Here is a 115343-nt window from a genome sequence, read left to right on the forward strand (position 1 = left end):
AATTCATTTTAAGTATAAGTTAAGGTTTGAAATGTAATATAATTACATTAAAATTTTTTTTAGTTTTTTCAAAAAAATTATATTGTTAATTATCAATGAGTTATAAGTTTTATCTGTGTCATAACATGTCTAATTTTGTTATAAATTTTCACCGCAATGATCTAGGTCAAAAATATGATTTGTCACCTTTGGTATTATCTTCTCAGCGAATTTAATCTCACTTCAACTCACTAAAAAGAGCACCTGAGAAAATGGAAAATAATCCTTTCGACTCGTTAATGCCACCAGCTATGGCACATAAAGCTGAAGAAGTCGGTGTTTATAAAGCGACTAAGCACCCACTACAATCTTTCTTCTTAGCGATTACCGCTGGTGTATTCATCTCTATTGCATTTGTGTTCTACACAACTGTTACGACAGGTGCCGGTGATATGCCATGGGGCATGGCAAAATTCGTTGGTGCATTAGCATTTAGTCTTGGTCTTATATTAGTCGTTATTTGCGGCGGCGAGCTTTTCACTTCTTCTGTTCTCACCACTGTTGCTCGCGCAAGTAATCGAATTACGACAGGTCAATTATTACGAAATTGGGTTGTTGTTTATGCTGGTAACTTCATCGGCGCATCATTCTTCGTTATTTGTATTTGGATCGCAAAACAACACCTTGGTGATAATGGCCAATGGGGTATTACGGCGATGAAAATAGCTCAACACAAACTGCACCATACCTTCGGTCAAGCCGTAATACTTGGTATGTTATGTAACTTAATGGTGTGTTTAGCTGTATGGATGACATTCTCTTGCCGAAGCGCAACAGATAAAATCATGGTTATGCTATTACCTGTTGCTATGTTTGTTGCATGTGGTTTTGAGCACAGTATTGCAAATATGTTTATGATCCCGATGGGTATCGTTATTCAAAACTTTGCATCGCCAGAATTTTGGACTATGACGGGTGTTGACCCTTCACAGTTCGCAGATTTAACCGTAAAACACTTTGTTATGAATAACTTAATTCCAGTCACCATAGGTAATATTATTGGTGGTGGTTTCTTAGTTGGTCTAACTTACTGGGTTATTCACCGTCGTTCAGAGCTTAAAGGCAATAAAAAGCACTAAGTTCTAAAGTCGGTAAACACTTATTTTTTTCTACTGAATAGTATAGGTAGGTATACAATGGCAGAGCAATTTGCTGGATGGGAAGGCTTTACAGCTGGTGATTGGCAGAACGAAGTAAACGTTCGTGACTTTATCCAAAAGAACTACACTCCTTACGAGGGTGACGGCTCTTTCCTTGAAACAGAAGCAACTCCAGCTACAGCGAAACTTTGGGACGCTGTAATGGAAGGCATCAAGCAGGAAAACGCGACTCACGCACCTGTTGATTTTGATACAGATGTTGCCTCTACTATCACTGCACATGATGCAGGTTACATTGAGAAAGAACTAGAAACTATCGTTGGTCTTCAAACTGACGCGCCTCTTAAGCGTGCTTTGATCCCTAACGGTGGTATCCGCATGATCGAAAACTCATGCAAAGTATACGGTCGTGAATTAGATCCTATGCTTAAGAAGGTTTACTCTGAACTACGTAAAACACACAACCAAGGTGTTTTCGATGTTTACACTCCTTCAATCCTTAAGTGTCGTAAGTCTGGTGTTCTAACTGGTCTTCCAGATGCATACGGTCGTGGTCGTATCATTGGTGACTACCGCCGCGTAGCACTTTACGGTATTGATTACCTAATGAAGGAAAAACTAGCTCAATTCGCTTCTCTAGAAGAAGACTTTTTGAATGGTGAAGACCTTCAAATGACGATGCAACGTCGTGAAGAAATTTGCGAACAGCACCGTGCACTTGCTCAAATCAAAGAAATGGCAGCTAAGTACGGTTGTGATATCTCACTACCAGCTGTTACTGCACAAGAAGCTATCCAGTGGACTTACTTCGGCTACCTAGCTGCTGTTAAATCACAAAACGGTGCTGCAATGTCTCTAGGTCGTACTTCGACTTTCCTAGACATCTTCATCGAGCGTGATATCGCCGCTGGTAAGATCACTGAAGCACAAGCGCAAGAAATGATCGACCACTTCGTAATGAAGCTACGTATGGTTCGTTTCCTACGTACGCCTGAGTACGATGAGCTATTCTCTGGCGACCCAATCTGGGCAACAGAATCAATGGGTGGTATGGGTCTTGACGGTCGTACACTAGTTACACGTACTAACTTCCGTTTCCTAAACAGCCTATACACTATGGGTCCTTCTCCAGAGCCAAACATCACTGTTCTATGGTCTGAGCAACTACCTGTAGGCTTCAAGAAGTTCTGTGCGAAGGTATCTATCGATACATCTTCTATCCAGTACGAAAATGATGACCTAATGCGTCCAGACATGAACTCTGACGATTACGCAATCGCTTGTTGTGTATCTCCAATGGTTGTTGGTAAGCAAATGCAGTTCTTCGGTGCTCGTGCTAACCTTGCTAAAACTATGCTTTACTCTATCAACGGTGGTGTTGATGAGAAGCTTAAGATTCAAGTTGGTCCAGTAATGGACAAGATCACTGACGAAGTTCTTGACTACGATAAAGTGATGAGCAACCTTGATCACTTCATGGATTGGTTAGCAACAACTTACGTTGCTGCGCTAAACGCTATCCACTGGAGCCACGATAAGTACAGCTACGAAGCATCGCTAATGGCTCTACACGATCGTGACATCAAGCGTACAATGGCTTGTGGTATCGCTGGTCTTTCTGTTGCAGCTGACTCACTTGCTGCTATCAAGTACGCAACAGTTAAACCAATCCGTGATGAAGACGGTATTGCAATCGACTTCGAAATCGAAGGCGACTACCCTAAATTCGGTAACAACGATGCTCGCGTAGATGACATCGCTTGTGACCTAGTTGAGCGCTTCATGAACAAGATCCGTACTCACAAAATGTACCGTGATGCGATCCCAACTCAGTCTATCTTAACTATCACATCTAACGTTGTGTACGGTAAGAAAACTGGTAACACACCAGACGGTCGTCGTGCAGGTGCTCCTTTCGCACCAGGTGCTAACCCAATGCACGGTCGTGATGAGAAAGGTGCTGTAGCATCTCTAACATCTGTAGGTAAACTACCATTTGCTCACGCTAAAGATGGTATTTCTTACACATTCTCTATCGTACCGAATGCACTAGGTAAAGATCTTGATACTCAAGAAACTAACCTAGCAGGCCTAATGGATGGTTACTTCCACCATGAGTCTGGTATTGAGGGTGGTCAACACCTAAACGTGAACGTTCTTAACCGCGAAACTCTTGAAGACGCAGTTAAAAACCCAGAGAAATACCCACAGCTAACAATCCGTGTATCGGGTTACGCAGTGCGTTTTAACTCTCTAACTCCAGAGCAGCAAGCTGACGTTATCTCTCGTACTTTCACTGCTTCTCTATAATTAGAGTGAACAGCTTAGTACGCAGAAAGTAAGCTTTCTGATAAAAACCGGCCTATAAGGCCGGTTTTTTTATATTTACAGTTTTGATAATCAATTCCTCCCCTATCATAAAGCCAGACTTTACAGTAACTCCTATCTGTTTAATCAAGATAAAACGTAATACCCCTCCCCCCAATAAAAACATGAAAACCTGACAAAAATAACACCAAAAACACTCATTTTATTTATGATATTTAGCTACAATAGCAATGAAGTTTGTAATAAAATAACAATTAAATAAACGCAGCATGCGGAGAAGTATTATGTCAGCAACAGGTCGTATTCACTCATTTGAATCTTGCGGAACCGTCGATGGACCGGGTATCCGTTTTATTGTTTTTCTGCAAGGTTGTTTAATGCGCTGTAAGTACTGTCATAACCGTGATACATGGGATACTCATGACGGTCGTGAAGCAACGGTAGAAGAACTTATGCATGAAGCGAAATCATACCGTCACTTTATGAACTCATCAGGCGGTGGTGTTACCGCTTCTGGTGGCGAGGCGATGCTTCAACCTGAATTTGTTCGTGACTTTTTCCGTGCAGCGCAAGCTGAAGGGATCCATACCTGTTTAGATACCAACGGCTATATTCGCAAACATACTGATGTAGTTGATGAAGTGTTGGACGCAACGGATCTTGTGATGCTAGATCTTAAGCAAATGGATGATAATGTTCACCAAGATCTGGTCGGCGTATCCAATAAACGTGTACTCGATTTTGCTCGTTATCTGCACCAACGAGGTCAAAAAACTTGGATCCGCTATGTTGTTGTTCCGGGTTACACCGATGACGAACGCTCTGCACATCAACTTGGTGAGTTCATCAAAGATATGGACAATATCGAGAAGATTGAACTACTTCCTTACCATCAATTAGGTGAGCACAAGTGGGAAGCTATGGGCTTTGAATACCCATTAGCTGGTGTGAAACCACCGAAAAAAGAAACCATGGAAGCGATTAAAGAAATCCTTTCTAGTTATGGTCATAAAGTGATGTACTAATTCACTTTACGAAAATACAAAAAGCGAGCATTAGCTCGCTTTTTAATATACATTTAGCAGTAACTCTCTTAACGAGACAATGGCAAAATAATCGTCAAAAATGTGATGAAAAATAGCATAATGCCAATCGAAAGTGGTGCTGTATGTTTTAATTTAGTCACTGGCTCGTTCATGATAGCTTCCTTTGATATTTTTAATGATTTTGATATACATCAAATTTTAAAGTTTAATGATCAACAAACACACAGCCAATAATGCAACCAGAGTTTGCATTATTAACCGAACACACCTTCTTACTTCTACTCTATATACCGATATACTGCTTCTGCTCTATTGACTAAATAGCTACTTTCTTATTCTTTTATTACCTATCTCTAATACTCATTCACTAAATTTTGTATACGGTACAAAACGCAACCAAAATCAGTAGTAATTAATAGCAACAAAAACAAATTTAACCATGATAAAATGATAATATAAAAGAAAAGCAAACGATTGCGTCACTATAGATACCAATTTCTATAGTATTTAAAACTAATACAACCCATATCACGCAGATACGCATGATTTCCACTGTGAGGATATAGCCTATATGAAAAGCGACATCGATATTTGCCGTGACACCCTACTCTCTCCGATTGAAGACATAGCCAAGCAAGCTGGTGTTCAACCACAAGAACTAACACCGCAAGGTTCATTAAAAGCAAAAATAAAACCTGCCATTTTGAATCGGTTAGCGGATCAAGCAGAAGGGAAACTGGTGGTCGTTACTGCGATTACACCAACCCCACTAGGAGAGGGAAAAACCGTTACAACGATTGGTTTAGCACAAGGGTTAGCAAAAATTGATCGCTCAGTAATGGCTTGTATTCGACAACCTTCAATGGGACCTGTTTTTGGCGTAAAAGGTGGCGCAGCGGGCGGTGGTTATAGCCAAGTCGCACCAATGGATAAGCTGAACCTACACCTTACGGGTGATATTCATGCGGTAACGGCAGCGCATAACCTTGCAGCAGCAGCAATTGATGCTCGCTTATATCATGAATCACGTTTAGGTTATGATCTATTCAGTGAAAAAACGGGATTACCTGCGTTACGTATCGACATTAATAACATCACTTGGAAACGCGTGATGGATCATAATGATCGTGCTTTGAGAATGATCACCATAGGCCAAAATGAACCAGATAAAACCATTAATGGTTTAGAGCGACATGACGGCTTTGATATCACAGCCGCCTCTGAACTCATGGCTATTCTAGCGCTTTCTGATGATCTCCATGATATGCGTAAACGCATTGGCCGTATTGTCGTCGCTTATGATCTTGATGGTAATCCTGTTACTACAGAAGATCTGCAAGTAGCAGGAGCTATGACTGTCACCCTGTGCGATGCCATTGAACCCACCCTTATGCAAACGTTAGAAGGCGTGCCCACTCTTATCCATGCAGGTCCTTTTGCCAATATAGCACACGGAAACTCATCTATTATCGCAGATAAAATCGCACTAAAACTCAGTGATTTCACCATTACTGAAGGTGGGTTTGGCTCTGATATGGGATTTGAAAAAGCCTGCAATATCAAAGCTCAGCAAGCCAAAAGAGGCCCTGATTGTGCCGTTGTCGTGGCAACATTACGTGGTTTAAAAGCCAACTCTGGTCTTTATGATTTACGTCCAGGACAAGCTTTACCTGACGGTATTTTTGCCGAAGATCACGACGCGCTTGTTGCTGGGTTTGAAAACCTAAAATGGCATATCAGTAATGCCGCTCGTTATGGTGTACCCGTTGTTGTCGCAATTAACCGTTTCCCACAAGATACAGATGAGGAATTAGCGCAACTACAAGCCATGATCAAAGCAGAAAGTTTTGAAACTTTTGTAGACGTTGCTATCAGTGAAGCCTTCGGTAAAGGTGGTGACGGTGCGATTAAACTCGCAGAGTGTGTGGTGACAGCCTGCCAACATAAAGCAAACTTCACTCCCTTATATCAACTAAACCAACCATTAGAAGAAAAAATAATGGCTGTGGCTGAAGTAGGATATGGGGCAAGCCATGTAGAGTTATCAGAAGTTGCTCAACAACAATTAGTTAAGTTTAAAGAGCTAGGGTTTGATGAACTGGCTATTTGTATGGCGAAGACACCGTTATCAATTTCAACCGACCCAAGTATTAAAGGGGCACCCAAAGGCTTTACCGTCCCAGTACGGGAGTTAAAACTGTGTGCAGGGGCTGGATTTATTTATGCTTTATGCGGCAATGTAATGACAATGCCAGGGTTATCTGAAAAGCCCGCATTTATGAATCTTGATATCGATGAGAATGGCAATATTATCGGCTTAAGCTAACAACGCCTATAGGTTAACAATAAAAGGTTGTTGTTGCCTACACTTGCAGTAACAACCTGTTAAACGACGATATATGATAGTCGCCCGAACACATAGATACCTATATTGTTTTAACGATATCACACGACAATAACCAAAAATCAAGACCTTAAAATAATTATGGTTTTTCATTTTTAATAACATACTGTAACAAAAAAAGATGCCCATATGGTGTCAGATCAATTTATTTTATACCTAACCTGCTACTCTCAATGGCAGAAAATAAAATATTAATGAGGCCAACTCTAATGGAAATGACCCACGCTCAACGCTTAATTTTATCTAATCAGTACTACTTGATGTCAAAGCTGACACCTGAAAACGCAGCACATTATCGTCGCCTTCAAACCATTGTTGAACGTGGCTATGCATTACAAATGCGTGAACTAGATAAAGACTTTGGTAGTTTACCTGAAGATGATTGTCGTCAAGTTATCGACTTTATGGAGATGTACCACGCCCTCCAAGAGTCATTTAACCTTGAAGATTGTCGTTGCGATGGTGCCAAAGATATTGATCAACGCCGATTACAATTCCTTGGTTTTGATGCTGCCACTGAAGCACAACTCATGCATTACGTGCGTTTCCTCGTTGATGATGAAGGTTTATATCCTCAATTTGAGAAAACAGAACATCGCTTCAATAGCCAAGTTCCGATGCTAGAAAAATACCAACGCATGCTAAAAGTGTGGCGCAACTGTCCACGCCAATACCATTTATCTTGCAACGAAATTCAGCAAATAATCACAGCGTAATTTTTCATTCTTTCCTATAAAACCGAGTCTATGCTCGGTTTTTTTATGGACATGATATATATACCTTCATCCCGATTAATCGCTATAAACGCTCATAACGTACCATATGCACCTCTTTTTTGTGAGCTATACCGTAAATTGCTATTGATATAAGGCATAAATTGTTACTGAATGGTATAGGTACATTCCTAATTATCTAAAAATATAAAAATTTAGTCGAGATACGCTAGGGATTACGGTTTAACATGGTACGCTTCTTTTCCTTCCTCTTTTTTTTCGCCGCGCCAGTACTTGCCCAACCGACTCAGAATTTAATCGTTTTAACGACGTTTTCAGAATCTGTACTAAATCCGATCGTTAAAGAATTTAAACAACAATATCCAAAAAGCGAAGTTAGAGTCATAGTAAGACGTGAAGAATCAGGGCTTCGATTATTACAACAGAACAACCATGATATTGATATTATCATTTCATCATCACCAACCTTCTTCCAACCGCTAATCAACAACCAAAAGTTATTGCCGCTTAATGAAGCTAAAATCAAACAAACGCCTCCTCAACTTTCACGTAATGTTATTTCCTTTGGGCACACAGGATTCGGACTACTGTGGAATAATAACTATTTAAATAAGAATAAGTTACCAATACCTAGCAGCTTAAAAGATTTGATAAAACCTCATTACTACCGCCACATTAGTATTAGCAGCCCTTATCGGTCAGATACCACCCATTTAATGATTGAAAATATATTGCAGCAATATGGTTGGGTTGAAGGTTGGCGATTGCTCTATCAAATAGGAGGAAACCTTGCATCAGTGGAAACCAGTGCATTTTCACTCAGTGAGGCGATCTCTCGTGGTTTAATTGGTATAGGTCCTGTTGTTGATAGATATGCACACACTTATAAAAGACAATTTTCATTTGTTGATTTTAGCTATCAACCACAAAGCCCTTTATTGCCGCATTATGTAGCCATGGTAAAAAACAGTCACCATTCACAATTTACGAGAGATTTTGTGAGTTTATTACTTTCACAAGAATGCCAAACCAAATTAACAATTGACGAGCAACTTGCTAATAATAGCGATATTGACCGAGATGAGTTTATTAAAAATACGTTTAATGTTGAATCGTTAGATTACGAGGTAATTCAGCAACGTTCAGGCTTAGTAAAGCATCTTTTTGAACAAACGATTAGTAGTCAGCTTCCCCAACTAAACCAAGTATGGCAATTGCTGCATTCAATTGAAGCCTCATCAAATAAATTAACAGAACAACAACATGCTGATTTTCTTCATGCGAAACACTTAGCTTCTACCTCACCGATTAGCATAGATGATTTAAAAAATAAGATATATCATGAGTTACCTCTATTTAGAGATAACCCGCAAGTTGATTATTTTAGACAGCAATGGCGGGGGAAAATGGCTGCGCAACTAGAGCAAGCCATCGCATTAAGCCACAAGATTATTAACGGGAATCCGGCATTGCAATGATCCGCTATATAAACAAGAAAACCATTGGTAGTCGCCTTATTATGGCGATCATTTTGATGGCATTTCTCACCATTACAGTCAGCCTTATCGCCGTCATCAATTGGGAAAAACTCAGCGCACAAATTGAAACGATCACTGATAACAATATGCCAACCTTACAGGCCAGTTATCAGCTAGAGCGCAACACCGCTGAGCTACAGGCGGCATTGAATACCTTGGGCCAAAATACCAATCCGCTCAAGCATGAAACCATCAAAAACAAAATCACACATATTCTCGATAATATAAGCTTAGCCATTAATAACATTGCTAATCTACACTATTATCCTGCAATAAAATCAGGTCAACAAACGCTTGTAAAACAAATAGACAATTACACAATACTGTTACAACAGAGAAATAGTGGCTTGTTTGCCTTAAAGCAAACAGAAAACAGCCTAAAATGGATCCATCACGATCTTATTGATGAGCTGACACCACTACGACAAGAAGTTGAGTGGAAACTCAATAACATGAACCGTCACGGAATTAAAAAAGACGCCGTTGAACTTGATGTTGTAAACAATGTTATGAATGAATTCTCATTAATTCAATCGATTACCATCAAAGAAAATGAGCTTCATCAATTAGTAGAAGAGATCGTTCTTCAACGCAAAAATCGAGACATTGAAAACGCCTTTAATTTTATCGGCCATAAAATTACCGAGCTTAATGCTATTAGTAAAAATATTAGTAATTATCCTTCAGCCGTTCCATTTCGCCAATTATTAGAGAGATTTACCACTATCTTAAAACCCGGTGGTCAACTCGAACAGCAACTAAAACTTGATGTCGTTTTAGGGCTGCAAATAGACCGAACTAAATTAGATATTAAACAGCGTCTTTATCAACAAGAAGAAATGATCCAAACATTGGTTGAACATGCGGATAACTCTCTTAAAAATCTAAACGATGAAACACATAGTGCTATTTTCCTGAGTAACACCATGTTATTTGGCGTTGTATTTATCACTATCATACTCACTATTTTTCTCTCGGTTTACCTTGTCGGTAACGGGATTGTGAATCGTTTAAATTTATTGAGTAAAGATTTATACGCGGTTGCAAAAGGCAACCTTAATGCCAAAATTGCAACGACAGGCGAAGATGAGATCGGCATGCTTGGCGATAACTTGCGTGACTTCTGTCAGCAAATGCAAGATATCCAAACTACCAATGCCCTTAACCTAATCAATAACACTCAAGCAAGTATCATCACTTGTAACATGCTAGGTGTGGTTGAATCTGTCAATTTACAGGCCCTGAAGCAATTTAACTTTGATCGTATAAGCCAACATCAAAAGTTATGGGATTTATTTGATAGCTCGATTTCTCATCAACTGATCCAACTCTTTCATCAAAAAAGCCAATTAAGACAATTAGGTGCCTACAAACTCACGGTTACCTTTAGTACAGATCAAAATAGCATCTTCTATCTCAGACTCGATTTTCGCGTATTCAAACAAGGGAATCAGGATAAAGTCATAATCACTATGACTGATATTACAGAACAAGAAAAAACCACCCGTTGGCTTGAAAGTAAAGTCACGGAAAAAACGCAATCATTAATATTAAGAAACCAGCAGCTAAAAGCAGAAATAGAAGATCGAAAACGTATCGAAGGGGATTTAATTGCCACTCAAGATGAGTTAATTCAAGCGGCTAAAATGGTCACGGTTGGACAAACTATGACATCACTCGCTCATGAGTTGAACCAGCCTCTTTCTGCTATTTCGACACGTCTATTTAGTGCGAAACTTGCAATTGATAACCAAAAATATGACAAATTACCGGATAATATCGAAAAGATAGAAGACTTAGTGACGCGTATGAGTAAACTGATCACTAGTTTACGTAATTTCGCAAAAAAACAGTCAGCCACGAATCCGTTAACGCGAGTTGATATTCAAGACTCGATCAAGCAAGCTATCGTCATAGTTGAAAGTCGCGCCAAAGTACAAAAGACAACCATAACAAATACCATTACCACACCGCTTTTTGCACAAGCAGATCAGGTACAACTTGAACAAGTACTCGTCAATCTACTGGTTAATAGCTGTGATGCAGTCGCTAGCTGTGAAGAACGCCAAATAACAATACTTCAGCTAGAAAGCACAAAAAAAACTATAAGGATCGCAGTTTTAGATAGCGGTAATGGCTTTAGTCATGACATTATTGAGAAATTATTCATACCTTTTACGACAACAAAAGATGTTGGTCTTGGTTTAGGATTAAGCATCTGTGGTTCAATTATGACAAGGTTAAAAGGTAACATCTTCCTCGCTTCTGGTCTCACAGGTGGAGCGATGATTGTTTTGGAGTTAAAAAAAGATGATGAGTGATGAAATAAATGTACTGATTGTCGATGACGATCAAGATGTATTAGATGCCTACCAAGAGTTATTAGAGCTGTCAGGCTACAACGTAGCAACTGTCCAAGACTCAACCAAAGTGATTAATATGTTAAATCACAATTGGTCTGGTGTTATTGTGACAGATATGTACATGCCCGGTTTAGATGGCATGGAGCTATTAGAAAAAATTCAAGATTTTGATAACGAAATTCCTGTCATTATCGTAACCGGTCATGGCGATATTCCAATGGCTGTTGACGCACTTAAAAAAGGGGCGATTGATTTTTTACAAAAGCCTTTACAGCCTAAAGAACTGATAAAACTACTAGAAAAGCATCTACCTCAGCGTAAACAAATCATTGAACAACGTAAAACATTGCACAATACAGCAACCGAGCTACTTCTCGGTGAAAGTCCATTGATTGTAAAAATACGCGAACAATTAAAACTGGTTGTTAATTCAACCAAGGATGCCTTAATTGAAGGTGAAAACGGAACGGGGCGTCATACCGTCGCTAAAATCCTGCATAAGAATAGTCCGCTTCATCAAGGCCCGTTTATCGAGATTGACGGCTCCAGTATTACTTGTACACCCGATCTTCAACGTAGCATGATTTCAGCTCGCAGCGGTTGTTTGTGTTTAAGTAATCCACACATTATGCCAATCGAAAGCCAGCAATGGTTATGTCGTTTCTTATTAGAACAAGAACGACAAGGTAAAAAAGAAGTGCGTTTACTTGCTCTATTTACAGGCTCACCCGAGCCATCGGTGGAAAGTGAACAGTTCTTACCTGAGCTATTTTATTTTTTAAGCCAAGTACGTTTTAGTCTGCCGACACTGCGTCAACGTAGTAGCGATATTACCTTTATTTTTAAACACTACTTAAAACAGAGCTGTAAAAAACTTAACAAAGCGTTACCCGCTATTGATAAAGCCTACATCAACACACTCTGTCGCTATGAGTGGCCGGGGAATGTCTTAGAGCTTAAAAACGTTGCAGAGTTATATGCCATTGGCATTGTGAAATTAGCCGGGCAAGAACGTTCTAAACCTCTTGAGCAAATGAGTAGCCCACTGGATGATTTAGTTGATGGCTATGAAAAACAAGTCATTGAAGATGCGCTATACCTGTTTGCTGGACGTATCAATGAAGTATCATCATATTTGCAAATCCCACGTAAAAAGCTTTATCTAAGAATGAAAAAGCATGGGCTTGATAAAGCTGAATATAAAGTAAGACCAAGCCATTAAACAGGTCTGCTCATCAATACTTCTTGAATATGAGCCTTCTCTAATGAAGGCTTTTTACTATCAGAACAAAAATACGTTAGCGACAACCAACAATAAGCATTACACTTAGCGGCTGTTTTTCCGCTTTGGTTTACTCTTATGTCCTATCAATGTCCTCTATGCCATGAGTCGCTCCTTCTTGACGCTCATAGCGAACAACCTAAAACCTACCGTTGTTGTAATAATCACCAATTTGATTTGGCAAAAGAAGGCTATGTGAATCTCATGCCTGCTCACCATAAAAGCTCGAAAAATCCTGGTGACAATAAAGAGATGATGCAAGCTCGTCGCCTATTTCTAAATACAGAGCATTATCAACCACTGCGTGATGCCGTCATTGCACAACTTGCATCACTTCTCCCTGATGGTGCGACTGAGCTGCTTGATATTGGTTGTGGTGAAGGTTACTACACCTCTGAATTTGTAAAACTACGCCAACAATTTCCTGCACTCTCCGTCCATGGTTTAGACATTTCAAAAGTTGCAGTGAAATACGCTGCTAAGCGTTACCCTGAGTGTGATTTCTGTGTTGCATCAAGTCACCGTTTACCCTTTGCCGATCAATTGTTTGATGGTGTAGTACGTATTTATGCGCCATGTAAAGGTGAAGAATTAGAACGCGCCATCAAACCCGGTGGCATTTTAGTGACCGTGACCCCTGCACCACGCCACTTATATCAATTAAAAGAATTGATTTATGATGGTGTACGTCTTCATGATGTACCCGTTGAAACGATTCCTGGCTTTGATCTAGTTGCCGATGAACAACTACATTACGATATGACATTAAGCGGTGAAGAAGCTACGGCATTGATGCAAATGACGCCGTTTGCTTGGAAAACATCAGAGCAAGTATGGCAGCAATTAGCTAACGCCAATAATTTCCATTGTGAGGCAGATTTCGCAATCCGCGTATATCGCCGCCAGTAACACTGCATTAATGCGAGTTATTACCATACGCAATTGATAATAACTCGTATTAACTATATTATTTATTATTGTTGTGAATTTTGCTTATTTTTAATCGATAAGCTCACTTTCAGGGATATCAATAATGAATAAATGGCTCGCTTTGAGTTTTAGCTTTGCCGCACTTTTAACAGGTTGTGCATCTAACACCTCCGATACAACATCTTCACCCTCTGCAAACCTAACCACGCTTTACGACTACAGCATTACATCACCAAATGGAAAGACCTTAACAGTCGATCAATTAGCAACAAAGCTAAAGAATGCTGATATTATTTTAGTTGGTGAATGGCATAGCCATCCTGCAGCCCACCTATTACAAAGCCAATTATTTGCTGCGTTATACCAACAAAATTCACAATTAACCTTATCTATGGAGCAATTCACCCGAGATAAACAAGCTATTGTTGATCAATATCTTGCAGGTAAGATTGGTGAACGAACATTGGTATCGGAAGGCAATGCATGGCCAAACTACGACAGTGATTACCGTCCGTTGGTTGAATTTGCCAAGCAGAACAACTTAGACGTGATTGCCGCTAATGCGCCAAAAAATATTGTTCGCTGTATTAGTAAAAATGGGCCTGAGTACTTAAATAAACTGCCACCATCAGAGCGTTCATGGATTGCACAATCATTGACCCTTGATAAAGATGCGTATCAAACCAAATTTTTAAACTCAATGCATCACGGTAATGAAGAACAAAACCTACGTATGTTTGCCGCACAAACCGCGTGGGACGATACTATGGCAGAAAGTATGGTAGCGTATCTAAACACGCATCCAAACAAACAAATCATTCATGTCGCAGGTCGTTTTCATACCATGGAAGGACTGGGTACGGCATCTCGAATTAAAGCGCGAAACCCCAACTTAAAAGTCGCACTTGTCACTCCAATAACAACCTCAGAAGTACTCTCTGATGGTGCTCTAGATTATAAGGTCACGATGGCACCGCTACCGGTTCGTTACGTACAAAAAGAAAAACAGAATAAAGCAATGATGGGTATGATGAAAAGAAACAAAGACTTGAAGTGTTATGAATAGCTTAAAGTTGTAAATTACCATAGTCCAGATAGAGCAGAACCCCATCGGCGGCCAAGCAGTTGGGGTTCTTAAGGGAGATAACAGCTATATCTCTTAGTAGCCATATTATAGTGCCATAAGTACCTTTCCCGTACCTGAATGGCATACCCATCAATATCTATCAACGATAGATAAAAGGTAGCAACATAGCGTTTCTTAATATCCATAGTGAAAAAACAGTGTAAATATTAATAATTCTCTATGTATTTTATATGACAGCCATGTAGATATTTAGTTGCAATTTATCGTTAGTTTTTTAATAAAAACTTTTTAAGACGACATTTCGCTTTATCTCCCCGAATGAAAAACGCATGAAATCTTATCTCTGCCATCGCTACCCATCCCAAATTAAAGTAAAATAGGAAAAATACAGCTCTCCCAATTTTGAGCCAAAGAAAACTAGGAAAACCATGAAAAAAACATTTGCTTTAACCCACCCTAAAAAAGCTGTTCCTCGCGTTGTTGAAGCAGTGAAATATGAAGTTAAGAAATACCTACGTCGTGAGCGCAACAAAGCACTTCCAGCTGGCGCTGACTTTTGGGATTTTGATTGTAAGTTTGGTCATACCGAGCAAGAAGCAAAAGTTATTCATGTAAAAGAAATCAACAAGTGCATCGATGAAGCTGAAAAGCTAGAACTACCATCGTTATACTTAGAAATCCTGGCAAAGCCTGCAACACGCGCACAGCGTCCAGATTTTGATTTCGACGAAGAATAATCACATAGCGTTTTAGGTTAAATCCTTTACTATAAAAGAGTCACTAAGGTGGCTCTTTTTTATAAAAAGAATAAACCTTTAAATATCATGAAATATAAATAAATTTTTATTTTAAATAGAATTAAAAAACGATAAAAATATCATATAAACCACACATAAAAAAACAAAAAAGCAAATTAAATCAACAAGTTATCAAGCAACACAATTCAAAAAAGATATCTTTTAACGTTATTTTCATCACTATGTGTTAAAGAAAAAACATATCCGTATTTATTATCTACCGCTATAGATACAAAAGAATATACATTGACAGATTGTATAGATATTAGGGATAAATCTCACGCTAAATAATGGCGAAATATATAGAAAACGATCTGTAAAATATTTAACGAACAAAAGCAGCTCATTAAGCTGCTTTTGTTCGTTTAATACCTCTAAATTAGAACCAGCGCTCTAATGCACTACGGTCTAATTGCTTAAATGCGCGGCTGAGTACATCAGCAAGTTCTTGGTAGCGAGGTTGTGATTTTTTTGGTTGCATCGCATAACCTTCACTGACAATTTTCTGGTGGATCTCACTGTACCATTTCGCCAGTGATGGTGGGAGTACGGTTTGGCTCCGTTTTCCTAACCACCATAAACCTTGTAATGGCATCGATAGCGCCAATAACGCAATGGCAACTGCTTGCGGCATACCTGCATAATTATTAAATACCATTTGAGTCAAAATACTAATAGCAGCGACGGCCGGCATCACCTTCGTGGCAAACTTTGTTGCTTTGATATAGCGATGTTCAGGAAAAACAGCAGCCAACTCTTTACGCATTGGCCATGTGCTCATGTAATGCTGACCGTCTTGGAAATACTTCCACTTTGTTTGTTGAGTCATAAAGCACCATCTATCAAAAAAAAATATAATTTTTAAAATTTTTAAGCAATAAACTTGATTAAAATTAAATTTATCTAAAAATGTTTTTGTTATATTGCTTAACAATCGCTATCCTAAGCACGCCTAAAGGTAATTGTTGCTGTTAATGGTATTAACTGCAAGTTAGGCACCCTCAAGGATGAACCAGAATTGCAGGCAACTCAATTCAAATACTCAAGAATGAGCACGAATTTCACCCTGACTAGACCGATAAATATATCATCGTCTATTCTTTGGGTACTTTTTTATTCAAAAATGAATATCAACTTTCAGACAGATTATAGGTAGTCACTCTCATGTCTAAGCTGGTTTTAGTTCTAAACTGCGGTAGTTCATCTCTTAAGTTCGCAATCATCGATCCTGTATCAGGTGACGAACACCTTTCAGGTCTAGCAGAATGTCTAGGTCTTCCTGAAGCACGCATCAAGTGGAAACTTGATGGCAAGCACGAAGCACAACTAGGTGAAGGCGCGGCTCACGAAGAAGCTCTAGCATTCATGGTTGATACTATCCTTGCTTCTAAGCCTGAACTTAAAGAGAACCTAGGCGCTATCGGTCACCGTATCGTACACGGTGGCGAGCAGTTCTCTGCTTCAGCTCTAATCGACGATGTTGTTCTTCAAGGTATCGTAGATGCGTCTGATTTCGCACCACTACACAACCCTGCACACGTTGTTGGTATCGAAGCTGCTAAACACAACTTCGCTGATCTTAAGAACGTAGCTGTATTCGACACTGCTTTCCACCAGACTATGCCTGAAGAAGCATTCCTATACGCTATCCCTTACAACCTATACAAAGAAAACGGTATCCGTCGCTACGGCGCACACGGTACTTCTCACCGTTTCATCGCTCGTGAAACAGCGAAACTTCTAGACAAGCCTCTTGATGAGCTAAACATCATCAACTGTCACCTAGGTAACGGCGCATCTGTATGTGCAATCAAAGGCGGTAAATCTGTAGATATCTCTATGGGTCTAACTCCTCTTGAAGGTCTAGTAATGGGTACACGTTGTGGTGACCTTGACCCAGCAGTTATGTTCCACCTACACGATCGTCTAGGTATGAGCGTTGCTGAAATCAACACTATGTTCACTAAAGAGTCTGGCCTACTAGGTCTAACTGGTGTGACTTCTGACTGTCGTTTCGTTGAAGAAAACTACGGTACTAAAGAAGAAGCAACGCGTGCAATGAACGTATTCTGTCACCGTCTTGCTAAGTACGTAGCTAGCTACGCTGCAAACATGGATGGTCGTCTAGACGCTATCGTATTCACAGGCGGCATCGGTGAGAACTCTGCTCCTATCCGTGAAGAAGTACTTAAGCGTCTATCTATCTTCGGTATCGAAGTAGACAGCGAAGCAAACCTTAAAGCACGCTTCGGTAACGAAGGTGTTATCACTTCTGCAAACAGCCGCATCCCTGCAATGGTTGTTTCTACTAACGAAGAGTTAGTAATCGCAGAAGATACAGCGCTTCTAGCTGAAATCTAATCTAACGATTATCTTAACGGCTGGCTTTAAGTCAGCCGTTTCTTCATGACAACCCGTCATGTTCTCATGTGGTATTGTTCTATAGTTATTCTACTAATTAAAATGAATTGTTATTGAACAGTGCTTTATCATTCAATAGTTTGAGGAATTCATAGTGTCCCGTACTATTATGCTTGTTCCAGTTGGCGCTGGCGTTGGTCTAACAAGTGTTAGCCTTGGTGTACTTCGTGCAATGGAACGCAAAGGCGTTCGCGTTTCTTTCTTTAAGCCTATTGCGCAACCGCGTAAAGGTGGCGATCAGCCAGATCTAACAACAACAATTATTAGTGCTAACAGCGATATGAAAATTGCTGAGTCATTCTCAATGGCAAGCGCTGAAGAATTGATCCGTAACGACAAAACTGATGTTCTTCTAGAAGACATTGTTGCACGCTTTAAAGCGGCAACAGCAGATGCTGACGTAACGCTAATCGAAGGTCTAGTTGCTACTCGTAAGCACCCATTTGCAAACCAAATCAACTTTGAAATTGCAAAAACGCTAGATGCTGAAATCGTGTTCGTTGTATCTCCAGGTACTGATAACCCAGCTCAACTTAAAGAGCGTATCGAAGTAGCATGTTCTAACTTCGGTGGTATCAAGAACAAGCAAATCTCTGGTGTTATCGTTAACAAACTTAACGCACCAGTTGATGCTGAAGGCCGTACGCGTCCAGATCTTTCTGAGATCTTTGATGACGCAGAAGGAACTGTTCCTTCAAATGTTGAAATCATGCAAGTGTTCAACTCAAGCCCAATTCGTGTACTAGGTTGTGCACCTTGGAGCGCAGAACTGATCGCTACACGTGCAACTGATATTGCTCAGCACCTAAATGCTGAAATTATCAATGCAGGTGACATCGAAACTCGTCGTATTAAGAGCATCACTTTCTGTGCACGCTCTATCCCTAATATGGTTGAGCACTTCCGTCCAGGTTCACTACTAGTAACTTCAGCTGACCGTCCAGACGTAATCGTTGCAGCATGTCTTGCAGCAATGAACGGCGTTGAGCTAGGTGCACTACTTCTAACAGGCGGTTACGACCTACCAAAACCTGTTATGGATCTATGTGAGCGCGCATTCGCGACTGGTCTTCCAGTAATGACTGCTCAAGGTAACACTTGGCAGACTTCTCTAAACCTACAGAGCTTCACACTAGAAGTACCTGCAGACGATAAAGAGCGTGTAGAGCTAGTTAACGAGTACATGGCAAGCCACATCGATGGTAACTGGATTGAGTCTCTAACTGAAGGTTCAAACCGTGAGCGTCGCCTAAGCCCACCAGCATTCCGTTACCAGTTAACTGAACTTGCTCGTAAAGCGGCTAAGCGTATCGTTCTTCCTGAAGGTGACGAGCCACGTACAGTTAAAGCTGCTGCTATCTGTGCTGAGCGCGGTATCGCGGAATGTGTGCTTCTAGGTAACCCTGATGAAATCCGTCGCGTTGCTGAGCAACAAGGCGTAGTTCTTGGTACTGGCGTAACTATCATCAACTCTGACGAAGTACGTGAAAACTACGTTGCTCGTTTAGTTGAGCTACGTGGCGCGAAAGGTATGACTGATGTTGTTGCTCGTGAGAAGCTACAAGATTCAGTATTCCTAGGCACAATGATGCTTGAGAACGACGAAGTTGACGGTCTTGTGTCTGGTGCTGTTCACACAACAGCAAACACTATCGTTCCTCCGTTCCAAATCATCAAGACTGCACCAGATGCATCTATCGTATCTTCTGTATTCTTCATGCTACTACCAGACCAAGTATTGGTTTACGGTGACTGTGCGATCAACCCAGATCCAACAGCTGAGCAACTTGCTGAAATCGCTATCCAATCTGCAGATTCTGCAAAAGCATTTGGTATCGACCCACGTGTTGCTATGATCTCTTACTCTACTGGTGAATCTGGTAAGGGTGCAGACGTAGATAAAGTACGTGAAGCAACGAAGATCGCTCAAGAGAAACGTCCAGATCTAGTAATCGATGGTCCTCTTCAGTACGATGCTGCAATCATGGAAAACGTAGCTGCTTCTAAAGCACCTAACTCTCCAGTAGCAGGTAAAGCAACTGTATTTGTATTCCCAGACCTAAACACTGGTAACACAACATACAAAGCGGTACAGCGTTCAGCAGATCTAGTATCTATCGGTCCAATGCTTCAGGGCATGCGTAAGCCAGTTAACGACCTTTCTCGTGGCGCACTAGTAGACGATATCGTTTACACAGTTGCACTAACTGCGATTCAGGCAGAGCAAGCTGCAGCTAAATAAGTTTTAAGGCTTATTTAACCGACAGATAAAACGCTCCAATACATGTCTTCAATTTTTATTGAAATGTGTATTGGGGCGTTTTTTATTACTGGAATAAGGTGTTTTAACCCTTTATGCTGGCAAGCTCATTAACGGTTAAGGACAACCTGTTAGCATGGATTTGCTCAATTCTCTCGGGCTATTTATTGGCTCATTGATCTCCAATACCCTCGCATCACTCTCCGGTGGTGGCGCAGGCTTAATTCAATTTCCTCTACTTATCTTTCTCGGCTTACCCTTTAGCATCGCCCTAGCGACGCACAAAGTGGCAAGTGTGGCATTAGGCGTTGGTGCAGCCATTAAACATTTACGTCAAGGCACACTGTCGTTGAAATTTACGCTCTATGTGATCCTTGCAGGCGCAATAGGTGTGATTATTGGCGCAAACCTGATCCTTTATTTTCCTGAAAACATAGCTGAAGCTGCGCTCGGTATATTAATACTCGGTCTTGGTATTTATTCACTGATGAAAAAAGAGCTCGGACAAAACGAAAACGCTATTCATCGCGACATAATAGGAATGACCATTGGTGGATTAGGCTTAGCCATTATTGGAGTATTAAACGGCTCACTTACCGCAGGAACAGGACTATTTGTTACCCTATTTTTGATCCGTTGGTTTGGTTTTAACTACAAGCAAGCGGTAGCGCTAACCTTAGTGAGTGTTGGACTATTTTGGAATGGTATTGGTGCAGTAGCAATTTACCAAGCTGGCGCGCCGATTTACTGGCCTTGGATCCCTGTGTTATTACTCGGTTCATTACTGGGTGGTTATTTAGGGGCGCACCTTGCTCATCAAAAAAGTAATCAACTCATCAAACGTTGCTTTGAAGCCCTGACCTTTATTATTGGCTTTAAGTTACTTTACTCAGCTTTCTAGTCCACGCTATTTAAGGAGTATTTCATGGATAAAGCGATCATTGACATCTACTACTGCCGTCAATGTAATTGGATGCTACGCTCTACATGGATGACCCAAGAGCTACTCCATACCTTCAGTGAAGAAATCCAAACCATTAGCCTTCACCCTGACACAGGTGGACGTTTTGAAGTTCACTGTAATGGTCAGCTTATTTGGGAACGTAAAGCCGATGGTGGCTTTCCAGATGCGAAACAACTAAAGCAACGTATTCGTGACGTTATCGACCCAGAGCGCGATTTAGGCCACGTAGATCGACATAGTAAGTCATAAACGATAATACCTAGCCCTAAATACAATAACGCCCTGAATGTACTTTCTCTATTAAGTGGCTTTGCGCTTAAAACCAGAGAGATGTATTCAGGGCGTTACTTTTATCTATTAAAAATTAGATCTGGGTTTGAACCAGTACTTCACCATCAAAACTGATCACAGATAGCTGGTTGCCATCTAATAAACCATAACTTGCAGGTAAACCATTACGAGGAATGGCGACAGATCCTGGGTTAAATACAAATAGCTCATCTTTTGCTTCTGCTACAGGAATATGAGTATGACCCGATACAATCACATCACCAGCACGTAAACGAGGATGTTTATTGGCGTTATACAAGTGACCATGAGTTAAAAACAAGCGCTGACCTGTTGGTAATAACACAAGGTTGTAATCAGCCATAATGGGGAACTCAAGCAGCATTTGGTCTACTTCACTGTCGCAGTTACCGCGTACCGCCGTAATACGATCGCCATAGCGATTTAACAGCTCAGATACCTTGATAGGATCGTACCCTTCAGGCAATGGATTACGCGGGCCATGATTTAAAATATCACCCAATAGAATTAAGTGCTCTGCACCACTTTGTTCAAATGCTGCAATCATCTTTTCAGCACTAGCCAAAGAGCCATGAATATCAGAGGCAAAAAAGAGTTTCATTATCAACAACCAGTCATAAATACACGCTCGAAGTCTACTCGTTGTCTCATCAAATTACCATGTTAGCAGTACTGACATCTCACCATCAAATGCAATTCAGTGCTTATATGTACATAATGTCCGTGATAATTATCTTACGTCACAATATTAATAAAATGGTTTTTAAGTAACTCGTTATACTGATAATTTAACTGATATATAATGCTGATATATAATAGAAATAAGCGACACATCAAAACTTAGATGATGACTGATAATGGAATAACGACATGAATATTTTAATGACAGGCGCAACAGGTTTTATCGGACGAGCACTTATTCCCCATTTCAATCATGATCACGTCACCATACTTACACGTAACCCTACTCGTGCTTACAATCAACTCGGTCATCATATCCACGCCGTTGATAACCTAGATAGCTTCGACAATTTCGACCAATTTGACGCCATTATCAACCTTGCAGGTGAACCAATCATCAATAAGCGTTGGAGTGACAAACAAAAAGAGAGAATCTGTCAAAGTCGTTGGGATATCACCCAGCAGCTCGTTGATAAAATTAAAGCCAGTAGTAATCCTCCGCATACTTTTCTTAGTGGCTCAGCGGTAGGCATTTATGGTGATAACCAAGATAAAACCATTGATGAATCCACCTCGCTTGATATTAACGATAACGACTTTGCGCAGAACGTCTGTTACCGCTGGGAGCAAATTGCTCTTGAAGCCCAATCAGAACAAACCCGTGTGTGCTTGATCCGCACAGGTATCGTACTTGGCAAACAAGGCGGTGCATTGGCGCGCATGTTACTGCCTTATCAACTAGGATTAGGCGGAAAGATTGGTGACGGTAAACAATACTTTCCTTGGATCCATATACAAGACATGATCAAAGGCATCATCTTTTTATTAAATCACCCAGAAGCCCATGGCGCATTTAACTTTACAGCGCCAACACCGGTGACGAATAAAGTGTTTAGCCAAACCTTAGCCGCAACTCTAAAGCGTCCACACATTTTATTTACCCCTGCTTGGATTCTAAAACTAGGGCTTGGAGAATCAGCACAGCTATTGCTTGATAGCCAACGTGCGCTACCGAATAAGTTACAGCAAGAAGGGTTTAACTTTAGCTTCCCTTGTATTGAGCAAGCACTAAAGCAAACGTTGTGTGATTAAGAGAAATAAAAATAGGGGCTATTCATAGCCCCTTTTCTTTATAAAACCATCTCAAATTCCTGAGATTTATCCTTCTTCTGATGAAGGCGGTAAGCCACAATATCTTCAATGGTTAAAACTGGCATATTGTGTCGCTTAGCAAAATATACCACTTCATCTGCTTTAGCCATTGTACCGTCAATATTAGTTAACTCACAAAGTAAGCCAGCAGGCTCCAAACCAGCCAATTTCATTAAATCAATTGTGCCTTCAGTGTGACCTCTTCGCCCTAATACCCCTTTCCTATTCGCGCACAAAGGAAATACATGGCCAGGACGAGCTAAGTCTGAAGGTTGTGCATTTAATGCTATTGCTGTTTTTATAGTCGTAACCCGATCTGAAGCAGAAACACCAGTCGTAACGCCTTCTTTTGCCTCAATAGAGACTGTAAATGCCGTTTTATTGGCACTATTATTATTTTCTACCATCGCAGGTAAATCTAATTGTTTGACATGCTTCTCAGTCAAACAAAGACAAACAATACCACTACACTCTCGGATCATAAGTGCCATCTGAGTCGCTGTAATATGTTCAGCAGAGAAAATTAAGTCTCCTTCATTTTCTCGATTTTCATCGTCAAGTAACATGACACCTAACCCACGGCGTAAGGCATTAAGTGCATTTTCTACTCGTGTCGTAGGGGAGCCAAACTCGGCTAATAAGGAAGTCTGATTCATGGTTTCTCCAAAAATATAACCAGAATCAGGGCTAGTTGAGAGTTTCAAATGACAAACAAAAAAATGCCTTTGCATGAGTGTGCAAAAGCATCTGTTGCTCAATTCTCTCTCATCCGGACTATAACCGTCGGCTCTGGCTTCTAACCAGATCTGCTGACCTCGAAAATATCGAGCGCTCGCGGGCTCACTTGAAAAGTATACCGCCGGTGGGGAATTTCGCCCCGCCCTGAGAATTAATATAAGTGAGTAATATTATTACTCGACTCCAATATAACTTATTCACTTACCGAGTAATGTGATAACAGATAGAATAATTAACAAATAAAAAAGAGGGCTATTCCCCTTATTAACGCAACGGCAACAACAGCTTTTTGATCTGCGAACGTGAGACTAAATACACCAACCCAATAGCCAGCACAGGTAAGCCTAACCACATAAATGGATGTAAGCTAAACGGCAGTTCAAAACCTTTCACCACCAGCAAACCAACAACAAATTCAGCGCCTATGGCTGCAATAATACCAGCTAATAACGCGATAATGCCGTATTCAAACCACAAGGTAGCGGCAATACGTTTACGGCTTGCTCCGAGTGTGCGATAAAGCTGAATTTCTGTTTGACGCTCTGAGATACTCAAGCGTAATAAGGTCATAATGAGTAGTAACCCACTCAGTACACCTAAGCCAGCTAATACCGTAAGTGACCAGCTCACTTGGGCTAATAAAGCTTGAATCCGTGTTGCCATCATACGTAAATCAAGCACGCTCACGGTTGGATAATTACTGGCTAAGGTATTAAGTAAATCGCTTTGCTGATCATTAACTCTAAAACTCACTAACCATGTAGCAGGAAACGATTGCAATACATCTGGAGTGAAAATGAAATAGAAATTCGGCTTCATGTTACGCCATTCCACATCACGAATGCTGTTTACAGTGGCGTTAAATTCTAATCCACCAACGGTAAAAGCCAGTTTGTCACCCAATGCAATGTTTAAGCGTTTCGCTACACCTGATTCGACTGAAACACCAGAGCTACTTCCCCAGTTACCCGCAATCACGTCATTGTGAGTCGGCAATGTTTTCGCCCATGTGAAATTTAGCTCTCGACGTAACGACTCATCACGAGAGCGGCTATTTTCAGAATCACTATCTGCTTTTTGTTCCCCACTACTATTTTCTTCATTCGAATAAAAACGTTCTTCGTTAATCGCAACCAATCGTCCGCGCGTCACTGGGTAACCCTCTGAACGCTCCAACTTGTTCTCATCCAAATAAGCTAAATAATCTTGTTGCTGTTCTGGTGCAATATTAAGTGCAAACACGTTAGGCGCATCAGTAGGTAAGGTATTTTTCCAATCTGCGAGTAGCTCATTACGTAATAATCCAATCACAGCTAATAGCATTAACGAACACGTCAATGCCGCCAATTGCGTCGCGGTTTTCGCTTTACTACGATTGACACGACTTAACGCCAAAGCATAAGCAGAGCCAAGCTTAATCTTCTTAAGTAATGCGATAGCAGCAAGGCCAACTAAAGCCAGTAACACTAACAGTGCCACCATGCCCAATAAGGTGAGCCAAACAAATACATTGCTACCAATCCACCATACCGCTGCAAAAACAGGAAAGATCAACAACAACCATATAGCTGAGAAGTTAGATGTTGGAGTCTGGGTTGCTTGTACCGTATTCATTGCAGAAGCATTCACTAAACGAGAAAGTGGAATACCCAATGCTGGTAATGAAATGAAAAGAGCGAGCAGTAAGCTGATTACTAATGGCGCAAACCCAATAGTCGGTAATTCATCAGGTAACAACTGTTGCAGTGGATAGCGCAGTAACCATTCAAGCCCAAAGCCCAATAACAAACCAACAGCAATCGCGACTGAAAACACAACCGCAATTTGTTGTAATAACCATCGCCATAAAAAGCGTCGACTGGCGCCAAGGCTCTTCATCATCGCGACTGACGTGATCCGCGTCGACGCATAGTGCTGACATGTAAGTACTAAGGTTGCTGATGCCATGAGAACCACCAGCACTAGAGTCAGCGATAAGTATTGCCTTGCTCGCTCAATAAAATCGCCACTGCGCCCTGCATCATTTTCAGTTAACCAGCGCTGGCTTGGGGTTAACTTCATCGTTTCACGAATATCAGCAAGATCAGAATCTGAGCCGGAGAAATAGTAGCGATAGCTGATCCTGCTACCTTCTTGAATCCCGCCAATGGCAGCAATGTCTTGATTGTTGATCAATACTGCTGGCATTTGGCTAAAAGGGTTAAAAGACAACTCAGGATCTTCTAAGATTCGTCCACTAATGGTTAGCTCCCCATCACCCAGCATTAGTGTATCGCCCACTTTGACATCAAGTAGCGAAAATAAACGTTCTGATAACCATAACTCACCGGGGTTCACATGATGGTGCATAGACTGATCAGACGCTTGTAATCTTAAATCGCCACGCAATGGAAATTTCGCATCAACAGCTTTAACACTGACTAACTGCATCCCGTTATCGCTAAATGCCATGGTGCCAAAGCGAGTTTGCTGTGAGGTGGTGACCTTATTGTTTGATAACTTTTGTAAATCTACCGCTTGCGATGACTTCAATACCATATCTGCCGCTAACGCAGAGCGACCTTGCGAAACTATGATCCCTTCAACACGGCTTACCAATGCAGATAACGCAAATACGCAGGCTATTATTAAGCTCAGTGCCAAGGTAACTAACCATAACTGACCTTGTCGGATTTCACGCCACGCCCAACGTAAAAAGAACGGACGTTTTTTCATCGAAAGTGAATCACTCTGCATGACGTTTATCCCTCGCGAGTTTGCCGTTATCTAATCGCATAATTCGATCGCAACGAGCCGCTAATGTATCGTCATGGGTGACAAGCACCAGTGTTGTACCACTGTTTTTATTAAGCTCAAACAACAACTCAATGATCATGGCTGCGGTGTGCTGATCGAGGTTTCCTGTTGGCTCATCAGCAAATAAAATTTTCGGTTTGATCATAAAAGCGCGAGCTAACGCGACGCGTTGCTGTTCACCACCGGATAACTGACTCGGTAAGTGGGTTTCTCGCCCTTTCAAACCAACAACCGCAAGCAATTCTTTTGCTCGCTCAACATCCACCTCATTATCTTGGATCAAACACGGTAACGTGACGTTCTCCAGTGCATTTAAAGTCGGTAGTAATAGGAAGTTTTGAAACACGAAACCAATAGATTCACTACGTAATTGAGCGCGTTGTTCATCATTTAACGTAGAAAGGTTATGACCAAGTAGCTCTATTTGACCTTGTGTTGGTACATCGAGCCCTGCCAGTAACGTCATCAGTGTTGATTTACCCGCGCCAGAGACGCCAACAAGAGCAATAGATTCTCCTTGCTCGACCTCAAGCGAAACATCCTGCAAAATAGTCATAGGCGACAAGGTAGTCGTGACTTGTTTTGAAACTGAGTGTGCCTTAATTACGGAGACAGACATGATACGAATCCTTTCATTGTTGATGCTGGTGTTTTCATCCACCGCATTGAGTCAAACACTGTTAGTTCTTGGCGATAGCCTCAGTGCTGGTTATCAGATGCCAGCAGAGAAAAGCTGGCCTGCACTTCTGCCGCCACTGTTAGAACAGCAAAAGCAACCAACAACCATTGTGAATGCGAGTATCTCTGGCGATACCAGTGGTAATGGGTTGGCACGATTACCAGCATTATTAGAACAACATAAGCCTGATTTTGTTTTAATCGAATTAGGTGCGAATGATGGCTTACGTGGGTTTCATCCTAAAATATTACGTAATAACCTTAGCCAAATGATCAATGAGATCCAAAAAGTGGGATCACAGCCACTATTAATGCAAATTGAAGTCCCACCGAATTATGGTAAACGTTATAACGAACTGTTTCGCAATACTTATCCATCATTAAGTAAAGACACCAATGTGCCTTTATTGCCGTTTTTTCTTATCGATATTATTGTACAACCAGAATTGATGATGAAAGATGGCCTTCATCCAAACGCACAAGCACAACCGCTGATCGCTCAATTTATGGCAAAGCATCTTCAACCTTATCTCAACAAGGAAAGCTCACAGTGACACAATCTATTTTAATTACAGGGTGTAGCTCTGGTATTGGCTATTACTGCGCAAAAACACTGACTGAGCAAGGCTTCAACGTCGTTGCTAGCTGTCGAAAATCAGAGGATGTAGAAAGGCTCAATCAAGAAGGTATTCGCTGCGTTCAATTGGATGTTACTTCTGAATCATCCATCACTGAAGGTTTAAACCAAGCACTAGCCATTACGGACGGAAAAATAGATGTGTTATTTAATAATGCCGCTTACGGACAACCCGGCGCATTAGAAGACTTACCGACTTCAGCTCTACGTGAACAATTTGAAGCGAACTTCTTTGGCTGGCACGAACTAACCAAACAAGTCATCCCACTGATGCTTGCCCAAGGTTACGGTAAAATTGTACAAAACAGCTCTGTGCTGGGATTAGTAGCTATGAAATATCGCGGCGCATATAACGCCAGTAAATTTGCAATTGAAGGCTATACCGATACCTTACGTTTAGAGTTAGACAATACGCCGATCAGTATTTCTTTGATCGAGCCGGGGCCAATTGAAAGCCAATTTCGCGCTAATGCAAAACGCATGTTTGAACGTCATATTGATATGAAAAACTCTCGTCATTATGACAACTACCAAGACACCCTCTCTCGCCTTGGTAAAGAAGAGGTAACCAACAAATTCACGTTAAAACCAGATGCTGTATTACGCCCACTATTAGACATCATTAATAGCTCTCGCCCAAAATCACGCTATTACGTGACACAACCGACTTATATTTTTGGTTTTCTACGTCGTATCCTACCAACATCACTTCTTGATAAGTTACTGATAAAAAGCAATTAATAAATAAAAAAAGCTGCTTAAAATCCATAAAATTTAAGCAGCTTTCTCATTTTATAAAAGTGCTGATAAAAACAACATTTATAAAATCAACAATGATTAATACGCTGATTTATAACCAGTAAACATAAAAAAACACTCACTCCAGTTAAGAACCTCACCCAGTATGATATTTTCCACAAAACGTAATATTACTGTCATATAACAAATGTAATGTGATCCCATAACTTAAGCTAATTATCAAACTTAGCTATTTCTTCATTACGTTTAAGGTGTATATATGACATTGCGCCAAATTAACTTACTGTGTGCGTGTATTACGTTAGCGCTTTTGCTGGTATTCGGAAATTAATACTGTTCTTTCTCATTTTTTAAACACTTACTGATTTCTGTTTCATTATCTCAACTTGATCCACATCGATTCATCCCCATATATTTGGTATAGCCTTTCAAATAGTCAACGGATCGAATTACATGTACCAAAATACTGCGCTAGAAATTAATGAACAAAATCTGCAACAGGTTATCGAGCAATCGATGCAAACGCCTGTTGTGATCAGTTTTTGGGCGCCATCGATGCCTGAAACGCTAGAAGTGAATGCAACGCTAGAAAAACTGGCTCGCGAATACCAAGGGCAATTTATTCTTGCTTCACTAAACTGTGAAACCCAACAAATGGTCGCTTCTCAGTTTGGTGTCCGTGGTTTACCAACTGTTGCTCTATTTAAAGATGGTCAACCTGCTGATGGCTCTGCGGGACCACAAACAGAGCAAACATTACGTGAAATGCTTACTCGTCATCTGCCAAGCCAAGAAGAACTCGCATTAAAACAAGCATTAGTATTAGTTGATAATAAAGAGTATGCCCAAGCTCTACCGCTACTTCGCCAACTGTCAGCACAACTTCCGAATGATAGCCTAGTAAAACTCGCTATCGCAGAGTGTCTGATTGAAACCGCTTTGTTTGATGAAGCCGAGCCAATTCTTGCAACAATTCCAATGCAAGATCAAGATGCACAATATAAAGGCTTAGTCGCTAAATTAGAATTACACAAACAAGCGGGTAACTCGCCAGAGATTCAGCAACTAGAACAAAAGCTAGCGGCCGATCCTGACAATGTTGAATTACGTTATGAACTCGCCGTGCAATACAGCCAAGTAAACCGTAATGAAGAAGCGCTAGAGTTATTGATTGCAATTTTACGTAAAGACATGAACTTCTCTGATGGTAATGCAAAGAAAACCATGATGGATATTCTTGCAGCATTAGGTCAAGGCAATCCAATTGCGGCCTCTTACCGCCGTCAGCTTTACTCTTTGATGTATTAATTCGACAAAGTATAAATAGCAAAAAGCCCGATACGCTTTTAACTCTAAGAGTTCACGTATCGGGCTTTTTCGTATTTATTTATCGTAAAATATTACTTCTTACGATCACGCAGTGCAGACGTTAAACGCTTACGCTGACGCTCTTGAGAAACAGTTAGCTTCTGCTTCTTAGTCTCAAATGGGTTTTCGCTATTCTGGAATTGAATACGAATAGGTGTACCCATCATTTCTAATGACTTACGGTAGTAGTTCATTAGGTAACGCTTGTATGAACCAGGAAGATCATTAACTTGGTTACCGTGAACCACGATGATCGGTGGATTATAACCACCTGCGTGCGCATACTTAAGCTTCACACGACGACCACGGATCATTGGTGGCTGGTGATCATCTTGTGCCATTTGCATAATACGCGTTAGTAACGATGTACTAATACGCTTAGTTGCAGACTGGTATGCTTCAATCACTGACTCATACAAGTGACCAACACCGGTACCATGAAGTGCTGAAATAAAGTGAATACGCGCAAAGTCAACGAAGCCTAAACGACGGTCAAGTTCAGACTTAACACGCTCTTTCACTTCGTTATCCAAGCCATCCCACTTGTTCACAGCAATTACCAATGAACGACCTGCATTTAGCGCAAAACCTAATAAGCTTAGATCTTGATCTGAAATGTTTTCACGCGCATCGATCACTAGCAATACAACGTTTGCATCTTCAACCGCTTTTAACGTTTGAATAACCGAGAACTTCTCAACCGCTTGGTGCATGTTCTTACGACGACGGATACCAGCAGTATCAATCAGAACGTACTCTTGACCATCACGTTCCATTGGAATGTAAATAGAGTCACGCGTCGTTCCCGGCATATCGTAAACAACCACACGCTCTTCACCTAAAATACGGTTAGTTAGCGTTGATTTACCAACATTGGGACGACCAATGATTGCAAGCTTAATTGGCTGCTCTTGAAGACGCTTATAGGCAGCTTCAGCATCTGCTTCAGAAAGGTTTGCTTTCTCGATATCTTCAACAGAAGTTAGATCTTCGATAGAAACTTCTTGCTCTTCGCCGTTTTCAGCAAGCTCTGCATTCAGTTTGTCAGAGAACGGTGCTAATGCACGTTCCATTAGAGCCGTTACACCACGGTTTTGGGTTGCTGCAATTTGATACATTGCATCAACACCTAAACGCCAGAATTCAGCACAAGCACTATCTGCATCAATACCATCAACCTTGTTTACCACAAGGAACGTTGGCTTTTCACGGCTACGTAAATGTTTAGCAATTGCTTCGTCTGCTGCCGTTAAGCCAGCACGACCATCTACTAGGAACAGAACAACATCAGCTTCTTCAATCGCTGCTAATGACTGTTCAGCCATTTTTGTTTCAACGCCTTCCTCAGTACCATCAATACCACCGGTATCGATAACAATGAATTCATGCTCTTCTAGCTCTGCTCTACCGTATTTACGATCCCTAGTTAAGCCAGGAAAGTCAGCAACAAGTGCATCCCTTGTGCGAGTAAGACGATTAAATAGCGTCGATTTACCCACGTTCGGGCGCCCGACTAGGGCAACAACAGGAATCATAACTACCTCTTACTTTTCATAGTCTTATTGACATTCTTACCGTTCATTCTTGCCTCCAGTTCACATTTTTGAGAACCTTCATCCGACAATAATATATTCAACGGATATAACAACAACGGCTCCAACTACGTATCGCAGCTGGAGCCGACAAATTAATCTAGCGACATTATACCGTTTTATTGCGGTATTTGCATTTTGTTGATTTCACCATCTCGGGTCACAACAATAAAGCCATTATCGTCTAGTGCAACAGGCGGTACAGCAATACCACTGCCGTCTACTGATTCTTGAGAAACAAACTCGCCACTTTGGGTATCAAGCCAGTGTAAGTAACCTTCAGCATCACCCACAACTAAATAACCATCAATCACAGCAGGTGCACTTAGCTGACGATATTGTAAATCAGTGTTCTGCCATAGCTCTGTACCACTACGCGCATCAACAGCAACAATATGATCTTTCGCTGTAACTAAGAATAGCTCACTACCATCAATCACAAAGTCAGTCGCTGACGAATAGTTACGTTTCCATGCGATCTGACCAGAGCGAAGATCGATCGATACCAAAGACCCATTATAACCAACAGCATATAAACGATCGCCATCAATAACAGGAGAAGCATCAACATCAACTAAACGATCAATTTCTGTTGAACCTTTTGGTGCTGCAATCGATTGTTGCCACAACATACGTCCATCAGACATTAATGCGCCAGCCAAACGCCCATTCGCTAAGCCCCAGAACACACCACCAGAAACAGCAACAGGTGAACTATCACCTCGTAATGTCAAGGTTGGAACTTCATTACTGACTTGCCATTTAGAAGCACCAGTTTCAGAATCAAGTGCTTGCAGCACACCCAAACTAGTATTAACAACAACTAAGCCATCAGAAACAAGTGGTTTTGATAGAACTTCACCTGCAACAGTGGTACGCCATACTTCTTTACCCGTCTCTGCATCAAGTGCAATGACTTTAGCATTGGCTGTACCAACGAAAAGTTTACCATCACCTAAAACAAGTCCACCAGTCAACAACGCGCTGCTGTCTTTTTCTAGATCAGTTTCCCATTCAACTTTACCATTTGCTGGATTAAGTGCTTCGATCAAACCATCACGATCTGCAACGTACACTTTATCTAACCCAACAACGGGGGTAAGTTTTGAGTAATAACCAGAAACACCGTTACCTACGCTACGGCTCCAATCTGTTTTTGGTGTGAAAGTATTATCAACCTTTGGCAATGGTGCCATTTGAATTGAATCGACTTCACTTGCACAACCCGATAGCACGCTTACTGCAACAGCAACGGCCAAAACACGTTTTAACACCTTATGCATCATCATCTGCCTTATTGCGCTAAATCATCAAGCTTCATTTGCAGCGCAGGTGATGAACCTTCTTGCTGAGCTTCTACATATGCTTCACGTGCACCAATGATATCACCTTTTTGTAGCAGGATATCACCACGCAGTTCAGCGACTTTTGACTTCCAGCTTGGTACTGTTACTTTTTTAAGCTCAGCCAATGCTTCATCAAATTTTTGTTGCTCAGCATAAATACGAGCTAAACGTGTTGTTGCTAATGGCAAAATGGCTTCATCTTTGGTGTGATTAATCACCCATTGAAGTTGCTCAACCGCACCATCCAGATCTTTATTATCTACCTGAACTTTCGCTAGCTGTAGTGCTGTCAGTACCGCATATTGACTATCTTTATTAGCATCAATAAACGTTTTTGCTTCAGCGACTGCGTCTTTGCTGTTTTCATCAAGCGCAGAAACAACTTGTGTGTAGCTATCAGATGCAACGTGTTTTGCAGCATGTACTTCAGACTGGTAGTAACGCCAGCCCCAAAGACCACCTAAACCAATCACGGCACCTAGAACAACGGCTTTGCCGTTCTCTTGCCACCACGATTTAATCGCTTCAACCTGTTGTTCTTCTGTGGCGTAGTCGTTCACTTCCTGTCCTCTCTTAAATCAGTGCTGCCAGTTTTGCAGCAACCTCATCCTGTGCCATGGTCGTCTGCTCACCGCCGTGTAAGTCTTTTACTACTACGGTGTTCTCAGCAATTTCATTTTCTCCAAGAACTAATGCAACAGCTGCGCCAACGTTATCAGCGCGCTTAAATTGCTTCTTGAAGTTACCGCCACCAAAGTGCGTCATCACACGTAAACCTGATACTTCTGTACGTAGCTTCTCAGCCAGTGTCATACCTGCAGCCAGTGTACCTTCACCCGCTGTGACCACGTAAACGTCTACTGAGCGACGAACTTCGTCTTGTTCTAGTGCTTCCATTAGTAATACTAGGCGCTCAATACCCATAGCAAAACCAACAGAAGGTGTCGCTTTACCACCCAGTTGTTCAACTAGACCATCGTAACGACCGCCACCACAAACAGTACCTTGTGCGCCAAGGCTCTCTGTGATCCACTCAAATACAGTACGGTTATAGTAGTCTAAACCACGTACAAGACGTTCATTTACTTGGTATTTGATACCAGCAGCGTCTAATAGTTCACATAAACCATCAAAGTGTTCTTTAGATTCTGGATCTAAGTACTCAGAAAGCTTAGGCGCATCAACTAGGATTTCTTGAATTGCGGCATTCTTGGTATCTAGTACACGTAATGGGTTGGTGTACATACGACGTTTTGCATCTTCATCAAGCACATCTAAGTGTTGCTCAAGGAAAGCGATTAATGCTTTACGGTATTCTGCACGTGCTTCTAGTGAACCGATTGAGTTCAACTCTAGACGAACGTGTTCGTGAATACCTAACTCACGCCATAAACGTGCAGTCATCATAATAAGTTCAGCGTCGATATCTGGACCGTTAAGACCAAATACTTCCACACCTACTTGGTGGAACTGACGGTAACGACCTTTCTGTGGGCGCTCATGACGGAACATTGGACCAATGTACCAAAGACGCTGTTCTTGGTTGTATAGCAAACCATTTTGAATGCCAGCACGCACACAGCCCGCAGTCCCTTCAGGACGTAGCGTTAAGCTATCACCGTTACGGTCTTCAAAAGTGTACATTTCTTTTTCAACAACGTCGGTCACTTCACCGATAGCACGTTTAAACAAATGTGTTGATTCAACAATCGGCATACGAACTTCATTGTAACCGTATGCACTAATCACTTGTTTAACTGTACCTTCGACTTTTTGCCAAAGTGGAGATTGTGTAGGAAGGCAATCGTTCATGCCTCGAATTGCTTGAATTTGTTTCGCCACGTTTATTCTCGTTAACCGCTGGGTATTAGAATCGAATATATAATTTCTTTTTGAAATAGTGAACCATGCTCACCGATATGAGCATGGTTTTTTGATTATATATCTTGTTGTTTTACATCAATGCGATTGTTTTTATCTAACATTGATGCCTTTGCTCGAATTTTACTCTCAAGCTGATCGATCACATTGTCGTTATCAAATCGCTCTTTTTGACGAATACCGTCTTCATAAAAAGCACTCTTACGGTTGCCGCCAGCAATGCCTAAGTGAGACACTTCTGCTTCACCAGGACCATTCACCACACAACCAATCACTGAAACATCCATTGGAACAACGATATCTTCTAAGCGTTGTTCTAACTCGTTTACCGTGCCGATAACATCGAACTCTTGGCGTGAACATGTTGGACAAGCAATAAAGTTGATGCCACGAGAACGAATACGTAATGATTTTAAGATATCAAAACCAACTTTGATTTCTTCAACGGGATCGGCTGCAAGCGAGATACGTAAGGTATCACCAATTCCTTCAGACAAAAGCATACCCAAACCAACGGCGGATTTAACCGAACCAGCACGTGCACCACCGGCTTCGGTAATACCAAGGTGAAGTGGTTGAATAATTTGCTTTGCAAGCTGACGATATGACTCAACAGCAAGGAAGACATCGGACGCTTTTACGCTGACTTTAAATTGGTCAAAGTTCAAACGGTCTAATATTTCCACATGACGCATTGCGGACTCGACCAAAGCTTCAGGTGTCGGCTCACCATATTTTTGCTGGATCTCTTTTTCAAGAGAACCACCATTTACGCCAATACGGATAGGAATGTTTTTATCACGAGCACATTCAACCACTGAGCGAATACGATCTTCACGACCAATATTACCAGGGTTAATACGTAAACAATCCACACCGTATTCAGCCACTTTAAGTGCAATGCGGTAATCAAAATGAATATCAGCAACCAGCGGAATATTCACTTGTTGCTTGATCAATTTAAAAGCTTCCGCGGCATCCATCGTCGGTACAGAGACACGTACAATATCAGCACCAACTTTTTCTAATGCCTTGATCTGTGCAACAGTAGCTTCAACATCTGTTGTACGAGTATTGGTCATCGACTGAACGGCGATAGGTGCACCATCGCCAATAGGAACATTACCGACATAAATTCGGCTCGATTGACGGCGTATAATTGGTGATTCGTTATGCATTGCTCTTTCTCTACATTACTGCGGTAGCTTAAGTGTTACTGGCTTAGACACAGGGTAACGACTTAAATCAAAAGGTTGACCTTTAATGTTAATTTTAACGGCACTAGGTGCGCCAAGTCGAACACGAAATGGTGCTTTACCTTCTAAATCTAATACTTGACCAGCTTTCTTGATACCAGACTCTAATCGTTTACCCGTTGCATCACGAACATCTATCCAACAATCAGCTGAAAACTTTAACTGTAACTGTGGTGCTGTTGCATCAACAACAGGTGTTGCAGTAGCTGTTGATACTAATGTTGAGGCTGTTCCAGCATTCTCAGCTGGTGTTGTTGACGCTTCAGTTGTTGTACCCGTTGCAGTCGTCGATGCGGTTGTTGGAGATGAATCTGTCGCAGCATCAGCAGATGTTGTCGATGCTGCGGTATTTTGTTCAGTACTAGTTGGTGCTGAGTGATCAACATCGGTATCAACCGTTGCTGGTTGAGTAGCACTGATTGATGCATCATCACCATTTAAAGTTGTAACTATCGTATCATCAGACCCCTGCTCTTGCTTTTCATGAGCAACGGTTTGATCTGCTGTGGTTGTTGTCGCTACTGGCGCTTGTTCTAAATGAATATTTTGCCACCACCAAACAGCGGTTACACCAACAAAAACAGCAGCAAGAATCCATGTTAATCCCATAATTCGACTATCATGTGCTTCACGTTTAGTTCGACGTGAAAAGCTTTGCATTTCTTGAGCTTTTGGCTTGGTGTGCCCACATTTGTCAAGCAAGTCTAATACAGCTTCTTCTTCCAAGCCGACATATTTTGCATATGAACGCACATAGCCACGCGTAAACGTGGCTAATTGGGCTTGATCAAATCGATTGTTTTCTATGTTATCAATAACAGAAAGTCGCAACCTCAAACGGTTCGCAATGTCCTTTTGTGAATAGCCTAGTTGCTCTCGAGCTTGACGGAGTACGTCACCTGGAAGCTGTGTTCCTTCTGTTATTTTTTGTTCTTCATTATTTTCAGTATTCATTGGCCAAATAATTCTGATATTGCAGAGAATCTGGGTATTTCTCTTTCAGCAAAATAGCGTATTTTTTTGACTGCGTTAAACGTCCAGCTTGTCTTTCCAACTGAATGAGCAACCACAAACTGTCTGCTGTGTACCCATATCTCTTATTAAATTTGAATAACTGTACGCGAGCATCTTTGAAATTGTTAGATTCAATTTCAACTTGCGCCAGTTGCAACATAGATCTCGGTCGGTACGGGTCATGGGAAAGCGCATTTTCAAAATAACCCGTCGCTGCTTCTAAATTACCTTGCTTACGACTACATAAGCCTGCATTTTCATAACTTGCCGAAATCAGATAATAATAAGGTTGTTCAATCGCTTTAACAAAAGCGGCAATGGCTTCATCGTAACGCCCTTCACTACACAAGAATACACCATAGTTATTCAAAACATCGCCATTTTTAGGTGAATGTTTTAATGCTTTTCGGTACATTTTATCTGCAGCGTCTTTTTCGCCAACTTTTTGATAATAATAAGCCATCGAAATTTGTGCACGGTAGTAATCAGGATCATACCTTAATGCTATTTCCAAATTTTCTCGTGCACGCTCCCACTGGCCATCTTTTAAATAGTTTAGCCCTAGGTTCAATCTCGCTTCTGAGGCGGCTTTGGCATCAAATTCTTTACCATTATCTACCACATCAACTGTGGCACAGCCTGTAAATAATAGGCATGACAACAGTGGATATACGCTCCATCGTACCATTTTCGCTCACCTCAACATCCATGTGAAATTGCGCAGTTATTTGTAGTAGCCTGTTTTTAGACCGCTTTTACTGCAATTTGTTCACCCGTATTTAATTTTGCTTGGGTACGCTTAGTACGGTCAATAACATCCCCTACTAACTGACCACAAGCCGCATCAATATCATCACCACGTGTCTTACGAACCGTTACTGTGAAATCGTATTCCATCAGTGTTTTCATAAAACGATCAATACGAGAATTACTTGGCTTTTTATATGGTGAGCCAGGGTACGGGTTAAACGGAATTAAGTTAATTTTTGCTGGCGTATCTTTTAATACTTTAGCTAATTGACGAGCATGCTCCATGTCATCATTAACATGATCTAACAGAACGTATTCTACCGTTACTCGACCACGGTTCGCATTCGTTGAATTCACATAACGGCGAACAACATCCAAAAATGTTTCAATATTCCAACGATCATTGATTGGCATGATCTGAGAACGCAGCTCATCCGTTGGTGCATGCAATGAAATAGCTAAAGCAACATCAATCGTATCAATCATTTGCTCAAGGCCAGATACAACACCCGAGGTTGAAACTGTAACGCGACGCTTAGATAAACCAAAACCTAAATCATCAAGCATAATTTCTAATGCAGGGATAAGGTTTTTCATGTTCAATAATGGCTCACCCATTCCCATCATTACGATGTTGGTGATTGGACGACGACCCGTGTCTTTTTGAATACCAACTTCTTTTGCTGCACGCCATACCTGACCAATAATTTCAGATACACGTAAGTTACGGTTGAAGCCTTGTTGTGCTGTTGAACAGAATTTACATTCTAATGCACAGCCAACTTGTGAAGAAACACATAATGTTGCGCGATCTTCATCAGGAATATAAACAGTTTCAACATCTTGATCGCCAACACGCATGGCCCATTTAATCGTCCCGTCCGTTGAATACTGAGCTTCAGATACATGCGGCGCACGAATTTCAGCTACGCGCTTTAATTTTTCACGTAACTTTTTATTTATATTGGTCATTTGATCGAAGTCATCACAACCGAAATGATAAATCCATTTCATGATCTGATCTGCGCGGAATGGCTTCTCATTAAGTTCTTCGGCAAAGTATTTACGCAGACCTTTGCGATCGAAATCCAGCAGATTGATTTTGACAGTTGTCATCGGTTGGTGCCTCACTAAAAATGACTATTGCTGCGCCTAAATAACCAAGCTCTATCGATGGCTTAGTTATCTCGGGTTTAAGGCGCGAAATTGTACAGCCTTTATGGCATGGTTTCCACACCTAGACTCTAAGGTTATTTTAGTGTTGCCGATTTCAAAACGCCACATACAACAACGGGAAGCCAATGCTTCCCGTTAATAATATGATTAACCTAATTTTTCAATGTGTCGCATTAGTGCCTTTCACTGAATTCTATTAGAGTTAAACCTTTATTCACCTCGTGGGCAAATTTCATCTTCAGCAAAGAAATATGCAATTTCGCGAGCGGCAGATTCTGGACTATCTGAACCATGTACCGAGTTATGACGCATACTTAATGCAAAGTCACTACGAATAGTGCCACAAGCCGCTTCTTCAGGATTAGTTTTACCCATTAGTTCACGATAACGTGTGATAGCATTTTCACCTTCAAGTACCTGAACCATGACAGGACCAGATGTCATAAATGCCACTAAATCATCAAAGAAAGGTTTACCTTCATGCTCAGCATAAAAACCTTGTGCTTTCGCACTGTCTAAATGCAACATTTTAGCCGCAACAATATTCAAACCCGCATTTTCAAAGCGCTGATAGATTGCACCAATCAAATTACGTTTAACCGCATCAGGTTTTACTATTGAGAAAGTTCTTTCGATTGTCATTATTATATTTTCCTTTTGAGTCTTATTGCTTTCTGCGAGCCAAAAACAAATTCATGAATTTAAGTTACAGCAACAAACCTGCAATATTAGCAAGACCTAACCCTGTAGCGCCAGCGGCCCAGCGAGAATCTCCGCCATCTCGGAAACATGCCGCTAAATCAAAATGAATCCAACGACTATTTTCGGTGTCAACAAAACGGGACAAAAACGCTGCTGCATTGGATGCGCCTCCCATACCACCTCCTTTTTGTACACGACTATTCGCAGTGTCAGCATAAGGTGACGGGCAATATTCTTGGTGCCATTTTTCTAACGGTAATGGCCATGCGGGCTCATTGACTAGATCGGATAACTGCTGTGCTTGTTGTAATAATGGCTTATCTAAACCAAAAATTGCATTATAGTCACTACCTACTGCAACCATTGCAGCGCCTGTTAACGTCGCTGCATCAATGATCAGTGGTGCGCCTGTCGCAGAAGCTGCAATTAAACCATCAGCTAACACTAAGCGCCCTTCAGCATCTGTGTTAACTATTTCAACCGTAACACCATTTTTATAACTTAGCACATCACCAAGCTTATAAGCGTTACCTGATACGAGGTTTTCAGCACAGCATAGGATCAACTTCACACGTTGACGTAGTCCTTGCTCTATCGCATAACCTAACGCCGCAGTAACCGTAGCAGCTCCCCCCATATCGCACTTCATCGCAACCATGCCTGCGCTAGGTTTTAAACTGTAACCACCTGAATCAAAGGTGATCCCTTTACCAACTAAACAAGCCGATACTGGCGCTTCAGGATCGCCAGTAGGATTGTAATCCACTTCAAGCATTACTGGAGGTCGCACACTACCGCGTCCAACATTGTATATTCCTACCCAACCATCAGCTAATAGTTCATCGCCAACAATTTGTTGTGCATGAATATTATCACCACCGATTTTTTTTAAAAAACTGGTTGCTTCATAGGCTAGCTTTTCAGGTGACATCTCTTCCGGTGTCGCGTTAACTGTTTTACGTAGCCAGTCAGAGCAATGACGACGAGCATTTAACAGCTCTAGTTCATCTTCATCGATAGAGGCCCATTGAATTTCTACTGCTGTAATAGTTGCAGCAAAACCACAGTAAAACGCCCATTGACGCTCATAATTCCAACCATCACCCACTAAACGTACAGCTTGTGCACCTTGTGATTGAATTTGACGACCAGCCTGCTGAATACGACGTAATGGAAAATCACTACGATAATGAACTGTGGCGCTATCTGACTGATAGCTTAGTAGCGAATTTAATCCCCAAGGACCGTTAGATTCTTCAGTTGATAAATAAACATTGAGCATGATGAAGTCTTCCTTTCTAATTCTGATAATGCAAAAAGCCTTCTTATCATAAGAAGGCTTTTAATTTTGAAACGGAACTTATTTAGTTAGGATGTTTGCAAGTGTTCTTACACCCATGCCGGTTGCACCGGCTGACCACTGATCATTAGCACTTTTACGGAAGGTACCGCTGGCATCAATGTGCATCCAGCCTTTTTTATAATCATCAACGAAGTAAGATAGGAATGCCGCAGCAGTACTTGCGCCAGGCATAAAATCGCCACTTGAGATATTAGCAAGATCGGCATAATTTGATGGCAACATGTTACGATGAAGATCAGCTAGAGGTAATGGCCACATACCTTCATTTTCTTCTGCTGCTGCTGTTAATGCTGTATGAGACAATTCAGCATCAAAGCTTAGTAACGCGTGGTAATCATTACCAAGCGCCATTTTGGCTGCGCCTGTTAATGTTGCACAATCAATCACTAATTCAGGATTTTGGCTGTTCGCGTAAATTAAGCCATCAGCCAAGACTAAACGTCCTTCCGCATCGGTATTTAAAATCTCAACGGTCTTACCGTTTTTATACTTAATAATATCACCAAGTTTTAATGCTCGACCTGAGATCATATTTTCAGCACAACATAACACCAGCTTAATACGCTTATTTAAGCCGCGCGCCATTGCTAATGCTAAACCACCTGTCGCTAATGCTGCACCACCCATATCGGCTTTCATAGCAGTCATACCTGCTGAGGGTTTTATACTGTAGCCACCGGAATCAAATGTGATCCCTTTACCAACTAAACATGCAAAAACGGGCGCATCAGCATCACCTGTTGGATTATAATCTAAACGAAGCATCGCTGGACGATGATCGGAGCCACGACCTACAGCATGAATACCGTTCCAACCTTCATCCAATAAGTCATTACCTTTAATGATCTTATAGGTCACATGTTCTGGTGCTAACGATTTAATAAATTCACCAGCACGTGTCGCTAACTGTGACGGGCGCACAACATCTGCTGGCTGGTTAATAATTTCACGTACCCACTCAGTCGCTTTGATTCGTGCTTGTAATTCCGCTTCATCAGTCTCATTTAACGCCGACCAAACCACACTATTGCCAGGCTTAGATGCACGATGTCCTTGGATAAATGCCCACGTTCGATCTAAATCCCAACCTTCACCTGAGAGTTCTACCTGTTTGATACCCTGCGTATCTAAACGGCGGGCTGCGCGTTGGATATTCGCAAGTTGCTCATTTTCCATTAAATGAATAACAGCACCTTCAGCATTAAAGCTAAGTAAGGCATTCATACCCCATTGTGCATTCGCTGCTTGTTGAGTGAGAGAAACAGCCATGATAGTCGACATTAAAAGCTCCTTGAATGTAGCAACTGCGCAGTGTTAAACAAATACATGCGTTATAGATAAATAGTTATGGGGGTAAAGTACGCTGATTGCAATTAGATTTAAAATATAAATCCACGAATAAAAACAAAAAAAGCACCTAATTCAATTGTTTCTACAATCAATTAGATGCTTACTCTATTACGAAAGTTTATTCTTCCGCTTCTTCAATCCAACACATTTGAATGGCTTCTAACACCCTTTCACTACAGTGAGTAGGATCATCATCAAAATCATCCAACGCCTGCACCCATTCACTAAGATCAGTAAAGCGAATTGTTTTTGGATCAACATCGGGATGCTGTTCACATAACTCAATAGCAATATCGAGCGAATCAATCCATTTTAAGCTCATCAAATTACCTTCTTATATATTGATAGATAAACTAATAATAACGCTGAGATAAAAAAAAAGGCTACCTAATGGTAACCTTTTTTATAATTAGTGCGCTGCCTCAGAGGCAAGATTTAGCGTATAGCGTGGAATTTCAACCACTAAATCTTCATCAGCGACTCGAGCCTGACAACCTAGACGTGACTCAGGCTCTAGCCCCCATGCTTTATCAAGCATATCATCTTCTAGTTCATCACTTTCATTTAATGAATCAAAACCTTCACGAATCACAACGTGACACGTAGTACATGCACAAGACTTTTCACACGCATGTTCAATTCCAATACCATTACGTAGTGCAACATCAAGGACTGTTTCACCTGACTCTGCTTCTAATACTGCACCTTCAGGGCATAGCTCTTCGTGGGGAAGTACAACAATCTTAGGCATGCTTAAACCTCATCAATAGATTGGCCAGCCAATGCTTGACGAATAGACTTATCCATTCGACGAGAAGCAAATTCTTGGCTCGCTTTATCTGTTTTCTTAATTCCAGCTTCAATAGCGCGAGAATCTGATCCCTGACGCAATTGAACTAGTTCCATCATTACTGTTTCTAATTCGGCACGCTCTTGTGTGCTCAATAGGGTATCACCATCAGCGGCAAGTGCTGCGATTAACCCTTCTAAAACACGATCTGCTTCCACTTGCTGTTCAGCCAATGCACGTGCATCTTTATCATCTTGTGCATAGGTCATTGAATCACGAAGCATAGTCGCAATTTCATCTTCAGATAAGCCATAAGAAGGTTTAACTTGGATAGAGGATTGTACGCCACTGCTCTTTTCCATTGCTGTAACTGACAATAAACCATCAGCATCAACTTGGTAAGTAACACGAATATGAGCAGCACCCGCTGCCATTGCAGGAATACCACGTAGGGTAAATCGTGCTAGTGAACGACAATCACTGACCATTTCACGCTCACCTTGTACAACGTGAACAGACATTGCCGTTTGACCATCTTTAAAAGTGGTAAACTCTTGTGCACGAGCAACAGGAATCGTCGTATTACGAGGAATAATTTTCTCAATCATGCCTCCCATCGTTTCAATACCTAGTGAAAGTGGGATCACATCAAGCAATAACATATCGGAATCAGGCTTATTACCCGCCAAAATATCAGCCTGAATCGCAGCACCAATCGCAACAACTTTATCAGGGTCGATAGAGGTCAACGGTGTTTTACCGAAGTAATCACCTACCATATCACGAACTAGTGGTACACGTGTTGAACCACCAACCATTACTGTTTCAATGACTTCATCAGTAGTGATATCTGCGTCTTTTAATGCACGGCGACACGCCATCAGTGTTTTTTTCACTAATGGTTGAATAAGTGCATCGAACTGCTCACGGCTAATCTGACCCTGCCAACCTAAGACATCAAGCTCAATGCTATCAGCATCAGTCAACGCCACTTTTGCCGCTTGTGCCGTGTCTTGTAGCGCACGACGTTGCTGCGCTGTAAGCACCTCAGTGTAACCCGCTTGCTCTAAGATCCACGTTGCTAACAAGTGATCAAAGTCATCACCACCTAATGCCGAATCACCGCCCGTCGCTAATACCTCAAATACACCTTTAGAAAGACGTAAAATAGAAATATCAAACGTACCACCACCTAAATCGTAGACCGCAATCACACCTTCTTGACCTGAATCTAAGCCATAGGCAATGGCGGCAGCTGTTGGTTCATTAAGTAAACGAAGCACATTGAGGTTAGCTAATTTCGCTGCATCTTTTGTACCCGCACGTTGCGCATCATCAAAATAAGCAGGGACCGTAATCACCACACCTTCAAGATCACCACCCAGCGTATCAACCGCACGTTGACTTAATGATTTAAGAATTTCAGCAGAGACCTGAACAGGGTTTACATTGCCACTACGCGTAATAAGCTGAGGTAATCCATTATTCGATGCTTCAAATTGGTATGGTAGTTGCGGGTAACGTTGCTCAATATCAGCCAATGAACGTCCCATTAGACGTTTAACTGATAGAATTGTATTGGTTGGATCTTGTTGAGCGAAAACGCGGGCTGCATCACCGGTTAGGACTTCATTGTCACCGAAATGAACAACAGAAGGTAAAATCGCACGCCCCTCTGCATCATTTAATGTTTCTGCAACGCCACTGCGAACTGCAGCAACAAGTGAATTAGTTGTACCTAGATCTATACCCACCGCCAACTTGTGTTGATGTGGTGCAGCACTTTGACCCGGTTCAGCAATCTGTAACAGTGCCATTGTCATTCCTATCTAAATAACGCATGTGGATGATTAATCGAATAGCGACTCTTCAAGGCGCTCAACTTCATCACGCAATTTTACAATAAATTTTAATTTTCTTACGCCATCAGCCGCTTCGAGCCATTGTTCATTATTCAATAACTCAGCAAGTTGCGCCAATTGTTCTTTATACATCGCAGAAGCTTGCTGTTCAAAATCAAATAATGCACTTTCAGGATCTAATGAGTCAGGAATAGCTTCTAATGCTTCACGCAGTTCCATTTGCTGCATTAAAAAAGCCATATCTTGCAAGGTTTTTTGTTCACCACGAATATCTTCATCACGCTCAGCCAACATGTATTCGGCACGTGATACCGGATTTTTTAGCGTTTGAAATGCATCGTTAATTTGTGCAGCTTTTTGAACTGATAACAAACGGTCACGTTCTGACGCTGTCGCATAATTATCAGGATGAAAGCGACGCTGTAGTTCTCGAAACTGACTGGCAAGAAGGCTGTTATTCAATTCAAACTGGAAAGGTAACCCGAATAATTCGAAATGATTCATATTATGACCATCAATAAAAATTAAACCTGACAACTAACTCGCCAAAGACGATTAGCAGTCAGGTTCAACTGAAACACTAAAAACGCTTATACGTTGAAGCTTTCGCCACAACCACATTCGCTAGACACGTTAGGGTTGTTAAATTGAAAACCTTCATTTAGGCCTTCTTTGGCAAAATCTAATTCAGTTCCATCAAGGTAAACTAAACTTTTTGCATCAACGATAATTTTAACGCCTTTTTCATCGAAGACTTGATCCCCTTCATCGAGTTCATCTACAAACTCAAGGATATAAGCCATTCCAGAACATCCTGAAGTGCGAACACCTAGTCGTAAACCAAGGCCTTTGCCGCGATTGGCTAAAAAAGTCGATACGCGACTTGCTGCCGCTTCAGTGATAGTAATGGCCATACAACAAACCTCAGAAAGTTATTTTTGCTCGTGTTTCTTTTTATAATCGCTAACTGCCGCTTTAATTGCATCTTCTGCAAGGATTGAGCAGTGAACTTTAACCGGTGGCAATTCAAGTTCTTCTGCAATTGCAGAGTTCTTGATTGATGCGGCTTCATCTAATGTTTTACCTTTAACCCACTCAGTAATAAGTGAACTAGAAGCAATTGCAGAACCACAACCGTAGGTTTTGAATTTTGCATCTTCGATAATGCCTTCTTCAGTTACTTTGATCTGAAGTTTCATTACATCGCCACATGCTGGTGCCCCCACCATGCCGCTACCTACATTTTGATCATCTTTGTCAAATGAACCCACGTTACGCGGATTTTCATAATGATCGATGACTTTTTCACTATATGCCATGATAAATTTCCTCGAAAACAGTCTAACCGCAGATTAGTGGTGCGCCCACTCAACTGTGTTTAAATCAATACCTTCTTTATGCATATCCCAAAGTGGTGACATTTCACGTAGTTTATCTACGGCACCTTTAATTTGGGCTGCTGCATAATCAATTTCTTCTTCCGTCGTAAAACGACCAAATGAGAAACGAATAGAACTATGTGCTAGCTCATCATTAAGACCTAATGCACGAAGTACATAAGAAGGCTCTAGACTTGCTGATGTACACGCTGAACCCGATGATACAGCAAGATCTTTCAATGCCATTAACAATGATTCGCCTTCAACGAAAGCAAAACTAATATTTAAGTTATGAGGTACACGTTGCTCTAAATCACCGTTAATAGACATTTCTTCAATGCCTTCTAAACGCATTAATAAACGGTCACGTAATTTAAGCGCGTGTTGATAATCTTGGTCCATTTCTTCTTTCGCAATACGGAATGCTTCACCCATACCTACGATTTGATGCGTTGGTAATGTACCAGAGCGGAAACCACGCTCGTGACCACCACCATGCATTTGAGCTTCTAAACGAATACGTGGTTTACGACGAACATATAGTGCGCCAATACCTTTAGGGCCGTAAATTTTATGCGCTGAGAAAGAGATTAAATCAACCTTCATTGCTTGTACATCAATCGGTAATTTACCTGCTGACTGTGCTGCATCCACATGGAAAACTGTTTTGTTTTCACGGCAAAGCTCACCGATTGCTGCGATATCTTGAACCACACCAATTTCATTGTTCACGTGCATAATTGAAACTAGAACTGTGTCTTCACGCATAGCATCGCGTAGCTTAGCTAAATCAATCAAACCGTTAGATTCAGGCTCAAGGTATGTTACCTCAAAACCTTCACGCTCTAGCTGACGACATGGGTCAAGAACCGCTTTATGTTCTGTTTTACAGGTAATAACGTGCTTACCTTTTTTGCTATAAAAGTGCGCAGCACCTTTAATCGCTAGATTATCAGATTCCGTTGCACCAGAGGTAAATACAATCTCACGTGGATCGGCATTTACTAATTCAGCGATATGTTCACGAGCAGTATCTACTGCTTCTTCTGCCTGCCAACCATAACGGTGAGAGCGTGATGCTGGGTTACCGAAGTTACCTTCCGTAGTTAGGCACTGCATCATTTTCTCGGCAACGCGAGGATCTACAGGGCAAGTAGCTGAGTAATCAAAATATATTGGCAGTTTCATTTTCTTCTCCGAAAACACGAACGTCTGGTCTCTAGGAGCGGACATCGACACCTATTGTGGCGCTGTCGTGTGATTTTTTATGTCCAAAAGATGCTTTGCTATTTCCTTGTAGGATTTCATCCTGACGATCAGAAATGCTTTGTACATCATTATCTTTCATCAACTCACCAAGAGTGATGTTATTTAAAAAGCCGCTAATGCGCTCACTTAGGTCATGCCATAACGTATGAGTTAGACAACGAGCACCACCTTGGCAGTCCCCTTTCCCATGACACTTGGTTGCATCAACTGATTCATCAACTGCTGCGATAACCATACCGACAGCAATATCTGAAGCTTCTTCGCCTAAACGGTAACCACCGCCAGGACCACGTACACTAGTTACTAGCCCTGCTTTGCGAAGACGCGAAAATAATTGTTCTAAGTAAGACAGCGATATTCCTTGGCGCTCTGAAATATCTGCCAATGGAACCGGTCCATTATGCGAGTGTAATGCAACATCTAACATTGCTGTTACCGCGTATCTTCCCTTTGAAGTCAACTTCATAACACTGCTACCTGCTTGAATATTTTAAGCAAGCATCTCATACCATACTAAATTGGTCAAGTATTTACCTGACTGTTCTAGTGGGGTATTAGTCCTTTAGGGTTATGTGGCTATTTTTCGCTCTTTTCCAGCGTTTCTATCGTCTTTTCTACTGACGACAAAATACCGCGTAAAATATTCAGTTCTTGCTGCTCTGGGCGAGCACGAGTGAATAAACGGCGTAATTTAGCCATTACTACACCTGGATGATTTTTATTTATGAAGCGGGTTTGACGAGTGACTTTTTCGAGGTGCTCATAAAACATTTCCAGTTCTTGAGCGCGAGGATATTCTTCAACTTCCGTTTTACCCGTATACTTTTGAGAATCTAAATAAGCCATACGAACTTCATAAGTTATTGTTTGTACAGCCATAGCTAAATTTAATGAGCTATATTGAGGGTTCGCTGGGATATATACATGGCAATGACACTTTTGTAATTCTTCATTAGTTAACCCTGTACGCTCACGACCAAAAAGAATGGCGACCGGATGCTGATTAGATTCAGCAACAACTTTGATACCATTCTCTCGTGGATCTAATTGTGGCCATTCAAGAGTACGAGAGCGTGCACTTGAACCAACAACAAAACCACAATCTGCAACGGCTTCATCTAATGTTTTTACGATTTTTGCGTTTTCGACAACATCAGCAGCACCTGCCGCCAATGCAATAGTGTGGCCGTCAACTTCACAGGCAGGATCAACTAATACCAAGTTCGTCAATCCCATAACTTTCATTGCACGTGCTGCTGAACCGATATTACCTGGATGTGACGTACCTACAAGAACAACGCGAATTTTATCTAACATGATGAAGCTACATTCCAACAATTAATTAAAGCTGAGATATTTTAGCACAGCCATAACAAAAGTGGAGAAAACATGTGTCTTTGATGCTTGTTACCAATCATTTCAGTCATCAATATTTTTTAAACGGTCATTTTAACTTTTTTAGCAATGGCAAGCGCTGAAAAAATAACCACTTCCTTTTTTTTTTAGCTCTGTTATACTCGCCGCCGCTTTTTAGTTCTTTAACATCCGTTGGGAAGATCCTATGCATCCGATGCTTAATATTGCCATTCGCGCTGTGCGAAAGGCTGGTGACCATGTCATTAAATCTCTAGAAAAGCCTCAATCTATTGAGGTTGCTAATAAAGGTAATGATGTTGTTACCAATGTCGATCATGAAGCAGAAGCTATCATCATCGAAACAATCCTTAAGGCTTACCCTGATCACTGCATCGTTGCAGCTGAGTCTGGTAACAAAGAAGGACGTGACAAAGAGTGTCAATGGATTATCGACCCAGTGGATGGCACCATGAACTTCGTTCGCGGTTACCCTCACTTTGCAGTATCAGTTGCACTACGTATGCGTGGTCGTACTGAAGTTGCTGCTGTTTACGATCCTGTACGTAACGAATTATTCACTGCAACTCGCGGTGCAGGCGCTCAGCTTAACAGCCAGCGTGTCCGTTCATCACAACCTCGTGATCTAACAGGAACTGTTTTAGCAACAGGTCTTCCTTTTGCTGCTAAACAGCATGCAGAAAGCTACCTAAAAATCCAAAATGCATTATTTGCAGACTGTGATGACATGCGTCAATCAGGCTCTACTGCATTGGATCTTTGCTACTTAGCGGCTGGCCGTGTTGACGGCGTATTCAAGTTAGGCCAAAAGCCTTGGGAACTTGCTGCTGGCGAATTAATCGCTCGCGAATCTGGTGCTATCTGTGCTGACTTTACTGGTAACACTAACTACCTAACATCTGGCAACATTGTTGCTGGTAATGCGCGTGTAGTTAAGCCAATGCTTGCAAAAATCCGTGAATTCGGTAGTGACGCATTAGCAAAATAATCCACTGATTATCCAGTAAGATTAAAAAACGCCCTGCTGTTATACAGCAGGGCGTTTTTTTATAACAATATTATAATAAAATAATGTCATAATTAAACATTGTGCATTACAATCACTATAAAGCACAATATATACCAAAAAAGAATGAAAAAGACATTATCACTGCATCAACTTTCTAAAACTGTCTATCCTGAGCATCTAAAAGAGAAATATAATCCGTTGTGGCGTTATCGTCTCAAGTTTCTAGCTCGAGGGCTTTTCTACAAGTCTTCATTAACACAGCTTGTTAATGGGATAGATCGAACATTGCTCGAAGTTCTATGTGCGAAGCATAACCGCTTTATTGAAAAACCTTTTCGCCCGTACATAACAAATTCAGCAACGGCCAATCAACGTGTTGACTATATCACTAACCATTATCGTTTCATGACTAAGGTACTTCCTCAAGAAACCTGTAAGCAAATATTATCTAATGATAAAGGGTTACAACTTGCCTCTTTTATTATCGATGAAGAAGAGTATTCATTAAATCTTACCTTTGATGGTCGCTTTCAAAAAGAAGGAGATTTGAGCCTAGTCCTTTTTGATGCTCAAGGGCATAATTTCTATACCGTTACCTTTGTGATACATGATAAAGGGGCTGAACGTCACCTCATTATCGGCGGAATACAAGGGCCTTCGAGCAGTGATGAAAATAACCTAAAAATAAAGAAACTAACAAAAACACTTCATGGTCAACGCCCTAAAGATATGATGATAAAAATCATGACCTTTATCGCTAATTGTTGGCACGTTGACCGTTTACTAGCAATAAAAACAGAATCGCACTCCTATTGCGTGGCGCGTTATAAGTCAAAAAGGTACGGAAGCTCTCGAATAAAAACTGATTATAACCGCCATTGGGAAGCCCTTGGTGGAATAGATTATGATCGTCATTTTTACCAACTTCCTACTGAGGATGTACGTCGAAACCCTGAAGATATCTCACGCCCTAAACGCGCAATGTATCGACGTCGTTATGAATGGCTCGATCAAATAAAAAACACTCTTTCTTATCTTCTTGAATTAAAAAAATAAAAAAAGGACCGCAAGCGGTCCTTTCTCACTTTGAACTTATGCCAACCGGTTATGGTATTGCATCAAGCTCTTCACCTTCTTTTTCTACTGGCGTTGGCATTAGGTGCTCACGGGTAATACCCAATTTAAGCGCTAATGCTGATGCGACGTAAATAGAAGAATAAGTACCAATCGTGATACCAATCAGAAGTGCTAATGCAAATCCATGGATCATTGACCCGCCTTGAGCAAATAGTGCAATAACAACAAACAAGGTTGTACCCGATGTAATTAAGGTACGGCTTAATGTTTGCGAAATTGAACAATTCATTATTTCAGCAGGACTTCCTTTACGCATTTTGCGGAAGTTTTCACGAATACGGTCAAATACAACGATAGTATCGTTAAGTGAGTAACCAACTACTGTTAGCAATGCCGCAACAATCGTTAGATCAACCTCTACTTGTAGCACAGAGAAAATACCAACAGTAATGATGATATCGTGTGCTAACGACAACACAGCACCTGCCGCTAAACGCCACTCAAAACGCAGTGATACATAAAGTAAGATACATAACAAAGCGATTAAAATAGCCATGCCGCCCGCTTCTGCTAGTTCATCACCAACATTAGGACCGACAAACTCAATTCGGCGCATTTCAACCGACTGTGCAGTACCGTCTTTTAGTGCATCAAGGATTTGGTTACCAAGTACTTCACCTTTAACACCTTCTCGAGGCTGCAAACGCACCATCACATCACGCGCAGTACCGAAGTTCTGCACAACGGCATCACCAAATCCCGCTTTCTCTAATGATTCACGTATCAAGGGTAAATTAGCAGGCTCTTTGAAGCTAACTTCGATCAGCGTTCCGCCTGTAAAATCTAAGCCCCAATTTAGACCTTTGGTCGAGATGGTGGCAATCGATCCAATGATCATTATCAATGAAAAGATAAAGGCAAACTTTGACCAACGCATAAAGTCGACGACTTTGTTCGCATTCAATAACTCTCTCATCTCTGCGACTCCTTAAATCGACAACTTATCTACGCGCTTACCGCCATAGATCAAGTTAACAACGGCACGTGTGCCAATAATTGCAGTGAACATCGAAGTTAAAATACCAATCGATAATGTCACGGCAAAACCTTTAATTGCGCCCGTCCCCACAGCAAACAAAATAATTGCTGTAATTAGGGTTGTGATGTTTGCATCTGCAATCGTGCTAAACGCATTTCCGTAACCTTGTTGAATTGCTTGCTGTGGACTACGCCCTTCACGAAGCTCTTCTCGAATACGTTCAAAAATAAGCACGTTGGCATCAACCGCCATACCGACAGTCAGTACGATACCTGCAATACCTGGTAAGGTCATGGTAGCACCCGGGATCATCGACATAATGCCGATAATGAGCACTAAGTTCATTATCAATGCTAAGTTAGCAATCATGCCAAACCCACGGTAGTAAAGGAGCGTAAATAGCATTACCGCAACCATACCCCAGATACATGCTTGTACACCCATATCGATGTTTTGCTGACCCATAGATGGACCAATAGTACGCTCTTCAACTATCGAGATTGGCGCAATCAATGCACCTGCTCGTAATAATAATGATAAGTTGTGCGCTTCAGCTTGAGAGTCGATACCTGTAATACGGAAGCTTCGGCCAAGTGCAGACTGAATCGTTGCTTGGTTTATCACTTCTTCGTGTTTGGTCAGGATAACTTTCCCTTCAGGCGTTCGCTTACCACTGTCTTTATATTCAGTGAAAACCGTTGCCATCAACTTACCGATATTATTTTTCGAGAAAGCCGTCATCTTGCTACCACCTTCGGTATCTAGCGAGATGTTAACTTGTGGACGACCATATTCATCCGCACTCGAACTTGAATCCGTAATATGTGAACCTGCAAGAATGACACGTTTTTTTAGTACCGCAGGACGGCCATCACGGGTCATTTTCACTTCACTGCCAGCAGGAACACGTCCAGCCGCAGCCGCAGCTAAATCAGCCTTACTATCAACTTCGCGGAATTCAAGCGTTGCTGTCGCACCTAAAATTTCTTTTGCACGTGCCGTATCTTGAACACCAGGAAGCTCTACCACTATACGGTTTGCGCCTTGGCGCTGTACTAATGGCTCAGCAACACCGAGTTCATTTACACGGTTACGTAAAATGGTGATGTTTTGATCGACGGCATAATTGCGAATTTCCTGTAAACGTTCTTCAGTAAACTTCGCCGTTAATACATAACGACCATTGATTTTACTGGTTGTGAACAGCATATCAGGATGCAATTTTTCTAACGCGAGTTCAGCTTGTTCCAATTGCGCTTCATCACGAAGACGAACTTGAACACTGTCTTTTGTTTTACTGATTGCACGGTAACGAATTTTTTCTTCACGAAGCTCAGTACGGAATGTTTCTTCTTGTTGACCAAGAAGCTTATCCATAGCTGCATCCATATCCACTTCCATTAAGAAGTGAACACCACCACGTAAATCAAGACCCAATTTCATTGGTGATGCACCAATAGATTCAAGCCAAGAAGGAGTGGAAGCAGCAAGGTTTAGTGCGACAACATAGTCATCACCTAACTCACTATTTAAGATATCGCGAGCACTGATTTGGGTATCAGTATCGTTAAAGCGGACAAGTACAGAGCCTTTTTCAAAAACAGCTGACTTGTATGGGATCTTGTTCTTTTTTAAATCTTCGGTGACAGTATCCAAAGCGCTCATATTAACCGAGGCGCCACGCGCCCCGGTAATTTGAATCGCTGGATCTTCACCGTATACGTTAGGAAGTGCATAAAGCAAACCAATGATTAGTGCGAACAACACCATCAGGTTCTTCCACAGGGGGTATCGGTTAAGCACTGCTATGATCCTTCAAAGCGAATGTTTTTTATATTAAAGCGACTTCATTGTGCCTTTTGGTAAAACAGCTGTAATGAAATCTTTTTTAATTGTTACTTCCGTATTGTCGTTAAGTGCAAGAACGATGTAATCACTTTCAGCAGAAACTTTAGTGATACGGCCTAGTAGACCACCGTTCGTCATTACTTCGTCACCTTTGCCCATCGAGCTCATTAGCGATTTATGCTCTTTCACACGCTTAGCTTGTGGACGATAAATCATGAAGTAAAAAATAACAGCAAATAAACCAAGCATGATGAATAGCTGCATGCTTCCGCCCTGAGGGGCACCTTCTGCTGCTGCGTGTGCTTGTGAGATAAAGAAACTCATTTATAACGTCCTCGTTTTAAACATTTTGTAATGGTGGAACTTCACGGTCGCGACGCGCATAGAATTCTTCTACAAACGCATCGAAACGATCTTCTTCAATTGATTTACGAATACTTGCCATTAGGCGTTGGTAGTAACGTAAATTATGAATTGTATTTAAGCGTGCACCTAAGATTTCATTACATTTATCTAGATGGTACAAATACGCTTTAGAGTAATTTTTACAAGTGTAACAGTCACAATGCGGATCTAAAGGCGTTGTGTCTGTTTTATGTTTCGCATTACGGATCTTGATCACACCGCCAGTCACAAATAGGTGACCATTACGGGCATTACGTGTTGGCATTACGCAATCGAACATATCAATACCGCGACGAACACCTTCTACTAAATCTTCTGGTTTACCTACACCCATAAGGTAGCGTGGCTTATCTTCTGGAAGTTGTGGGCACGTGTGCTCAAGAATACGGTGCATGTCTTCTTTAGGCTCACCTACCGCTAAACCACCTACTGCATAACCGTCAAAACCAATTTTGGTTAGACCTTCAACAGAAACATCACGAAGATCTTCGTATACACCACCTTGAACAATACCAAACAGTGCATTTGGATTTTCTTGCTTATCAAAATGATTACGGCTGCGCTTTGCCCAACGTAGTGACATTTCCATCGACTTTTTCGCTTCATCGTGTGTCGCTGGATATGGTGTACACTCGTCAAAAATCATTACGATATCAGAGCCAAGATCTTTTTGAATTTCCATCGACTTTTCAGCGTCCATGAAAATCTTGTCACCATTAACAGGGTTACGGAAGTGAACCCCCTCTTCAGTGATTTTACGTAAAGAGCCAAGGCTAAATACTTGGAAACCGCCTGAATCGGTAAGAATCGGACCTTGCCATTGCATAAAGTCATGTAAATCACCATGTAACTTCATTACTTCTTGACCAGGACGTAACCATAGGTGGAACGTGTTACCTAGTAAGATTTGAGCACCCGTATCTTTAACTTCTTCAGGTGTCATACCTTTAACAGTACCGTAAGTACCTACCGGCATAAACGCAGGTGTTTCTACCGTACCACGTTCAAACTGCAAACGACCGCGACGAGCACGACCTTGCGTTTTATCTAATTCAAATTTCACAAAACCTCCAAAAGCCAGAGAAACAATCTGACGTATTTCCCATTACAGGACCTAGCCCCACAGGCAAACGCCTGATCAGCCACAAAAAACAATCACAATATAGATATATGATTGCCGACTACGCCTTAACTCATCAAACCATATTGACAATAACAACCTAAAGCGTAGCGGAAGAACGTAACGCTGTGACTGGCTTAATATCATAGAATTTATACTATGCTACAGACACAACAAAGGCTGCAATTGTAACAAAAAGCAGCCTCAATCTTTTCTCGATAAAAAATGTATACTTATTTAAGCCTTATACATCTTTACGAGTGATAAACATTGAATCGCCATAACTAAAGAAGCGGTATTTATTTGCTACAGCTTCATGATAGGCATTCATGGTGTTTTCATAACCAGCAAAAGCACTAACTAACATAATTAATGTTGATTCTGGTAAGTGGAAATTGGTAATTAATACATCCACGAGTTGGAACTGATAACCTGGGTAAATAAAGATCTCGGTATCACCAAAAAACGGCTTAAATTCAGTACCATTTTTTAGGGCATCTTGTGCGGCACTTTCTAATGAACGTACAGATGTCGTCCCCACAGCAATAATTCGTCCGCCATTTGCACGTGTTTCGTTAACAGCAGTAACAACCTCTTCAGGAACTTCAACATATTCAGAATGCATGTGGTGATCATTGATATCATCAACACGCACAGGCTGAAACGTACCAGCACCGACATGCAGTGTAACGAAAGCAAAATTAACACCTTTTGCTTTTAGATCTGCCATTAGCTTATCGTCAAAGTGTAAGCCTGCTGTTGGTGCAGCTACCGCACCAGGCTTGGCATTATATACTGTTTGATAGCGCTCTTTATCAGCATCTTCATCTGGGCGATCAATATAAGGAGGCAACGGCATATGACCCACTGCATCTAAGATCTCCAGCACTGTTTTATCGCTATTAAAACGAATTTCAAATAATGCATCATGACGTGCAACCATTTCAGCTGAGAACTCACCATTTTCACCCAGTAATAATTCATTACCTGGTTTAGGCGGCTTAGAGGCACGAACATGCGCTAAAATAGATTTGTCATCAAGCATACGCTCAACTAAAACTTCAATTTTACCACCTGAAGCTTTATGTCCAAACATACGCGCAGGGATCACACGAGTATTATTAAATACAAGTAAATCGCCAGCTTGTACAAGATCTAGCACATCTTTAAAACCTTTATGTGCCAATTCACCCGTATTGCCCGTCATTTGTAATAAACGACTCGCGGTACGTTCAGGTTGAGGATAACGAGCAATTAGCTCATCTGGTAAGTCAAAATCAAAATCTGAAACTTGCATTGTATTACGCCCTAAATCACAGCAAGCGGGCATTATATACTTAACTTCCCTTAAGATGCGAAACCCAACTGCAATTTAGATCTCGTAATATGAGAATTTCTTTCATATCTTCTGAATCAAACTCTCATCCCACCAAGGAATAAAGACCACAAATATTATATTGAAATATTTGATATTCATCATGCGTTCTAACAACATATTCCGATATATTGAAAAAAGATCAGCGAATAGAACCACAGTTCGCGATTTTTTGCAGTATTGCATGGAGGTTTATATGTTTACCGTTGCCGATATGATGACACCCCAACCGCGTACTTTGTCACGTAATGATACGTTGCTTGATGCGAAAGAAATGATGGATACTTTATCTATTCGCCATATACCGATCACCAACCACAACAATGAACTTATCGGGTTAGTAAGCCAACGCGATATTTTGTCAGCCCAAGATTCCAATTTAAAATCAATAATTGAAAACCCACTGTCTTCGCCACTCGATGTTTTAATTGAACAGGGCATGAAAACAAAAATAATGAGTGTGGATTATCGTGCAGGATTAAAAGAAGCAGCACTTTATATGCAAAAACATAAAATAGGTTGCTTACCTGTACTAAAGAATAAAAAATTAGTGGGTATTATTACAGATAGTGATTTTGTATCAATTGCAATTTCACTGCTAGAAATGCAAGAAGAAGTCGACCCTATTGAGCCTGATTTAGATACTATTGATATTCTTGATTAATAAAAAAGGGGAGCATCATTGCTCCCCGATGATAACGTAATTAACAAGTACTCGTATTATATGCGGATTAATACATGGGTACTGTCGATAACAACACTGCTAGGATAGTCACTACTATAAACACGTTATCTTAAAACTGTTTTTAGGTTTACTTAAACTGCTCTTCTTCTGTTGATCCCGTCAATGCGGTCACTGAAGAATTCCCCCCTTGAATCGTATTGGTCATGGTATCAAAGTACCCTGTTCCCACCTCTTGCTGGTGAGCAACAAAGGTATAACCTTTATCGGCCGCTTCAAATTCAGGACGCTGAACTTTTTCAACGTAATGACGCATTCCTTCACCTTGTGCATAAGCATGAGCTAATTCAAACATGTTGAACCACATATTATGAATACCCGCTAATGTAATGAACTGGTACTTGTAACCCATGTCTGATAGTTCTTGCTGGAATTTAGCAATAGTTTCAGCATCAAGGTTTTTCTCCCAGTTAAAAGAAGGGGAGCAGTTATAAGCCAGTAGTTGATCTGGGTATTGTTCATGAATAGCTTCTGCAAACTTACGCGCTTCTTCTAAACATGGTGTTGCTGTTTCACACCAAATTAAATCAGCGTAAGGTGCATACGCTAAGCCACGGGCAATCGCTTGATCAATCCCAGCACGAACACGATAAAAACCTTCTGAACTTCGCTCTCCAATAATGAAATCTTTATCATACGGATCGCAATCGGATGTTAATAAGTCTGCGGCATTGGCATCAGTACGAGCAATCACTAAAGTCGTAGTTCCCGCCACGTCAGCCGCAAGACGAGCTGCAACTAACTTTTGTACGGCTTCTTGTGTCGGTACTAGTACCTTGCCGCCCATATGACCACATTTTTTCACCGATGCTAATTGGTCTTCAAAGTGAACGCCTGCTGCCCCTGCTTCAATCATGCTACGCATTAATTCATACGCATTTAGTACGCCACCAAATCCAGCTTCTGCGTCAGCAACAATAGGTAAAAAGTAATCAACGCCATCTTCAGGAGTACCACCATTCGCCCACTGAATTTGATCTGCGCGACGAAACGAATTATTGATACGCTTAACAACCGCTGGTACTGAATCGACAGGATAGAGAGATTGATCAGGATACATGGTCGATGCGGTATTATTATCAGCCGCAACCTGCCAACCTGATAAATAAATCGCTTCAATACCAGCTTTTGCTTGTTGTACAGCCTGACCGCCAGTCAAAGCGCCAAGACAATTTACATAGCCTTTTTTGGCATCACCATTCACTAATTGCCATAATTTATCTGCACCACGCTGGGCAATCGTATTTGCAGGTGCAAATGAGCCGCGCAGGTTAATGACTTCTTCCGCAGTGTATGTGCGTTTAACATGTTTCCAACGTGGGTTTTCTGCCCAGTCTTTTTCAATTGCTTCGATTTGCTGTTGGCGTGTTAATGTCATAGTGGTATCCCTCGTCTCTGTCCGCATTAATCCGTTGGTATGATGGTCAATTGATACTACGTTCTAAAGTGGTTCTATTACTGCTTACCCTCAACTACCGCGGATCCTCAGTTTTACTCAAACGCGACTGCGTTTAATTCAAATATTCATAACCATGAAGGGTTAAGAAATTATCTAACTCTTCACTTGTCGTTAGTTTTGCCATTAATGCTGCGGCTTCATCAAATCGCCCTTGCTTAAAGCGCTCATCACCAAGCTCAGCTTCTACAACTCGCATTTCTTCTACTAACATTTGCTCAAATAAAGCTTTAGTAACGACTTTACCGTTCGATAATGCTTTACCATGTTTAATCCATTGCCATATTGAAGCTCGCGATATTTCAGCCGTTGCTGCATCTTCCATTAAGCCATAGATAGGCACACAGCCATTACCGGAAATCCAAGCTTCGATATATTGCACCGCAACACGAATGTTATGACGCATCCCCTCTTCTGTGCGTTCACCATCACACGGCGCTAATAACTCATCAGCGGTAATGGGCGCATCGCCGTCTCGGGTAATATCTAATTGATTTTTACGATCACCAAGTACCTGATCAAATACTCCACAAGCGGTATCAGCCAAACCTGGGTGTGCAACCCATGTACCGTCATGGCCATTACTCGCTTCAAGTGCTTTATCTGTTTGGATCTTATTAAGAACCCACGCTTGACGTTCTGCCTCTTTAGATGGAATAAAAGCGGCCATGCCTCCCATTGCAAACGCGCCACGACGGTGGCAGGTTTTCACCAGCAAACGTGAATAAGCATTAAGAAACGGTTTTTCCATTGTTACAACTTGGCGATCTGGCAAGATACGATCGGGATATTGGCGAAGGGTTTTAATGTAGCTAAAGATATAGTCCCAACGACCGCAGTTAAGCCCAACAATATGTTCTTTCAAACTAAAAAGGATTTCATCCATTTCAAACACAGCAGGTAATGTTTCAATAAGTACCGTCGCTTTAATTGTTCCGCGCATTAAACCGAACTCATCTTCGGTGTAGCTAAACACATCACTCCACCATGCGGCTTCACGATATGCCTGTAGTTTTGGTAGGTAAAAATAAGGACCACTGCCTTTTTCTAGTAATGCTTTTTGATTGAGGAAAAAGTATAAGGCAAAGTCTAATAGCGCCCCAGGAATGGGCTTTCCATTCCATAACACATGTTTTTCTGGAAGGTGTAACCCTCTCACACGGCAGATTAATACTGCAGGATCATCAGCAAGTTGATAATGCTTACCGGTGTTGGGATTGGTATAGCTAATCGTACCATTCACCGCATCCCGAAGATTACGCTGACCTTCAATAACTTCATTCCATGCAGGCGCGAAGGAATCCTCAAAGTCAGCCATAAACACTTTCACATCGGCGTTAAGTGCATTAATAACCATTTTACGATCGACAGGACCAGTTATTTCAACTCGTCGGTCTTGCAAATCTGCTGGAATATTTTGAATTTTCCATTCTGCTTGTCGAATAGATTCTGTTTCAGGATTGAAGTCGGGTAATTGCCCTTTATCTATCAGGCATTGACGACGTTCTCTATCTTCTAGCAACAATGGAACACGCTCTGCAAAACGATCCACTAAACGTTCTAAGAAAAGCAAAGCGTCATCAGTTAGGATTTCACGCTGAGTTTCTGTTAACGGTTGCTGTAATGATAATTTCATTTGGTAATTAGATTGAACCGCTGTATCTGCCATAACGCCCCATCCTTGTAACTTAATCACTACTTTTATCAATAAGCCTCAAGAGCTTTTTAATACAGTTCATTTCTTAACTTTCCCTTTACGTTGCCGCAACATATAACAAAAAGCAAATTTCATCTTTTCTAATTAAAATCACAACAAAACAACAAAAACCTTTAAAAACATGTAGTTGAGAAAATTAGAGTAAAAAGTCAAAACACTAAATTAAAACAAAAGTCAGTAAATAACTCGGAATCAATAACTTGTTTTAATAATGATATTTTTTGTAGGTAGTTACGTAATTTTATTACAAAAAGAGGCAACTAGAATTTATTGATAATATTTGTTTTAAACAAAAATAATTTTATCAAGGGAAGGTAATTATTTGATTTAATATATTTTAAAAGTAATTATTAAGACTGTAATTAAACAAAGGCGGGATATACTGATAAATATCACTATTCTTTGTTTGTGACGCAAAACAAAATAATCCATCAAAACAGCAACTTAAACCCCTTACCCCCAAAAGACAAATAAACTGAATAATTGCCACCTTTCGATATTTTAAACCGAATCTTTGATTTTTTATTATGACGACAAAGTTAAATAAAAAAAGCCTGAAAAATACCACTTATTATCATCTCAAATAATAACGGCATCCATTCAGACTTCTCTAATATAGTGATAATTTACTTATAATAAGGTTTCAACGAGAGAGGCAAGCTTCTCAAAGGTATTAACCCTGCTAGACGTTGGTCGCCAAACTAATCCAATTTCACGGAATGCTGCTTGGCCAGGTGGTTCAATCACCACCAGATTTTGGTTATCTAAGATACCGTGCTCAATAGCCATTTGAGGAATAAATGTCGTACCTAATCCATTGGCTACCATCTGTACTAATGTATGCAAGCTAGTTGCAGTGAATGGATTAATTTTTTCTTTCGTTGTTAGCTTACAAGCTGAAACAGCATGCTCTGTTAAACAATGCTCTTTTTCTAGTAAGAATACGGATTCATCAGGCAAATCGGCATAACGTAACGGTACAGATACACGTTCAGCTTGGTTTTTACTGATCACCATTTTAAATGCATCACGCCCAACAACTTTACTGTGCATACCGTTAATTTCAATCGGTAGCGCAAGGATCAGAACATCCATTTCACCATTACGTAAAGCGGCAAGTAAATTCGTGGTCGTATCTTCTCGTAAAAGTAAGTTAAGGTTGGGATAACATCGATTAACCTCCTGCACCAAATCGCACAATAGAAAAGGGGCTATCGTTGGAATACATCCCACACGAAGAGGTCCTTCCATGCCATCACCGGCAGAATGGGACAATTCAATTAAATCTTGGCTGCGTGCCAGTAACTCACGAGAACGCACCACAACCTCATCCCCCATACTGGTAAAAACAAGGGATTTATTATCACGTTCAATAAGCTGGCAACTCAATAAATCTTCTAAATTCTGGATCCCTGAACTAAGTGTCGACTGACTCACAAAACACTTTTTTGCCGCTTCGCCAAAGTGTCGTGTTTCCGATAAAGTAACTAGGTAATGCAATTGTTTTAACGAGGGAAACTTATTCATCGTATTTTTCGATTACTTCAATCTGTTTATTCCGCTTTTTTCAATTTAACAGTTTGGCTATAGTTTGTCTCGTCCAAGTATGGAGCTAATCACTAAAGGTTAGCAAAACCCAATATTTCAGGAGCACCAAAATGGTACTAGTAGGTCGTCAAGCACCAGATTTTACTGCTGCAGCTGTTCTAGGTAACGGCGAAATCGTTGATAACTTCAACTTTGCAGAGTTCACTAAAGGTAAAAAAGCGGTAGTTTTCTTCTACCCACTAGACTTCACATTCGTATGTCCATCTGAGCTGATCGCTTTTGACAAGCGTTTCGAAGATTTCCAAGCGAAAGGTGTTGAAGTAATTGGTGTTTCTATCGATTCTCAATTCTCTCACAATGCATGGCGTAACACTGCTGTTGAAGACGGCGGTATCGGTCAAGTTAAGTACCCACTAATTGCTGACGTTAAGCATGAAATTTGTAAAGCTTACGACGTTGAGCACCCAGAAGCAGGCGTTGCTTTCCGTGGTTCTTTCCTAATTGACGAAGATGGCCTTGTACGTCACCAAGTTGTTAACGACCTACCTCTAGGCCGTAACATCGACGAAATGCTACGTATGGTTGACGCATTAAACTTCCACCAGAAACACGGTGAAGTATGTCCAGCACAGTGGGAAGAAGGTAAAGCTGGTATGGACGCATCACCAAAAGGTGTAGCGGACTACCTATCTGAGCACACTGCAGACCTAGGTAAGAAGTAATTACCTAATAACACCATGCTCACGGTGTTATCTCTGACAATCAGCTAAATATGAAGCTAAAGTCAGCTCAAAGATAAGAAATATAATGAGGCCTGGATTATACCAGGCCCTTTTTTTATCTGTAATTTACAACCAACCGCACATTATATCTCGCCTCTATTCGCTCCGACCTTGCCAATCCTCTACACTGCAAGACACACTTTTTATTTCATTAAAAATTATGTCTATTCAACTTGAAGTTTGTATCGATAATCTTGAATCACTCCACTATGCCCAACAAGGTGGCGCAACACGCATCGAGTTGTGTTCCTCTCTCGCACTAGGCGGATTAACACCAAGTACTGGTTTTATGCAATTAGCCGCCAGACAAGCACACATTCCGGTTTACGCCATGATCAGACCACGCCAAGGTGACTTTTTATTCAGTGGTGGTGATATTGAAATCATGCTTGCCGATATTCATGCAGCCCATCAAGCAGGATTACAAGGAATAGTCATTGGCGCACTGACAGAACAAAGCCTTATTGATAGCACAACCGTTACGAGCTTAATCAAACAAGCTAAAGGCTTAGGGGTAACTTTTCATCGAGCCATCGACCAATGTGTCGACCCTTTTGCAGCACTAGATACCATCATGACCTGTGGCTGCGAGCGAGTGTTGACATCAGGGCTTCAAGCTACCGCACCTGAAGGCACTGCTATGATCAAAAAAATGGTCAACTATTGTGGTGATAGGCTAAGTATTATGGCGGGTGCTGGCGTCACACCAGATAATGTTCAAACTTTAGTTGCAGAGACGGGAATAAAAGAAGTGCATCTTTCTGGTAAAACAACACGGCCTAGTAAAATATTAAATCACACTTCCAGTGCACATATGGGCAACGCCATCTTTGATGATTTTCAAATCCCAGTGACAAGTATTGATACGATCAAAAGTGTCAAACATATGCTGAGAAGAGAATAAGCCGTGTAAATGAACATAAATAAAAAGAGCGCTAAGCTTCTAAATCAAGCTAAGCGCCCTTATTACAGATTCATGTACCCCGTATATTATAGGAAGTTGGTAATATCTTCTGGGTTAGTGTGGCGAATATCTTTACCTTGTACGAAATAGATAATGTATTCACAAATATTTTGGCAACGATCCCCCACTCGCTCAATAGAGCGCGCAGCCCACATCACCTTCATCACACTAGGAATAGAATCGGGATCTTCTTTCATGTAAGTCATCAGTTGACGAATAATTGCTTCATATTCTCGATCAATCCGATCATCCGTTTGATACACATCAATCGCGGCTTTAACATCCATACGGGCGAAAGCATCTAACACTTCATGTAACATCCGTACTGCGTTTTGACCTAAAGATTCTAACGATGCCAGCAAGTTATATTGCTTATTAGTAAAATTCCCTAGTGCGACTTTAGCAATACTTTCCGCCACGTCACCAATACGTTCTAAGTCGGTAATGGTTTTTATAATTGCGATAACAAGACGTAAGTCACTGGCGGTGGGTTGGCGTTTAGCAATAATACGCGTACACGCCTCATCGATTGCGACTTCCATTGCATTAACTTTGCGATCATCCTGGATCACTCGTTTCGCCAAATCTTCTTCTTGTTTATGCAGTGCTTTTAAGGCATCTGCCAACTGCTGTTCAACTAAGCCGCCCATCGCTAAAACATGGGTACGAATACTTTCTAATTCATGATTAAACTGACCAGAAATATGTCGACCAAGGCTAATGTTATTTAACATGATGGTGTGTCCTTAACCATAACGTCCTGTAATATAATCTTCAGTACGTTTTTCTCTTGGGGTGGTGAATATATCATTGGTGCTCGAATACTCCACCAGCTCTCCCATATAGATAAAAGCTGTTTGATCTGACACCCGTGCCGCTTGTTGCATGTTATGTGTCACGATAATCACGGTATATTTGGCTTTTAGATCATTAATCAACTCTTCAATCGTTAAGGTTGATATTGGATCAAGTGCTGATGTCGGCTCATCAAGTAGCAATATTTCAGGCTCAATAGCAATCGCACGCGCAATCACTAAACGCTGCTGTTGGCCTCCTGATAAACCAAACGCATTTTCATGCAACCTGTCTTTTACTTCATCCCATAACGCTGCCGAACGCAATGAACTTTCAACCGCATCATCTAAAATACGTCGATCACTGATCCCTTGTAGACGTAAACCATAAACCACATTTTCATATATCGATTTAGGAAAGGGATTCGGGCGTTGAAACACCATCCCTACACGACGACGTAATGACGCAACATCAACTTTTTTATCGTAGATGTTCTGCCCATGTAGCATGATTTTGCCATCGACATGACAGCCTTCAATCAAGTCGTTCATTCGGTTAATACAACTTAATAACGTTGATTTACCACAACCTGAAGGGCCGATAAATGCAGTAACCTGACCTTTAGGAATACGCATATTGATATTATACAAAGCTTGCGTTTTACCATAGTGTAGGTTCAAACCTTCAATCGATAATGCCGTTTGCTCATCGGGTAACGAAGAGAGATCGACGGGTTCAAATAAACCTATTGATGGTGAAGCAGAATACATAATGTTCTCTCTGTTAATAATCGAATACTCATCGCACTACGTTTGCTCACAACTCTAACGAGCGAAATTTTTCACGCAGATGATTACGGATCCCAATTGCGGTTAAATTCAAACTTACAATCACCGTCACTAATAAAAATGACGTCGCGTAAACCAAGGGTCTTGCCGCTTCAACATTCGGGCTTTGGAACGCAACATCATAAATATGATACCCCAAATGCATAAACTTACGATCAAGGTGAACAAAAGGAAAATGAACATCAACGGGTAATGTTGGTGCCATTTTTACAACCCCAACTAACATCAAAGGTGCTACTTCTCCCGCCGCCCTTGCCACCGCTAAAATCAACCCGGTCATAATTGCAGGGCTTGCCATAGGGAGCACTATACGCCATAACGTTTCAGCTTGAGTTGCGCCTAATGCCAAAGAACCATTTCTCACCGAACTCGGTATTCGCGATAAACCTTCTTCTGTTGAAACAATAACAACCGGTAATGTCATGATCGCCAATGTTAATGCCGACCATAAAATCCCAGGGGTGCCAAATGTTGGTGTCGGCAATTGGGCAGAGAAAAAGACATCATCAATTGTCCCCCCTACCATGTACACAAAAAAGCCTAACCCGAACACTCCATAGACAATAGACGGTACACCCGCAAGATTAATCACCGCAATACGTATGACCTTTGTAAAGTTATTATTCCCTGCATATTCATGAAGATAAATTGCGGCTAACACACCTAATGGCGTCACCATGACACTCATTAGCAATACCATAAATACCGTACCAAAGATTGCCGGAAAAACACCGCCTTCGGTATTAGCTTCACGGGGTGCTTCGGTTAAAAACTTATAAACCTGTTTCCCCCAATGCTGAAACTTTTCAATGAAGGTTAAATTATTGGGATACCAAATATCTAATACTTGAGACATCGATAAGGTGATTGTTTTACCTTGGCTATCTCGAAGTAATAAACTGGCACTATCTAATTGAGACTGTAGCGAAAACAAACGATTTTCAATGTTTTTATAAATCGTTTTATAGTTCAGTTCCTCTCGTTCAATTCGTGTTTTTTCGTCAGGCGTTAATTTATCTTTTAAGACTAATTGACGTTTTTCTAAACGTAGTTTTTCTAAATGCCAATTCGTATCTGCAATTTCAATCTGTTGTAATTTCTTTAATTCAGTTCTAATTTCAGAAGCTTCACTTAGCGCGACAGGTAAATAGTCCATGCTATTACGCACACCATTTGCCATTATTGCGATAGGATAGCCATAAAACTTACCATTCGTTTCTCGATCGACAACAGCAATATCTTTCGCTATTTCTTGGTGTTTTATTTGGCTTTTTAATACCGTAAAAAAGTCAGTCCCCACTCGTTCACGATTACCAATTTTGATGAGATAACGCATCTCAACCGGACCTGGCATATGAGACACATCAACCCCAGCTTCACGCAATTGCTGCAACGGGATCGCTTTACTGTCATACAACTCACCAATCACGGTTTGATTTTTACCTGCAATATCGATATCGAATTGATAAACAGGTGAAGGCCAAAAGTAGCTTAAGCCTTTATAACCAATAAGTAATAGTAATCCTAAAACAGCAACAAGGCTTAGGCTAACCGCACCCGCAGTTACCCAAATCCAAGGAGAGCCGGATTTAAACCATTTAATCATGATCACCTCCCTCTCTTATAGTGAACTGTATTTTTCACGTAAACGTTGCCTCACAACCTCAGCGATTGTATTGAATACAAAGGTAAAGACGAATAATACAAACGCCGCTAAAAACAATACTCGATAATGCGAACTTGCCACTTCAGATTCAGGCATTTCAATCGCAATGGTTGCAGCCAACGTTCTTAACCCCTGTAATAAATCCCAATCCATGACAGGTGTATTCCCCGTAGCCATCAATACAATCATCGTTTCTCCAACAGCTCGACCTAACCCCATCATTACCGCAGAAAAAATACCCGGGCTTGCTGTTAGCAATACCACCTTGGTTAAGGTTTGCCATTGAGTCGCACCTAATGCCAGTGAGCCTTTCGTTAAATGGCTAGGGACAGAGAACACCGCATCTTCTGCAATCGTGAAAATAGTGGGGATTACCGCAAAACCCATTGCGATACCGACAATTAAGGCATTACGTTGATCGTACCCAATACCATAATGATGAGATAAATAACTTTGTAAATCGCTGCCAAATAGCCACTGGGACAACCAAGGACTAACAGCAAAACAACCATAACCGACAAGTATTATCATCGGGATCAAAATAGCGATGTGAAAACCATGAGGGATACGTGATCGCCATTGTCCAGGTAACATCGACCAAATAAAACCAATCACAATCATGCTTATTGGCAAGGTAATAAAACTTAATGCAACCCCTGTCAGGTTCTGATCAACGATAGGTGCAAGCCAAATTCCAGCTAAAAAACCTAAGATAACCGTCGGTAAAGCTTCCATTAATTCAATCGTTGGTTTGATTATTCGGCGTACTTTAGATGACATGAAGTAAGCGGTATAAATCGCTCCCGCCAGTGCCAACGGTATCGCAAATAACATTGAATAAACCGCAGCTTTCAATGTACCGAAAATAATCGGTACCAAGCTTAATTTAGGTTCAAACTCATCGCTTGCTGATGTTGATTGCCAAACGTAATCAGGCTCAGGATATCCCTCATACCACACTTTTTGCCACAGTGATGAAATACCAATATCCGGATGGGAATTATTCACTTTATAGGTTTGCCACTTACCATTATCTAGCGTAAGCAACATATTCGCTTTCGGTGATATGGCGATATCTTGGGGGACAGTATCAAATACCTGATCTTGATAAATCACATCACGCTCAGAGGTATAATAAGCCGATACTCGACCATCTTGTTGAATAACAAAGAAGCCTTTGCGGTAATACTCAGGAACGATTTTCACAATAGGGCTAGAAGAAAAAAGAAAATCTCGCACCTTCACTAATTGACGTTTCTCATCTTTGACCACTTCAAACCATTGGGTGATCGTATTATTAGAGTTTGTTACTAATAAGGAGTTAGCCCCTGACAATAAATTAATCTTCTCTGGCGTTACTGTTTTATCATTGGATAGTTTTGTTGTTTCTCTTAATACCGCTTGCTGGTGTTGAAGAGAGTAAGTAAAGAGTGTCTTACCACTTAAGACATAAAGTGTTTTACCGTCAGGTGTTAATACAAGTTGCTCAACATTAGCTGGCACATCATCAATATTAAATTGAAATTGGTGCCATGTTTTATCTCCTGACGCGCTCATTTCAGAATGGGAGAACCTAACCACTGAAAGCTTATCTTGGTTAGTATAAGCGGCTAAAATAATAGTGTTATCACGCCCAGATACGGCTAATTTCTCAATAACATCTTGTTTAGCAACGACAGATAATGGCGCTTTTCCAACAGGGTAATCAATAACCGGAAATAGCTGCTTTTTGTTTTGATCAAACGTGAAATTAAAATCAGCTTTCACTATTTTTACTTGCCCGCCCGACAATGCATAGGCAACCAATCCATCACGTGGCAAACTGGTTGCAACGGCAGTAGGATCATTAACGAGTGTCTGTTGTTTAATCACCTGTCCTGATGCTGGTGGTGGCGATAAACGAATAAAATCTACCTGGCCGTCAGTAGTAAAACGATAAGCTAAGGTATTACTATCATCAATTCCTACTCGCGCAGTCTGACCCGGCAAGGTCAATGAGAAATGGAAGGCTGGTTTAACCGAAACAGAAGAGAAAATCGGAACAATAACGTAGAGTAAATAGAAAAAAATCAGTACCAAGGTTACAAGTACAAAAATACCGCCAGCCGTCACCCCCCAGCGCGCTAACTTATCTTTCATTCGGCGAAGATGATTTTCTCCCATTAAAAACGAACTGGCGTGTGCCATTATTACCTCAAACCTATTTATACGAACTAAAGTGTATTTCCATTACATGACACTTTTATTACAGGTGATATTTACCAAATATTACATATCGCACAGATTTATAAATCAGAACTGAAAGAGAATGTCATTAACAATCAATAAATCATGACAACTTACGCATTTACTCATTTGTGTCCATTTCAGCCATAGACAGCATAAATTGTTATTAGGATAATTATTGATAAGTATCAATCAGTTTGTTGCTTAATTGTCACTGCATCAACAACCATTACAAATAAGGAGAGCTGTAATGAAACAACTCATTATTACTGTTATAGGTAAAGATAAAACGGGACTGGTAGAGCAACTTTCAGACACGGTATATAACAATCATGCAAATTGGCTAAAGAGTTCATTAACTCAACTGAGTGGCCAATTTGCTGGAATTGTTCAGGTTGAAGTTTCACCTCAACATATTCAACAACTTAGCGATGCATTATCGCAAATTTCGGGGCTACAGATCCACATTGTCGAGGCACAAATCAAAGCTTCCTCACAACAGCAAATGCAGAAGTTAACCGTGACAGGTAATGATCGATTAGGAATTGTTAAAGACGTCACTACCCATCTACATCAACTGGGCATAAACATCTACAAGCTCAAAACTAAAACGGAAAGCGCCCCAAACTGGGGATACCCTATTTTTACCGCGCAATTTCAACTCGATCTGCCAACCGATCTCACCATTGATACCGTACAAGAACAATTAGAATTATTGGCCGACGATTTAACCATAGATGTTGAACAATAATTAAAATATTTGGCTGATAAAACAATCACTCAAATTTACATCTCACTGTAACGCTAATGCCTTATATTTGCCACAAACAGCTTAATTTTGTAATGCAAAGCAACAAGGACGAACACCGAGCATGACTACCGAAAATCTATATATTGAAAAAGAGCTAAGTTGGCTCTCTTTTAACGAACGAGTGTTACAAGAAGCAGCAGATAAGTCTGTTCCTCTCATTGAGCGAGTACGCTTTCTCGGTATTTTTTCCAGCAATACAGATGAGTTCTATAAAGTGCGCTTTGCTGATGTGAAGCGCCAGATCTTAATTCATGAAGAACAAGGTGGCAGTGATCAAGCCAAGCAATTATTGAGTAAGATCCAAAGTCGAGTACTAAAGTTAAATCAAGATTTTGATACGCTATACAATGAAATATTGTTAGAAATGGCGCGTCGTCATATCTTTTTAGTCAATGAATTACAGTTAGAAGACTGCCAGAAAGCATGGCTAAAACATTATTTCCAACACGCCATTTTACCTCATGTTACCCCAATTTTACTCACTGAGGATGTCGACATACTGCAAGTACTCAAGGATGAATGCTCCTATCTTGCTGTCGCTATAACTAAAAACAGTGAGACCCATTATGCGTTAATAGAGATCCCAACCGATCAACTGCCTCGTTTTGTTCAATTACCGAAAACTAAGGGGAAACGCCATAAAACCCTTATATTGCTTGATAATATTATTCGACTTTGTATCGATGATTTATTCAACGGCTTTTTTGAATATGACGATCTTGCCGTATTTGCGATGAAAATGACCCGTGATGCAGAATACGATCTCAGCCAAGAAGTTGAGCACAGCTTGCTAGAACAAATGTCAGAAGGGCTAAATCAACGCCTAACAGCTATGCCTGTACGCTTTGTGTATCAACGCGATATGCCCGGTGACATGATCAATGTGTTGTGCGATAAACTTCAAGTATCAAGCTATGACAGTGTGATCCCCGGTGGCCGTTATCACAATTTTAAAGACTTTATTGGTTTCCCTAATGTTGGTAGAAGCTATTTAGAGAACAAAGATCTCCCACCAATTAAAAGCTATCAATTCACATCAGCTCGTAATGCCTTTGATGCCATAAAAGCGCAAGATATTTTATTGTATTACCCGTACCACACCTTTAGTCATATTACAGAGTTGGTACGACAAGCCTCTTATGATCCCAAAGTTCGTAGCATTAAAATCAATATTTATCGTGTCGCTAAAAATTCACGCATTATTGAATCTATGATTGATGCTGCCAACAACGGTAAAAATGTAACCGTTGTTGTTGAACTGCAAGCGCGCTTTGATGAAGAAGCCAATATAGAATGGGCAAGGTGTCTCACAGAGGCTGGAGTAAACGTTATTTTTGGTGTGCCGGGGTTAAAAATCCACTCCAAACTTTGCTTAATAACCCGTAAAGAATCAGGCGAACTGGTTCGATATGCGCATATCGGTACGGGTAACTTTAATGAAAAAACCGCTCGAATTTATACTGACTTTTCACTCTTAACCTGTGATAAAGCCATTACTGATGAAGTAAAACAAGTCTTTGCTTATATTGCGAACCCGTATCGCCCGGTTGAATTTAACCATTTAATCGTCTCTCCTCGTAACTCTCGCTCTCGATTGTATGAACTCATTGATAGAGAAATAGCTCACGCCAAGCAAAAATTACCATCTGGTATTACACTTAAGGTCAATAACCTCGTCGATAGAGGCTTGATTAATATGCTATATCAAGCCAGTAACAATGGTGTGAAAATCAAATTGATTGTTCGAGGTATGTGTTCATTAATCCCCGGCATTAAAGGGATCAGTGAAAACATTACCGCGATCAGTATTATCGACAGATTTCTAGAGCACCCTCGCGTCGCGGTATTTGAAAATAATGGTGATAATGACGTTTATATTTCATCTGCTGATTGGATGAGCCGTAATATTGATAACCGCATTGAAGTTGGGTGCCCTATTAATTCACCGGTGTTAAAACAACGAATTATCGATATTCTCAATATCCAACTTTGCGATACCGTCAAAGCACGCATTATCGATGAAGGCATGCATAACCACTATGTACCGCGTGGCAATAGACGTAAAATTCGCTCACAAACGGCCATTTATGATTATCTGAAACACAGCGAGAAGAAACTGAAAAAGCACGCTGAAAAAACAGAGAAATAAGATGACAAAAACTAATTCTTCGCCACAACCTCGTGAAATAGCAGCTATCGATATCGGTTCAAATAGCTTTCATATGGTTGTGGCTCGCATTGTTGGTCAAAGCCTTCAAATTGTCAGTCGTCATAAACAACGAGTCCACCTTGCATCTGGGCTTGATAAACATTTAAACCTTGATCAAGCCGCCATGAATCGCGGCTTAAGCTGCCTTGCAATGTTTGCCGAAAGACTACAAGGCTTTAAACCTGAAAATGTCCGTATCGCGGCAACGTATACGTTACGTCAGGCGCAAAATGCCCATATTTTTCTCCAACGAGCTGAGCGTATTTTACCCTTCCCCATCGAGATCATTCCCGGAACAGAAGAAGCCCGCTTAATTTATCTTGGAGTTGCACATACCCAACCCGATAAAGGTAAAAAACTGGTGATCGATATCGGTGGCGGTAGCACTGAATTAGTCATTGGTGAAGACTTTGATACCCATATTTTATATAGCAAGCATATGGGGTGTGTAAGCTACAACAAACTGTTTTTTTCTAATGGAAAACTCAGTCGTAAAAACATTGCGGCGGCCCAACTTGCAGCACGCCAGAAGCTTGAAAGTATCGCCAGTAAATATACCGATATTGGATGGGATAAAACCTTAGGTTCATCTGGCACCATTAAAGCGATCCGTGAAGTGTTAATCGCTCAAGGTCATAGCGATGGGGTGATCACATCATCTCGTTTACACCGATTACTTGATCAAATTAGTGCCTTTAAACACCAAGATGATCTCGAACTTCCGGGCTTAACTGATGAGAGAAAACCTGTTTTTGCCGCTGGAGTAGCGATTTTAAGTGCCGTATTTGAAGCACTTGATATTGATGATATGCATTTTTCCAGTGGCGCATTACGCGAGGGGTTACTGTATGAAATGGAGCAGCGATTCCGTCACAGTGATATTCGTATTCGTACCGCTGATGCAATGGCAAAACAATACAATATAGACACTACACAAGCGAAACGTGTTCAAACAACTGCGATTGAAATTTACGATCAAATAGATACTCAACCGGGCATGAACAAAAATGAATTATCGACCTTGCTATCATGGGGCGCGTTACTTCATGAGGTTGGCCTAAATATTAGCTATCCCGGATTTCACCGCCATAGTGCATACTTACTTCGGTATAGCACTATGCCTGGATTTAATATCGAACAACAAACAGTACTTTCAACGTTAGTACGCTATCAACGTAAAACATTAAAACTGACTGAAATGCCCGAATTGACCATCTACAAACGTAAGCATCTTTACCCATTAATTCGTACCTTACGTATAGCCGTGGTGTTAAATGGGCAGCGCAGTGATGAACCATTACCACACATAAAAGTTAAGGCCGATAAAGAACACTGGCAATTAACCTTACCTAAAGGTTGGACAACAGAAAATAAATTACTCGCAGCAGATATGCGAACAGAACAAGAATATTGGCATAAAGCAGGATGGATGTTAGAAGTTAATGAATTGAGTGACTCATAGTTATACCTAACAGCTAAAACAACAACGCCAGCGATATGCTGGCGTTGTTAATTAAAGATTTATACTTGCCGTATTAGGCAGTAAACATCATCCACAGTTACAGCCCAAGCGCCGCCATATTTTGTTCAACAACCTTTACGGGCAACGGAATATAACCATCTTTTTGGACAATTTTCTGGCCGTCACTCGATAGAATAAAGCGCAGAAATTCACCTTCCATCGGTGCTAACGGCTTGTTCGGGTGTTTATTAACATAAATATATAAAAAGCGTGATAATGGGTAATGACCACTGACGGAATTCTCAATCGTCGCTTCAACGTAATCATCCCCTTCACGAGCCACAGGTATCGCTTTAATCCCTGTCGTTTTATAGCCTATCCCAGAATAGCCAATCGCATTTAATGAAGTTGATACCGATTGTACAACTGATGCCGATCCCGGTTGCTCATTAACATTGTTACGAAAATCCCCACGACACAGCGCATGCTTTTTAAAATAACCATACGTCCCTGAAACTGAATTTCGTCCATAGATCTGAATACCACGATCTTTCCAGCTACCGGGTAAGCCTAGCTGTCCCCATTCGGTAATTGGCTTTAATGCACCACAACGCAATGTTCGTGAATAAATCGCATCTAACTGCTCAAAGTTAATCCCCTTTAATGGATTATCTTCATGCACAAACACCGCAAGCGCATCGACAGCAACTTTAATCGCAGTCGGTTTATAACCATATTCTTGCTCAAATGCTTCAATTTCTTTGTTTTTCATTGCTCGGCTCATCGGGCCAAGTTGTGCTGTTGCTTCAATTAATGCGGTTGGCGCTGTTGATGAGCCTGCGGTTTGAATTTGAATATTGACGTTTGGATAGCGACGTTTAAATTCTTCCGCCCAATAAGTCATTAAGTTCGCTAGGGTATCCGAACCAACTGACGACAAGTTACCCGAAATGCCACTCACTTTTTGATAAGGCAATAAGCTAGTCTCTGCAACTTTAACGCTTGATGTTTCTATACTGGATGTTTCAGTTTCAGCCTGAGTGCTGCCAGCTAGTAATAACAACAATACCCCAACAAAAGATTTCAATCGCTTATCCATACATTTCATCTCTTTAATCACTTCTAAATATCACCGGCTAATTCAGCCGTTTGAGTGTTATCTGCAATTAATCGAGACGGTAGCGTAAATGCAAAGGTACTGCCCTTTTCAAGCTCACTTTCGATTTCTAAATGGGAGTCATGGTGGCTCAAAGCATGTTTAACAATCGCCAGTCCTAAACCACTACCGCCAGTTTCACGAGAACGGGCTTTATCCACACGATAGAAACGCTCTGTTAAGCGATGAATATGCTGAGCTTCAATGCCCTCACCGCTATCTGTTACTTCTAATCTTGCGCCGTTAGGCGAGCGATACCAACGAACCGTAATATCAGCATCACTTGGAGTATGTTTAACCGCGTTATAAACTAAATTAGAAATTGCACTACGTAGCTGATCATCATCACCTAAGACACTTAAGCTCTGATCAATCTCGAAATTAAAGTGCTGATTTTTATCACCACTGAGTGAGATCGCTTCTTTTTCTAAAATATCTAACATCGCAGGCACATCCACCACTTCCTCTAACTCAATGGTTGGAGCGGCTTCAATTTTTGACAAGGTTAATAACTGTTCAACTAGCGCATTCATTCGTGCTAATTGCTCCGTCATCACCCCATGTGCACGATCCCACATCGGTCCCGATAACATGTCAGGATCTGACGACATTTCAAGATAACCTTGCAGCACCGTCATTGGCGTGCGCAATTCGTGAGAAACGTTAGCAAAGAAATTACGACGCATACCTTCAAGCTGTTTAAGCTGAGATACATCACGTACCGCCATCAAATACTCACCTTCGGTATAACGCATGATCCTTAGCTCGAGGGTACGGTCATAGTTCATAGGTGAAGTGATTTCTAATGGCGTATCAAAAGATTGTCTTGCCAGATAACGGACAAAATCAGGGCTTCTTAATAAGTTACTGATAGGTTGACCCGCATCATCAGGCCAACGTAAGCCCAATAATTGCTGGGCTAATTTATTGCACCAAACGATATTGCCTTCACTACGGAATACAACAACCGCATCGGGCAATGATTCAGCACCATTACGGAAACGACGAATTAGGGTGGTGAGTTCTTTACGGCGACGACGGTTACGTTGTTGTAAACGATACATGCCATTAAATAGCGGCTCCCAACTACCAGAGCCAGAAGGAGGAGTAAGGCTACGATCTTTCCATAACCAATCTGACATTTTCAATTGATTGTGGAAATGCCAAATCAGTTGAATCCAAGTTGCGACGAGTAAAAACCATGGTAAATAACCGAAAATCATACCAAGGATGATCCACGGTAGATAAAACAGAATTAACTCCCATACCAATTTTTTCCATGACAATCTTTCGACCATGCTTTACTCCTTGCAACGGAGTTATGGTATGGATCCGTTACATTAAATTTCTTTACTCGTACAAACAACACAACCTCCAACCTTATCGAACTGCGATAATGGGTGAAGGCTCGTATTTTTATTTATATAGCCAACCCGAGTGTGGGTTGTGAATCACTACTATGGGCGAGTTGAGAAGCGATAACCTGCTCCACGTACCGTTTGCACCATCTTATCGTGTCCGCCTGATTCTAACGCTTTACGTAAACGACGAATGTGAACATCAACAGTACGATCTTCAACATAAACGTTAGTGCCCCAAACATTATTAAGTAACTGTTCACGACTATAAACGCGCTCTTGGTGCGTCATAAAGAAGTGCAACATTTTAAACTCTGTTGGGCCCATCTCTAATGGCTCATCATCCGATGTCACACGGTGCGATACAGGATCTAATTTAAGTCCTTGCACATCAATAACATCATCTAATGCTGTTGGTGACACACGACGCATAACGGCTTTTAAGCGTGCCATTAACTCTTTCGGAGAGAATGGTTTGGTGATGTAATCATCCGCACCTACTTCAAGACCACGAACCTTATCTTCTTCCTCACCACGTGCTGTTAACATAACAACAGGGATTTGGCGTGTAAGTTCATCGCGCTTAAGGTGTTTGATCAGGTTAATACCTGAACCGCCGGGTAACATCCAGTCCATGAGAATAAGCTCAGGATAAGGTTCGCACATTTTTTCTAGTGCTGTGTCATAGTCCTCAGCTTCGATCGCTTGATAGCCCTTTTGCTCCAACACGAAACATAGCATTTCACGAATTGGAGCTTCATCTTCTACCACAAGAATCCGTCTTACCATAATCAAATATACCTAGTCGTTTGCTTCATCTGACATGCGCCATTATGTGTTCTTAATATTACACTTTTGTGACTTATTGTAATAAAAGTATAAACCAAGTTGAATACGTAGCATTTAAATACTCTCACAATTTATAAAATAACGAGATGAATATTAAATAATTACAATGAGTTAATGTGTATTTATATTAATCTTTTATGGCAATATTACTACGTCCGCCACCTTGTGCTTCAACAGCCACTTGCACCCCGATACGCTCAACTAAAGTGCCAACGTGGGAGATAACGCCAATTTGTCGACCATCAGCTTGAAGTGCGTCAAGGCAGGCTAATGCCATTTCTAAACTATCGGGATCTAGGGTGCCAAATCCTTCATCAATAAACAGAGAGCCAAGTTGACGCGTATCTGCCGCCAGAGAAGCTAAGGCTAAAGCCAAAGACAACGACACTAAGAAACTCTCGCCCCCCGAGAGCGATTCCACACTACGTACTTCATCACCCATATCATGATCGATAACCTGCAACGCCAACGGGCTTCCCGGTACCGGTTGTAACGCATAACGTGGCGCAAGATCTTGCAAGTGATGGTTAGCATTAATCACTAGCTGTTGCAGCGTTAATCCTTGAGCCAAGGTACGGAATTTATTACCCGTAGCCGAGCCGATTAAATCGCTCATTTCCATCCATAGCTCGGTTTGCGTTTGCTGGGTGGTTAATGCTGAGCGAAGATCACCAGCTTGTTTCTCAGCTTGCTCGCCTAAATCTAAGCGCTGACGCAATTGGAAGACTTGATCATCAAGTTGCGATTTTTCCGTCTGCCATTGGCTAAACAATTGCTGTTGAGTTAAGGCGTCATCACTAATGTCATGTGCGCTAAACCACTGCTTGGCTAATTCAACCGTCGGCTGATAATCTACCTGTGCTTGCTGTCTTTCTTTAACAATGGTTTCACCTTGCGACACCGCTTGCTCTAGCTGTTTTAACTCACTGCGCTCTTGCTGTAACCATGCCTCATCGTGACTTAATAACGCCGTTAACTCAGCCTCAGTTAACGCGAGTTTTTCCAACCATGCTTGCCACACTTGTTGTAGATTCTGTTGTGCTGTTTCATATTCTGCTAGTTGTTGGGTCGCGTTCTGATGTTTGGTTAACTCTGCTGCAATCACTTCTGCCAATTGGTTTAATTGTGTTTGTCGCTGTTGGCATTGTTGCTGCTGTGCGTCAACATCGGCTTTAGCTGAGCGTTCAATCGTATCGAGTGGCTGATCGCCAATAAGCTCAATACGTTGTTGCCAACAAACCTGTTGCTCTTGAGCAAGACGGGCTACTTTTGCCGTTAACTCATCGGCTTGTTGCTCACCATGCTGAACGCTATTGGTTAATGTCGCGAGCACTGGTGCAAGCTCTGTTAGCTGTTTTTCAAGCAGTAATTGTTGCTCAATATTGGTTTGATATTGTTGAACTTGGCGCTCTAAATCGGCAATAAAGCCTGCTTTACCTTGCTGAGCTAATGCATTTATCCATGCGTCATTACCATAGATTGTCATTAACGCCTGCTGTCTTTCAGCTATCACGTTTTGCACATTATTAGACTGCGCCGTAAACGCATTAAGTTGTTCTTGCGCTTGAGTTTGCTGCTGAGTTAGCAGATAGCATTGCTCTTTCAGATCCGCTTCTTGCTTAGTTAATTGCTGTAATTGAAGCTGCTGTTGCTTCACCTCTTCAATCAGCACTTTACGCTGTTCACCCTGAACTTTAATCTGCTGCATTTGCGATTTAGCATCATCGACTGCTTGTGACCAATGTGCTTGATAATGAGAAAGCTGAGCTAAATCGCTGTCAGTCGATAAGGTAATTTCAACCAAAGTAATAGCATCAAGTTCCACTGCCATTAAGTCTGTCCAGTGGCACTGCTGCTGATTCACTAACCCTTGAATGTTGTTATTTAATCCTGCGATATCTTGCTCAAGCTCGGTTTGACGTTGCTTATCTTGGGTGATGGATTGAGTTAGCTGGCGCTGCTCGGCATTAGTATCTTGTAATTGCTGGGCTAATTGCTGTAATCGCTGTTGTTGTTGGCTAATAATGCTTTCAACTTGCGGATTATGCTGCTGATAAGGATGATTTTCAGAGCCACACAGTGGGCAAGCTTCACCTTCAACAAGCTGCTCGCGATAGTCATTTAAGCTCATGACAGCACGGCTTTGGTTTAACTGAAGCTCTACTTCTTTATGCTGAGCACCAAGTTGTAATACCTCAGGCGCTAATGCCGCTAAACGTTGCTCACTGCTAGCAATATTCGTCACTAAACCTTGCTGCTGAAGCTGAGATTTATCGCGCTGTTGAAGCAAACCATGCCATTTATCTAGGCCGAATAAACTCTCTTTAAGCTTACTACTTAATTGCTGATATGCAGCGTAATGCTGGCGTTCTTGATCTTGCAATTGTTCTAATGCAGTTAGATCGTGCCCAGCGGTTCGCTGCGTTAATTGCAGCTTTTGCTGATCTAATGCTGATAACTGTTTATCCAATTGGATCTGCTGCTGCGCCACGCTCGTTAATGTTGTTTCACGCTGTTTTATTTCAGTTTGCAGCTGTGCAGTTTGGCTTTGCGCTTGTTGATACTGGCTGATGTTATCTTTAATCGCATTTTGCTGCTCAGCCAAGGCTTTTACCCCTTGCGTTTGAGCCAATGCAGCGGTCACTTGTTGCTGTTGTAACTGGGCGGCTTGTTGCTGTTGTTGCTTACTCACAAGTTGCTCACGCTGGGTCGTGAGGTCTTTATTTAAGCCAATAAATTGCTGCTGCAACTCTGCGCTTTGTTGCTGTAAAGCATCACGCTTTTGCTCAATACTTGCCGCTTGTTTTAGCTTTGGCTCAAGATCGGTTAACAGCTGTTGTTTTTGCGCTAATTGCTGCTGGCTTTGCTCTACATGGGTTTGTAATTGCCCTTGTTGTTGCTGCTTAGCTGTTAATTCAGCGGTCGCTGATTGCAATGATTGCTGCCACTTGAGCACTTGTTGCTGTGCTTGGGTTAATAGCGTGAAATCACCGCGAGCAGGCAGTGCTTGCTCATATTTGGTCAATTGCAGATAACGCGGCGCGGCTAATTGTTGGTCTTGCTTGGCTTGTACTAACTGCTGCTCACTTTCACCAATACGTTGAGTCAGTTTTTCAGCATTCACCAACACATCTTGATGCTGTTTTAGTTGCTCTAACTTTTGTTGCTGACTATTAACTTGTTCACGAGCACTGACCAATTGAGTATTTAATGCTTCGCGCTCTTCGTCTGTTAACAGTGCAATATCACCTAACTTACCTTGAAGTTGCGTCAGTTTTAGCTTTTCATCTTTGGCACGTTCATGAGCTGCAATAGATAATCGACCGTAGATTTCACCGCCCGTCATACGCTCTAACAGTGCTGCACGTTCATCAGCTCCTGCTTTTAAAAATGCCGCGAATTCGCCTTGTGGCAACATCACAGCACGACGAAACTGATCGAAGCTCAAGCCGATCAGCTTTTCAATTTCCGCTTGTAGTTCTTGTTTTTTACCCGCGAAACGCTGCCCTGTTTCAATGTTTTCTAACCATTGTTCAGCGGCTTGAATTTTGCCTTCTGCACGACCACGCGCACGACGAACATGCCAATGCGAACGCCAATGTGAGCCATCATTGGCAATAAAATCGACTTCGGCAAAACCTTCACCTTTACCGCGCGATAAAATACTACGCACATCATTGGCTTTGATGCGGTTATCTTCATCATCACGACCGATTTCAGCATCGTTCTTTTTGTTTGATTGCAAACGCGGAATACGATCAAACAACGCCAAACAAATCGCATCGAGCAAGGTTGATTTACCTGCCCCTGTTTTACCTGTGATCGCAAACAAGCCAGCGTCGCCTAATCTGCCACCCGCAAAATCAATCTCAAATTTGGTTTGTAAACTCGCTAAATTTTCACCACGAAGCGCAAGGATTTTCATTGTTATTATCTCTCTTATTCTTGTTCTTCAACTTGAGTTAATAGGGTTTCAAACGCTTCAGCCATTGCTTCGGTTGGCTCACCATCGAATTTCTTATTCCAACTTAATGCGAACACTTGTTGCGGCGACACCTCTGATAATCGACGGTGTTGCAAGCTATCTTGTTGCTCACAGTGGCTGTAATGGGGCGTAATTTTGGCAAGACGAACGGATTTGCCTTCTAATGCTTGCAGCACTTTTTCACGCAATAAGGCTTGTGGTTTATCAAGCAACACATGCACTTCTAAAAAGGGTTGTTGCTCACGTGGCAATTCATCGTCAGGTAAGGCTTTTAATGCAGCTAACACTTCATCTAGCGGTGTGGGTTTGGTTGGCACTTTAAGCATATCGACACAACGAGGAATAATTATCTCTTCAATCGCTTTAACGTTACTGCCATCAAATTCTACCGCTAGAATTTGATGAGGATAATTACGCTCTGACATCGATAGTGGAATCGGCGAACCGCTATAACGAACATGCTCTTTCTTCGCCACTTTTTGGGCTAGATGCAAATGTCCAAGCGCGACATAACTCATATCATCAGCAAAAATTGAGGCTGGTAACGCATGTTGATTACCGCCAAGTACACGGCGTTCTGACATTTCAGATAATTGCCCTGATGCCATATACGCATGTCCCATGCCGATCATCGCTTGTTCTGGCGCAAGCAATTCACGGGCGGCTTGGGTCATATCGCTATATAGCACTTCTACCCCTTTAATTAAGCGGTCTTCGTTTTCATCAAGATGATCGGTACGTAAATCGGCACTGCGCAAAAACGGCACAGCGAGTACATACGCGGCAGTTTGTTTATCTTTATTAGTGATAGGCACCAGCATACGCTTAACATCTAAGGTACCATCTTCTAAACGATGGATACCGCCAACCATATGCAAATCAAAGGCTTTTAATAGTTCATGAGGCGCATCAAGCTTACTTGGTGAATCATGGTTACCGCCAATCATCACTACATCTAAATTCGGTAGGGCTTTCGACACTTTTGCCAAAAAGCGATATAACATGCGCCATGCGCTAGCGGGTGGGTTGGCAGTATCGAAAATATCGCCAGCGACTAACAAGGCATCCGCTTGCTGGGCTTCAAGTTCATCGGCTAGCCAATCTAAGAACGCTTGATGTTCATAGTCGCGGTTATAACCGTGGAGTTGATGCCCTAAGTGCCAGTCAGAGGTATGGATAATTTTCATAATATAATGCGCAACCTAGCCAGAAATAATCTGCTGATTGTACCGTGAGATCTCCCAAACCACATCTGCTATTTCACTGCCTTACTCTGCTATCACGGAATTTTATTTTTGATAAATAAGTCAGGGAGTTAGTTTGGGGAAACAAGGTATGTTTTTAGGTGAGTAAAATGAAAAAGACCGCTATGAAGCGATCTTTTAAATGTGTATTTAACAATAACTCTATTTATGCGTACTAACTAATATCACTTTGTTGCGCAGTTTCTTTAATACGCTCACTGTTATTTAATGTCCACTGATGAAAACGATTAATTAAACTGCTTTCTTCATCAGTTATATTCACATAGTTAATGACGGCTCTAGATAACATCATGAAAGCTTGCCCTTCCCAATAGACATTTATTTGTTCTCTATCTGGAACATTGAAGTGTTTAAGTTCATTTTTCACAAAATTAAGATGATCATTTCTTATCTTTGAATCGTTATCTTCTACGTCAAAGCATTCTCTAATTTTATAAGGCGCATCATCACTGAATGATTTTTTACCATTATGTGTTAGATATTTACCAAATATTTCCTCTGCAGCACCAGCAAGAGTAATGCAGCAAATATAGTCTTTTTCATTCAAAAAAAGCTCTATTGCTCTATCTAACTGTACTACAGCGATCTCTAATTTCTTCATGAACATTATTCCATATTAATAAATAGATTTGCTCTTAATAGCCCTATTTAACAATAAACATCTTTTATGCACTATATAATCTGTGTTCACATAAAAAATGAGTTAAAGCCGTCCTTCTCCAAGCAAAAATCACCGTTTCTCGTTTCAATAGCCACGCAATATAAGTAAAAATGTTATCAAACAGCATAATTGCTCTGTTTCAGCACTTCTGTATTTTATTATTCAACAATGTAACTCACTTCATTTTCCATAAATTCAATAACCTATACCCCATCCCGATCCTAATTCATACCATCAATACACATTGTTACCATTGAGTAATAATTAATTACCAAATCACGCAATTGTTTTACTTATTGAAAGAATTAATATAGCCACATCGAAACGCAAAAAGCGTTCACAAAAATTCAAACAAAAGGTTTTATTACTCATGAAAACAGTTATTAAAGCAACCATCGCAGCCGCTATTATCGCAACATCTTTTACTGCTGCAGCAAAAGACGGTAACTTTACTGGCAACATTAACTTTAATAAATCAACAACTAATGCAGTTAATGTTGGTCACTACCAAAAACAAAGTACCGCAGAGCGTTCTCACTCTGGCTTAGTATTTTCACAGCACACAGCTGCATTAAACTTTTCTGAAAAGCTACTTTCAGCAGCAGATAAGTAAGCATTAGCCATAACGAACGCTAGTCATTTTTTATTATTACCGTTTAACTATTTTTCTTTATATTTTTCATTAATTACTAATAAAAAAGTAATTATTTTGCTTCTTGTTACGCCCTACAAATGGCTGAATACACTACTTCAGTCTTATTATAAAAAATAAGGTCAATCCAATGACAACATTAACAGAAAAGCCAGGCATCACTCTGATCAAATCAGGTACTTTTAAGCTAAATGATTTAAGCAAACTGTTAGAAGTTGAAGGCTTAAAAAGTGATATGGCTGAAGTTGCTGTAACCAACAACAGCGCACCATTGACGATTGGTCATTTCACTATGTCTCCAGGCGTAGAGTTTGAATACTTCTACGATTCAGTAGAATACAAAGTGGTTACTAAAGGTAAGATCGTAATGCGTGATACCGACGGCAACAAATACGTTGCTGAAGTGGGCGACGTTATTCTGTTCTCACCTGACGTTACTGTTATCTTCGATGCAGAAAGTGACGGCGAAGCAATCTACACAGCACACCGCCAAGCTGCAGCAGATTTCGCACCTGCTAAATAATTTCATTGCCAAATGAATCCTCTAAAGCCTTGAGTTTTGCTCAAGGCTTTTTGCGACTTAAGTATTTAATTCTATTATAGAATCCTTACCCCCTAAGGATTGCAAAAAATAAATATCCACAAGATCATAAGATCCCACCTAGACTCTATAGTAATTTTTAAACTTATCATTTCGCCTTTCAATAAAGTGCTCTTTCATGATCGGCTAATAACTTTTTATTTTTGTTAACAGGTTGACGGTGATTGCGCTGCCATTCCACAACTCGATGGCAGTTTTGTTCCCCCAAAAGCACAGGCGGCGAATCGCGCGGCTGAGCATTTAGCCAAAAGTTTAGGTGTTTTTTTGTATGGTAAACCGTTCACTGACTTTATCTTTAAAGATCGCGGAATGGTGGTTGCGGTTAGCCATTACTTTGCAGTTGGCTCTTTTTCTCCCAGCTCTGAAATGGAAAGCCAAAAGCCAATTTGTATTACATGGGCTACTTATTCACCACATCTACGATACGATTTTCCGTTTACACCAAAGAACCATCTGTAACATGTTTACGGTTTCTCAGTTAATGGTTGCTAAACGTATGAAAGCGCTTTTAAAACCTAAAATATAACGGCTTTATTGTGAGAGCATAAATTTAATTTTACTCACAGTTTAGTAAGTTATTACACAATCTTAAGCTTCAATCACAAACGCCTCTTAGTAATTTTTAGCGGTTAGGTTAATATGTGCCCCCAACTGTTTAACCCTAGGAAGTGTGACTGCCATGATGTGGTTTAAGAATTTACTAACCTACCGCTTTACGCGTGAAATTGATTTAAATGCAGACCAACTGGAAAAACAGCTGGAAGAGTTTCGCTTCACGCCTTGTGGTAGCCAAGATATCCAAAAATTTGGCTGGGCACACGCATTAGGCAAGCATGGTGATATGTTCACCCATGTTTCTGGCGACAATATTTTAATTTGTGCGCGTAAAGAAGAAAAAATGCTGCCTGCTTCTGTGATCAAAGAATCACTGAATAACAAAGTTGAGATGCAGGAAAAAGATCTTGGTCGTAAGTTGAAAAAGACTGAGAAAGATACGCTTAAAGATGAAATCGTGATGGATTTACTGCCTCGCGCTTTCAGTCGTCAATCGCAAACTTTCGCTCTGATCATGCCAAAGCTTGGCTATATTGTGGTTGATGCAGGCAGCTTTAAAAAAGCAGAAGATATGCTGGCGCTACTACGTAAGTCTATCGGTAGCCTACCTGTTGTGCCTGTTGTACCTGAAAAACCATTAGCGCTAACCATGACAGAATGGGTGCGTAGCAATCAAGCGCCTCATGGTTTTACTATCGGTGAAGAAGCGGAATTTAAAGCGGTTGAAGAAGATGGCGGTGTGATCCGTTGTAAGCAACAAGATTTAAACTGCGACGAAATTCTTGCACATATAGAAGCAAACAAAGTGGTAACGAAACTGGCTTTAAACTGGCAAGACCGTGTCGACTTTGTACTTGCTGATGATTTAACCGTGAAGCGTTTGAAGTTCTCTGATGAAATCAAAGATCAAAACGAAGATATCGACCGTGAAGATATGGCGCAACGCATTGATGCAGACTTATCACTGATGGGTGGTGAATTCTCTGCGTTCTTACCAAACCTATTTGAAGTGGTTGGTGGTTTAGAAAATAAAGGCTAATCCCTTTTATTAGAACAACATCGAATACATAAAATAAAAGCCGTGATGCTCTGTTGTTTTACAACCAAGCGCCACGGCTTTTTATTGATCAGCGGATTGATTACATGCTCATTCCCATGCCTGCATTGGCTTTTTTACCTAAACGGTAATACCAAATAGAAAGCGGAATAAAGATCAGATTCATCACTGTGGTCATGTTCATACCAAAACCAGATTGGTTTAACGTACGTAAGGTTTGATCGGTTGTGACCCAACCGAAGCCATTGAAGATCGCATCAACACATAACCCTGTAAATAAAATCGCCATGAACAGTAAACCCACCATCCATTTTGTTGGGCGTTTACCGTAATATTTTTGATAAACACGCATCATTGGAATAGTTAATACATCGGAAAGAATAAAGCCAATCACCCCACCAAATGAAATACCACCATGCCATAGTGCTGCTGCCAAAATTAAGTTACCCACCGAGCAAACATAAGCAATCATCGCGACAAAAATACCGATGATGACATCCAGCAACGAGTGTAACCAAGCGGGTAACCCTGCATCGTTACTGATAAATAAGGCGCGCCAACCTTCTTGAGGCACTAAGGCAATTAAGATTGATGATACAACAACACCAATTAAGATCTCTTTGCCTATCATCGCCAAATCCATTTGGAAAAAGCTGGCAGATTTGGTTATTTTTGCCATTACGCCAGTGTCATTTTTTGATGGCATAGCCATGTTAGACATATCCATACCGCAATCACTGCTGTCATGTTTCATGTTAGACATGTCCATGCCGCAATCACTGCTGTCATGCTTCATGTTAGACATATCCATGCCGCAATCACTGCTGTCATGCTTCATGTTAGACATATCCATGCCGCAGTCACTGCTCTCATGCTTCATCTTCGACATGTCCATGCCGCAATCACTGCTATCATGTTTCATGTTAGACATGTCCATGCCGCAGTCACTGGTGTCATGCTTCATGTTAGACATGTCCATGCCGCAGTCACTGGTGTCATGCTTCATGTTAGACATGTCCATGCCGCAGTCACTGGTGTCATGCTTCATGTTAGACATGTCCATGCCGCAGTCACTGGTGTCATGCTTCATGTTAGACATGTCCATACCACAACTGGCTTTTTGTTGCGGCACGGCATTGGCTATGTGCTGACGTAATTCTTGTTCAACATCTTTGGGATAAAAACGGCTAAACAAAAAGCCAACGGTGGCGATTAAGATCAAGCCACCAATGACCTCACCCCATAAGAATGTCCATCCCATTAGTGCCACCAGCACAATAAACATTTCCACTATCAAGTTAGTACTAGATACTAAAAATGCCATTGCATTGGCAATTGTCGCCTTTTTGGCTAACAAGGTATGAGACAAGGACGCGGCAGCATATGAACACGACGATGACATCATGCCTAATAGCGTGGTAAAGCTAAGGCTTTTCACATCGGTTTTACCCAAGTGTTTCACCACAGTATCAACGGGTAATAAATTGCGAATAAAAGAAGAGAAGATTAAGCCGAACGCTAATGGCCAGAAGATTTGCCATGACATGTTAAAAAACACAGAAATGACATGGAAGATGATATTGCTATCCCCACTTTCCATGAAGACACCTTTATTGTTATTTATAAGAGAGATATCGGTTAAGCATAGTACGCTTACCTAAAGCATTACATCGCTTTATCACTCAAACTAACTTTGCAAATGTGTCTTAGTAAAAACGCAATAATATCAAATAGTTTACGTGTTGTTAGGATAACAATGACAAGTTGTTAAATGATCGTTCACCATGCCTACGGCTTGCATAAAGGAATAACAGGTTATTGCCCCAATAAACTTAAACCCTTGCTTCTTTAGTACCTTACTCATGTACGTAGATTGCTCAGTTTGAGCTGGCATTTCAGTCATGGTTTGCCATTGATTAACAACCGTTTTGTATTCTACAAACTGCCAGAAAAAATCAGCTAATGGCGTTTGTTTGCGAATTTCAATCAACAAGGCAAGGTTATTTAAAGCGGCCGCTATTTTACCGCGATGTTTTATCACATCAAACTGCTGGCAAATATGCTCGACCAACACTTCTCGTGGTTGTGGCAATAATTCTGCTTCAATTTTAGCTAAATCAAAATCAAGAAATGCAGCCCGATAAGCCGGGCGTTTTCGCAGCACGATTAACCAACTTAATCCACTTTGCATACTCTCTAAAATAAAACATTCGGCAAGGGCGTTATCATCACACGTTTTTTTGCCCCATTCGGTATCGTGATAATGCTGTAGCAGTGGATCGGTTGTTGCCCAGTCGCAGCAAGTAGATGGCGTACTCGGGGTTGTCATAATACTGTCCTTATAAAAAAATACGGGAGTATCACTACTCCCGTATTAGCTTCTACACATTATTTTAATTTATAAGAAAATACTTAATGTTGCAGCAATTGTGAAGGCAATTGTACCTAGAAGGGTTTCCATTACCGTCCACGTTTTTAGGGTTGTTTTCTCATCCATATCTAGCAGTTTACCTACTAGCCAGAATCCTGAATCGTTGAAGTGAGATAACACGGTTGCGCCCGATGCAATTGCAATCACGATGAAACATAAATCTAAAGCACTTAGACCTGTTGTTGCCGCAACCATAGGTGCAATCAGCGCAGCTGTTGTAGTTAGAGCAACCGTTGCTGAACCTTGCGCTACACGTAACGCTGTTGAAACTAAGAATGCTGCCACAATCACTGGCATACCAGTATCAGACATTAAGTTAGCTAGCGCGTCACCAATACCACTTGCACGTAGTACGCCACCGAACATACCACCAGCACCCGTTACAAGAATAACGGCACAGATTGGCGCAAGTGAATCACCACATAGCTTTTCAAGTTTTGCCATGCCGTAATTTTTAGAGAACAGTGCTAAACAGAACAACAAGGTGATCATCAATGCGATAGGTGTTTTACCCAACATACGTAAGGCATTAACCCACGTTGCCTCACCGTTTACCACACCCATTACTGTTAGTGTGTGTAGACCCGTGTCCATAAAGATAAGCACTAAAGGCATTAACAAAATAACAAGAACTGTTGAGAACTTAGGTAAGTTGTTTTCGTCAATCACTTCTTGTGTTGCCAAGAAAGCTTGTGGCAAAGGAAGATTAAATCTTTCACCCGCCCATAATCCGTAAAGGTAAGCACCTAGGTACCAAGTCGGCAGTGCAATCAACAAACCAACAATGGTTAATAAACCAATATTTGCTCCCAGTAATTCACTTGCAGCAACAGGACCTGGGTGTGGCGGCAAGAATGCGTGCATCACTGCAAAAGCACCAGCAACAGGTAGCGCGTACTTAATTGTTGAGCCACCAAATTGTTTAGCAACACTAAACAAAATAGGCATCATGACCATTAACCCTGCATCGAAGAAGATTGGAAAACCAAACAACAGCGACGCAACACCTAACGCAAAAGGTGCTCTTTCAGGGCCAAACCTACCAATTAAGGTATCCGCTAGTACTTTAGCGCCCCCTGTTACTTCAAGAATTCGCCCTATCATAGTACCTAGACCGACAAGCAGAGCAACAGAGGCTAATGTGCCTCCAAAGCCTGACATCATAGTAGGTACAACTTGATCAGCATTTACACCAGTTACTACTGCTGTAATAAAACTCACTAAAGTTAAAGCTAGGAAAGCATGTAACTTAAATTTCATTATTAGTATTAATAACAATAAGATAGAACATGCTGCGATGAACAATAAGTAGGTTGGGTCTAACGTCATACAGGATCTCTCCAGCAAAAAAGAATGTTTTATTCCGTTGTGAATATTTTTATTGTGAGTATCTTCACAACGCTCAATGTTACGGGTAACATGTTACCCGTAACATGGTAACTTACAAGAAAATAGAACAACTGAAGTTCAAAAGTGAGATAGAGGTTAAAAAATGGCAGGTCAAAGCATAATTGTAATGGGGGTATGTGGTTGCGGGAAATCTACGATTGGTGAAGGTATCGCCCACAGCTTAAATGCAAAGTTCATCGATGGTGATGATTTACACCCAAGAGCTAACATCCAAAAAATGGCCAGTGGAACACCATTGAACGATACCGATCGTGAACCTTGGTTAGAGCGTATTCGTGATGCCGCTTATAGCATCGAGAATAAAAACGAAGTTGGGATCATTGTTTGTTCAGCCTTAAAAAGGAAATACCGCGATCAGATCCGTGAAGGCAATAAAAAAGTTTCGTTTATCTTCTTAGATGGCGATCGTGAATTGATCCTTGAACGAATGCGTGCCCGTAAAGGTCATTTTATGCGTGACACCATGTTAACTAGCCAACTTGAAACTCTTGAACGTCCAGTTGATGAGATGGATGTGTTCACTGTCTCTATCGATGGTTCTATTAACGAAATTATTGAAGATGCTGTTCAGAAATTACGTGAGGCAAATCTATGAATCCGATTATTTCAGCCGTTACCGAGCGCATAAAAGCAAGAAGTGCTGAAAGTTATCCGCAATGGTTAGCCATGACCAAAGAAATGGAACAAGCGGGTAAAGGCCGTAGCCAACTTTCTTGCGGTAATTTAGCTCACGTTGTTGCCGCTAATTGCGCCCAAGAAAAATCAGCGATTTTAGATTTTCTGCATGCCAACATTGCTATCGTCAGTGGCTACAATGACATGCTAAGTGCTCACCAGCCTTATAAGTATTACCCAGACATTATTGCAAAAGCGCTGGCGGAATACGGTCATACTAGCCAAGTCGCTGGTTGTGTTCCAGCTATGTGTGACGGTATTACTCAAGGTCAACCGGGCATGGAAATGTCGCTGTTTTCTCGTGATATTGTCGCCCAAGCAACGGCTATTACCTTAAGCCATAACGCTTTTGATGCCACATTGCTATTAAGCATCTGCGACAAAATCGCCCCGGGGCAATTAATCGGTGCATTATCTTTTGCGCACCTTCCAACAGCATTCGTGCCAGTTGGACCTATGGGTACAGGGATCAGCAATGATGAAAAGGTTAATGTTCGTCAACAATATGCCGCTGGTGAAGTCGATTCCGCTGCGCTATTAACCATGGAATGCCAAGCATACCACTCACCGGGGACTTGTACGTTTTATGGCACTGCGAATACTAACCAACTTATTTTAGAAGCTATGGGCTTAATGCTACCGGGCTCTGCGTTTGTGCCACCGACAAGCGAACTACGAAAAGTATTAACTGAAGAAACCGCTTGTCTTATTGCTGCGGCAGCAAATCAGCAATCAAGCCAATACCGCCCTCTTTATGAAGTAATGACGGCAGAAAGTTTGGTGAATGGTTTAGTGGCATGGTTAGCCTCAGGTGGAAGTACTAACCATAGCTTACATATGGTGGCGATTGCTCGTAGTGCGGGCATTATTTTAACATGGGATGACATTAGTGATTTATCTGATGTGGTTCCTTTATTGGTGCGCATGTACCCGAATGGGCCTGCTGATATTAATGCTTTCCAGCAAGCAGGTGGCGTACCAACATTAATGAAAACATTGCACCAACGCGGGCTACTCAATACCAATGTGAAAACGGCGTTTGGTGAATTTACTGATCAAATGACCACGCCAAGCTTACAAGATGGCAAACTGGTATGGTCGCCTTGTGCAGACTCAACAGATAGTGATGTTATTTGTACACCCGAGATCACTTTTAACCCGACAGGTGGCTTAAAAGTATTAAAGGGAAATATTGGTACATCGGTGATTAAAGTGTCTGCGGTTGCAAAACAGCATCAACATATTACAGCACCGGCGAAAGTATTCCGTTGCCAAAACGAGGTTGAAAAAGCCTATAAACAAGGTTTGTTAGATCAAGATGCGATTATTGTTGTGACCCATAACGGACCTGCAGCAAATGGTATGCCTGAACTTCACAAATTAATGCCAATTTTAGGTAATATCCAAAAGAAAGGATATCAAGTCGCATTGGTTACCGACGGTCGCTTATCAGGTGCGTCAGGCAAAATTCCTGCTGCAATCCATATTACGCCAGAAGCACTACGTGGTGGTGCAATAGGTTTAATTAGAGATGGCGATGTGGTGGAATTAAATGCGATCACAGGTGAGCTAACGGTTAACGCTGATCTTACAGCTCGTAGCGCACCGATTGAAAACGACATACCTGCATTTACCTTTGGTCGTAACTTATTCGCCAATTTACGCAAGCAAGTTTCAAGTGCCGATACTGGCGCCACTATTTTTTAAGTTATTGGATAGGAAGAAAAATATGAATACTTGGCAAGTTAATCCACAAGATGTGTTTGCCGCATCGCCAGTTGTACCTGTAATGATCATTGAACGCGTAGAAGACGCTGTTCCTATGGCACAAGCACTAAAAAATGGTGGTATCACGGTATTTGAAATTACCCTTCGTACGCCTGTTGCTCTTGATGCTATTCGTGCGATTGCGGAAGCGATGCCTGATGCGATGGTTGGAGCTGGAACAGTACTTACCTGCGAGCAGTATGACGCTGCAGTTGAAGCTGGCGCAAAATTTGTGATTTCTCCAGGAATGACACCTAAGTTACTTAGCTATGCAAAATCTGGCACCGCACCTTTAATTCCAGGTGTGAGTACGCCATCAGAAATCATGCAAGCATTAGAGCTTGGCTACCAGCAATTAAAATTCTTCCCTGCAGAAGCGAATGGTGGTGCTAAAGCTCTTGCCGCTATTGCTGCGCCATTACCACAAGTACAATTCTGCCCAACGGGCGGCATTAGTCCAGCAAACGTTGATCAGTACAAAGCGGTAAAATGTGTTGCTACAGTTGGTGGTTCTTGGATGCTACCTAAAGATTTGATTGATAATGGTAAGTGGGAAGAAATCACCAAACTTTCTCAAGAGGCGGTAGCGCTATTAGCGTAATGCTAAATCAATCAGTGATTAATAAATAAAGATTGATGAATAAATGCAGGCAGCGCACGAGACTCTCGTGCGCTGTTTTTTTTATTACTTACTTTCTACTTTGGGCTTTCCTAAGCTATCGCCTAAATACAAGCTATAACCAATATCTTGAATAGGATTAGCCACTTTCTTTCCCGCTAATTTCTTCAATAATAATGTCGCTGCTGCAGCACCAATTTCTTCACGCGGTGTATTCACACTCGCAAGCGTCGGTGAAATCGCTTTACCAATATCTAAGGCGTTATAACCTGCAATGGCTACCTGACTTGGAATGGCAACATTGTGCTCTTGGCAATGCATCATAGCGCCAATCGCTAAGTCATCATTGGTACAAAATACAGCATCTAACTCTGGGTGTTGCGCGAGAGCTTGACGCATTAATTCTCGTCCTTGAGTAAAGCTCGAGTGCTCTTCTGTCGAGACAATACGAGGCGTTAGTCCTTTTGCTTCCATCGCTTTAATATAGCCGTCACAACGCAATTGGGTACGGCGATCTAATCGCGCAGCGAAATAAACGATATTACAGCGTCCGTATTCAATCATCTTAGAGACTAAATCAAATGCAGCCTGTTGGTGATCCAACCCTACCGCCATATCAATTGGGTGTTCAGGCAAATCAATCGTTTCTACCACAGGAATAGCCGCAGCATTGATCATCTTATAACTGCGTTCGCTGTGAATACTTTCAGTCAAAATCAAACCATCAACATGGTAAGACAATAACGAAGCAATCTTCTCTTCTTCCTCTTCCGCACTGTAGCCATAGTGGGTGATCAGGGTTTGATAACCTTCTTTTTTAGTTACCGATTCAATCCCTTGTAATAAAGAAGCAAACACTTGGTTAGATAACGATGGCAGTAAGATCCCAATCGCCTTACTGTTACGATTCGATAAAATATCAGGCGCACGACTAGCGACATAACCAAGCTCTTCCACCACTACCGCGATTTTTTCTCGTGTGCTTTCAGCCACAGAGCTAGGATCACGCAAATAACGACTCACCGTCATTTTTGTTACTCCCACCTGTTTTGCAACATCATTTAATGTGGGACGGTGTTTCGGTTTGGTTGTCATTAGTCTGTCCTGACGATGAGATGAAGAAAATAAAATGCGATAGACGTAGATTATGAGGTAAATCTAATAGCAGCAACTATTTATCTGTAAATTCATCACTATTAGATTGTTTACACCCCGCCTTAAAAGCGATTTTACAGAATGTAATTATTGCAAAAAAGAAAAAACTCAATGAGAAAAGTGGCACTTAGGTCACGAAAAACGTAAAATCCCGCCTTAACTTTGTATCACTAGGTGATACGAACTGATCTGGAATCAGAATAAGAGAATATAGAGCAATGTTTAAACCAGAATTACTTTCACCTGCAGGCAGCCTTAAAAACATGCGTTACGCATTTGCCTACGGCGCTGATGCCGTTTATGCAGGTCAACCTCGCTACAGTCTTCGTGTTCGTAACAACGAGTTCAACCACGAAAACCTAAAGATTGGTATTGATGAAGCACATGCTCAAGGTAAAAAGCTATATGTGGTATGTAATATTCAACCGCATAACTCAAAGCTAAAAACCTTCATTCGCGATCTTAAACCAATCGTAGAAATGGGCCCTGACGCACTTATCATGTCAGATCCAGGTCTTATTATGATGGTTCGTGAAGCATTCCCTGAGGTTGTTATTCACCTGTCAGTTCAAGCCAATGCGGTTAACTGGGCAACAGTGAAATTCTGGGCTAGCCAAGGTGTTGAGCGTGTAATTCTATCTCGTGAACTTTCACTAGAAGAAATCGAAGAAATTCGTGAGCATTGCCCTAACACTGAACTAGAAATCTTCGTTCACGGTGCTCTTTGCATGGCTTACTCTGGTCGCTGCCTACTTTCTGGTTACATCAACAAGCGCGATCCAAACCAAGGCACATGTACGAATGCTTGCCGTTGGGAATATAAAACAGAGAAAGCAACTGAAAACGATGCAGGTCAGATCGTTGAAGTGCAAGATGCAGCAGCGGTTCAAATGCAAGACGCTGAACGTCCAGACAATACACTTGGCCTAGGCAAACCAACAGATGAAGTTGTACTACTGAGTGAATCTCACCGCCCTGAAGAAAAAATGGCGGCATTTGAAGATGAGCATGGTACTTACATCATGAACTCAAAAGATCTTCGTGCTGTTCAACACGTTGAGCGTCTAACTAAGATGGGTGTTCACTCACTGAAGATTGAAGGCCGTACTAAGTCGTTCTACTACTGTGCTCGAACTGCGCAAGTTTACCGTAAAGCGATTGATGATGCCGTTGCAGGTAAACCATTTGATGATTCACTAATGGGCACATTAGAAAGCTTAGCGCACCGTGGTTACACTGAAGGTTTCCTACGTCGTCACACCCATGACACGTACCAAAACTATGACTACGGTTACTCAATTTCTGATTCTCAACAATTTGTTGGTGAGTTCACAGGTAAACGCCGTGGCGATCTTGCGGAAGTTGAAGTGAAGAACAAGTTCGTTGTTGGTGATAGCCTTGAAGTAATGACACCAAAAGGTAACGTTATCTTCAACCTTGAGACAATGGAAAACCGTAAGTCTGAAGTAATTGATGACGCGAAAGGTAATGGTCACTTCGTATTTATCCCTGTACCTGCAGATATGGATCTTGATTTTGGTCTGTTAATGCGTAACTTGAGTAATGGCGAAGATACACGTAACCCTCACGCTCCTAAAGACGGTAAATAAGCACTATGGCACTGCTCATTACAAGCAAATGCATTAACTGCGACATGTGTGATCCTGAATGCCCTAACGAGGCAATCACCATGGGTGATAGCATCTATGAAATAAACCCAGATCGCTGTACTGAATGTAAAGGGCATTACGACAAGCCAACCTGTCAGTCGGTTTGTCCAATCACCAACTGCATTATTACCGATCCTGATCATGTTGAATCTGACGATGAACTATTAGAAAAGTTTGTTACCTTACAAGGTCTTGCTTAGTTCTTATTCGAGCCAACCATCAGACAATAAAAAAGCGCCTTGCGGCGCTTTTTTTGTACCTATACACAGTTAATTTAGCAAAATTAACTGTTAAGAAGCACCTTACACTGAGCAGGTAACACTGGCTTAGGTTTTGGTTTTGGCTTATCCGCCGGTTTGCTTGGCTCAGGCTTTTTAAAAACTGGTGACCATGAGGCTAACTCTTTACCACAGCCATCACCTGGTGGTGGTGGGGTTTGTGGCTCACAGTAAGTACTGCCTTCAGGACAGTTTAAACGGACATGGAAATGGTAGTAATGACCAAACCAAGGACGGACTTTACGTAACCAATCACGATCTTTCCATTCCGTTTTACAAAGCTGCTCTTTGATCACAGGATGAACGAATATACGGGCGACACGATCATCACTTGCCGCAAGCTGGATCAAATGTGCTTGCTTACTGCTCCAGTTCTTTTCGATGATTTTGTAATTTTTCACATCGACCATAGGCAGAGCTGAAACTGTTTTTAGATCTTTCTGTGATAACGGTTTTTCCGGAATACGTAACCAAATATCCGCATCCAAGCCTGTTTGGTGGCTCGCGTGACCTGACGAAAAGCGCCCACCACGAGGCATCGCAATATCTCCCACCAGCACATTACCAATTTTCAGTTGCTGTGCGGTTTTCATTAGCTCTTTTAAGAAAGTGATTGTTTCAGGGTTACCATAATAACGGCCGCGTTCAGCACGGATCACTTGATAACCATCACCTTCCAGTGGCAGTGCTTCCGCACCAGCTAAACACCCATTCGAGTATGAGCCGATAGACATTGACTCACCTGATGTTGGTGTTTTTACTTTTTCCCATGGTGTTGCCATCACGCTCGCACTTGAAGCTACAAATAACAACCCTGTTAATATTTTCCCTAACACAACTTATTCCTAATTATGATGAACAAACAAATCATAGCCTATACGTTTTAATGACTCCAATAAAATCATACTGTTAATCGTTTATAATTCACGGTTATAACAATATTTATATATAATCTATAATTAGAAAATTAAATAAGAATGATTCTCTTATACAAATAATATTAAAGCGTATTATTGGTTTTTATAAGTCAGTATTTGTTACTTTTACTTATTTAACATGATTATTACTGATTAATGGAAATATAAATAAAGCAAAGATTAACGTTATAAGCGCCTTATTTAATTTATAAAACATCTAGCTTTTTTATTTTATGAAATATATTTAATTTATTATTCTATGTTTATTTGTATAAATAGTAGCCCTGCCTTCTCGACAAAAACCTATTAATGTTAATCCAGATTCTTCAGCTAAATTAATCGCTAACGCTGTAGGTGCTGATACTGCAAATAATATCTCCACACCGACAGATGTTGCCTTTTGCACTATTTCGTAACTAGCACGACTGGTAATTAAGATTGCACCTTTGGTAAGTTGCGAATATTTTGCACGAGCGCCTATTAACTTATCTAGCGCCACATGACGGCCAACATCTTCATAAATCGCCGCTAATTCACCGTGTTCATTTAACCATACGGCAGCATGGGTACAACCCGTACGGTTAGCGAGTTCCTGATTCTCATACAAAAAATTAAGAGATTGATTAATAACAGAAAGATACATTTTTTGTGTATCAGGAACCGTATTTACAGGCTTCATTGCTTGCTTTAAATGTTCAATACCACACAACCCACAACCGGTTCTTCCTACCAGTTGTCGACGCTGATCTTTAAGCATCATAAAAGCACGATTTTGTAATTCTATATAAACTTCTATCCCCTCTTTACTACTTTTTACATCAATATTTTTTATTTCTTTAATATTGTTAATAATTCTTTCAGATAATGAAAAACCAATTGCGAAGTTTTCTAGATTTGATGGGGTTGCCATCATTACTGCATGAGATATTCCATTATAAATAAGCGCAATGGGAACTTCTTCTGCAATAAAGTCTTCACATTCTATTTTTATTCCGTTCTTATATTTAATTATTTCATGAACAGAATATTCCTGATGCTCTATATATTCATCAGTAATTAAACAACTAGACATTTATTATTTCACACAAAAATTTGACGATATTATATTCGCGCCTATAATAGCCGACCTCTTATGTAATACAATTCTTTTTATAATAATTAGGTGAGTTGACTTTGAATATAAGTAGACGTCAATTATTTAAATTGTGCGCAGGAGCTGTCGCTACGACATCTATTGCCTCCCTTGCCACAATACCGCAAAAAGCTTGGGCGCAAGCTCGAGAATTTAAATTAACAGCAGCAAAAGAAACGCGTAATACGTGTTCTTACTGTTCTGTTGGTTGCGGAACTTTACTTTACAGTACTGGTGCAGCAAACGGTAATATCAAACAAAAGGTATTCCACGTTGAAGGTGATCCCGATCATCCAGTAAGTCGTGGTGCATTATGTCCAAAAGGTGCGGGTCTAGCTGGTTTTGTTAACAGCGAACAACGTTTGAAATTCCCCGAATATCGCGCACCTGGTTCAGACAAATGGCAACGTATCTCATGGGATGAAGCATTCACCCGTATTGCCAAGTTAATGAAGCAAGACCGTGATGAAAACCTTGTTAAAACAAATGAGCAAGGCACCACAGTTAACCGCTGGCTAACCACAGGTATGCTATGTGCTTCGGCAGAAAGCAACGAAAATGGTTGGTTAACACAAAAATTTGCCCGTGGTTTGGGCATGGTTCCAGTTGACACTCAAGCGCGTATTTGACACGGCCCAACGGTAGCAAGTCTTGCTCCAACATTTGGCCGCGGTGCGATGACCAACAACTGGGTTGACATTAAAAATGCCAACGTAATCCTTGTAATGGGCGGCAACGCAGCAGAAGCACACCCTGTAGGCTTCCGCTGGGCAATTGAAGCTCAAAAAACCAATAACGCTGAAATCATTGTGGTTGATCCACGTTTCACGCGTACTGCAGCAGTGGCTGATCACTATGCACCAATCCGTTCTGGTGCTGATATTGCCTTCCTATTAGGTGCTATTCGTTACCTGATCGCAAGCAGCCAAGTAAATCACGAATATGTAAAAGCCTACACTAACGCTAGCTTTATCGTACGTGATGATTACGCATTCCATGATGGTCTGTTCTCAGGTTATGACGCAGAGAAACGTCAGTACGACCGTAGTAGCTGGTTCTACAAGCTAGACGATAACGGCTACGCAATGAAGGATGAATCCCTACAACATCCTCGCTGTGTATGGAACTTACTGAAAGAACATGTATCTCGCTACACACCTGATGTAGTTTCAAACATCACAGGTACGCCTGTTGATATGTTTGAACACGTATGTAAAGCGCTAGGTAGCACAGCTGCCGATAACCGTGTTGCCACTATTTTGTACGCAACAGGTTGGACTCAGCACTCAAAAGGCGCTGAAAACATCCGTTGTATGGCAATGATCCAGTTACTTCTAGGTAACATGGGTATGGCTGGCGGCGGTGTTAACGCCCTACGTGGTCACTCAAATATCCAAGGTATTACTGACCTTGGTTTGTTAGCACAAAATCTGCCGGGTTACTTGAAACTGCCATCTGATAAAGATGTCGATCTTGCCACTCACCTTAAGCACCACACACCAGTGGCACTTGAAGCAGATCAAACTAACTACTGGCAACACTACCCGTCTTTCTTCGTATCATTACTGAAGTCGTTCTACGGTAAAAATGCAACCGCAGAAAATAACTTTGGTTACGACATGATGCCAAAGTGGGATCAGGGTTACGACATGCTTCGCGTCTTCGACATGATGAAGAAAGGCGAAATGAACGGTTACATCTGTCAAGGTTTTAACCCTGTTGGCTCTATGTCCAACAAGCAAAAAACATTGGATGCGTTATCTAAGTTGAAATACTTAGTGGTTATCGATCCACTAGCGACAGAAACATCAACGTTCTGGCAGAACAAACCAAACGTAAACGAAGTGGATACCAAGAATATCCAGACTGAAGTATTCCGTTTACCTTGTGCATGTTTTGCTGAAGAAGATGGCACCATCGTAAGCTCAGCGCGCTGGTTACAGTGGCACTGGAAAGCGGCAGATATGCCGGGAGAAGCGAAAGGTGATGCTGAGATCTTAGCGGGTATCTTCATGAAGATGCGTAATATGTACCAACAACATGGTGGTACATACCCAGATCCAATCCTTTCTCTAGATTGGAACTACGCAATTCCTGATGCGCCAAACACTAAAGAATTAGCACAAGAACTTAACGGTAAAGATGCTAACGGCAACCAGCTATCTAGCTTTGCTCAACTAAAAGCTGATGGTTCTACTACAGCAGGTTGTTGGCTGTACACCGGTAGTTGGACTCCTGCGGGTAACCAAACTGCACGTCGTGATAACAGCGATCTATCTGGTTTAGGTTTAGCACCAAACTGGGCATGGTCTTGGCCTGCTAACCGTCGTGTTCTGTACAACCGTGCATCAACACGTCCTGACGGCACACCTTGGGATAAGTCACGTACTTTAGTTGAATGGAATGGTAGCAAGTGGGTTGGCCCTGATGTGCCTGACTTTAACGCTAAGCTTCCACCATCAAGCAATGCGGGTCCATTTATCATGCAACCAGAAGGCGTTGGTCGTCTATTTGCGTTAGATAAAATGGCTGAAGGTCCGTTCCCTGAACACTACGAACCGTTTGAAACACCAATTGGTACCAACCCATTACATAAGAATGTGGTATCAAACCCAGCGGCACGTATTTTCAAAGACGATCTTGCACAGCTTGGTCAAAAAGAGCAGTTCCCATTTGTGGGTACGACTTACCGCTTAACGGAGCACTTCCATACGTGGACAAGTCACTCTCACTTCAACGCTGTTCTACAACCAGAACAATTTGTTGAGATTGGCGAAGGCTTGGCAAAAGAGCGTGGCATTAAGAATGCTGACATGGTTCGCGTAACCTCTAAGCGTGGCTTCATTGAAGCAAAAGCGTATGTGTCTAAGCGTATTACACCACTACATGTTAATGGCCAAGCCGTTCACACTGTGGGTATTCCTATTCACTGGGGTTATGAAGGCGACACCAAACCTGGTTACTTAGCAAATGCGCTATCGCCATGTGTGGGTGATGCTAACTCACAAACGCCAGAGTACAAGGCATTCTTGGTTAACGTGGAAAAGGTGAAGTAAGCCATGGGTATGGAATCACAGAATATTATTCGTAGTTCTGCGACATCATCGCTAACGCCTTCACCTGATGCGCGTAAACGCCAAATTCAGGTAACAAAGCTTATCGATGTAACGTGCTGTACTGGCTGTAAAGGCTGTATGGATGCGTGTAGCGAATGGAACAACTTGCGCGGCAAAGTAGGTACCTTTGAAGGTACCTACCAAAATCCGCCAAATACAACCGCTGAAACATGGACCACTATCCACTTCAAAGAAATTGAAGAAGATAACAAGTTCAAATGGTTATTCAGCAAGCACAGTTGTATGCACTGTTCAGATCCTGGCTGCTTAAAAGCCTGTCCTGAACCAGATGCTATCGTGCAATATGAAAACGGTGTTGTCGATTTCAACTCTGAAAAATGTGTTGGTTGTGGTTACTGTATTGCGGGTTGTCCATTCGACATTCCACGTATGAACCCAGTCGATAACCGTGTTTACAAGTGTACTTTGTGTCTTGATCGCCTACAGGCAGGTCAAGTGCCTTCATGTGCTAAAACCTGTCCAACAGGCGCACTACGTTTTGGCGAGCGAGAAGAAATTCTTGAATACGCTAACCAACGAGTGGCTGCACTGCAAGCCAAAGGTCACAAGAACGCGGGTATTTACAACCCAGCAGGTGTGGGCGGCACACACGTGATTTATGTTCTACATGATATTACTGATCCTGAACGTTACGATCTGCCAAAAGATCCAAAGATCAGCGAAACAGTGAAATTGTGGAAAGACGATGTGAAGCCACTTGCAGCAGCAGGTTTAGTGGGTACGCTTGCGTTAGCAGCGATTCACCGTGTAACTGTTGGTCGCAGCCGTGTTGCGGAAGAAGAAGGAGATGAAAAATGAGTTTGAATAAAACAATTTTACGTCATAAGCCTTTAGATCGCGTTGTGCACTGGACAGTAGCACTAACGGGTATCTGGACTCTATTGTCTGGTTTATCTTTTATGTTCGCACCATTGCACTTCCTTAGCTATGTCTACGGTTCACCGCAACTTGCACGTATTTTGCACCCATTCGGCGCAATTGTGATGACAATCGGACTTGCGTTTTTAGTTGCACGCTACTGGAGCCATAACCACTTTGAAAAAGGTGATCTCCAGTGGATGTTAAAAGTTAAAGACGTCTTAACCGAGAACGAAGAAAACGTACCTGAAGCAGGACAATACAACGCAGGTCAAAAAATGATCCTACGTCAATTTATTGCTTGTGGTCTGATCCTTCTTGTTACCGGTTTGATTGCATGGCGTGCCTACTTTGCGGCGTACTTCAGCATTGATGTCGTTCGCATTGCACTAATTGTTCACTCAATCACAGCCATTGTTTTTGCTCTTAGCCTGATTATCCATGCTTACATGGCGTACTGGGTAGAAGGCTCTATCGATGGCATGTTAGAAGGGAAGGTTTCTCCTGCTTGGGCGAAGAAACACCACCCTCGTTGGCTACGTTCGCTAACTAGCGGCAAAAACCAACACTAACAACATGATTAAAAGCGGTAAGCCTGCACTTACCGCTTTTACCTTTTTATACCAACCAAGGTTTACTTTGGTTGGTATTCTTGTAATTGGAAAACAGCATGAGCGTTAAAATTCTAGATAAAAATACGATTATTAAGCAAAAAAGTGATGGCTTTACTCCGTTAATTATTGGTGATCCTGCAACCATTTTTTCAGCTCGTGCCGAGCGTTTACGTGCACTGGCTAAAGACTCTTTCATGGCAGATTACCTACTATTAGCCGGACAAATTGTTCAACAACAAACGCTATTGGCCGAAGACTTTGCACAACCTGTTGCTAACTTTGCATCAGAAAATGCTTTAACTTGGCCGCTATCTTTAGATCAAGCTTGGTTTCCAATCTTAGAAGCCATGCTAGCGCAATTAACCACCTCATTACGTTTAGTTGCATCTGACGACATTGTAAAAGTGATCGATTCACTTCAAGATCTTGATAGCGACACCCTACACCATTACTTCACAGCACTTCAGCATAACCAGCCTGAGCGTGTACCTGCTGATCTCGCTATTTTGCTATGGGCTTGTATTAATACATTCACCAGCCTACTTGTAAAAACCACTGCACTAGAGTGGCAACCCGAGCCAAATGTAAAACAGCATTTCTGCCCTCTTTGTGGTGGTGCGCCAGTGGCAAGTTTGATTAAAGGCAGTGGCCACCGTTACTTGCATTGCAGCCAATGTGAAACGGAGTGGCATCGTCTTCGTGCTGAATGTACTCAATGTGCGGATGGTGAAAATATTCATCTACAAAGTGAAACCCTAGAAGATGCGGTACGTGCTGAAACTTGCGGTCACTGTAATAGCTACCTCAAGATTTTATTTTTAGAAAAGCAACCAAACCTTGATCCTATCGCAGACGATCTTGCGACATTAGTGTTAGATCAGAAGTTAAACCAAAACGAGTTATACCGTAATGGATTTAACCCATTCTTTTTACCACTAATACAGTAATACTGAGATAGATATGACAGCCCAAGCACTCTATGCCCACTTACCCAGTGTTGATCTGATTTTAAATCACGAATTACAACAGCCTTTAATCCATCAATTTGGTAAAGAGCACATCACTACGCTTGTTCGTCAATTATTAGATCAAGCCCGCGAGACAATTCGAGATCGACAACAATTACCTCAGTGGCTGACACTTAATGAGTGCGACGGGCTGGCACTATCGCAACAGAAACTTGCACGTATAAATCTATTTTCTCATCATCTCGCGCAATCGACCCTGCCTTTACAACATAAAGGGCAACGTCGTGTTTTTAACTTAACCGGTACTATCTTACACACCAATTTAGGTCGTTCTCTGCAAGCAGAAGCTGCAGTAAAAGCGGTGACAGAGGTCATGCGTTTCCCTTCGACTTTAGAGTATTCTCTCCAGCAAGGTAAACGAGGCCACCGCGATCAAGCCATCAGTGAACAACTGCAACAGCTCATTGGTTGTGAAGATGCGTGCTTAGTGAATAACAATGCCGCTGCGGTACTGTTAATGCTAGCCAGCCTTGCCAGTGGAAAAGAAGTCATTGTATCGCGTGGTGAGTTAGTTGAAATTGGTGGCTCATTTCGCATTCCAGATGTCATGCGACAAGCAGGATGTCAGCTCGTTGAAGTCGGTGCAACGAATCGCACTCACTTAAAAGACTATCAACAAGCGATTAATGAAAACACCGCGTTACTGATGAAAGTTCATACCAGTAACTACATGATCCAAGGCTTTACTAGCGCTGTATCTGAAGCTGAACTCTGTACGTTAGGACGTGCAATGCAAGTACCTGTGATCAGCGATTTAGGCAGTGGTTCATTAATCGATTTAGCCCAATACGGACTACCAAGCGAGCCGATGCCACAAAAGATGCTGCAAGATGGCATTGATTTAGTGAGCTTTTCTGGCGATAAATTACTCGGTGGGCCACAAGCAGGGATCATTGCTGGTAAATCTGAACTCATTGAACAGCTGCAACATCACCCACTTAAACGTGCACTTCGCTGTGACAAAATGACCTTAGCGGCCCTTGAAGCAACATTAAATTTATACCGTCATCCAGAACGCTTACCTTGCGATCTCCCCACGCTGTCTATGTTAACTCGCAACCTTGATACACTAACAGATTTGGGTGAACGTCTAGTGCCTTACTGTCAGCAATTGGTTGGTCAGCACTTTACAGTAACTGTGATGCCTTCAATGGGGCAAATAGGCAGTGGTGCACTACCCACCGAACAACTTGAATCTGTCGCGTTATGTTTCAGTGTTAACAATAATCAAACATCCTACACGCTTAATGATCTTGCGGATCTTTTAGCAAGCGGAGAGATCCCAATAATCGGTCGTATTCACCATGACAAACTGTGGTTATGCCTGCGTGGGATCAGCCACGAACAAGATTTCATCGCTCAGCTTGCTCAACTTTCACTTCCCAATCACGAATAACAAAGAACTAATAACGCCACTTTATGATAATTGCCACCGCTGGCCATGTTGATCATGGTAAAACCCATTTACTTCAAGCCCTAACAGGCACCAATGCTGATCGCTTACCAGAAGAGCAAAAACGTGGGCTAACCATTGATTTGGGGTATGCGTTTATGCCCTATCACTCACAGCAAACGCAACAACAAGAAACCCTCGGATTTATTGATGTACCGGGTCACGAGAAGTTTCTTTCCAACATGCTCGCCGGTGTCGGTACAGCCCATCATGCGATGCTGATTGTCGCGGGTGATGAAGGCATGATGGCGCAAAGCTATGAGCATTTAGCCATTTTGCGTTTATTGGCCATGGATAGCCTAACAGTGGTGATCACCAAATCAGATCTCACTACCTTAGAGCAACAACAGCAGTTAGAAGCACAACTCATTCAACTCTTATTTCAGCAAGGTTTTACCGAGCCAAAAATATTTCATTGCTCCGCGTTTACTGGTGATGGTATTGACGTACTTAAAGCTCACTTAATCACTTTAGCTGACAATGAAAAACAGCAACAAAATGATTTAGGCTTTCGTCTTGCCATTGATCGTGCTTTTCACGTAAAAGGTGCTGGATTGGTTGTTACTGGGACAGCATTAAGTGGCAGCATAAAGGTCGGAGATAGCCTTCAATTTATTAGCCATAACAAACTTAAGCAAGGTCAAACACAGGCAAAAACTGTCCGTATAAAAGGTTTACACGCCCAAGGAAATACAGCACAAGCGGCAGCAGCAAACCAGCGTGTAGCGATAAATATCGTTGGTGACATTGATAAGAACGAACTTAATCGTGGCGACTGGTTAGTCAGTATTGTGCCCGATGCCGTGATCAATCGCGTAACGATTACATTAGCTGCCAATACCGATATTAAGCACTGGCAAGCAGTACAAGTCTTCCATGCTGCAGCCCATACCACTGGTCGTATTGCGCTACTTGAAACAGATAAGGCGAAGGCAGGCGAGCATGTACTGGCTGAGATTACCTTCGATAGTCCATTATGTTTAGCAGAGCAAGATCGTCTATTACTGCGCGATCCCGCTTTAAAAACAAATCTTGGTAGTGGCGTCGTCATTGATTTGCTACCACCTAATCGTGGTAAGCGAAAGCCAGAGCGTTTAGCTTATTTAACCCAACGTGCAGAACTTGATTCCCTTAAAGATATTATTGCCTTTAAACTTGCCAATAAACCACAATCTATCAGTGAGTTAACGTGGCAGCATCAAAGTCAGCACATAGAACAAGTCGCAGGTAGTGCTGGTAGTAATGTTGAAAATGATATTACCCAGTACGGTGATTTCCTTTGTACTTCTGCGTATCAAGTACAACTACAACAGAACATCATTGAAAAACTCGCGTTATACCATCAACAAGAAAATGACCACATCGGCTTAGGTAAAGATCGTCTTTATCGCATTACAGCACTCAACCAACCTGCAGCTATTTTTAATGAGCTGTTGGCTCAGTTATTAGCCCAGCAAAGCATTATCAATACTCGTGGTTGGTTACACCTTGCTAGCCACCAGCTACAACTCACAGAGCTTGAACAAAAAAGCTGGCAGCGCATTGCCCAGATCATGCAGCAAAATTCAATGCCTTGGTGGGTGCGAGATCTCGCCAATGAGTGTGATCTTGATGAAGAGGAATTGCGTGCTCTGAGCTATAAATTGGCACAACTAGGCTATATCTCTGCGATTGTTAAAGATCGCTATGTAAGCCACGACTATTTGATCTCGATTGCTAATCGTGTCCGTGCGCATATTGGACACCATCAAAAACTTGAAACAGCAGAGTTTAGAACAATTAGTCAATTAGGACGAAAAGTCGCCATTCAGATCTTGGAATATTTCGATAAGATTGGTTTTACAAAAAGGAAATTTAACTATCGCGAATTACGAGATGAAGGTTTACTGAAAGGATAAACAAACAAAGTGGCGGAAGAACATAGGAGTCGAACCTACCCAGGACTGCTGGCAGCCCTACCCGGATTTGAAATCCGGACGCATCACCGGATACGCCGTTCTTCCTCATTTGTGTGACGTATTTTATGCGTTAAAGGTATGGTTATCAACTGCTATCGCTCAATTTCAGGGATAGCAGTTATTTTTTAAGAACAACTGATTAAATATCAAGCTACTTCATTTGCTGATCTAAATTTAAAATAGTGAGCGCGTTACTTACACTGGTTGCTAATACATCAACAACCCCAGAACGCAGTGCGCCTAAGAGTGCTAAGGCTTTACTATTTTCTGCTGCCGTTACCACAACTGTTGGAATATTTCGTAGCTCTTCCATGGTTAGACCAATAACACGATCGCTCATCATAGTATCGGCTTGCTTTCCATGGCTATCAAAAAAGTCATAGCCCGCAATATCACCGACCACACCTTTACGAATTCGCGCTTCAACAATTTCTTGTGGTGTGAACCAACCTAACTTCACCATATGGCTATTTTCATTCATATCACCTACGCCGACCAACGCTAAGTCAGCACGACGAGCACGATCTAAGGTTTCTTTTACCGTGCCATTTTTCATAAATGCTTCTTTCACTATGATGTCGTCAACATAAGCGGGGGCATACAAGGTTTCACTAATACCATCATATTTTTTCGCCAATTGGCGACAAATGTGATCGGCATTAATTGCATTGCCTGAACGGTGTGTACCACCAATACCAGAAACAAATCGACATTTACGATGCGGTACGACTCCAACATGATTAGCAATAGACGCAATATTACGTCCCTGCCCAACCGCAACCACCATATCATCAGTTAATGTCGTCGTTAGGTAGCTCGAAACCAGACTTGCCACTTGCTGACGTTGGGTCTCGTCATCAGGCTGATCGAGTGCAACCAATGCGCGTTTTAAGTTAAAACGCTCAATCAATTGCTGTTCTAATTTTTCACTAAAAACAGGGTGATATTTAACGGTAATTTCCACTACCCCTTCATCACGTGCGCGACGAAGTAAACGACCGACTTTAGCGCGAGACATACCAAAGCGCTGAGAGATCTCTTCTTGAGTAGCACCATCCTGATAATAAGCAATAGCGATCTCGGTAAGTAAATCACTGTCTACATGGTTACTGTCAGTACTGCTTATGCTCATTTTTGTGCCCTTTGTGTGGATAACCGATTTATTTATATTATCGGTTTATTCTATCACTGAGGAGAACAAAGCAATACTGACTAAACTCTCACATTTATACGTGTACAGCTTTCACTCATAAAAACAGCACAAAAGTGAGCGTGCTTTTTACCACCTATAGGCCAAACCCTAATGTTAAATATAACAACTTGATATATATATACTTAATATCACGTACAGCTTTTTACCTTATATATACCAAAAGCTAAAAAGGCTGCACGCAATTAATTACGCACTCATCGCTTCATCCACCAGCACTATCGGATAACCTTGCGAACACTGCTCTACTCGCCCTTTGACACCATAGGCTTTACGTAATACCTCAGCTGTTAATACTTGCTCTCCTTTGCCCATCACAACCAACCCATCAGGGCTGAGAACCAACACTTTATCGCAAAAACGTAATGCTAAATTTATGTCATGGATCGCGACAAGACCAATTCCGCCTGTTTGCGCCAAATTTTGTTTTACAGCCTGAAGTACACTAATTTGCCAATGCAGATCTAACGCACTGGTTGGCTCATCAAGTAATAATAATCGAGGCTCTCGAATCAGCACTTGCGCTAATCCGATCATCTGTCGCTGCCCCCCCGACATTTGTGCAAGCTGTTTAAGTGCTAAATGGGTTATTCCTAATTGGGAAAATGTTTTTTCAATGATTTGCTCAATATAACTTTTACTCAGTTCAGGTTTTACCGCGCGGCAAGCACTAAATACAATTTCATAAGCAACAAGGCTGGTTGCCTGAGGCAGTGTTTGTGGCAAGTAACCTATTCTTCTGGCACTTTCGCTAAGGGCTAACTGACTTAATATTTCGCCATCAAGAGACACATCACCTTGATATTTTTGTAATCGCGCTATCGCTTTGAGTAATGTCGATTTACCTACTCCATTAGGGCCTAATACCGCCACCAACTCACCATTTTGGATCGGCTCAACAGAAAGTTGCTCAATGATCTTTTGCTGACCATACCCCGTTGTGAGGCTATTAATATTTAATGACATTACAACTTCCCTTTACTCGATAAAATAAGGCTCATAAAGAATGGGATACCAATTAATGATGTTACGATTCCAATCGGTAAAATCACACCTGGGATCAAGCTTTTACTAGCGATGGAAGCCAGCGATAACAACAATGCACCTGCAATGGCACTCCCTGGAAGAAAAAAGCGATGATCTTCGCCTAATAACATTCTTGTTATATGAGGACCGACTAACCCAACAAAGCCAATTTCCCCCACAAACGCCACAGCGACAGCCGTTAATAAGCTCACTCTCAACAACACCATTAAGCGCATGCGTTCTACGCGAATACCGATACTTCTTGCTTGATCCTCTCCCGAGCGAATCGCAGTCATCGCCCATGCTTGACGCATAGAAAGCGGGAAACACACCGCAAAGACAAGCGCGACAATCAACACTTTTTCGTTATTTGCTCGCACCAAACTGCCCATGGTCCAAAACACTATCTGTTGTAAAGCATTACTGTCTGCGACAAACATTAATAAACTGACTAAGGCGTTAAGGGCAAAAAAGAGTGAAATACCAAACAAGATCACGGTATTGACCGATGCGCCTTGGCTTCGTGATAACACCACCACCAAAAGTGATGCTAAAAGCGCAAAAGCAAAAGCAAACAAAGGCAAAATGTAGTCAAAGCGAAACGGTAACCATGACCAGTCAAATAAGATAGCAACCGCCGCGCCTAATGTTGCAGCCGCACCAATACCTAAGGTAAACGGACTCGCTAACGGGTTATTTAAAGAGGTTTGCATTTCAGCCCCCGCTAACCCTAATGCCGCACCAACAACAATGGCCATTAAAGCGTAAGGGATCCTGACATCAAAAATAATAACTTGCTGGACGGGATCGAGTACTTCAGGCTGAAAGAGCGCGGAAAAAATATGGTTTAAGCCAATTTGAGACGGGCCAGTTGCAGTATCAATAACCCATGCAATGACAAGTGCTATCGCCATCATACTTAACAAGAGAATTCGTTTAATCACAAAGCGCCGATACCGCTGCGACAAACTGGTTGTTTGATGGTTTTCATCAACACTTAATGTGGCTGATTTCATGATATTTCCTTTATCTTACAAAGCCAAAAACCGGATAACAGTGACGTCATCCGGCTCATTGAATTAATTAAAACAACACTGATAGTTAATTTATAACGCCATCCAGTAGGTACCATTAAGAGGCACAGGCTGGTAATCACGATATAGTGTCTCTAATGTTTTTTGAGGTGAGAGATCAGCAAACGTTCTGGGATAGGCCCATTTAGCAAACGTCTGAATGGCAACAATATTGAGTGGCGTATTATAAAAATGGTGCCAGATAGAATAAGCCCGTTTATTTTTCACTGCGGTTAATTGATTAAGTGGCGGCCGTTGAGTTATGGCAGCCAAAGACTGGTGCGCTACTTTGGCACTAATACTGGTACCAAGAACGATATATTGCGGTGCTTCTTTTTGAGTTTGAGTTGAACCAACAGCGGTACCAATATAAATATCAGGCTGATGCGTTAATAAATACTCTTGATTTAATACGCCCACAGTTCCCGGAAGTAATGGCTGTGCCATATTCTTCACCCCAATAAAGTCAAGCATTTGAGCAACCATCCCTCGTGCCATGGTCTCACAACATTCACCGTTAACACCTACACGGCTATGTAGAAAGACTGTCGGGACATCTTCAGGTTTTACCGTGGCAAGACCTTGCTTCACCTTATCTAATTCTTGGTTATAAAATTGAATATAGCTTTTCGCTTGCGCTTCACGACCAAGTACTTTGCCCATGACTTCTAAGCTACGTAAGGTATTTTTCACTGGATCTTTGCGAAAATCGATAAAGACGACCGTTACACCCGCACGTTCTAAAATTTCAATAATTTCACTATTCCGCGCATTAGGCCCATGACCTTCTACACCTAAAAAAGCCACATCTGCTTTAAGCGCTAATGCGGTTTCTAAACTAAAACTCTCTGTTGCGCCTTTACCAAACAGAGGAATATTATCGATGTTAGGAAACGCGGTTTGATATTGTTGATAAGAATCAGGATCAACTAATTTCATGTCTCCCATCATACCGACAATACGAGATAACACTTGATCGCCTTCTAAAATCGCTAACGCGGGAATATAGCGACTTTCACTTAACAGTAATCTTTCAACTGGTTGAGATATTACGACTTCTCGCCCAGCTAAATCCGTTACAGTGATGCTTTTCGCTATACTGTGAGTACTAAATAACACCAAGCAAACACTGAGCAGTGCAACAAGACGATTTTTTATTGATAGAAATTGCGGCATAACTTTCCCTTTGATCACATTCACCTAGCCTTAAACGACAAAAGGAGAGACAGATGTCTCTCCTTGTTCATTTATTTAAAAGGCATACGCAACATTAAAGCGGATATCACGACCCGGCTCGCGTGGTGCACTCGCAATAGCGTTTACATCACCGTAGCTAGCATGATCACGATAATCTTTATCAAAGAGATTTTTAACTGCCAGCGAGAGCGTTAACTCTTCGCCCGATAATGGTTGCCACTGGCTGTAAATATCATGAACGGCATAACCTGGCTTTTCACTATAGTTAGTGATCTCCTCTTTACCTTTATAAATTTCAACCACTTCTACCGCATCATCAAGACGATCAACATAGCGACCTGTATAACCAATTAACAAGTTATCAAGTACATAGTAATTAATATCCGCAACCCATGTATCACCCGTAGAGGTACCGATACCAAAGTTTTCATCAATTAAACGTTGACCATCAAGATCTGATCGAGAGTGGTTGAAGCTTAATGACATACTTAAATCATTGAAGGTGTAGCCAGCACGCGCAGTGAAACCTTTGGTTTCTAAGTCGCCTTGGTTTTTCGCACTTTTACCGACCACATCGTCAATTTTATTAATGTACGCCGTTGCAGATAAATTAAGACCACCGTTTACCCAGCTCGCACCCACCTCAGTATTATGTGCTCGCTCTGCTTTACGGTTTGGATCTAACTCAATATCAGTCATAAATGAATCAGGGATCTGTGCGCCACGGAAAGCTTCTGCGTAACCTGCATAAACATTCAAGCCAGGTATAACGCTGTAGTTTAGACTAACATTAGGGCTAAAGCCTGAATGATCGACTTCTGTACCGTAAGAATCTTCTAATTCATATGTATCGTAACGACCACCAACACTTAAAAGTAGCGGCTCAACAATACGGAAATCACTCTGTACATACACGCCAGCGACAGTGCCTTTGAACTCATAAGTATCAGGGCTATAAGCTAAGAATGTACCATCTGTTGTATCTTTACGGTAATCAACACCATAAGTGATTGCAAACGAGTTAAAGCTACTCGTATTACGAATGTCACCGCCATAGCTATGTGTTTTCGCAATATTATTTGTTTCACGAGGTGCGTCTGGACGACTCTTGTGTTTTAGCTCAGTTTCAGTGTTATATGCGGTAACATCTAGCTCAAGATATGGGTTATCAGCAGGATTTAAACCGTAGTTCAACGTGAAAGTATCTCGGTTCATCTCTTGATCAAGTGGGAAGTTCTTTCTACTTTCCGTCCAGTGAGGTCGGAAGTTACGATACGCTTCATCACCGCGATGATCATAACTTAAAGTAATTTTTTGTGCGTCAGTGATATCACCAACAAGCTTAATAAAGCCAACTTTGTTTTGTGCTTCAGTAAACGGCTGCTCGTTACCATCGCCATCTGTGTAGTTGCCTAAATCGCTATACACCATAGTAGCAACAACGCTTACGTTGTCAGTAAGATAGCCATAGCCGCTAACGCTCGTTTTATACCCTTCGGTATTATCATAGTAGCCCGCCTTCACTAAGCCACCAAAACGTTCGCCACCTTGTAGCATGTCTTCTGCATCTTTGGTTTTAAAACGAATCGCACCCCCCAGTGCGCCCGCACCATCTGTAGCACGTCCAGCACCGGCCGCAACTTCAACTTGTTTCAATAACTCTGGTTCTATTGATAAACGTCCTTGGTGGTGGAAAATATTGCCTGATTGAACGGCACCATCAATAGTCACGTTTAGCTGGCTATCTTCTAAACCACGAACATAAATCTTTTGAGCAACACCAGTACCACCACCAATGCTGACTTCGGGATCTGTGCGGAAAATATCATTGATATCGTTGGCTTGTTGTCGTTCAAGCTGCTCAGAATCAATAAACACTTCAGTCGCTTGTAATGGGTTACCCATTACAACCATTTTTTCATGTTCACCTTCTGAGTCGGCAACCGCAATTTGTGTAAACAACGCACTTGAGACAGCAACCGTAGTCGGTAGCAGCTTGAATTTGCATCCTTTCAACATCTTAATTTCCACTTGTTAATGATAATAATTATCATTATTTTGCTTCTAACCACTAAGATGTAAATACTTTTTACAATTGTTACAACTTCACAACTACTTAATAAATATGGAAAAAGCCCTTACCTTTAGATAAGAGCTTTTTTTATATTAATTAAAACTGTAACCAACGCCATGAGCCGTTTTCAGCCGCTCAACAGGCATACCTGCCGATACTAATTTTCGCCGAACTCGGCTTAAGTGCATATCTAAACTGCGGTCATATAAACTAAACTCACGTGACAATACCTGTCGGTATAAATAGTCTTTACTCAGTACTTGATTCTGTTGAAAAGCTAATGTCCAAAGTAAATTAAATTGAATTGGTGTCATTGATAATGTGGTTTCTTTATAACTTACCGCTAAGCTTTGCTTATCCATTTTCAAATCATCAACAATTAATAATTTGGTTTTATTTGACGGTAACTGCCGCTGCTGAATACGCCTTAAAATCGCAATAACACGACACAAGACTTCCTTAATCGGCTGTCTACGTGGAATATAATCATCTACACCATGGAAAAAACTGTTTACGCATTCTGTATCGCTATAGTTATCCGCTAATAAGACAATAGGGATGTGAGAAACTTGTCGACACTGTTTTAAAAACGTAAAACCCTTCATTTCAGGTAATTGATTAGAGACCAACATAAGATCTACTATCGCATTTTTATAAACGTTTTCAGCTTCAAGTGCAGATTGACAACGTTTGATAACAAAACCTTCACGCCAAAACAGTTCAATTAACTGCTGACCATAATTATGATCAGGTTCCACAATTAAGATTGTTCTTGAATGATGGACCTTATCTATATTCATGCCAATCCCTAGCCAAACACCTGTTATTTTTATTGATAATAGTTATCACTATCAGTTAGACAACTGATAGTATACGAGCGTTTTTTTATAATCAATGACTATTTATCG

Annotated in this window: 96 protein-coding genes, 1 tRNA gene, 1 pseudogene and 1 riboswitch; of the genes and pseudogenes, 42 read left to right on the forward strand and 56 right to left on the reverse strand. The window is 41.4% G+C overall.

The features are described 5' to 3' along the window. Positions 1 to 251 precede the first annotated feature (251 nt). The 11 genes from focA (at position 252) to CTN01_RS16145 (ending at position 15588) form a co-directional block, all read left to right on the forward strand. Positions 252 to 1118, forward strand: a complete 867-nt coding sequence (focA, locus tag CTN01_RS16095) for a formate transporter FocA (protein ID WP_045148252.1) — start codon at positions 252 to 254, stop codon at positions 1116 to 1118. Positions 1119 to 1175: 57 nt separating this feature from the next. After that, positions 1176 to 3449 (forward strand): formate C-acetyltransferase, encoded by a 2274-nt coding sequence (gene pflB, locus CTN01_RS16100; RefSeq protein WP_045148250.1) that lies wholly within the window; start codon positions 1176 to 1178, stop codon positions 3447 to 3449. A gap of 302 nt (positions 3450 to 3751) precedes the next feature. Next, positions 3752 to 4492, forward strand: a complete 741-nt coding sequence (gene pflA / locus CTN01_RS16105) for a pyruvate formate lyase 1-activating protein (RefSeq protein WP_045132535.1) — start codon at positions 3752 to 3754, stop codon at positions 4490 to 4492. 592 nt (positions 4493 to 5084) lie between these two features. Beyond that, the gene (locus tag CTN01_RS16110; RefSeq protein ID WP_045148249.1) at positions 5085 to 6839 is read left to right on the forward strand and encodes a formate--tetrahydrofolate ligase; all 1755 of its coding nucleotides are present in this window, start codon (positions 5085 to 5087) and stop codon (positions 6837 to 6839) included. Positions 6840 to 7126: 287 nt separating this feature from the next. Then, positions 7127 to 7633, forward strand: a complete 507-nt coding sequence (locus CTN01_RS16115; RefSeq protein ID WP_005369229.1) for a YfbU family protein — start codon at positions 7127 to 7129, stop codon at positions 7631 to 7633. A 245-nt stretch (positions 7634 to 7878) separates the two neighbouring features. After that, positions 7879 to 9129, forward strand: a complete 1251-nt coding sequence (locus tag CTN01_RS16120; protein WP_045137464.1) for an ABC transporter substrate-binding protein — start codon at positions 7879 to 7881, stop codon at positions 9127 to 9129. Then, complete coding sequence (locus CTN01_RS16125; protein ID WP_045148248.1) at positions 9126 to 11510, forward strand: ATP-binding protein; 2385 nt, start codon at positions 9126 to 9128, stop codon at positions 11508 to 11510. The genes CTN01_RS16120 and CTN01_RS16125 overlap by 4 nt, the downstream gene beginning before the upstream one ends. After that, on the forward strand, positions 11500 to 12774 hold the full coding sequence (locus CTN01_RS16130; protein ID WP_045084261.1) for a sigma-54-dependent transcriptional regulator: 1275 nt from the start codon (positions 11500 to 11502) through the stop codon (positions 12772 to 12774). The genes CTN01_RS16125 and CTN01_RS16130 overlap by 11 nt, the downstream gene beginning before the upstream one ends. A 138-nt stretch (positions 12775 to 12912) precedes the next feature. Next, positions 12913 to 13743: a 23S rRNA (guanine(745)-N(1))-methyltransferase gene (gene rlmA / locus CTN01_RS16135; RefSeq protein ID WP_045148247.1), complete on the forward strand. Its 831-nt coding sequence runs from the start codon at positions 12913 to 12915 to the stop codon at positions 13741 to 13743. A 124-nt stretch (positions 13744 to 13867) separates the two neighbouring features. Next, on the forward strand, positions 13868 to 14830 hold the full coding sequence (locus tag CTN01_RS16140) for a ChaN family lipoprotein (RefSeq protein WP_045148245.1): 963 nt from the start codon (positions 13868 to 13870) through the stop codon (positions 14828 to 14830). A 449-nt stretch (positions 14831 to 15279) separates the two neighbouring features. Next, positions 15280 to 15588 (forward strand): DUF6172 family protein, encoded by a 309-nt coding sequence (locus tag CTN01_RS16145; protein ID WP_005369237.1) that lies wholly within the window; start codon positions 15280 to 15282, stop codon positions 15586 to 15588. A gap of 439 nt (positions 15589 to 16027) precedes the next feature. Here CTN01_RS16145 and yfbV read toward each other — a convergent pair whose 3' ends face one another. After that, positions 16028 to 16477 carry a terminus macrodomain insulation protein YfbV gene (yfbV, locus tag CTN01_RS16150; protein ID WP_039872511.1) on the reverse strand — a complete coding sequence of 150 codons (450 nt, stop codon included), beginning with the start codon at positions 16475 to 16477 and terminating at the stop codon, positions 16028 to 16030. A 335-nt stretch (positions 16478 to 16812) separates the two neighbouring features. Between yfbV and CTN01_RS16155 the strand changes: the two genes are divergently transcribed. The 4 genes from CTN01_RS16155 (at position 16813) to CTN01_RS16170 (ending at position 21542) form a co-directional block, all read left to right on the forward strand. Further along, positions 16813 to 18009 carry an acetate kinase gene (locus CTN01_RS16155; RefSeq protein WP_005369241.1) on the forward strand — a complete coding sequence of 399 codons (1197 nt, stop codon included), beginning with the start codon at positions 16813 to 16815 and terminating at the stop codon, positions 18007 to 18009. Between the two features lie 154 nt (positions 18010 to 18163). Continuing rightward, complete coding sequence (pta, locus tag CTN01_RS16160) at positions 18164 to 20311, forward strand: phosphate acetyltransferase (protein WP_173425456.1); 2148 nt, start codon at positions 18164 to 18166, stop codon at positions 20309 to 20311. Between the two features lie 154 nt (positions 20312 to 20465). Next, complete coding sequence (locus tag CTN01_RS16165; protein WP_045148243.1) at positions 20466 to 21230, forward strand: sulfite exporter TauE/SafE family protein; 765 nt, start codon at positions 20466 to 20468, stop codon at positions 21228 to 21230. Positions 21231 to 21254: 24 nt separating this feature from the next. Beyond that, positions 21255 to 21542 (forward strand): Rdx family protein, encoded by a 288-nt coding sequence (locus CTN01_RS16170; protein ID WP_045084265.1) that lies wholly within the window; start codon positions 21255 to 21257, stop codon positions 21540 to 21542. Positions 21543 to 21657: 115 nt separating this feature from the next. On the opposite strand, the gene yfcE is transcribed toward CTN01_RS16170, so the two are convergent. Continuing rightward, positions 21658 to 22203 carry a phosphodiesterase gene (gene yfcE / locus CTN01_RS16175; RefSeq protein ID WP_045084266.1) on the reverse strand — a complete coding sequence of 182 codons (546 nt, stop codon included), beginning with the start codon at positions 22201 to 22203 and terminating at the stop codon, positions 21658 to 21660. A 269-nt stretch (positions 22204 to 22472) separates the two neighbouring features. Here yfcE and CTN01_RS16180 point away from each other — a divergent pair, with 269 nt between their 5' ends. After that, the gene (locus CTN01_RS16180) at positions 22473 to 23375 is read left to right on the forward strand and encodes a TIGR01777 family oxidoreductase (RefSeq protein WP_045084267.1); all 903 of its coding nucleotides are present in this window, start codon (positions 22473 to 22475) and stop codon (positions 23373 to 23375) included. 38 nt (positions 23376 to 23413) lie between these two features. Here the strand turns inward: CTN01_RS16180 and ribB are convergent, their stop codons facing one another. The 3 genes from ribB to CTN01_RS16195 all read right to left on the reverse strand — a co-directional run bounded on the left by ribB (position 23414) and on the right by CTN01_RS16195 (position 27588). Beyond that, entirely contained in the window at positions 23414 to 24091 is a 678-nt protein-coding gene (ribB, locus tag CTN01_RS16185) for a 3,4-dihydroxy-2-butanone-4-phosphate synthase (protein WP_045148242.1), read from the reverse strand. 97 nt (positions 24092 to 24188) lie between these two features. Then, a riboswitch (FMN riboswitch) is annotated at positions 24189 to 24329 on the reverse strand. A 108-nt stretch (positions 24330 to 24437) separates the two neighbouring features. After that, complete coding sequence (locus CTN01_RS16190) at positions 24438 to 26909, reverse strand: ABC transporter permease (protein ID WP_045148240.1); 2472 nt, start codon at positions 26907 to 26909, stop codon at positions 24438 to 24440. Then, on the reverse strand, positions 26899 to 27588 hold the full coding sequence (locus tag CTN01_RS16195) for an ABC transporter ATP-binding protein (RefSeq protein WP_045148239.1): 690 nt from the start codon (positions 27586 to 27588) through the stop codon (positions 26899 to 26901). The genes CTN01_RS16190 and CTN01_RS16195 overlap by 11 nt, the downstream gene beginning before the upstream one ends. Between CTN01_RS16195 and CTN01_RS16200 the strand changes: the two genes are divergently transcribed. The 3 genes from CTN01_RS16200 (at position 27587) to CTN01_RS16210 (ending at position 30351) form a co-directional block, all read left to right on the forward strand. Next, entirely contained in the window at positions 27587 to 28201 is a 615-nt protein-coding gene (locus CTN01_RS16200) for an arylesterase (protein WP_107342192.1), read from the forward strand. The two genes, CTN01_RS16195 and CTN01_RS16200, sit on opposite strands and share 2 nt — an antisense overlap. After that, positions 28198 to 29025 carry an SDR family oxidoreductase gene (locus tag CTN01_RS16205; protein WP_045148237.1) on the forward strand — a complete coding sequence of 276 codons (828 nt, stop codon included), beginning with the start codon at positions 28198 to 28200 and terminating at the stop codon, positions 29023 to 29025. Before CTN01_RS16200 ends, CTN01_RS16205 begins: the two co-directional genes overlap by 4 nt. Before the next feature lie 471 nt (positions 29026 to 29496). Continuing rightward, positions 29497 to 30351 (forward strand): co-chaperone YbbN, encoded by an 855-nt coding sequence (locus CTN01_RS16210; RefSeq protein WP_045084273.1) that lies wholly within the window; start codon positions 29497 to 29499, stop codon positions 30349 to 30351. Positions 30352 to 30443: 92 nt separating this feature from the next. On the opposite strand, the gene der is transcribed toward CTN01_RS16210, so the two are convergent. From der to trmJ, 20 genes are all read right to left on the reverse strand, one after another. Next, entirely contained in the window at positions 30444 to 31946 is a 1503-nt protein-coding gene (gene der / locus CTN01_RS16215; protein WP_005369260.1) for a ribosome biogenesis GTPase Der, read from the reverse strand. 176 nt (positions 31947 to 32122) lie between these two features. After that, a complete protein-coding gene (gene bamB, locus CTN01_RS16220) occupies positions 32123 to 33286 on the reverse strand; it encodes an outer membrane protein assembly factor BamB (protein ID WP_045148236.1) in 1164 nt (387 codons plus the stop codon). Between the two features lie 11 nt (positions 33287 to 33297). After that, a complete protein-coding gene (locus CTN01_RS16225) occupies positions 33298 to 33909 on the reverse strand; it encodes a YfgM family protein (protein WP_045148235.1) in 612 nt (203 codons plus the stop codon). Between the two features lie 13 nt (positions 33910 to 33922). After that, positions 33923 to 35191 carry a histidine--tRNA ligase gene (hisS, locus tag CTN01_RS16230; RefSeq protein WP_045084276.1) on the reverse strand — a complete coding sequence of 423 codons (1269 nt, stop codon included), beginning with the start codon at positions 35189 to 35191 and terminating at the stop codon, positions 33923 to 33925. A 95-nt stretch (positions 35192 to 35286) separates the two neighbouring features. Next, the gene (ispG, locus tag CTN01_RS16235) at positions 35287 to 36408 is read right to left on the reverse strand and encodes a flavodoxin-dependent (E)-4-hydroxy-3-methylbut-2-enyl-diphosphate synthase (protein ID WP_045148234.1); all 1122 of its coding nucleotides are present in this window, start codon (positions 36406 to 36408) and stop codon (positions 35287 to 35289) included. A gap of 15 nt (positions 36409 to 36423) precedes the next feature. Then, positions 36424 to 37440, reverse strand: a complete 1017-nt coding sequence (rodZ, locus tag CTN01_RS16240; protein ID WP_045148233.1) for a cytoskeleton protein RodZ — start codon at positions 37438 to 37440, stop codon at positions 36424 to 36426. Next, on the reverse strand, positions 37430 to 38188 hold the full coding sequence (pilW, locus tag CTN01_RS16245) for a type IV pilus biogenesis/stability protein PilW (RefSeq protein ID WP_045148232.1): 759 nt from the start codon (positions 38186 to 38188) through the stop codon (positions 37430 to 37432). The genes rodZ and pilW overlap by 11 nt, the downstream gene beginning before the upstream one ends. Before the next feature lie 56 nt (positions 38189 to 38244). Next, on the reverse strand, positions 38245 to 39366 hold the full coding sequence (gene rlmN, locus CTN01_RS16250; RefSeq protein ID WP_045148230.1) for a dual-specificity RNA methyltransferase RlmN: 1122 nt from the start codon (positions 39364 to 39366) through the stop codon (positions 38245 to 38247). A 270-nt stretch (positions 39367 to 39636) separates the two neighbouring features. Then, positions 39637 to 40068, reverse strand: coding sequence for a nucleoside-diphosphate kinase (gene ndk, locus CTN01_RS16255; RefSeq protein ID WP_005369284.1), 432 nt, complete (start codon positions 40066 to 40068; stop codon positions 39637 to 39639). A gap of 64 nt (positions 40069 to 40132) precedes the next feature. Continuing rightward, the gene (pepB, locus tag CTN01_RS16260) at positions 40133 to 41410 is read right to left on the reverse strand and encodes an aminopeptidase PepB (RefSeq protein WP_045148229.1); all 1278 of its coding nucleotides are present in this window, start codon (positions 41408 to 41410) and stop codon (positions 40133 to 40135) included. Positions 41411 to 41488: 78 nt separating this feature from the next. Continuing rightward, the gene (pepB, locus tag CTN01_RS16265) at positions 41489 to 42772 is read right to left on the reverse strand and encodes an aminopeptidase PepB (protein WP_045084280.1); all 1284 of its coding nucleotides are present in this window, start codon (positions 42770 to 42772) and stop codon (positions 41489 to 41491) included. Positions 42773 to 42959: 187 nt separating this feature from the next. Next, entirely contained in the window at positions 42960 to 43163 is a 204-nt protein-coding gene (iscX, locus tag CTN01_RS16270) for a Fe-S cluster assembly protein IscX (RefSeq protein ID WP_005369290.1), read from the reverse strand. An 87-nt stretch (positions 43164 to 43250) separates the two neighbouring features. After that, positions 43251 to 43592 (reverse strand): ISC system 2Fe-2S type ferredoxin, encoded by a 342-nt coding sequence (gene fdx / locus CTN01_RS16275; RefSeq protein ID WP_005369292.1) that lies wholly within the window; start codon positions 43590 to 43592, stop codon positions 43251 to 43253. 2 nt (positions 43593 to 43594) lie between these two features. Then, complete coding sequence (gene hscA / locus CTN01_RS16280) at positions 43595 to 45448, reverse strand: Fe-S protein assembly chaperone HscA (protein WP_045148227.1); 1854 nt, start codon at positions 45446 to 45448, stop codon at positions 43595 to 43597. A gap of 33 nt (positions 45449 to 45481) precedes the next feature. Beyond that, positions 45482 to 45997 carry a co-chaperone HscB gene (gene hscB, locus CTN01_RS16285; protein ID WP_045148408.1) on the reverse strand — a complete coding sequence of 172 codons (516 nt, stop codon included), beginning with the start codon at positions 45995 to 45997 and terminating at the stop codon, positions 45482 to 45484. Between the two features lie 86 nt (positions 45998 to 46083). After that, positions 46084 to 46407, reverse strand: a complete 324-nt coding sequence (gene iscA / locus CTN01_RS16290) for an iron-sulfur cluster assembly protein IscA (RefSeq protein ID WP_005369297.1) — start codon at positions 46405 to 46407, stop codon at positions 46084 to 46086. A gap of 18 nt (positions 46408 to 46425) precedes the next feature. Next, complete coding sequence (gene iscU / locus CTN01_RS16295; protein ID WP_006646316.1) at positions 46426 to 46812, reverse strand: Fe-S cluster assembly scaffold IscU; 387 nt, start codon at positions 46810 to 46812, stop codon at positions 46426 to 46428. Between the two features lie 33 nt (positions 46813 to 46845). Continuing rightward, positions 46846 to 48060 carry an IscS subfamily cysteine desulfurase gene (locus CTN01_RS16300; RefSeq protein ID WP_045129761.1) on the reverse strand — a complete coding sequence of 405 codons (1215 nt, stop codon included), beginning with the start codon at positions 48058 to 48060 and terminating at the stop codon, positions 46846 to 46848. 31 nt (positions 48061 to 48091) lie between these two features. Beyond that, positions 48092 to 48607: a Fe-S cluster assembly transcriptional regulator IscR gene (gene iscR / locus CTN01_RS16305; RefSeq protein ID WP_039872331.1), complete on the reverse strand. Its 516-nt coding sequence runs from the start codon at positions 48605 to 48607 to the stop codon at positions 48092 to 48094. A 110-nt stretch (positions 48608 to 48717) separates the two neighbouring features. Next, positions 48718 to 49458 carry a tRNA (cytosine(32)/uridine(32)-2'-O)-methyltransferase TrmJ gene (gene trmJ, locus CTN01_RS16310; protein ID WP_045148226.1) on the reverse strand — a complete coding sequence of 247 codons (741 nt, stop codon included), beginning with the start codon at positions 49456 to 49458 and terminating at the stop codon, positions 48718 to 48720. A gap of 244 nt (positions 49459 to 49702) precedes the next feature. Between trmJ and suhB the strand changes: the two genes are divergently transcribed. Beyond that, positions 49703 to 50503, forward strand: coding sequence for an inositol-1-monophosphatase (gene suhB, locus CTN01_RS16315; protein ID WP_005369307.1), 801 nt, complete (start codon positions 49703 to 49705; stop codon positions 50501 to 50503). Between the two features lie 144 nt (positions 50504 to 50647). After that, a complete protein-coding gene (locus CTN01_RS16320) occupies positions 50648 to 51580 on the forward strand; it encodes a VirK/YbjX family protein (RefSeq protein WP_045148224.1) in 933 nt (310 codons plus the stop codon). Between the two features lie 49 nt (positions 51581 to 51629). On the opposite strand, the gene secF is transcribed toward CTN01_RS16320, so the two are convergent. The 5 genes from secF to queA all read right to left on the reverse strand — a co-directional run bounded on the left by secF (position 51630) and on the right by queA (position 57310). Then, the gene (gene secF / locus CTN01_RS16325; protein ID WP_045148223.1) at positions 51630 to 52577 is read right to left on the reverse strand and encodes a protein translocase subunit SecF; all 948 of its coding nucleotides are present in this window, start codon (positions 52575 to 52577) and stop codon (positions 51630 to 51632) included. Positions 52578 to 52589: 12 nt separating this feature from the next. After that, a complete protein-coding gene (gene secD / locus CTN01_RS16330; protein WP_005369315.1) occupies positions 52590 to 54443 on the reverse strand; it encodes a protein translocase subunit SecD in 1854 nt (617 codons plus the stop codon). A 33-nt stretch (positions 54444 to 54476) separates the two neighbouring features. Continuing rightward, on the reverse strand, positions 54477 to 54812 hold the full coding sequence (gene yajC / locus CTN01_RS16335) for a preprotein translocase subunit YajC (protein ID WP_005369316.1): 336 nt from the start codon (positions 54810 to 54812) through the stop codon (positions 54477 to 54479). A gap of 16 nt (positions 54813 to 54828) precedes the next feature. Then, positions 54829 to 55956, reverse strand: coding sequence for a tRNA guanosine(34) transglycosylase Tgt (gene tgt / locus CTN01_RS16340; protein ID WP_045148221.1), 1128 nt, complete (start codon positions 55954 to 55956; stop codon positions 54829 to 54831). Positions 55957 to 56257: 301 nt separating this feature from the next. Then, on the reverse strand, positions 56258 to 57310 hold the full coding sequence (gene queA / locus CTN01_RS16345; RefSeq protein ID WP_005369318.1) for a tRNA preQ1(34) S-adenosylmethionine ribosyltransferase-isomerase QueA: 1053 nt from the start codon (positions 57308 to 57310) through the stop codon (positions 56258 to 56260). 274 nt (positions 57311 to 57584) lie between these two features. Between queA and CTN01_RS16350 the strand changes: the two genes are divergently transcribed. After that, on the forward strand, positions 57585 to 58052 hold the full coding sequence (locus CTN01_RS16350; protein ID WP_045084289.1) for a CBS domain-containing protein: 468 nt from the start codon (positions 57585 to 57587) through the stop codon (positions 58050 to 58052). 148 nt (positions 58053 to 58200) lie between these two features. On the opposite strand, the gene aceA is transcribed toward CTN01_RS16350, so the two are convergent. From aceA to CTN01_RS16365, 3 genes are all read right to left on the reverse strand, one after another. Next, complete coding sequence (gene aceA, locus CTN01_RS16355) at positions 58201 to 59508, reverse strand: isocitrate lyase (protein ID WP_005369322.1); 1308 nt, start codon at positions 59506 to 59508, stop codon at positions 58201 to 58203. A gap of 133 nt (positions 59509 to 59641) precedes the next feature. After that, entirely contained in the window at positions 59642 to 61255 is a 1614-nt protein-coding gene (aceB, locus tag CTN01_RS16360; RefSeq protein ID WP_045148220.1) for a malate synthase A, read from the reverse strand. A gap of 678 nt (positions 61256 to 61933) precedes the next feature. Continuing rightward, positions 61934 to 62830: a hydrogen peroxide-inducible genes activator gene (locus CTN01_RS16365; protein ID WP_005369327.1), complete on the reverse strand. Its 897-nt coding sequence runs from the start codon at positions 62828 to 62830 to the stop codon at positions 61934 to 61936. 131 nt (positions 62831 to 62961) lie between these two features. Here CTN01_RS16365 and CTN01_RS16370 point away from each other — a divergent pair, with 131 nt between their 5' ends. Both CTN01_RS16370 and CTN01_RS16375 read left to right on the forward strand, forming a co-directional pair. Next, the gene (locus tag CTN01_RS16370) at positions 62962 to 63573 is read left to right on the forward strand and encodes a peroxiredoxin C (protein ID WP_005369328.1); all 612 of its coding nucleotides are present in this window, start codon (positions 62962 to 62964) and stop codon (positions 63571 to 63573) included. A gap of 220 nt (positions 63574 to 63793) precedes the next feature. Beyond that, positions 63794 to 64537, forward strand: a complete 744-nt coding sequence (locus tag CTN01_RS16375) for a copper homeostasis protein CutC (protein WP_045148218.1) — start codon at positions 63794 to 63796, stop codon at positions 64535 to 64537. 86 nt (positions 64538 to 64623) lie between these two features. On the opposite strand, the gene phoU is transcribed toward CTN01_RS16375, so the two are convergent. The 4 genes from phoU to CTN01_RS16395 are packed head-to-tail and all read right to left on the reverse strand — an operon-like array spanning position 64624 to position 70093. Beyond that, complete coding sequence (gene phoU, locus CTN01_RS16380; protein WP_006646297.1) at positions 64624 to 65331, reverse strand: phosphate signaling complex protein PhoU; 708 nt, start codon at positions 65329 to 65331, stop codon at positions 64624 to 64626. A gap of 12 nt (positions 65332 to 65343) precedes the next feature. After that, the gene (pstB, locus tag CTN01_RS16385; RefSeq protein ID WP_045148217.1) at positions 65344 to 66162 is read right to left on the reverse strand and encodes a phosphate ABC transporter ATP-binding protein PstB; all 819 of its coding nucleotides are present in this window, start codon (positions 66160 to 66162) and stop codon (positions 65344 to 65346) included. A 46-nt stretch (positions 66163 to 66208) separates the two neighbouring features. Further along, a complete protein-coding gene (gene pstA, locus CTN01_RS16390) occupies positions 66209 to 67846 on the reverse strand; it encodes a phosphate ABC transporter permease PstA (protein ID WP_045148215.1) in 1638 nt (545 codons plus the stop codon). A 15-nt stretch (positions 67847 to 67861) separates the two neighbouring features. After that, on the reverse strand, positions 67862 to 70093 hold the full coding sequence (locus tag CTN01_RS16395) for an ABC transporter permease subunit (protein WP_045148214.1): 2232 nt from the start codon (positions 70091 to 70093) through the stop codon (positions 67862 to 67864). Positions 70094 to 70382: 289 nt separating this feature from the next. Between CTN01_RS16395 and CTN01_RS16400 the strand changes: the two genes are divergently transcribed. The 3 genes from CTN01_RS16400 to ppx all read left to right on the forward strand — a co-directional run bounded on the left by CTN01_RS16400 (position 70383) and on the right by ppx (position 74614). Next, complete coding sequence (locus tag CTN01_RS16400) at positions 70383 to 70883, forward strand: glycine cleavage system transcriptional repressor (RefSeq protein ID WP_045148212.1); 501 nt, start codon at positions 70383 to 70385, stop codon at positions 70881 to 70883. 121 nt (positions 70884 to 71004) lie between these two features. Beyond that, positions 71005 to 73092: a polyphosphate kinase 1 gene (ppk1, locus tag CTN01_RS16405; RefSeq protein WP_045084296.1), complete on the forward strand. Its 2088-nt coding sequence runs from the start codon at positions 71005 to 71007 to the stop codon at positions 73090 to 73092. 1 nt (position 73093) lies between these two features. Beyond that, entirely contained in the window at positions 73094 to 74614 is a 1521-nt protein-coding gene (gene ppx / locus CTN01_RS16410) for an exopolyphosphatase (protein ID WP_045084297.1), read from the forward strand. Positions 74615 to 74711: 97 nt separating this feature from the next. Here ppx and CTN01_RS16415 read toward each other — a convergent pair whose 3' ends face one another. The 6 genes from CTN01_RS16415 to CTN01_RS16440 form a co-directional block, all read right to left on the reverse strand. Continuing rightward, the gene (locus CTN01_RS16415) at positions 74712 to 75722 is read right to left on the reverse strand and encodes a PstS family phosphate ABC transporter substrate-binding protein (protein WP_173425637.1); all 1011 of its coding nucleotides are present in this window, start codon (positions 75720 to 75722) and stop codon (positions 74712 to 74714) included. A gap of 14 nt (positions 75723 to 75736) precedes the next feature. Continuing rightward, positions 75737 to 77068: a phosphate regulon sensor histidine kinase PhoR gene (gene phoR / locus CTN01_RS16420; RefSeq protein ID WP_005369347.1), complete on the reverse strand. Its 1332-nt coding sequence runs from the start codon at positions 77066 to 77068 to the stop codon at positions 75737 to 75739. 159 nt (positions 77069 to 77227) lie between these two features. Then, positions 77228 to 77917 (reverse strand): phosphate regulon transcriptional regulator PhoB, encoded by a 690-nt coding sequence (gene phoB / locus CTN01_RS16425; RefSeq protein ID WP_005369349.1) that lies wholly within the window; start codon positions 77915 to 77917, stop codon positions 77228 to 77230. Between the two features lie 187 nt (positions 77918 to 78104). Then, the gene (locus CTN01_RS16430) at positions 78105 to 81902 is read right to left on the reverse strand and encodes an AAA family ATPase (RefSeq protein WP_045148211.1); all 3798 of its coding nucleotides are present in this window, start codon (positions 81900 to 81902) and stop codon (positions 78105 to 78107) included. Positions 81903 to 81916: 14 nt separating this feature from the next. After that, the gene (locus CTN01_RS16435; RefSeq protein ID WP_045148209.1) at positions 81917 to 83149 is read right to left on the reverse strand and encodes an exonuclease SbcCD subunit D C-terminal domain-containing protein; all 1233 of its coding nucleotides are present in this window, start codon (positions 83147 to 83149) and stop codon (positions 81917 to 81919) included. A gap of 232 nt (positions 83150 to 83381) precedes the next feature. Next, the gene (locus CTN01_RS16440) at positions 83382 to 83828 is read right to left on the reverse strand and encodes a hypothetical protein (protein WP_052666579.1); all 447 of its coding nucleotides are present in this window, start codon (positions 83826 to 83828) and stop codon (positions 83382 to 83384) included. Positions 83829 to 84258: 430 nt separating this feature from the next. Between CTN01_RS16440 and CTN01_RS16445 the strand changes: the two genes are divergently transcribed. The 4 genes and pseudogenes from CTN01_RS16445 to rdgC all read left to right on the forward strand — a co-directional run bounded on the left by CTN01_RS16445 (position 84259) and on the right by rdgC (position 86735). Continuing rightward, positions 84259 to 84501, forward strand: coding sequence for a hypothetical protein (locus CTN01_RS16445; protein WP_045129750.1), 243 nt, complete (start codon positions 84259 to 84261; stop codon positions 84499 to 84501). 169 nt (positions 84502 to 84670) lie between these two features. Beyond that, positions 84671 to 85063 carry a cupin domain-containing protein gene (locus tag CTN01_RS16450; RefSeq protein WP_045084301.1) on the forward strand — a complete coding sequence of 131 codons (393 nt, stop codon included), beginning with the start codon at positions 84671 to 84673 and terminating at the stop codon, positions 85061 to 85063. Between the two features lie 237 nt (positions 85064 to 85300). Then, a pseudogene (locus CTN01_RS16455) lies at positions 85301 to 85667 on the forward strand (NAD(P)/FAD-dependent oxidoreductase); the annotation flags it as partial. A gap of 156 nt (positions 85668 to 85823) precedes the next feature. Continuing rightward, positions 85824 to 86735, forward strand: coding sequence for a recombination-associated protein RdgC (gene rdgC, locus CTN01_RS16460; protein WP_173425458.1), 912 nt, complete (start codon positions 85824 to 85826; stop codon positions 86733 to 86735). 100 nt (positions 86736 to 86835) lie between these two features. Here the strand turns inward: rdgC and CTN01_RS16465 are convergent, their stop codons facing one another. The 3 genes from CTN01_RS16465 to CTN01_RS16475 all read right to left on the reverse strand — a co-directional run bounded on the left by CTN01_RS16465 (position 86836) and on the right by CTN01_RS16475 (position 90513). After that, positions 86836 to 88353 (reverse strand): permease, encoded by a 1518-nt coding sequence (locus tag CTN01_RS16465; protein ID WP_107342193.1) that lies wholly within the window; start codon positions 88351 to 88353, stop codon positions 86836 to 86838. Positions 88354 to 88488: 135 nt separating this feature from the next. Beyond that, positions 88489 to 89082 carry a DNA-3-methyladenine glycosylase I gene (locus CTN01_RS16470; protein ID WP_045150432.1) on the reverse strand — a complete coding sequence of 198 codons (594 nt, stop codon included), beginning with the start codon at positions 89080 to 89082 and terminating at the stop codon, positions 88489 to 88491. 69 nt (positions 89083 to 89151) lie between these two features. Continuing rightward, positions 89152 to 90513, reverse strand: a complete 1362-nt coding sequence (locus tag CTN01_RS16475; protein ID WP_045150433.1) for a GntP family permease — start codon at positions 90511 to 90513, stop codon at positions 89152 to 89154. Positions 90514 to 90676: 163 nt separating this feature from the next. Between CTN01_RS16475 and CTN01_RS16480 the strand changes: the two genes are divergently transcribed. The 3 genes from CTN01_RS16480 to CTN01_RS16490 are packed head-to-tail and all read left to right on the forward strand — an operon-like array spanning position 90677 to position 93637. Then, positions 90677 to 91189 carry a gluconokinase gene (locus tag CTN01_RS16480; RefSeq protein ID WP_107342194.1) on the forward strand — a complete coding sequence of 171 codons (513 nt, stop codon included), beginning with the start codon at positions 90677 to 90679 and terminating at the stop codon, positions 91187 to 91189. Further along, entirely contained in the window at positions 91186 to 92976 is a 1791-nt protein-coding gene (gene edd / locus CTN01_RS16485) for a phosphogluconate dehydratase (RefSeq protein ID WP_045150434.1), read from the forward strand. The genes CTN01_RS16480 and edd overlap by 4 nt, the downstream gene beginning before the upstream one ends. Positions 92977 to 92998: 22 nt before the next feature. After that, positions 92999 to 93637 carry a bifunctional 4-hydroxy-2-oxoglutarate aldolase/2-dehydro-3-deoxy-phosphogluconate aldolase gene (locus CTN01_RS16490; RefSeq protein ID WP_045084307.1) on the forward strand — a complete coding sequence of 213 codons (639 nt, stop codon included), beginning with the start codon at positions 92999 to 93001 and terminating at the stop codon, positions 93635 to 93637. An 84-nt stretch (positions 93638 to 93721) separates the two neighbouring features. Here the strand turns inward: CTN01_RS16490 and CTN01_RS16495 are convergent, their stop codons facing one another. Continuing rightward, positions 93722 to 94750, reverse strand: a complete 1029-nt coding sequence (locus tag CTN01_RS16495; protein ID WP_045150435.1) for a substrate-binding domain-containing protein — start codon at positions 94748 to 94750, stop codon at positions 93722 to 93724. Positions 94751 to 95028: 278 nt separating this feature from the next. On the opposite strand from CTN01_RS16495, the gene trhP reads away from it, so the two are divergent. Together trhP and CTN01_RS16505 are read left to right on the forward strand one after the other, a co-directional pair. Further along, on the forward strand, positions 95029 to 96420 hold the full coding sequence (gene trhP / locus CTN01_RS16500) for a prephenate-dependent tRNA uridine(34) hydroxylase TrhP (protein ID WP_045150436.1): 1392 nt from the start codon (positions 95029 to 95031) through the stop codon (positions 96418 to 96420). A 5-nt stretch (positions 96421 to 96425) separates the two neighbouring features. Beyond that, complete coding sequence (locus tag CTN01_RS16505; protein WP_005369403.1) at positions 96426 to 96680, forward strand: YfhL family 4Fe-4S dicluster ferredoxin; 255 nt, start codon at positions 96426 to 96428, stop codon at positions 96678 to 96680. Positions 96681 to 96763: 83 nt separating this feature from the next. On the opposite strand, the gene mepA is transcribed toward CTN01_RS16505, so the two are convergent. Together mepA and fdhD are read right to left on the reverse strand one after the other, a co-directional pair. Further along, positions 96764 to 97594 (reverse strand): penicillin-insensitive murein endopeptidase, encoded by an 831-nt coding sequence (mepA, locus tag CTN01_RS16510; RefSeq protein ID WP_080896246.1) that lies wholly within the window; start codon positions 97592 to 97594, stop codon positions 96764 to 96766. A 325-nt stretch (positions 97595 to 97919) separates the two neighbouring features. After that, the gene (fdhD, locus tag CTN01_RS16515) at positions 97920 to 98747 is read right to left on the reverse strand and encodes a formate dehydrogenase accessory sulfurtransferase FdhD (RefSeq protein WP_045150437.1); all 828 of its coding nucleotides are present in this window, start codon (positions 98745 to 98747) and stop codon (positions 97920 to 97922) included. Positions 98748 to 98848: 101 nt separating this feature from the next. Here fdhD and fdnG point away from each other — a divergent pair, with 101 nt between their 5' ends. The 6 genes from fdnG (at position 98849) to selB (ending at position 107795) form a co-directional block, all read left to right on the forward strand. Continuing rightward, the gene (fdnG, locus tag CTN01_RS16525) at positions 98849 to 101863 is read left to right on the forward strand and encodes a formate dehydrogenase-N subunit alpha (protein ID WP_146150433.1); all 3015 of its coding nucleotides are present in this window, start codon (positions 98849 to 98851) and stop codon (positions 101861 to 101863) included. Positions 101864 to 101866: 3 nt separating this feature from the next. Next, positions 101867 to 102742 (forward strand): formate dehydrogenase subunit beta, encoded by an 876-nt coding sequence (fdxH, locus tag CTN01_RS16530; protein ID WP_005369414.1) that lies wholly within the window; start codon positions 101867 to 101869, stop codon positions 102740 to 102742. Next, positions 102739 to 103374, forward strand: coding sequence for a formate dehydrogenase subunit gamma (locus CTN01_RS16535; RefSeq protein WP_005369417.1), 636 nt, complete (start codon positions 102739 to 102741; stop codon positions 103372 to 103374). The genes fdxH and CTN01_RS16535 overlap by 4 nt, the downstream gene beginning before the upstream one ends. Before the next feature lie 98 nt (positions 103375 to 103472). Continuing rightward, positions 103473 to 104363, forward strand: a complete 891-nt coding sequence (gene fdhE, locus CTN01_RS16540; protein WP_045150439.1) for a formate dehydrogenase accessory protein FdhE — start codon at positions 103473 to 103475, stop codon at positions 104361 to 104363. Between the two features lie 13 nt (positions 104364 to 104376). Next, entirely contained in the window at positions 104377 to 105840 is a 1464-nt protein-coding gene (selA, locus tag CTN01_RS16545) for an L-seryl-tRNA(Sec) selenium transferase (RefSeq protein WP_045150440.1), read from the forward strand. A gap of 23 nt (positions 105841 to 105863) precedes the next feature. Beyond that, positions 105864 to 107795 (forward strand): selenocysteine-specific translation elongation factor, encoded by a 1932-nt coding sequence (gene selB / locus CTN01_RS16550; RefSeq protein ID WP_045150441.1) that lies wholly within the window; start codon positions 105864 to 105866, stop codon positions 107793 to 107795. A 10-nt stretch (positions 107796 to 107805) separates the two neighbouring features. Here the strand turns inward: selB and CTN01_RS16555 are convergent. The 7 genes from CTN01_RS16555 to CTN01_RS16585 form a co-directional block, all read right to left on the reverse strand. Continuing rightward, positions 107806 to 107900 (reverse strand) — tRNA-Sec (locus CTN01_RS16555). 106 nt (positions 107901 to 108006) lie between these two features. Continuing rightward, positions 108007 to 108987, reverse strand: coding sequence for a sugar-binding transcriptional regulator (locus tag CTN01_RS16560; RefSeq protein ID WP_005369422.1), 981 nt, complete (start codon positions 108985 to 108987; stop codon positions 108007 to 108009). 267 nt (positions 108988 to 109254) lie between these two features. Beyond that, positions 109255 to 110031 (reverse strand): ABC transporter ATP-binding protein, encoded by a 777-nt coding sequence (locus CTN01_RS16565; RefSeq protein WP_045084315.1) that lies wholly within the window; start codon positions 110029 to 110031, stop codon positions 109255 to 109257. Beyond that, a complete protein-coding gene (locus CTN01_RS16570; protein ID WP_005369426.1) occupies positions 110031 to 111107 on the reverse strand; it encodes a FecCD family ABC transporter permease in 1077 nt (358 codons plus the stop codon). Before CTN01_RS16570 ends, CTN01_RS16565 begins: the two co-directional genes overlap by 1 nt. A gap of 90 nt (positions 111108 to 111197) precedes the next feature. After that, the gene (locus CTN01_RS16575) at positions 111198 to 112340 is read right to left on the reverse strand and encodes an ABC transporter substrate-binding protein (protein ID WP_244156124.1); all 1143 of its coding nucleotides are present in this window, start codon (positions 112338 to 112340) and stop codon (positions 111198 to 111200) included. A gap of 75 nt (positions 112341 to 112415) precedes the next feature. Further along, the gene (locus tag CTN01_RS16580; protein WP_045150443.1) at positions 112416 to 114380 is read right to left on the reverse strand and encodes a TonB-dependent receptor domain-containing protein; all 1965 of its coding nucleotides are present in this window, start codon (positions 114378 to 114380) and stop codon (positions 112416 to 112418) included. A gap of 147 nt (positions 114381 to 114527) precedes the next feature. Next, the gene (locus CTN01_RS16585) at positions 114528 to 115235 is read right to left on the reverse strand and encodes a response regulator transcription factor (RefSeq protein WP_045127681.1); all 708 of its coding nucleotides are present in this window, start codon (positions 115233 to 115235) and stop codon (positions 114528 to 114530) included. Between the last annotated feature and the right edge of the window lie 108 nt (positions 115236 to 115343).

The sequence above is a fragment of the Photobacterium angustum genome, assembly GCF_003026365.1.
In the GTDB taxonomy this organism is placed as follows: Bacteria; Pseudomonadota; Gammaproteobacteria; order Enterobacterales; family Vibrionaceae; genus Photobacterium; species Photobacterium angustum.

What these genes read in the sequence shown, in the direction of transcription:
- focA (WP_045148252.1), top strand. Translation starts at nt 252, where the DNA reads ATGGAAAATAATCCTTTCGACTCGTTAATGCCACCAGCTATGGCACAT.
- pflB (WP_045148250.1), top strand. Translation starts at nt 1,176, where the DNA reads ATGGCAGAGCAATTTGCTGGATGGGAAGGCTTTACAGCTGGTGATTGG.
- pflA (WP_045132535.1), top strand. Translation starts at nt 3,752, where the DNA reads ATGTCAGCAACAGGTCGTATTCACTCATTTGAATCTTGCGGAACCGTC.
- CTN01_RS16110 (WP_045148249.1), top strand. Translation starts at nt 5,085, where the DNA reads ATGAAAAGCGACATCGATATTTGCCGTGACACCCTACTCTCTCCGATT.
- CTN01_RS16115 (WP_005369229.1), top strand. Translation starts at nt 7,127, where the DNA reads ATGGAAATGACCCACGCTCAACGCTTAATTTTATCTAATCAGTACTAC.
- CTN01_RS16120 (WP_045137464.1), top strand. Translation starts at nt 7,879, where the DNA reads ATGGTACGCTTCTTTTCCTTCCTCTTTTTTTTCGCCGCGCCAGTACTT.
- CTN01_RS16125 (WP_045148248.1), top strand. Translation starts at nt 9,126, where the DNA reads ATGATCCGCTATATAAACAAGAAAACCATTGGTAGTCGCCTTATTATG.
- CTN01_RS16130 (WP_045084261.1), top strand. Translation starts at nt 11,500, where the DNA reads ATGATGAGTGATGAAATAAATGTACTGATTGTCGATGACGATCAAGAT.
- rlmA (WP_045148247.1), top strand. Translation starts at nt 12,913, where the DNA reads ATGTCCTATCAATGTCCTCTATGCCATGAGTCGCTCCTTCTTGACGCT.
- CTN01_RS16140 (WP_045148245.1), top strand. Translation starts at nt 13,868, where the DNA reads ATGAATAAATGGCTCGCTTTGAGTTTTAGCTTTGCCGCACTTTTAACA.
- CTN01_RS16145 (WP_005369237.1), top strand. Translation starts at nt 15,280, where the DNA reads ATGAAAAAAACATTTGCTTTAACCCACCCTAAAAAAGCTGTTCCTCGC.
- yfbV (WP_039872511.1), bottom strand. Translation starts at nt 16,477, where the DNA reads ATGACTCAACAAACAAAGTGGAAGTATTTCCAAGACGGTCAGCATTAC.
- CTN01_RS16155 (WP_005369241.1), top strand. Translation starts at nt 16,813, where the DNA reads ATGTCTAAGCTGGTTTTAGTTCTAAACTGCGGTAGTTCATCTCTTAAG.
- CTN01_RS16165 (WP_045148243.1), top strand. Translation starts at nt 20,466, where the DNA reads ATGGATTTGCTCAATTCTCTCGGGCTATTTATTGGCTCATTGATCTCC.
- CTN01_RS16170 (WP_045084265.1), top strand. Translation starts at nt 21,255, where the DNA reads ATGGATAAAGCGATCATTGACATCTACTACTGCCGTCAATGTAATTGG.
- yfcE (WP_045084266.1), bottom strand. Translation starts at nt 22,203, where the DNA reads ATGAAACTCTTTTTTGCCTCTGATATTCATGGCTCTTTGGCTAGTGCT.
- CTN01_RS16180 (WP_045084267.1), top strand. Translation starts at nt 22,473, where the DNA reads ATGAATATTTTAATGACAGGCGCAACAGGTTTTATCGGACGAGCACTT.
- ribB (WP_045148242.1), bottom strand. Translation starts at nt 24,091, where the DNA reads ATGAATCAGACTTCCTTATTAGCCGAGTTTGGCTCCCCTACGACACGA.
- CTN01_RS16190 (WP_045148240.1), bottom strand. Translation starts at nt 26,909, where the DNA reads ATGCAGAGTGATTCACTTTCGATGAAAAAACGTCCGTTCTTTTTACGT.
- CTN01_RS16200 (WP_107342192.1), top strand. Translation starts at nt 27,587, where the DNA reads ATGATACGAATCCTTTCATTGTTGATGCTGGTGTTTTCATCCACCGCA.
- CTN01_RS16195 (WP_045148239.1), bottom strand. Translation starts at nt 27,588, where the DNA reads ATGTCTGTCTCCGTAATTAAGGCACACTCAGTTTCAAAACAAGTCACG.
- CTN01_RS16210 (WP_045084273.1), top strand. Translation starts at nt 29,497, where the DNA reads ATGTACCAAAATACTGCGCTAGAAATTAATGAACAAAATCTGCAACAG.
- der (WP_005369260.1), bottom strand. Translation starts at nt 31,946, where the DNA reads ATGATTCCTGTTGTTGCCCTAGTCGGGCGCCCGAACGTGGGTAAATCG.
- bamB (WP_045148236.1), bottom strand. Translation starts at nt 33,286, where the DNA reads ATGCATAAGGTGTTAAAACGTGTTTTGGCCGTTGCTGTTGCAGTAAGC.
- ispG (WP_045148234.1), bottom strand. Translation starts at nt 36,408, where the DNA reads ATGCATAACGAATCACCAATTATACGCCGTCAATCGAGCCGAATTTAT.
- rodZ (WP_045148233.1), bottom strand. Translation starts at nt 37,440, where the DNA reads ATGAATACTGAAAATAATGAAGAACAAAAAATAACAGAAGGAACACAG.
- pilW (WP_045148232.1), bottom strand. Translation starts at nt 38,188, where the DNA reads ATGGTACGATGGAGCGTATATCCACTGTTGTCATGCCTATTATTTACA.
- rlmN (WP_045148230.1), bottom strand. Translation starts at nt 39,366, where the DNA reads ATGACAACTGTCAAAATCAATCTGCTGGATTTCGATCGCAAAGGTCTG.
- ndk (WP_005369284.1), bottom strand. Translation starts at nt 40,068, where the DNA reads ATGACAATCGAAAGAACTTTCTCAATAGTAAAACCTGATGCGGTTAAA.
- pepB (WP_045148229.1), bottom strand. Translation starts at nt 41,410, where the DNA reads ATGCTCAATGTTTATTTATCAACTGAAGAATCTAACGGTCCTTGGGGA.
- pepB (WP_045084280.1), bottom strand. Translation starts at nt 42,772, where the DNA reads ATGTCGACTATCATGGCTGTTTCTCTCACTCAACAAGCAGCGAATGCA.
- iscX (WP_005369290.1), bottom strand. Translation starts at nt 43,163, where the DNA reads ATGAGCTTAAAATGGATTGATTCGCTCGATATTGCTATTGAGTTATGT.
- fdx (WP_005369292.1), bottom strand. Translation starts at nt 43,592, where the DNA reads ATGCCTAAGATTGTTGTACTTCCCCACGAAGAGCTATGCCCTGAAGGT.
- hscA (WP_045148227.1), bottom strand. Translation starts at nt 45,448, where the DNA reads ATGGCACTGTTACAGATTGCTGAACCGGGTCAAAGTGCTGCACCACAT.
- hscB (WP_045148408.1), bottom strand. Translation starts at nt 45,997, where the DNA reads ATGAATCATTTCGAATTATTCGGGTTACCTTTCCAGTTTGAATTGAAT.
- iscA (WP_005369297.1), bottom strand. Translation starts at nt 46,407, where the DNA reads ATGGCCATTACTATCACTGAAGCGGCAGCAAGTCGCGTATCGACTTTT.
- iscU (WP_006646316.1), bottom strand. Translation starts at nt 46,812, where the DNA reads ATGGCATATAGTGAAAAAGTCATCGATCATTATGAAAATCCGCGTAAC.
- CTN01_RS16300 (WP_045129761.1), bottom strand. Translation starts at nt 48,060, where the DNA reads ATGAAACTGCCAATATATTTTGATTACTCAGCTACTTGCCCTGTAGAT.
- iscR (WP_039872331.1), bottom strand. Translation starts at nt 48,607, where the DNA reads ATGAAGTTGACTTCAAAGGGAAGATACGCGGTAACAGCAATGTTAGAT.
- trmJ (WP_045148226.1), bottom strand. Translation starts at nt 49,458, where the DNA reads ATGTTAGATAAAATTCGCGTTGTTCTTGTAGGTACGTCACATCCAGGT.
- suhB (WP_005369307.1), top strand. Translation starts at nt 49,703, where the DNA reads ATGCATCCGATGCTTAATATTGCCATTCGCGCTGTGCGAAAGGCTGGT.
- CTN01_RS16320 (WP_045148224.1), top strand. Translation starts at nt 50,648, where the DNA reads ATGAAAAAGACATTATCACTGCATCAACTTTCTAAAACTGTCTATCCT.
- secF (WP_045148223.1), bottom strand. Translation starts at nt 52,577, where the DNA reads ATGAGAGAGTTATTGAATGCGAACAAAGTCGTCGACTTTATGCGTTGG.
- yajC (WP_005369316.1), bottom strand. Translation starts at nt 54,812, where the DNA reads ATGAGTTTCTTTATCTCACAAGCACACGCAGCAGCAGAAGGTGCCCCT.
- queA (WP_005369318.1), bottom strand. Translation starts at nt 57,310, where the DNA reads ATGCAAGTTTCAGATTTTGATTTTGACTTACCAGATGAGCTAATTGCT.
- CTN01_RS16350 (WP_045084289.1), top strand. Translation starts at nt 57,585, where the DNA reads ATGTTTACCGTTGCCGATATGATGACACCCCAACCGCGTACTTTGTCA.
- aceA (WP_005369322.1), bottom strand. Translation starts at nt 59,508, where the DNA reads ATGACATTAACACGCCAACAGCAAATCGAAGCAATTGAAAAAGACTGG.
- aceB (WP_045148220.1), bottom strand. Translation starts at nt 61,255, where the DNA reads ATGGCAGATACAGCGGTTCAATCTAATTACCAAATGAAATTATCATTA.
- CTN01_RS16365 (WP_005369327.1), bottom strand. Translation starts at nt 62,830, where the DNA reads ATGAATAAGTTTCCCTCGTTAAAACAATTGCATTACCTAGTTACTTTA.
- CTN01_RS16370 (WP_005369328.1), top strand. Translation starts at nt 62,962, where the DNA reads ATGGTACTAGTAGGTCGTCAAGCACCAGATTTTACTGCTGCAGCTGTT.
- CTN01_RS16375 (WP_045148218.1), top strand. Translation starts at nt 63,794, where the DNA reads ATGTCTATTCAACTTGAAGTTTGTATCGATAATCTTGAATCACTCCAC.
- phoU (WP_006646297.1), bottom strand. Translation starts at nt 65,331, where the DNA reads ATGTTAAATAACATTAGCCTTGGTCGACATATTTCTGGTCAGTTTAAT.
- pstB (WP_045148217.1), bottom strand. Translation starts at nt 66,162, where the DNA reads ATGTATTCTGCTTCACCATCAATAGGTTTATTTGAACCCGTCGATCTC.
- pstA (WP_045148215.1), bottom strand. Translation starts at nt 67,846, where the DNA reads ATGATTAAATGGTTTAAATCCGGCTCTCCTTGGATTTGGGTAACTGCG.
- CTN01_RS16395 (WP_045148214.1), bottom strand. Translation starts at nt 70,093, where the DNA reads ATGGCACACGCCAGTTCGTTTTTAATGGGAGAAAATCATCTTCGCCGA.
- CTN01_RS16400 (WP_045148212.1), top strand. Translation starts at nt 70,383, where the DNA reads ATGAAACAACTCATTATTACTGTTATAGGTAAAGATAAAACGGGACTG.
- ppk1 (WP_045084296.1), top strand. Translation starts at nt 71,005, where the DNA reads ATGACTACCGAAAATCTATATATTGAAAAAGAGCTAAGTTGGCTCTCT.
- ppx (WP_045084297.1), top strand. Translation starts at nt 73,094, where the DNA reads ATGACAAAAACTAATTCTTCGCCACAACCTCGTGAAATAGCAGCTATC.
- CTN01_RS16415 (WP_173425637.1), bottom strand. Translation starts at nt 75,722, where the DNA reads ATGAAATGTATGGATAAGCGATTGAAATCTTTTGTTGGGGTATTGTTG.
- phoR (WP_005369347.1), bottom strand. Translation starts at nt 77,068, where the DNA reads ATGGTCGAAAGATTGTCATGGAAAAAATTGGTATGGGAGTTAATTCTG.
- phoB (WP_005369349.1), bottom strand. Translation starts at nt 77,917, where the DNA reads ATGGTAAGACGGATTCTTGTGGTAGAAGATGAAGCTCCAATTCGTGAA.
- CTN01_RS16430 (WP_045148211.1), bottom strand. Translation starts at nt 81,902, where the DNA reads ATGAAAATCCTTGCGCTTCGTGGTGAAAATTTAGCGAGTTTACAAACC.
- CTN01_RS16435 (WP_045148209.1), bottom strand. Translation starts at nt 83,149, where the DNA reads ATGAAAATTATCCATACCTCTGACTGGCACTTAGGGCATCAACTCCAC.
- CTN01_RS16440 (WP_052666579.1), bottom strand. Translation starts at nt 83,828, where the DNA reads ATGAAGAAATTAGAGATCGCTGTAGTACAGTTAGATAGAGCAATAGAG.
- CTN01_RS16445 (WP_045129750.1), top strand. Translation starts at nt 84,259, where the DNA reads ATGAAAACAGTTATTAAAGCAACCATCGCAGCCGCTATTATCGCAACA.
- CTN01_RS16450 (WP_045084301.1), top strand. Translation starts at nt 84,671, where the DNA reads ATGACAACATTAACAGAAAAGCCAGGCATCACTCTGATCAAATCAGGT.
- rdgC (WP_173425458.1), top strand. Translation starts at nt 85,824, where the DNA reads ATGTGGTTTAAGAATTTACTAACCTACCGCTTTACGCGTGAAATTGAT.
- CTN01_RS16465 (WP_107342193.1), bottom strand. Translation starts at nt 88,353, where the DNA reads ATGGAAAGTGGGGATAGCAATATCATCTTCCATGTCATTTCTGTGTTT.
- CTN01_RS16470 (WP_045150432.1), bottom strand. Translation starts at nt 89,082, where the DNA reads ATGACAACCCCGAGTACGCCATCTACTTGCTGCGACTGGGCAACAACC.
- CTN01_RS16475 (WP_045150433.1), bottom strand. Translation starts at nt 90,513, where the DNA reads ATGACGTTAGACCCAACCTACTTATTGTTCATCGCAGCATGTTCTATC.
- CTN01_RS16480 (WP_107342194.1), top strand. Translation starts at nt 90,677, where the DNA reads ATGGCAGGTCAAAGCATAATTGTAATGGGGGTATGTGGTTGCGGGAAA.
- edd (WP_045150434.1), top strand. Translation starts at nt 91,186, where the DNA reads ATGAATCCGATTATTTCAGCCGTTACCGAGCGCATAAAAGCAAGAAGT.
- CTN01_RS16490 (WP_045084307.1), top strand. Translation starts at nt 92,999, where the DNA reads ATGAATACTTGGCAAGTTAATCCACAAGATGTGTTTGCCGCATCGCCA.
- CTN01_RS16495 (WP_045150435.1), bottom strand. Translation starts at nt 94,750, where the DNA reads ATGACAACCAAACCGAAACACCGTCCCACATTAAATGATGTTGCAAAA.
- trhP (WP_045150436.1), top strand. Translation starts at nt 95,029, where the DNA reads ATGTTTAAACCAGAATTACTTTCACCTGCAGGCAGCCTTAAAAACATG.
- CTN01_RS16505 (WP_005369403.1), top strand. Translation starts at nt 96,426, where the DNA reads ATGGCACTGCTCATTACAAGCAAATGCATTAACTGCGACATGTGTGAT.
- fdhD (WP_045150437.1), bottom strand. Translation starts at nt 98,747, where the DNA reads ATGTCTAGTTGTTTAATTACTGATGAATATATAGAGCATCAGGAATAT.
- fdxH (WP_005369414.1), top strand. Translation starts at nt 101,867, where the DNA reads ATGGGTATGGAATCACAGAATATTATTCGTAGTTCTGCGACATCATCG.
- CTN01_RS16535 (WP_005369417.1), top strand. Translation starts at nt 102,739, where the DNA reads ATGAGTTTGAATAAAACAATTTTACGTCATAAGCCTTTAGATCGCGTT.
- fdhE (WP_045150439.1), top strand. Translation starts at nt 103,473, where the DNA reads ATGAGCGTTAAAATTCTAGATAAAAATACGATTATTAAGCAAAAAAGT.
- selA (WP_045150440.1), top strand. Translation starts at nt 104,377, where the DNA reads ATGACAGCCCAAGCACTCTATGCCCACTTACCCAGTGTTGATCTGATT.
- selB (WP_045150441.1), top strand. Translation starts at nt 105,864, where the DNA reads ATGATAATTGCCACCGCTGGCCATGTTGATCATGGTAAAACCCATTTA.
- CTN01_RS16560 (WP_005369422.1), bottom strand. Translation starts at nt 108,987, where the DNA reads ATGAGCATAAGCAGTACTGACAGTAACCATGTAGACAGTGATTTACTT.
- CTN01_RS16565 (WP_045084315.1), bottom strand. Translation starts at nt 110,031, where the DNA reads ATGTCATTAAATATTAATAGCCTCACAACGGGGTATGGTCAGCAAAAG.
- CTN01_RS16570 (WP_005369426.1), bottom strand. Translation starts at nt 111,107, where the DNA reads ATGAAATCAGCCACATTAAGTGTTGATGAAAACCATCAAACAACCAGT.
- CTN01_RS16575 (WP_244156124.1), bottom strand. Translation starts at nt 112,340, where the DNA reads ATGCCGCAATTTCTATCAATAAAAAATCGTCTTGTTGCACTGCTCAGT.
- CTN01_RS16580 (WP_045150443.1), bottom strand. Translation starts at nt 114,380, where the DNA reads ATGTTGAAAGGATGCAAATTCAAGCTGCTACCGACTACGGTTGCTGTC.
- CTN01_RS16585 (WP_045127681.1), bottom strand. Translation starts at nt 115,235, where the DNA reads ATGAATATAGATAAGGTCCATCATTCAAGAACAATCTTAATTGTGGAA.